Here is a 111,962-nt window from a genome sequence, read left to right on the forward strand (position 1 = left end):
CGGCGGGCGGGACGGCGGATACGGTCCGCACCGCGCTGGCGGCCTATACGCTGGCCACGAATGTCGAGAACCTGGCCGGCACGGGCAGCGCGCAGTCGCTGACGGGCAATGCGGGTGCCAACACCATCACCGGCACGGCGGGCGCGGATACGCTGGATGGCGGGGTGGGGGCGGATCGCCTCCTCGGCGGTGACGGCGACGATGTCTTCATCCTCGACAATGTCGGCGATGTGGTGGTGGAGGCCGCGAATGCGGGCCTCGATACCGTCCGCACCGCGCTGGCGGCGCATGGCCTGGCGGCGGAGGTGGAGGTGCTGCTGGGCACCGCCGCGGCGCAGGCCCTGTCCGGCAACGGGCTGGACAATACGATCACCGGCGGCGGCGGCGCGGATACGCTCTCGGGCGGGGCGGGCAATGACAGCCTGGCTGGCGACGCGGCGGCGGACAGCCTGGTGGGTGGTGCCGGCCAGGACAGCATGGCGGGCGGCGCGGGCAACGATACCTACGGCGTGGACGATGCCGGGGACATCATCACCGAGGATCTGCTGGGTGGCACCGACCTCGTGCAGACCGGCCTTGCCGCCTACACGCTGGCGGCGGCGATCGAGCACCTGACGGGCACGGGCAGCGGCCAGGTGCTGGCGGGCCATGCCGGGGCGAATGTCATCCGCGCCGCGGCCGGTGCGAACAGCCTGGCCGGCTTCGACGGCGCGGATACGCTGGCTGGTGGCGCCGGGGGCGATACGCTGGATGGCGGCACGGGCGCAGACAGCCTGGCCGGCGGCGGCGGCGATGACAGCTATGTCCTGGACGATGCCGGCGACCAGTTGCTGGAGGCCGCGGCCGCGGGCACCGACACGGTCCGCGTCTCCCTGGCTACCTACACGCTGGCGGCGGAGGTCGAGGTGCTGGTCGGCACGGGTAGCGCGCAGGCGCTGACGGGCAATGCGGGCGCCAACATCATCAGCGGCACGGCGGGGGCCGATACGCTGGATGGCGGCGCGGGGGCGGACAGCCTGGCGGGCGGGCTCGGCGACGATGTCTACGTCATCGACAGCGCGACCGATGCCATCGCCGATACGGGCGGCCTCGACACCGTGCGCACGATGATCGCGGCGCATACGCTGGCGGCGGGGATCGAGGTGCTGGTGGGCACCGGCAGCGCACAGGCGCTGACGGGCAATGCGGGTGCCAACACCATCATCGGAACGGCCGGCGCGGATACGCTGGACGGCGCGGCGGGGGGCGACAGCCTGGCCGGTGGCGAGGGCAATGATGCCTATGTCGTCGACGATGCCGGCGATGGGGTGCTGGAGCAGGCGGGCGAGGGCACGGACGCGGTCCGCACCGCGCTGGCCGGCTACTCGCTGGCGGCGGAGGTTGAACTGCTTATCGGCACGGGCAGCGCGCAGGCGCTGACGGGCAATGCGGGCGCCAACACCATCAGCGGCACCGCGGGCGCCGATACGCTGGATGGCGGGGCAGGGGCGGACAGCCTCTCGGGCGGCGCCGGCAACGACCTCTACTTCCTCGACGATGCCGGCGATGCGGTGCTGGAAAGCACGGTCGTGGGCGCGGGCACGGATGAGGTCCGCACGGCGCTGGCGGCCCATACGCTGGCGGCGAATGTCGAGATCCTGACCGGCACGGGCAGCGCGCAGGCGCTGACGGGCAATGCGGGCGCCAATACCATCAGCGGCACGGCGGGGGCGGATACGCTGGATGGTGGCGCGGGGGCGGACAGCCTCTCGGGTGGGCTCGGCGACGATGTCTACGTCATCGACAGCGCGACCGATGCCATCGCCGATACGGGCGGGATCGACACGGTGCGCACCACGCTGGCCGCTTACACCTTGGCTGTGGATGCGGAGATCCTTCTCGGTACCGGTGCGGCGCAGACTCTGACGGGCAATGCGGGCGTCAACACCATCATCGGCACGGCGGGCGGCGATACGCTGGATGGCGGGACGGGCGCGGATGCCATGACCGGTGGCGCGGGCAGTGATGCCTATGTCGTGGACGATGCCGGCGATGGGGTGCTGGAGCAGGCGGGCGAGGGCACGGATACGGTCCGCACCGCCCTGGCCAGCCATACGCTGGCGGCGGAAGTCGAATTGCTCATCGGTACGGGCACGGCGCAGGCGCTGACGGGGAATACGGGCGCGAACACCCTCAGCGGCACGGCGGGGGCCGATACGCTGGATGGCGGGGCGGGGGCGGACAGTCTCTCGGGCGGGCTCGGCAACGACCTCTACTTTGTCGACGATGCGGGCGATGCGGTGCTGGAAAGCACGGTCGTGGGCGCGGGCACGGATGAGGTCCGCACGGCGCTGGCGGCCCATACGCTGGCGGCGAATGTCGAGATCCTGACCGGCACGGGCAGCGCGCAGGCGCTGACGGGCAATGCGGGCGCCAATACCATCAGCGGCACGGCGGGGGCGGATACGCTGGATGGTGGCGCGGGGGCGGACAGCCTCTCGGGTGGGCTCGGCGACGATGTCTACGTCATCGACAGCGCGACCGATGCCATCGCCGATACGGGCGGCCTCGACACCGTGCGCACGACGCTCGCGACGCATACGCTGGCCTCGGTGATCGAGGTGCTGGTCGGCACGGGCACGAACCAGACCCTGCTGGGCAATGCCCTGGCGAACACCATCGCCGGTGGCAGCGGCGCCGATACGCTGGCGGGCGACCTGGGCGATGACAGCCTGTCCGGCGGGCTGGGCGCGGACAGCCTGAATGGCGGCGGCGGCGCGGATACCATGGCCGGCGGCGAGGGCAATGATGCCTATGTCGTCGACGATGCCGGCGATGGGGTGCTGGAGCAGGCGGGCGAGGGCACGGACGCGGTCCGCACCGCGCTGGCCGGCTACTCGCTGGCGGCGGAGGTTGAACTGCTTATCGGCACGGGCAGCGCGCAGGCGCTGACGGGCAATGCGGGCGCCAACACCATCAGCGGCACCGCGGGCGCCGATACGCTGGATGGCGGGGCAGGGGCGGACAGCCTCTCGGGCGGCGCCGGCAACGACCTCTACTTCCTCGACGATGCCGGCGATGCGGTGCTGGAAAGCACGGTCGTGGGCGCGGGCACGGATGAGGTCCGCACGGCGCTTGCCGCCCACACGCTGGCGGCGAATGTCGAGATCCTGACCGGCACCGGCAGCGCGCAGGCGCTGACGGGCAATGGCGGCGCCAACACCATCAGCGGCACAGCGGGCGCCGATACGCTGGATGGCGGGGCGGGGGCGGACAGCCTGGCGGGCGGACTCGGCGATGATGTCTACGTCATCGACAGCGCGACCGATGCCATCGCCGATACGGGCGGCCTGGACACGGTCCGCACTGACCTGGCGGGCTACACGCTGGCGGCGGATGCCGAGGTGCTGGAAGGCAGCGCGGGCGCGCAGTCCCTGGCGGGCAATGCACTCGACAACACCATCGCGGGGGGTGGCGGGGCCGACACGCTCTCGGGCGGCGGGGGCAATGACAGCCTGGTCTCGGATGCCGGCGCGGACAGCCTGAATGGCGGCAGCGGCGCCGATACGATGCAGGGCGGCGCGGGGGACGATACCTACCTCGCCGACGATGCCGGCGACGTGGTCATCGAACTGGGCGGAGAGGGCACGGACCTCATCCGCGCCTCCGCCGCCAGCTACGCGCTGGCGACCGGGGTGGAGAACCTGACCGGCATCGGCACCAGCCAAGTCCTGGCGGGGCAAGGCGAGGACAACCGCATCACCGGCGGCAGCGGCACCGACACGCTGCTGGGCCTGGGCGGCGGGGATACGCTGGATGGCGGGGCGGGGGCGGACAGCCTGGCGGGCGGGATCGGCGACGACCTCTACATCCTCGACAATGCCGGCGATGTGCTGCTGGAGCAGGCGGGCGAAGGCACGGACAGCGTCCGCACCGCGCTGGCCAGCCACACGCTGGCGGCGGAGGCGGAGATCCTCCTCGGCACCGGCACGGCGCAGGCGCTGACGGGCAATGCAGGCGCCAACACCATCATCGGCACGGCGGGCGCGGATACGCTGGATGGCGGGGCGGGGGCGGACAGCCTCTCGGGCGGCACCGGCAACGACCTCTATCTCATCGACGATGCGGGCGATGCGGTGGAGGAGACGGGCAGCGACAGCGCCGACCAGATCCGCACCACCCTGTCCAGCTATTCGATCGCGGGCCTCTCGGCCATCGAGCATCTGCGCGGCCTCGGCATCGGGCAGGTGCTGGCCGGCAATGACGGCGCCAACAGCGTCATCGGCGCGGGCGGCGGCGATACGCTGGAAGGCGGGCTCGGCGCGGATACGCTGGATGGCGGGGCGGGGGCGGACAGCCTGGCGGGCGGGATCGGCGACGATGTCTACGTCATCGACACCGCCGGCGACCTGGTGTGGGAAGCGGCCGGGGAGGGGACGGACACCATCCGCACCGCACTGGCCAGCCTAGCCCTGGCGGCGGAGGTCGAGAACCTGACCGGCACCTCCACCGGCGGGCAGACCCTGTCCGGCCAGGGTGGCGACAACGTCATCACCGGCAATAGCGGGTCCGACAGCCTCTCCGGCTTCGGCGGCGCGGATACGCTGGTGGGCAATACGGGGGGCGATACGCTGGATGGCGGCCTGGGGGCCGACAGCATGGCGGGGGGCGGCTCCTCCGACATCTATGTCGTGGACGATGCGGGCGACGCGGTGCTGGAACTCGCGGGCGGCGGCACGGCCGACCGGGTGCGCACCACCCTGTCCAGCTACGCCCTGGGCGCGGAGGTCGAGAACCTGACCGGCATCGGCACGGGCGGGCAGACGCTGGCCGGCAATGGCCTTGGCAACGACATCGATGGCGGGACGGGCGGGGATCTGCTGTCCGGCGAGGCCGGTGCGGATACGCTGGATGGCGCGGCGGGGGCGGATACGCTGGCCGGCGGCCTGGGCAACGATGTCTACCTGGTGGGGGACCTGCTGGACCTGGTGCTGGAACTGGCCGGGGAAGGGACGGATTCGATCCGCACGGCGCTGACCACCTTCAGCCTGGCCGGGGTCGCGGAGGTCGAGACCCTGATCGGCACCAGCGCCGGGGCGCAGACCCTGTCGGGCAATAGCGGGGACAACCTGATCAGCGGCGGTGGCGCCGGGGACAGCCTGCTGGGCGGGGGCGGCCTGGATACCCTGGCCGGCAACAACGGCGCCGATACGCTGGATGGCGGGACGGGGGCGGACAGCCTGGTGGGCGGTGCGTCCAACGACACCTACATCATCGACGATGCCGGCGACCTGGTGCTGGAAGCCGCGGGCGGCGGCACGGGCGACACGGTCCGCACCAGCCTGGCCAGCTACACGCTGGGGGCGGAGGTGGAGCGGCTGGTCGGCACCGGCAGCGGCCAGGTGCTGGCGGGCAATGCGCTGGCCAATGCCATCACCGGCAGCGCGGGGGCGGACAGCCTGGCTGGCGGGGCGCTGGGCGATACGCTGGCGGGCGGCGTGGGGGCGGATACGCTGTGGGGCGGCGCGGGGGCGGACAGCCTCTCCGGCGGCGCGGATGCCGACCGCTTCTACTGGGGCGATGCGACGGAGGGTGGCGACACCATCGCGGGCTTCTCCGTGGCGGATGACCGGCTGGTCTTCCTGGGCAGCGCTTTCGGCGGCGGGTCCGGGGCGCTGGACCCCGGCGCCTTCGCCGCCGGCGCCGGACTGGCGGCGGCCAGCACGGCCACGCAGCGCTTCCTGTACGACAGCACGGCTGGGGTGCTGCGCTATGACGGGGATGGCGACGGGGCGGGGGCGGCGGTGGTGATCGCGACCCTTTCCGCCAGCCCGGTGCTGACGGCGGCGAACATCCTGCTGGATCCGTAGGGGGCGGCGGGCCCCTCCGCCCGATTCATTTCTTGCCCCGGCGGGGCGGGCGTGCTTTACGCCCCGCTTCCCTGCCGGGACCCGAGGCATCGGTCCCGGCTATGCCCGTTCGCGCGTAACCCTGGCATGGTGCCGGGGCACGCTGGGCTGAGACAGCCGGAGGGACCCGATGCCCTTGTATGAATGCGTGCTCATGGCGCGCAACGACATCACGCAACAGCAGGTCGAGGCAATCGCCGCCCAGGTGGCGACGACGCTCGGCGAGCAGGGCGGCGAGGTCAAGAAGCAGGAATACTGGGGCCTCCGTGGCCTCGCCTACAAGATCAAGAAGAACCGCAAGGCGCATTACATGCTCCTCGGCATCTCCGCGCCGCCCGCGGCGATGCAGGAAGTCGAGCGCCAGCTCGGCCTGCATGAGGACGTGCTGCGCAGCCTGACGCTGCGGATCGAGACGATCGACGAGGCGCCTTCCGCCATCCTGGCCCGCCGTGGCGAGGACCGGGAGCGTGACCGCGGCTTCCGCGGCCCCCGCCCCGCCGGCCGCTTCAGCTCCGGCCGCACCGGCGGCGGGCGCGAACGCGATGACCGCGAGGAATACCGCGCGCGTCCGCGTGAAGAACTCGACATGGGCCCGGGCGAGGAGTGATCTGAAATGTCCGATCGCAACGAAGAGATTTCGCTGAACCCCGCCATGCGCCGCCCCGCCGTGGGCGCCCGCCGGCCGTTCTACCGCCGCCGCAAGTCCTGCCCCTTCTCCGGCCCCCAGGCGCCGAAGATCGACTACAAGGACGTCCGCCTGCTGTCCCGCTTCCTGTCGGAGCGCGGCAAGATCGTGCCGAGCCGCATCACGGCGGTGAGCGCGAAGAAGCAGCGCGAGCTGGCGAACGCCATCAAGCGCGCGCGCTTCCTGGCCCTGCTGCCCTACGTCATCAACGACTGACGGGCGGCCGGGGTAGCGGGCCGGGGGCGACATGACGGCGGACAGCACGCGGCAGGATACGGGGGAGGATCGGCGCATCGCGTCCGATCCCCGCTGGCTTGCCGCGGGCGCCGCCGGGCTTGCCGCCGCGGTCCTCACCCTGTGGGGCTTCCGGGGCATGCCGGGTGGCGCGATGACCCTGTGGCTGGCGCCGCTGCCGCTGTTCATGGCGGGCATCGGCTTCGGCGCCTTCGCCGTGCTCGGCGCGGTGGGCGTGGCGCTGGTCGCGCTCATGGCCGTCGGTTCCAGCCTGGGCGCCGGGCTGTTCCTCGGCATCTTCGGCGCGCCGGCGGCGGCTCTGGTCCTTTCGGCCCGGCGCGGGCCCGCGGGCACGCCCGACCTTGCCGTGCCCTTCACCCTGCTGGGCATCCTGCCGGCGGTGGGGGTCGCGGTGGCGGCCTGGCTGCTGTCCGACATGCCGGGCGGCATGGAGGGTGCGCTGCGCGGCGCCGTGGAGCAGGCGATGTCCCGCATGGGGCTGCCGCCTTCCCAGGGCATCGTCGCGGAACTCGTGCGGGTGAAGGCGGCCGCCATCGGCTTCTGGGTCGCGATGGCCCTGCTGGTGAATGCCGCGGCCGCGGCGGGCCTGCTGGTCCGCCTCGGCATCATCGCCGCGCGCCCTGCCTTCCGCGAAGCCCGGCTGCCGGCCTGGTATGCGGCCCTGCCCGCGCTCGCCCTCGGCCTCTGGCTGGTGGCGGATGAGGGCAGCGACGCGGTGGAGCTTTCGCTGCTGCTGGCGCTGCTGGTGCCGGTCTTCCTGCATGGGTTGGCCGGGTTCCATCGTGCCACGAGCACGCTGCGCGGCCGGCCCATGGTTCTGGGCGGCGCCTATGCGGCGCTTCTCATCATGTCCGTCCCGGTGGCGCTGGCCGTCACGGGTTACGGCCTTTTCGATATCCTCAACGGAACACGGGGCCGGCGCGATGCGCCGCCCCCCCAGCGCTGAAACGGTGCAGCCATGATCGAAGTCATCCTGATGCAAAGGGTCGAGAAGCTCGGCCAGATGGGCGAATTGGTGAAGGTCCGCCCGGGCTATGCGCGCAACTTCCTGTTGCCGCAGGGCAAGGCGATCCGCGCCAATAAGGACAACCTCGCGCGGTTCGAGCGCGAGCGCGCGCAGCTGGAGGCGCTGAACCTCAAGAAGCGCGAGGAAGCGGAGCGGATCGCGGAGCGGGTGCACGGCCTGTCGGTCGTCATCATCCGGTCTGCCGGCGAAAGCGGCAGCCTGTATGGCTCCGTCTCCGGCCGTGACATCGCCGATGCGTGCAAGTCTTCCGGCCTGACGCTGGACCGCAGCCAGGTTCTGCTGGAGCAGCCGATCAAGACGCTGGGCATGTCCCAGGTCCGCGTCGCCCTGCACCCCGAGGTTTCCATCCCAGTCGGCGTGAATGTCGCGCGGTCCGTCGAGGAAGCCGAGAAGCAGGCTCGTGGCGAGGATCTGCGCGCTGCCGACCAGGCCGAGGAAGAGAGCCTGGAGGCCGAGCTGGCCGCCGAGCTGGCCGAACTCGGCGCCGCTTCCGAGCGCGACTGAGCCAGCCTGGCTTATTGAAGACTGTCCAGGGGCGGTTCGCCCCTGGCGGGTGGGGCACGGGGAGGGCAGCGCCCTCCCCGTTTCTTTTTGAGCTGGCGGGGAGGGCGGCGCCCTCCCCGTTTCTTTTTGGCCCCTTCGGCTTTTTGGCCCGGGCCGCCTTCCATCCCCGTTATCCACAGGCTGCCCCCGCCAGACGGGGGCGCGCCCGCCGGCTCCGCCGCGCTATGATGCCGGCATGAACACCTTCGGCGCCCCTCCCAGCCCCGCCTTCGGCGGCGATGGCCTCCTCGGCCTATCGCAGCGCCTGCCGCCGCAGAACCCGGAGGCTGAGCAGGCGCTGCTGGGCGCCCTGCTGGCCAACAACAAGGCCTATGAGCGGGTCAGCGAATTCCTCGCCCCCGACCATTTCGCCGACCCCGTGCATGGCCGCATCTATGGCGCCATCCAGCGGCGGATCGAGGCCGGGCAGCTGGCGGATGCCGTCACGCTGCGCGCGGAGTTCGAGCATAACGGCCTGCTGGATGAGGTGGGCGGCACCGCCTATCTGGGCCAGCTGCTGACCGCCATGGTCGGCATCATCAATGCCGGCGAATACGGCAAGGTCATCCATGACGCCTGGATGCGGCGCCAGCTGGTCGATCTCGGCGAGGTCATCGTCAACCGCGCCTTCGGGGCGGAGCCGGAGCTGGATGGCCGCCAGCAGTTGGAATCGGCGGAACAGGCGCTGTTCGACCTGGCCAAGGACAATGGCTCGGACGGCGGCTTCGTGCATTTCGAGAAGGCGCTGGCCACCGCCGTCCAACATGCCGCCACCGCCTTCTCCAACCCCGGCGGCGTCAGCGGCCTGTCCACGGGGCTGCGCGACTACGATGCCAAGACCGGCGGGCTGCACCGGTCGGATTTGCTGATCCTCGCGGGCCGTCCGGCCATGGGCAAGACCGCGCTCGCCACCAAGATCGCCTTCGGCGCCGCGCGCAGCATCCTGCGCAAGGCACGGGAGAATGATCCGAACGCGATCCCGCGCGGCGGCGTCGCGATCTTCTCCCTGGAAATGAGCGCCGACCAGCTGGCGACCCGATTGCTGTCGGAAGAAGCCCGGATCAGCGGCGACCGCATCCGCCGCGGCGACATCATGCAGCGGGATTTCGACAAGTTCCTCGAGGTCAGCCGCGAATTGCAGTCGCTGCCGCTGTGGATCGACGACACGCCGGCCATCACCATCAGCGCGCTGCGCACGCGCTGCCGCCGCCTGCAGCGCACCAGGGGGCTCGATCTGGTGGTGGTCGACTACCTCCAGCTGATGCGCCCAGCGGCGGGGACCAGGCCCGAAAGCCGCGTGCTGGAAATCAGCATGATCACCCAGGGGCTGAAGGCGATCGCGAAGGAGTTGTCGATCCCGGTCATCGCGCTGTCCCAGCTCTCCCGCCAGGTGGAGAGCCGGGAGGACAAGCGGCCGCAGCTGAGCGACCTGCGCGAATCCGGATCGATCGAGCAGGACGCGGACATGGTGATGTTCGTCTACCGCGACGAATACTACCTGGCGCAGCGCCAGCCGAAGGAGCTGAACTTCGAGAATCCGCAGAAGCTCCATGAGGCCATGGAGAAGTGGCAGAAGGACATGGAGGGCGCGCACAACAAGGCGGAGCTGATCATCGCCAAGCAGCGCCACGGCCCCACGGGCACGATCAAGCTGTTCTTCGAGGGCGAGTTCACGCGCTTCGGCGACCTCGACCAGACGCATGATGGCGGCGGCTATGGCGACTGAGGCGCTGGCCGTGCGCCAGGCCGTGCCCGGCGATTTCGCGGGCTGGCTGCCGCTCTGGCATGGCTACAACGAGTTCTACGGAAGGGCGGGGGATAGCGCGCCGCCCGCATCGCTGACGGAGGCGACCTGGGAGCGCTTCTTCGACGGCATGGAGCCGATGGAGGCGCTGGTGGCGGAGCTGGAGGGCCGGCTGGTCGGCCTGGCCCACATCATCTTCCACCGCAACACGGGCCTGGTCGGGCCGACCTGCTACCTGCAGGACCTGTTCGCCGCGCCGGAAATCCGTGGCAGGGGCATCGGGCGGGCGCTGATCGAGGGCGTCTATGCCCGCGCCCGCGCCGCCGGGGCGCGGCGGGTCTACTGGCACACCCATGAAAGCAATGCGGTGGCGCAGCGCCTGTATGACGGGGTGGCGGAACGGTCGGGCTTCATCGTCTATCGGCAGGACCTCTGATGGTTCCCGGACAGGGTGCCTTGCGCATCGACCTCGGCGCCATCGTCGCCAATTGGCGTGACCTCGTCGCCCGGCATGGCGCGCCCTGCGCGGGGGTGGTGAAGGCGGATGGCTATGGGCTGGGCGCGGCCGCGGTGGGAATCGCACTGCGCGACGCCGGCTGCGGCACCTTCTTCGTGGCGCATCTGACGGAGGGGCTGGCGCTGCGCCAGGCGCTGGGCGCGGGCCCCGCCATCATCGTGCTGAACGGCTTCCCGCCCGGGGCGGATGGCGATGCGGGGCTGTGGCCCGTGCTGAACGGACTTGGCGATGTGGAGGCTCATGCGGCGGCCGGGCGGGCGGATGGCGTGGCGCGCCCGGCGCTGCTGCACCTCGATACCGGGATGGCGCGGCTCGGGCTCGATGCCGGGGAGCAGGCGCGCCTGGCGGCGGAGCGCGGCCGCCTGGACGGGATCGATTTGCGCTACGTGATGACGCACCTCGCCTGCGCGGATGAGGCAGCGCACCCCCTGAACGCCCGGCAGGCCGCGCTGTTCGCGGTGGCCGCGGCGCGGATCGCGCCGGGGGTCGGGCGGAGCTTCGCCAATTCCTCGGGGCTGTTCCTGGGCGCTGACTTCGCCTCCGACCTCGCCCGGCCGGGCTGCGCGCTCTATGGCATCAACCCCACGCCCGGGGCCCCGAACCCGATGCGTCAGGTGGTGGTGCTGGAGGTGCCGGTGCTGCAGATCCGGGACATCGCCGCCGGTGATACCGTTGGTTACGGGGCTTCCTGGGCGGCGAAGGAACCCCGGCGGGTTGCAACCGTTGCGGCAGGCTATGCCGATGGCTACTTTCGGAGCCTCTCCGGGCGGTCTTTCGCGCAGCTGCGCGGGCAGGCCGTGCCGCTCATAGGCCGGGTATCGATGGATCTGACCACCTTCGACGTGACGGACGTGCCGGAAGCCCGGGTCGGCGACAGCGTGATGCTGGTCGGCGGGCCCGGGCCTGAAGGGTTGGGGAACACGCCGGATGATATCGCGGCGCGCTGCGGCACCATCGGGTATGAGGTGCTGACCAGCCTCGGCGCGCGCTATGCGCGGCTGTATAGCGGCGGCGCCTGATCGCCTTGGATCGCACCCTGGACCTGACCGCGGCGCTCGGCCGGGTCGTCATCGGCTTCCTGCGGTCGATCGGCGCCATCGCGATCTTCGCGGGGGAGGCGATCAGCCACCTGGTGCGGCCGCCCTTCCATGGGCGGCTGTTCCTGAAGCATTTCATCGAGATCGCCTGGTTCAGCCTGCCGGTGGTGGCGCTGACGGCGGTCTTCACCGGCATGGTGCTGGCGTTGCAATCCTATACCGGCTTCTCCCGCTTCAACGCGGAAGGGGCGGTGGCGAATGTGGTGGTGCTGTCCATCACGCGCGAATTGGGGCCGGTGCTGGCGGGGCTGATGGTGGCCGGGCGCATCGGCGCGGCCTTCGCGGCGGAAATCGGCACCATGCGGGTGACGGACCAGATCGACGCGTTGAGCACGCTCTCCACCGACCCGATGAAATACCTGGTCACGCCACGCATCCTGGCGGGGACGCTGGCGCTGCCGCTGCTGGTCATCGTCGCGGACATATTGGGCGTGATGGGGGGCTGGCTGATCGGCACGCAGCAGCTGGGCTTTGCCTCCGGCGCCTATCTGAAATCGACCTTCGATTTCCTGCATATGTCGGATGTGGTCTCGGGCCTCATCAAGGCCGCGGTGTTCGGCTTCATCATCACGCTGATGGGGTGCTGGGCGGGGTATCAGTCCGGCGGTGGCGCGCAGGGCGTGGGGCGGGCGACGACCTCCGCCGTGGTGGCGTCCTCCATCCTGATCTTCGTGACCGACTACATCCTGACCGCGATCCTGTTCGCGAGATGAGCGACACCCCGAAGATCCGCCTGCGCGGGCTGACGAAAGCCTTCGGCCCGAAGGTGGTGCTGGATGGCGTGGACCTGGATATCCGGGCGCGCCATTCGATGGTGATCCTGGGGGGATCGGGGTCCGGGAAATCCGTGACGCTGAAATGCGTCCTCGGCCTCATCAAGCCCGATGCCGGCACCATCGAGATCGATGGCCGCGATGTCGCCACGATGAAGCCGGCGGAGCGGGCGGCGCTGAACGACCGCATCGGCATGCTGTTCCAGAACGGCGCGCTGTTCGACAGCCTGCCGGTCTGGGAGAATGTCTGCTTCAAGCTGCTGGCCCAGCGCCGCATCACGCGCGCCAAGGCGCGGGACAAGGCGGCGGAGGTGCTGGCGCAGGTGGGCCTGGCCGCCAGCGTCGGCGATCTCTCACCGTCCGAGCTTTCGGGCGGCATGCAGAAGCGCGTCGGCCTGGCCCGTGCCATCGCGGCCGAGCCCGACATCATCTTCCTCGACGAACCGACCACGGGGCTCGACCCCATCATGGGCGCGGTGATCGACGGGCTGATCGTTGATTGCGTGGAGAAGCTGGGCGCGACTGCCGTGTCCATCACCCATGACATGGCGAGCGCGCGCCGCATCGGCGACGATGCCGCGATGATCCACAAGGGCCGGATCGTCTGGCGCGGGGCCGCGGCGACGCTGGGGGAGACCGGCAACGCCATGGTGGACCAGTTCGCGCGCGGGGAGCGCGAGGGGCCGATCCAGATGGAGCTGCGGAAGTAGCGGCCAGCGCTTGAACGCGGCACCAGCTGACGCCACTTTCTCCGTCAGTTGGAGGCCGCCATGTCCGCCACGCTGCACCACCCTGCCACGCCGCCCGCCCTGCTCCCGAACTTCGCCAGCGAGGCCGAGCGCGCGCAATTCACCCCCGTGGCGCTCAAGGCGCTGAAGCGGCTGCTGGAGGCCTGGGGGGTGACGGGGCAGGACGCCGCCACGCTGCTTGGCGTTTCCGCCACCACCTGGGACCGCATGCGCGCCGGGCGCTGGGCGGGCACCTTGTCGCAGGACCAGCTGACCCGGGCCTCCGCGCTGATCGGCCTCTACAAGGGGCTGCATTTGCTGTTCGCGGATGGGATGGCGGATCGCTGGCCGGGGCTGCCCAACCGCAACCCGCTATTCGGTGGCCGCACGCCGCTGGTCGCCATGGCGGAGGACGGCATTCCCGGCATGATCGAGGCGCGGCGCCTGGTGGATGCGATGCGCGGCGGGCTGTGATCCCGCCCGTCGCGGGCTTTCCCGTCCGGCTGCAGGCGCTGCCGCGGACCATCCGCCTGGTGACGACGGCCCGGCTGCGGGAGGCGGTGCTGAAGGCGCTGGCCGATACGGCAGAGGAACTCGATCTGCTGGCGCGGCTGGAGGGTGCCACCAGCGCCCGGCTCGGCGCCGCTTCCGGCCGGCTTCCCGGCCTGCCGCCGGAGGATCTGGTCGGCCGCGTGCCGCATGCCGCCTTCGTCAACGCCGCCTTCGCCTATGCGAAGCCGCGGTCGCTCAACCGGTTCAACGGCCCGGCGCGCGGTGCCTGGTATGCGGCGATGGCGCTGGGGACGGCGCTGGCGGAGGTGAGCTTCCACCTGACGAACCATTTGCGGGACACCGGCATCTTCGACGCAACGGTCGAGTATGTGGAGATGCATGCTGCCTTCGCCGGCGCCTTCCTCGATCTGCGGGAGGTCGCGCCGCCGCCGGATTGCCTGCATCCCGAGCCCGCGCGGGGCTACCCCGCGGGTAACGCGCTGGCGGAGGCGGTGATGGCGGCGGGGCATAACGGGATCCTCTATCCCTCTCTGCGCGATCCCGGCGGCATTTGCCTGGTGGCGCTGTGGCCCCATGCCGTGCAGTCCCCAGCGCAGGGCGCGATCTGGCGGCTGCGCTGGGCGGGGAAGCCGGAGCCGGTGGTGGAACAGGTGACGGCGTAGGGGCCCCGCTGAAGACGGTCCAGGGCCGGCGCGGCCCTGGCCGGGGGGGCGGGGGGACGGCGTCCCCCTGCATGCTCGGGTGGGTGCGGGGGGACGGCGTCCCCCTGAATGCTCGGGTGGGTGCGGGGGGAGGCCATCCCTATCCCCCCCTTCAATTCCGTTCCTGTTTCGTGCTAGTCGTGGCGCATGGCCAAACCCGTCACCCGCTTCGTCTGCCAGGCCTGCGGCGCCCCGCACCCGAAATGGCAGGGCCGCTGCGATGCCTGCGGCGAATGGAACACGCTGTCCGAGGAGACCTCCGAGGCCCGCGGCCCCGGCCCGGCGGCCAAGGCCGGGGGTGGGCGGCGCGTTGAATTCGTGGGCCTCAAGGGGCGATCGGCGCCGCCGCAGCGCATTCTCACGGGCATCGCGGAGCTGGACCGGGTGCTGGGCGGCGGCATGGTGCCGGCCTCCGCGGTGCTGGTGGGCGGTGATCCCGGGATCGGGAAGTCCACCATCCTGCTGCAGGCGGCGGCACGCATCGCGAGTTCGGGGCGCCGCGCGCTCTACATCTCGGGCGAGGAGGCGGTGGAGCAGGTGCGGCTGCGCGCGGCGCGGCTCGGGCTCACGGACAGCCCGCTGGGCCTGGCCGCCGCGACCAGCCTTCGGGACATCGTGGCGAGCCTGGAGGGGGAGACGGATGTCGCGCTGGTCATCATCGACTCGATCCAGACGGTTTGGCTGGACGCGCTGGACAGCGCGCCCGGCACGGTCAGCCAGGTGCGGTCCTGCGCGGCGGAGCTGATCCGCCTCGCCAAGGCGCGGGGCTTCGCCATCGTGCTGGTGGGGCATGTGACGAAGGAAGGGACGCTCGCCGGCCCTCGGGTGCTGGAGCACATGGTGGATGCGACGCTCTATTTCGAAGGCGATCGCGGCCACCAGTTCCGTATCCTCCGCGCGGTGAAGAACCGCTACGGCGCGACGGATGAGATCGGCGTCTTCGAGATGACGGAGCGCGGGCTGGTTGAGGTGGCGAACCCGTCGGCCCTGTTCCTGGCGGAGCGGCGGGGCAATGTCTCCGGCAGCGCGGTGTTCGCGGGCATCGAGGGCACGCGGCCGGTGCTGGTGGAGGTGCAGTGCCTGCTGTCGCCTTCGTCGGGAGGGTCGCCAAGGCGGCAGGTGGTGGGGTGGGATAGCGGGCGGCTGGCGATGCTGCTGGCGGTGCTGGAGACGCGCTGCGGGCTCGGCGTCGGCATGAACGACGTCTATCTGAACGTCGCCGGCGGGCTGCGGATCGCGGAGCCGGCGGCGGATCTGGCGGTGGCGGCGGCGCTGGTGAGTGCGGCGACCGACCGGCCGACGGACCCGGGGGCGGTCTATTTCGGGGAGGTCGGGCTGTCCGGCGAGGTGCGGCAGGTCTCCCAGACCGAGAGCCGGATGCGGGAGGCGCAGAAGCTGGGCTTCACCGCGGCCACGCTGCCGCGACGCGTGGCGCGCGGGTCCGCGCCACCGGCGGCGGTGCCGGGGCTGAAGTTGACGGAGACGGGGCACCTGGCCGACCTGGTCGCGATCTTCGCGGCCAAGACGGTGAAGAAGAAGGGGGAGGGGGCTACGGCTTCCCCGGCCCCGGCCCCGACCCCTGCTTCTTCTTCTGCTCCATGACATAGGCGCGCAGCACGGCATTCATCCAGGTCTGGTAGCCGGGGCCGCTGGCGCGGAACCACTCGACGATATCCTCGTCGATGCGGAGCGAGATGAGCTTCTTCGGGCCGGGGCGCACGGGCAAAGCGGTGTCGTGCCAATTGGCGGGCACGTCCTTCCAGTCGGGATCCTTGGCGATGGACTGTTCAAGGTCCGCCTCCGTCATCCCGCGCACACGCGCCCAATCGCTGCGGCTTTCGCCGCGGGCACGCATGGCGTGCAGTTCCTCAGCCGAATAGCGCTTGATGTCTGCGTCGTTCCCCATCGCGTGCCCTCCTCAGGGAGATCACGCGGATCGCGTCGCCGCGTTCCGTGTAGATCAAGGTGACATAGTCGGGACCGATGCGCCCGATGGCGAGGAAGCGGGCCTCGTCATTGCCGGGTGCGGTCGGCTCGATCAGGTGGTCGCCGGCGAAGACCAGGTCGGCGTCAAGGAAGTCCAGGCCATGCTTATGAAGGTTGGACGCGCGCTTTCGCTCGTCCCACTCCAGAGAAGTCGGGTCGATCATACTGTGGCACCCCCGAGCGTGAAGACTGCCGAGCGTTCGTCTGCTCCTGGCTGTCGCACAACTCGTTCCCAAACTCCCCCGTATGGGCATCGTAGCTACACTCGTCGCTACACGCAACTCCTTACATCCCCGAAGACACCACCATGACACCCCGCCCCACCCCCGCTATACCCCCGCCCGATGACCTGGGTTGATGGCGTTGTCCTGGCGGTGATCCTGCTTTCTGCGGGCCTCGCCTATTTCCGCGGGCTCGTGCGCGAAGTTCTGGGCATCGGGGCCTGGGCGGGGGCGGTGATCGCTGCCGTGGTGGCGGAGCCGCATGCAACCCCTTATGCCGCGCAATATGTCCAGCCACCCTGGCTTGCCACCGGCGCCGCCATCGGCGTGGTGTTCCTGGTGGTGCTGGTCGTCCTCAAGATCCTGATCGCCTGGCTGGCGGGCAAGGTGCAGCGATCCGCCCTCGGCGGCGTCGATCGCGCGCTGGGATTGCTGTTCGGCGCGGCGCGGGGTGCTTTCATCGCCGTGATTGCCTATATCGTGGCGGGGCTGCTGCTGCCCTCCACCGACAAATGGCCCGACCCGGTCCGCGAGGCGCGCAGCCTGCCGCTGGCGGCCGACGGCGCTGCCTGGGTGGTCGCGAAACTGCCCGAGGAATTCCGCCCGCGCCTGCCTGAGGGCACGGGCCGCCAGGATCCCAGCATGGACCAGCTGCTCCGCCCCCCCGCGCGCAGCCGGTAGCGAAGGACGCGCATGACCGATCTCTCGACTCAGCTTGGGTCCATCCAGCCTTGGGACATCGGTGACGATGACCACCCGCATGAGGAATGCGGCGTCGTCGGCATCTGGGGCAGCAGCGATGCGGCGGCGCTGACCGCGCTCGGCCTGCATGCCCTGCAGCACCGGGGGCAGGAAGCCGCGGGCATCGTCTCCCTCGCCGGTCAGGGGCAGTTCCACGCCCATAAGGGCCGCGGGCTGGTGGGCGACAATTTCGGCGATGCGCATGTCATCGCGGGCCTGCCCGGCCACGCCGCGCTCGGCCACAACCGCTACGCCACGACCGGCGAGACGGCGCTGCGCAACGTGCAGCCCCTCTATGCCGATTTCGAATTCGGCGGCTTCGCGGTGGCCCACAATGGCAACCTGACGAACGCCCACCAGCTGAAGCGCGCGTTGGTGCGTCGCGGCTGCCTGTTCCAGTCCACCACGGACAGCGAGGTGTTCATCCACCTCATCGCCATCAGCCTCTACACCACCGTGATGGACCGGCTGATCGACGCGCTGAAGCAGGTGCAGGGCGCCTACAGCCTGGTGGCGCTGCATAACGGCGCGCTGATCGGCGCGCGGGACCCGCTCGGCGTGCGGCCGCTGGTGCTCGGCAAGCTCGCCACGGGTGGTTATGTGCTGGCCAGCGAGACCTGTGCCCTCGACATCATCGGCGCCGACATGGTGCGGGATGTGGAGCCGGGCGAGATCGTCATCATCGACGACAGCGGCATGAAGTCCGTCCGCCCCTTCGCGCGGGCCGGGTCGCGCTTCTGCATCTTCGAATACATCTACTTCGCGCGGCCCGACTCGGTTGTCGAAGGCACGCCGGTCTATGATACGCGCAAGCGCATCGGCGCCGAACTGGCCCGCGAATCGGGCGTGGCCGCTGATGTCATCGTGCCCGTGCCGGATAGCGGCGTGCCGGCGGCGATGGGCTATGCGGCGGAAGCCGGCATCCCGTTCGAGCTCGGCATCATCCGCAACCACTATGTCGGCCGCACCTTCATCGAGCCGACGGACCAGATCCGGCACCTCGGCGTGAAGCTGAAGCACAGCGCCAACCGCAGCATGATCGAGGGCAAGCGCGTGGTGCTGGTGGACGATTCCATCGTCCGCGGCACCACCAGCCGGAAGATCGTGGAAATGGTGCGCCAGGCCGGCGCGACGGAGGTGCATATGCGCATCTCCTCACCCCCCACGACGCATTCCTGCTTCTACGGCATCGATACGCCGGAACGCGGCAAGCTGCTGGCGGCGAAGCACGACATCGCGGAGATGGCGCAGATCATCGGCGCGGACAGCCTGGCCTTCATCTCGCTGGACGGGCTGTACCGGGCACTCGGCAAGAAGGGGCGGGATGCGGATGCGCCGGCCTATTGCGATGCGTGCTTCACCGGCGACTACGCGATTCCGCTGACGGATTCGCAGGATAATTCGGAGCGGCCGCTGTCGCTCCTCCAGGCAGCCAACCGCTAGGAAGACCATGTCCCTACCGCTTGAGAATCGCGTCGCGCTCGTCACCGGCGCCTCGCGCGGCATCGGCGCGGCGCTGGCGCTGGAACTCGCGAAGCAGGGCGCGCAGCTCGTCCTCATCGCCCGCACCCAGGGCGGGCTGGAGGAGCTGGACGACCGGATCCGCGCCGCCACCGGCCGGGGCGCGACGCTGCTGCCGCTCGACCTGCAGAAGGACGCCGACAAGCAGCTGGACCTGGTCGGGCCTTCGATCATGGAGCGCTTCGGGCGGCTGGACATCCTGGTCCACAATGCCGGCGCGCTGAACAAGCTGACGCCGGTGGCGCATATCGACCCGAAGGACTGGGCGGAGGTGATGGCGGTGAACCTGACCGCCGCCTGGCGCCTGATCCGCACCTGCGACCCGCCGCTGCGGGCCTCCGACGCCGGGCGCGCCGTTTTCGTCACCACGGGGCGCGTGCTGCGGCCCAAGGCCTATTGGGGGCTGTATGGCGCCGCCAAGGCGGGGATGGAGCACCTGGTGCAGACCTGGGCGCAGGAGGTGGTGCACACGCCGCTGCGCGTGAACCTCGCCGATCCGGGCGTGGTGGCGACGCGGATGCGCGCGACCGCGATGCCGGGGGAGGACCCCGCCAGCATCCCGCAGCCCGCGGATGTGGCGCCGGCGCTGGCGGCGCTGTGCTTTCCGGCGGAGACCCGGCACGGGGCGCGGATCGAGATCGGGTAGCGTCGCAGGGGGGCGCTGCCCCCCTGCACCCCCCGCCAAGGGCCAGCGGGCCCTTGGAACCCAGCAATTGACGATGGTCCAGGGGGGTCTCCCCCCTGGCGGGTGGGGTCCGGGGAGGGCAGCGCCCTCCCTGGAATCACCGCGTGCCCGGCCGCAGGCTCCGTTCCAGCCTTTGCGAATACTGGCTCATCGTGAAGCACAGCAGGAAGTAGACGGCGGCCGCGAAGACATAGGCTTCCGTCGCGAAGCCCAGCCAGTTCGGGTCGCCGAGTGCCGCGCGTAGCGTGGTGAAGAAGTCGAAGACGCCGATGACGACGACCAGCGTCGTGTCCTTGAACAGCCCGATGAAGGTGTTGACCTGGGACGGGATGGTGATGGTCAGCGCCTGCGGCAGGATCACCAGCCGCATCTTCTTCCAGTAGGACAGGCCGAGCGCGTCCGCGGCTTCGTACTGCCCGCGCGGCATGGCCTGCAGGCCGCCGCGAATCACCTCCGCCATGTAGGCCGCGGTGAACAGCGTATAGGCCACCAGCACGCGCGCCAGGCGGTCCAGCGTCACGCCTTCCGGCAGGAACAGCGGCAGCATGATGGCCGCCATGAACAGCAGGCTGATCAGCGGCACGCCGCGCACGCATTCGATGACGGCTGTTGAGAACCAGCGCACCAGGGTCAGGTCGCTGCGGCGGCCCAATGCCAGCAGGATGGCCAGCGGATAGCCCAGCGCCAGGCCATAGACGGCGATGATGCCGGTGATGGTCAGCCCGCCCCAGAGCCGCGTCTGCACGGGTTCCAGCCCCAGCACGCCGCCGCCCATCAGCACCAGCATGGCCGGCGCCGCGACCGCCCAGCCCACCAGCAGCCCGCGCCCCCAGAAGCGCCGCTGGGTGGAGGCCACGACCATGACGATGAGGATCGTCATCATCGTCGCCGGCCGCCAGCGCTGTTCGTAGGGGTAGAGGCCGAAGATGGAGAACCAGAACTTCTCCCGGATGAAGGCCCAGCAGGCGCCGCCGGCTTCCCGGCAGGCATTGGCATTGCCGTTCCAGGTGGCGCGCGTGACCGCCCAATCCCAGAAGGGCGGCACCAGCCACCACAGCAGCGCCAGGCAGACCAGCGTGATGGCGCCGTTCACCGGGCCATCGAAGCAGGCGCGAGCGAAATGCACCGCACGCGCAGCGAAGTTCGGAAGGGCCGGAGCCTCGCGCCCCGGTGCGTCAGCGCCTCGTGCCATGGTTCAGCGCTCCATCAGCGCGACGCGCGCATTGTACCAATTCATCAGGGCGGAGGTGACGAGGCTCATCACCAGGTAGACCGTCATGAAGATGGTGATGACCTCGATCGCCTGGCCGGTCTGGTTGATCGAGGTATTGGCCACCGAGACCAGGTCCGGGTAGCCGATGACGACGGCCAGCGAGGAGTTCTTCGTCAGGTTCAGGTATTGCGACGTCATCGGCGGGATGATGACGCGCAGCGCCTGCGGCAGGATCACCAGGCGCATGATGCGCCCGCCCGGCAGGCCGAGTGCCCGCGCTGCCTCCCACTGCCCGCGATGGACGGATTGGATGCCGCTGCGGACGATCTCCGCCACGAAGGCGGCGGTGTAGATGACGAGGCCGACGAGCAGGGCGAAGAATTCGGGGGAGAGGGCGAGGCCCCCTTCGAAATTGAAGCCGGCCATTTCCGGCCACTCCACCCGCGGCACATAGCCCGCGGCGAAGGACAGCAGGGGAAAGCCCAGCAGCATGGCGAGGCCCGGCAGGATGGTCGGGCGGCGCTGGCCGGTTGCCACCTGGCGCGCGCGTTCCCGCCGCAGCAGCACCCACCAGCCGATCGCGCCGGCGGCGACCGCGGCCAGGAAGGCGTAGAGCGCGGGGTCCGCCATCAGGGCCGGGATCTTGAGGCCGCGCTGGCTGAGGAAGACGCCCGGCAGCGGGTTCAGCGCCTGGCGGACGGAGGGCATCTGCAGCATCACAGCGTGCCAGAACACGAGCTGCAGGACGAGTGGCGTGTTGCGGATGACCTCGATGTAGCCGCCCGTCAGGGAGCGGAGCATCGGGTTGGTGGACAGCCGCGCCAGGCCCAGCACCACGCCGAGCACGGTAGCCAGCAGGCAGCCGACGATGGCGACGCGCAGCGTGTTCAGCAGGCCGACCGTCAGCGCCTGGCGGTAGGTGTCGGCGGGGGTGTAGGGGATCAGGCTCTCGCCGATCGGGATGCCGGCGGATCGGTCGAGGAAGCCGAAGCCGAAGCGCAGCCCGCGCGCGGCCATGTTGGCTTCAGCGTTGGACCACAGCCACATGCCCGTGGCGACGAGCGCGACCAGCAGCGCCGCCTGGATCAGGATGCCGCGGGCGGGGCCGCGAAGGACGGACAGGCTCATGCGGCGCTGATCCCGGAGAGGCAGGGGGGGAAGGGGGCGAGCGGCCCCCTTCCTGGGCGTCACATCAGCGCGCCGGCGGGGCGTAGAGCAGGCCGCCGCGGGTCCAGATGTTGTTCATGCCGCGCTCCAGGCCGAGCGGGGTATTCGTGCCGAGGTGGCGCTCGAACATCTCGCCGTAATTGCCGAAGGTGCGGATGATCTGGCGGGCATAGTCGGCCCGGGCGGCGCCCAGGCTCTCACCCATGTTGCCCTCGACGCCCAGCAGGCGGCGCACGACGGGGTTGGTGGAGGTCGTCGCCATCTGCTCGACATTCGCCTGCGTGATGCCGAGTTCCTCGGCGTCGATCAGGGCGAAGGTCGTCCAGGCGACGATGTTGGTCAGTTCCTCATCGCCCTGGCGGATGGTGACGGCCAGCGGTTCCTTGGACAGGCGTTCCGGCAGGATCACGTGGTCGGCCGGGCGCGTCAGCAGGGTGCGCTGGGCGGCGAGCGCCGCGAAGTCGTTGGTGAAGACGTCGCAGCGGCCGCTGTCATAGGCGCGGCGCAGCTCATCCAAATCCGCGATCACGACCGGCGTGAAGCGGATGTTGTTGGCGCGGAAGAAGTCGGCGAGGTTCAGTTCCGTCGTCGTGCCGGGCTGCACGCAGACCGTGGCGCCGTTCAGCTGCCGCGCGCTGGTCACGTTCAGGCGGCGCGGCACCATGATGGCCTGGCCGTCATAGAAGGTGATGGCGGGCTGGTTGAAGCGGTTGACGTTGCTGTCGCGCGTCAGCGTCCAGGTCGTGTTGTTGGACAGCACGTCCACCTCGCCGGCCGACAGCGCCGGGAAGCGGGACTGCGTCGTGACGGGGACGAATTCGACGCGGTTGGGGTCGCCGAAGATGGTGATGGCGATGGCGCGGCAGACTTCCACGTTGAAGCCTGACCAGCGGCCCTGGCTGTCCGGCACGCCGAAGCCGGGGTTGGACGGCCCCTGCACGCCGCAGCGCAGCGTGTTGCGCTGCTTGATCTGGTCCAGGTCGCGGCCTGCCATGGCCTCCGACACGCCAAACGACACGAACGCCGCCGCGGCGGCGGCGAGCATCGACCACTTCATCTTCTGCTTCCCTGTTACCCCGCGGGACCGTTCCGGCCCTCGCTTCCGGCCCGGGACATGGCTGGAAGTCCATCTAATTGCAAGATTGTAATTCATTGGTTGTTTTTTCGGCATGAAGCCGCATCCTGCCCGCCATGTGGTCAGTGCCGGGCCGGATGCCTTCTGCTGCGAACGCCGCCCGGGAAGGCAGGCCGCGAAAGGCGCCGACAGGGCTGCGGCGCGCTGGTCGGGTCGCCGGGATCAGTCTGGAGGTGAGCGGCTGGGCGCTGCCTGGCGCCGGAACGGGCAGGGCGGGGGCCATGGGAACCACCGCGCCGGCGCAGCGCACAGCGGGGATGAGGAGCCTGGATTGTCGGGGGGGGGGCAGGCTGGTGCCGGCACGCGGATTTGAACCGCGGACCTACTGATTACGAATCAGTTGCTCTACCACTGAGCTATGCCGGCACGCTGCGGCGCGGCCTATAGCGCCCGGCGGGCCGGCGGACAACCCGCCTTGCGCGGGGGACCCTGCCGCTATCGCGCAAAACTGCTAGCCTGCCCCGCAGATGCGCCGCCTCCTGCTCCTCCTAGCCCTGCTGCTTGCCGGCGGCGCTGCCTCCTGGGCCTGGTTGGCACTGCCGCCGCGCGTGGCGATCGCCACCGCCGCCACCGGCACGGCGCTGGAGGCTGTCTATGCCACCGGGGCGGTGGAGCCCGTGCACTGGGCCCGCGTCGGCCCCGCGCTTCGCGGCCGGGTCAGCGCCGTGCTGGCGGAGGAAGGCGCGCGTGTCACGGAAGGCCAGATCCTCGCCCGGCTGGATGACCGCCAGTCCCGCTCCATGGCGGATGAGGCCGAGGCCCGCGCCCGCTTCGCGGCGGAGGATCTGGCCCGCACCCGCACCCTGGTCGCCCGCGACATCGCCGCCCGCGCCACGCTGGAACGCGCCGAACGCGATGCCCGCGCCGCGCGATCCGTGGCGGACGCCGCCATCCAGCGGCTGGATGACTACCTGGTCCGCGCCCCCACCGATGGCGTGGTGCTGCGCCGGGACATGGAGGTGGGAGAGGTGGTGGACACCCCCGCCAGCCTGTTCTGGATCGGGGAGCCCCGGCCGCTGCGCGTGACGGCCGAGGTGGATGAGGAGGACATCGCCCGCATCGCCGTCGGCCAGCGCGTGCTGCTGCGCGCCGATGCCTTCGCGGGACGGGTGCTGACGGCGACGGTCACGCAGATCACCCCGAAGGGCGATACCACCCGCAAGGCCTATCGCGTGCGACTCGCCCTGCCGGACGACACGCCCCTGCTGGTCGGCATGACGGTGGAAGCCAACATCGTGCTGCGGGAGACGCCGGACGCCGTGCTGCTGCCGCCCGCCGCCGTGGTCCTGCCGCCCGCGCCCCGCAACCCCACCGCCACCACGCCGCGCGGCCCCGCCTTCGTCTGGGTGGTGGAGAAGGAGCGCGTGCGGCGGCGGGAGGTCGAGATCGGCGTCCAGGCGCCCCGCAGCGTCGAGATCCGGCGGGGACTCGCGGTGGGGGAGGCGGTGGTGCTGGCGCCGCCGGAGGGGCTGGTGGAGGGCCAGGCCGTCAGGCTGGCGCCGCCTTAATGTTCCTCATGCTCGACATCGCGCGCGGGATGCTGGCGCGCAGGCGGCGGCAGACGCTGGTCTCGGTCAGCGGGGTCGCGCTGGGCGTGGCCTTCTTCATCGCGATCGTGGCGCTGATGCGCGGCTTCCAGACCTATTTCGTCGACCAGATCATCGACGTCGCCCCCCACATCACCATCAAGGACGAAACCCGCATCCCCGCCCCCCAGGCGGCGGAAATCGCCTATTCCGGGGGCGCCATCGTGGTGCGGGGCGTGAAGCCGCGGGATCGCATCCGCGGCATCCGCGCCGCCGGCGACAAGGTGGCGATGCTGGAGGCGATGGACGGCGTCGCCGCCGCCCCCGTCCTGCAGGGCCAGGCGCTGATGCGCTACGGGTCGCGCGATGTCTCCGCCGTGGTGACGGGCATCGACCCCGCGCGCCACATCCGCGTTTCCAACATCGAGAAGGACATGACGGCGGGGCGCCTCGATGACCTGCGCCGCACCGCCAACGGCATCATCATCGGGGAGGGGCTGGGCCAGCGGCTCGGCATCGGGATGGGCGATACGCTGACGGTGATCTCCCCCCAGGGGGTGGTGCTGTCCATGCAGGTGGCGGGGATGTTCCGCACCGGCATCCAGACGGTGGACCAGGGCCATGCCTTCGCGCTGCTGAAGGTGAACCAGGTGCTGCAGGACCGGCCCAACGTCGTGAACCAGATCCTGGTGCGGCTGGCCGATGTGACCCAGGCCGAACCCATGGCGCGCCTGATCGAATCCCGCTTCGGCGACAGGGCCGAGAGTTGGGAGGAGCAGAGCGCCAATGTGCTGACGGTCTTCGTCATCCAGAACGCCATCACCTATTCCGTCACCGGCGCCATCCTGCTGGTGGCCGCCTTCGGCATCTACAACATCATCTCCACCGTGGTGTTCGAGAAGACGCGCGACATCGCCATCCTGAAGTCGCTGGGCTTCACCGAAGGCGACATCCAGCTGCTGTTCCTGGTGCAGGGGCTGGTGGCGGGGCTGCTCGGCGCCATCCTCGGCAGCGTGCTGGGCGGGCTGATGATCGAGGCCCTGGCCCAGATCCGCTTCGCGACATCGACGCCATCCGGCGCCAACGGCTTCATCATGGACCGGGACTGGCGGATCTATGCGGCCGCCTGCTTCTTCGCGCTGATGGCGGCGGGCATCGCCTCCGTCATTCCCGCGCGGCGGGCCAGCAAGCTCGACCCCGTGCAGGTGGTGCGTGGCGCCGCCTGATCCGCCCCTGCTGGAACTCCGCGACGTCACGCGGCAATTGCCGGAAGGGGCGGTGCTGGTGCGGGACGTGAACCTGCTGTTCCGGCGCGGCGAATTCGTGGCCGTCACCGGGCCTTCCGGTTCAGGCAAGTCGTCGCTGCTCTACCTGCTCGGCCTGCTGGACCGGCCGAGTGCCGGCCATGTGCTGCTGGAAGGGCGGGACACCGCGAAGCTGACGACGAATGAACTGGCGGCGCTGCGGCTGGAGAGGCTGGGCTTCGTCTTCCAGTTCCACTTCCTGCTGCCGGAATTCAGCGCGCTGGACAATGTGGAGATCCCGATCCGCCGCCTCGGCCGGCTGAGGGGGGCGGCGGTGCGCGACCGGGCGATGGCGCTGCTCGCGGCGCTCGGCCTGGGCGATGCCGCGCGCAAGCTGCCGGAACAACTCTCGGGCGGCATGCGCCAGCGCGGCGCCATCGCCCGTGCGCTCGCGAATGACCCCGCGCTGATCCTGGCGGATGAGCCGACCGGCAACCTCGATACCGCCAACGCCGCCGCCGTCTTCGACATCTTCGAGAGGCTGGCGCGGGAGGAGGGGCGCACCGTCGTCGTGGTGACGCATGACCCGGATCTGGCGAAGCGCGCGACGCGGCGCATCCATCTGGTGGATGGCCGGATCGTCAGCGATACCGGCTGCAGAACGGGATGACCTGCGTCTGAGGGGGCGAAGAAAACCTCAGGCTGAGGCCAGGAACCGCCCGAAGACTGGCACCGCATCCACCAGATCCTGCGCCCGCGCGCATTCCCGCGGCGTGTGCGCGGTGCTGATGTCGCCCGGCCCCAGGATCACGCAGGGGGCGAGGGCCTGCAATTCGCTGGCATCCGTGCCGTAGGGCGCGGTGCGCGCGGGCTGGTTGGTCAGCGCCACGGCCAGCGCGATCAGCGGGTGGTCCGCCGGCAGTTCGGGCGGGAAGCCTTCATGCTGCTCCGCCAACTCGATCCCGGCCTCGCGCGCGGCCTGGCGCACGGCATGCAGGATGGGCTGGGGATCGACCTTCGCGCTGTAGCGGAATTTGATGAAGGCGCTCGCCTTGGCGACGGTCACGTTCATGGCCGTGCCGTGATTGTCCAGCACCAGGTTGAAGTCGCTGAAGGGCGGATCGTAAGCCTGGTCCTGCAGCGCGGGGTTGGTGCGGAGTTCGTCATGCACCGCCCGCATCGCGGCCAGGAAGGGCAGCAGCTTCCAATTGGCGTTGATGCCCTTGCCCGTGGAGGAGTGCGCCTGAAGCCCGCGCGCCATGGCGGTGAAGGCGATGTGGCTGCGATGGCCGCGCACCGGCACCAGCCCCGTCGGCTCCGCCACCGCGATGCCCTTCAGCCCCAGCGATTTCGCCAGCGCGGATTGCTTCGCGATGATGGCGGCGCCCTGCTTGGTCGTCTCCTCATCCGCCGTGATCAGCAGCGTGGCGCCGACATCGGCGGGGGCGCGCTGGGCCGCGATGATGGCGGCGGCCACCTGGCCCTTCATGTCCACGGAACCGAGGCCGTGGAGGAAGCCCTGGTCATCGATCCGCGGCGTCCAGGGGGCGCTTTCCCAACCCGTGGCGGGCACCGTGTCCATGTGCCCGGACAGCGCATAGCCGCCCTTGGGCCCCTTATGCGCGACCAGCGCCCGCTTCGCGACGCCATTGCCATCGGTGTAGTCCAGGCGCTCGACCTCGAACCCCTGGAGTTCCTGCTCCACCCTTTCGGCGATCGGCAGGTTGGAGAGGGAGGAACGGCTGTCGATCGCGATGAGGTCGGCGGCCAGGCGGAGGACGGGGTCGGTCGTGATCATCTGGGCAGCCTCGCTTGCCGCCGCCCGTCCGGCAAGGGCGCTTGCCGCGCCCTGCCGGGCAAGGGCGCTTGCCGCGCCCTGCCGGGCAAGGGAGAGTGCGGCCATGCAGAGCTATCTCGACCCGCGAAGCGGCCGGACCTGGCCCCTCGACACCCCCCGCTGGTGCGGCGACGGCCAGGCGCCGCTGCTGCTGACGCAACGCCCCGGCCTTTCGAGGGCCGAGATCGAAACCGGCACGCGCAGCATCTGGCGCTACGCGGCGGCGCTCCCCTGGGCGCCCAAGGCGCGGATCAGCATGGGGGAGGGCTGCACGCCGCTGGTGGAACGCGCCCTGCCCGGCGGCACGGCGCTGCTGAAATGCGAATGGTTCATGCCGACGGGGTCGTTCAAGGATCGCGGCGCCTCCGTCATGCTCTCCCTCCTCAAGGACCAGGGCGTGGAGGCGGTGCTGGAGGATTCCTCGGGCAATGGCGGCGCAGCGGTTTCCGCCTATGCCGCCGCCGGGGGCATCGCGGCGACCATCTTCGTGCCCGCCAGCACCAGCCCGGCCAAGACCGTGCAGTCCCGCGCCGCGGGGGCCACCATCGAACTCATCCCCGGCAGCCGCCAGGATTGCGCCGATGCGGCGCTGGCGAAGTCCGCTGAGCTTTTCTACGCCAGCCACAACTGGCAGCCCTTCTTCCTGGAGGGCACGAAGACGCTGGCCTATGAGTTGTGGGAAGACCTCGGCTTCAAGGCGCCGGACAATGTCATCGTCCCCTGCGGTGCCGGATCGAATGTCCTGGGCTGCTGGCTCGGCTTTTCGGAGTTGCTGCGCGCGGGGCAGATCACGAAGCTGCCGCGCATCTTCGCGGCGCAGCCCGCGAATTGCGGCCCCATCGGGCGCGCGGCACTCGGCCTGCCCGAACAGGCCGCGCAGCCCACCATTGCGGAGGGCACGGCCATCGCCCAGCCCATCCGCCTGCCGGAATGCCTGGCGGCCATGCGCGAATCCGGCGGCGGCGCCGTGCTGCTGGAGGAGGCGGAGATCGCCGCGGCGTCGCTCAGCCTCGCCCGCACTGGCATCTATGTGGAACCCACCTGCGCCCAGGCCGCGGCGGCCTATTCGCGCCTGATCGCCGCCGGCACGATCGCTGAGCGTGAGACGACTGTCGTGGTGCTGACGGGCACGGGCCTCAAGGCCACGCCGCGCTACGCCGAATTCCTGGGGGTCTCCATCTGATGACGCTCGATGAACTGCCGACCCCCTGCCTGCTGCTCGACCTGGATGTGCTGAAGCGCAACCTGGCGCGGATGGAAGCCGCCATGGCGCGGCATCCCGGCGTCATGCTGCGCCCCCACCTCAAGACCGCGAAATCGGCGGCGGTGGCGGACCTGGCTGCGCCGGGCAAGGGCGCCATCACCGTGTCGACGCTCGCGGAGGCGCGCTACTTCGCGGAACACGGCTTCCTCGACCAGGTCTATGCCGTCGGCATCGTGCGCGCGAAGCTGGACCAGGTGGCGGCGCTGAACGCGCAGGGCGCCGCGGTGAAGATCATCACCGATGACCTCGACACCGCCCGCGCCATCGCCGCCCATCCCGGTGCGCTGCCGACGCTGATCGAGGTGGATGTGGGCGAAGGCCGCGCCGGCGTTTCGGTGGATGGCACGGCGCTGCTGGCGATTGCCGCGGCGCTCGGCCCGAAGCTTGCCGGCGTGCTCTCCCATTCCGGGCATTCCTATGCCGGGCGCAGCGACGACGCGATGGCGGATATCGCGGAGGTGGAGCGCGCGGGCATCGTCGCCGCCGCGACCCGGCTGCGCGATGCGGGGCACAGGGTCGACATCGTCTCCGCCGGTGCGTCGCCGACGGCGATGCATGCCAGGCACCTCGACGGCGTCACGGAAATGCGGGCGGGCGTCTACATGATGGGCGACCTGCTGCAGGGCCAGATCGGCACGCATCCGCTGGAGGATATCGCGGTGACGGTGCTCGGCAGCGTCATCGGCCGCTATCCGCAGCGCCAGGCGGTGTTGCTGGATGCCGGCGCGCTCGCGCTGTCCAAGGACCGCAGCACGGAAGGTGCACCGCGAGACTGGAAGTTCGGCCGCGTGCTGGACCGCGACGGCAACGCGACGCTCGGCGATGCGCTGGTCACGCGCGTGCACCAGGAACATGGGGAGGTCCGCGCGGCGGAGGGCGAGACCCTGCTGTTGGACCGCCTGCCGGTCGGCGCGCGCGTTCGCGTGGTGCCCAACCATGTCTGCCTGACGGCCGCGGCGCATGACCGCTACCACGTGATGGAGGGCGGCCGCGTGGTCGCCATCTGGTCAAGGATTAACGGCTGGTAAGGCACCGATCGCGCGTGGATTTTTCGAAATGTGACATTTCTTGCGCGCGCCCGAAGACCCCGGCATGGATGCGTCACCGCCACGATGGGTGACGCCCGATACACGCCATGCCAGCCCTTGCCCGCCGCACCGTCCTCGCCACCCCCCTGCTGCTGCTGGCCCTGCCGGCACGGGCGCGCCCCCGCGTGCCGCCCTTCCCTGAATGGGTCGGGCGGACCGCGAAGTTGAACGGGGACAACGGCCAGGCCCGTTTGCTGCTGGAGGCGAGTCGCGGCCAGGGCACAAGGACGGGCACCATCGCCGTCCGCCTGTTCTTCTTCTGCAAGCCGCTGCCCGTGCTGGACTGGACCATCGCGGAGGATGGGCTGACGCTCACCTACCGCCGGCAGAGCGCGATCGCCGCCAGCCGCATCATCCAGGGGACCGCCCGCATCACCGCCGAACCCGGCCTGCTGCAATGGATCGAGGCCGCGGACCACCTGGCGGAGTTCGAGGGGTTCGAGGGCCCCGAAGCCGTCCGCGCCTGCGGATAGCGAAAGCCTCTTCACCGCGTATCAACCAGCCCCGGGTTACCTAGGTTCGGGGCAGAAGGCCCGGACACATGGCGCGGCGCCGGCGGGAAGAATCCCGCGTGCCGCGCAAGGCATGGGACCGGCATGCGTATCGCGCTTTGCGTCAAGAAGGACATCCACGGCCTGCTCGCGGCCCGGATCCTGGCCGAACGCCTCCATTTCGCCGACCTCCGCTTCTTCTGCAGTGTGAAGACGCGGGATGCGGAGAATGCCGTTCCTGCCTTGAAGATCATGAAGCTGCTGGAACGCGATGTCGCCATCGACACCTTCGCGGCGTTGGAAACCGGCTTCGGCCAGGTGCCGCATCCCGATGAATGGACGCCGCTGCTGGATTTGAAGGCGGATGGCGGCGCGCGCCAGTTGCTGGATTTCCGGCCGGACCTCGTCATCTCCGCGCGCTTCTCGCTGATCTTCCCGCAGCGCGTGATCGATGCCGTGCCGCGCGGCATCATCAACGTCCATCCCGGCGCGCTGCCGGGCTATCGTGGCCTCTTCGCGCCCTTCTGGCAGATCCTGAAGCGCGAACCCGTGTTGGGCTGCACCGTGCACATGGTGGACCGGGGCATCGATACGGGCCCCATCCTCGGCATCGCGCGCGTGCCGCTCGACCCCTCCCGCTCCCTCATGGCGCATACGTCCGCGCTGTATCGCGGCGGCGTCGCCATCGCGGCGGAAGCGGCGACGACCATCGCGCAGGGCCGCATGCCGGCCGGCACCCCGCAGCCCGAGGGCGGCCATTACTACCGCTTCCCCGCGCCGGAGGATTTCGCGGCGCTGCCCGTGCCCATCGTCAACGCGCAGGATTTCGCGGAGGTCCTGGCCGCCGCCTTCCCGCCGCGCGAGCCCGCCGCCGCGGTGCGATGGAGCGCCGCCGCATGACGGGGGGCGCGTCCTTCGCCGCGCGGCTCGGCGGCGTCATCGCCATGATGCTGCTGCTGGGCTGCGGGCTGACGGCGGGCCTCAACTACCTGAAGTTCGAACGCATGCTGCTGGAACAGCAGGCGAAGGTGCTGGAGATCCTGGCCGTCGAACTCGGCGCCACGGTGGAGAATTCGCTGGCGCTCGGCGTGCGGCTGGCCGGCGTGCCGGGCGCGCAATCGCTGCTGGAACGGTCGCGCGCGGCGGAGCCGCTGATCGGCGGCCTCGCCATCGCGGACCCCGATGGCGTGGTGCTGTTCGACACGGATCGCCAGAACCTGGGCGCCACGCTGCCGCGTGGGCTGTTCGACCCCCGCGCCGCCGCGCACGCCTGGCGCTTCCAGGATGGCGCGCGGCACGGGATCGGCGTGCCCATCATCAACGGCTTCGGGCAAATCGAGGGCGCGGTGCTGCTGCGCTACGGGCGCGACGCGGTGGATGAACGCCTGACCGCCACGCTGCTCGGCATGGTGAAGGCCGGGCTGCTGGCGCTGGCCTTCGCCGTGCCGCTCGGCGTGCTCGGCATCCACCTGGTGACGCGCCAGGCCCGCCGCTGGTTCGCGGCGGTGGAGGGCGCGATGCAGCCAGGCGCGGCGCCGGAACCCCTCGCCGCCGGGCTGCAGCAGGCGATCGCGGAGGCCGATGCCGTGCTGACCGATGCCGAGCGCCAGCTGGAAGCCATCGCCGCCACCCTGCCCGAACCTGCCCCGGCCGAAACCACGCCCAGGATGGAGCCCGCCACGCCATGACCCCGGATCGCCGCCTGGTCGGCAGCGTCGTCGCCGTTGCCGTGCTGCTGCTGACGCTCGCCGTCGGCTTCGTCTCCTCCGCCGCGCTGCGCAGCTTCGAGACGGAGCTGAGGCCGGAGCTGGAGCGGGAGGCGACGGTGGTCGGCAGCATCGGCGCGCAGGCGGTGCAGCGGGCGCTCGACCTCGGCGTGCCCTTCGCCGGGCTGTCGGGACTCGATGAATACCTGGCCGGCCTGCTCTCGACGCGGGAGGGCCTGGCCTATCTGCTGCTGACCGATTCGTCGGGCCGCGTCGTCGCGGCGGCGGGTGGCGCGCCGGCGGAATTCGTGGGGCTGCCCGCGGGCACGGCCGTGCCCAGCCGCGGCGCGCTGATGCGCGTGCAGGGCGGCAGCTACGATGCCGCGCAGCCGCTGCTGGAGGAGGGGCAGGTCGCGGGGTGGCTGCATGTCGGCATCGCGCGCGCGCGCCTCGACACCGCGCTGGATGACATGCGGTGGGACGTGCTGATCGTGCTGCTGGTGGTGCTGCTGGCCACGGCTGAGTTCCTGCGCTTCATCCTCTCCCGCCTCGTCGCCGCGCCGATCGACATGGTGCTGCGGCTGCAGTCGCGCCTGGCGGGCGGGGACTGGACGGCGCGCGCGCCGGGGGAGATCGGCGGCGAAGCCGGGCGCGTCGCGCGCCACTTCAACGTGCTGGTCCGCCGCACCAATGACCGCTGGGACCGGTTGTGCTGGCTGGCGGCGGAAAGCGGCGCCGGCCGCCGCGCCGCGGCGGTGCTGGACGGCGTGCGGGACAGGCTGCGCTTCGGTGCCGCCGCGGTGCGGGAAGGGCTGGGCGGCGGTGCCGCTTCCGCGCGGCTGCCGCTGTTCCTGTTCGTCTTCGCCGAGCAGCTCTCCACCTCCTTCAACCCGATCTTCGCGATGGAACTCGCGGGCGGGCAGGCGGGGATGCTGGGGGCGGCACTGCCGCTCGTCACCTTCGTCGCCGCGGTGGCGCTGCTGACGCCCTGGGGCGGGCAGATGGTGTCGCGCCACGGGCCCCGCCGCGCGCTGCTGATGGGCATGGTGCCCGCCGGCATCGGCCATGTCGGTGCGGCCCTGGCGCCGGACCTCGTCACCCTTTCCGCCGCCCGCGCCATCTGCGGCGTCGGCTATGCCATCGTCACCATCGCCTGCCAGGTGCAGCTGGCGCGGGAGGCTTCGGCCGGCCGCCTGGCGCGCAGCCTGGGCGGCTTCACCGCGGCGGTGATGACGGGCGCGGTCTGCGGCACCGCCATCGGCGCCGTGCTGGCGGACCGGCTGGGCTTCCGGCTCACCTTCATCGCTTCCGCCGTCCTCGTCCTCGGCATCGCGGCGCTGGCCTGGCGCTGCATGCCGGCGGGCGGGCAGGAGGAGGAGAAGCGCGCCGGCCTGTGGCAGGCCGCCCGCGCATCCTTCGCCGAGCCGCATTTCGTGATGCTGGTGCTGCTGGCCGCGATCCCGGCCAAGGTGCTGCTGGGCGGCTTCATCTTCTTCCTGGCGCCGCTTGAACTGCGTGAACTCGGGCTCAGCCAGGCCGCGATCGGGCGCAACGTGATGCTCTATGGCCTCTGCATGCTGCCGGCCATCATGCTCGGCGCCTGGATCGCCGATCGGTCGGGCCGCGGCGGCAGCATCATCGTCGTGGCGGGGCTGCTGAACGGCGCGGGGCTGCTGGCGCCGCTGTGGCTGCCGGCGGAGACGGCGCTGCCGCTGGCGGTGATCGCGACCGGCTTCGCGCAGGGCCTGGCGGCCGCGCCGATGCTGGCGATGATCCCGACGCTCAGCCTGCGCCCGGGCGCGCCGAGTTCGGCCGCGATGATGAGTTTCCTGCGCCTGGCGGAACGCCTCGGCAGCGTGGTCGGCCCGCCGGCCGCGGCGGCGCTGTTGGCGGCCGGGGGCGGGCAGCAGGCGATGCTGGTGCTGGGCGTCGTCTCCGGCGCCATGGCGCTGGCCTATGCGCTGGCCCTGCTGGCGGGACGCACACGACGGGAGGCCTTCGCATGAGAATCGCACGGCGCGGCCTGCTGGCCGCCTCCACCCTCGTGCTCACGGCGCCCGCCATTGCGCAGGTGCGGCCCCATCGCATCACCATGCTGCTGTTCCGCGGGTGGGAGGAAGCCTGCGACGGCTTCCGGGACCATTTCGCCGCGCGCCGCATCCCCGTGGAACTCACGGTGCGGGACGTGGCGCAGGATTTGCGCCGCCTGCCCGCCATGGTGGCGGAGATCCGGGAGACCAAGCCGGACCTCGTCTATGTCTGGGGCACCTCGCTCGCCATCGCGGCGCTCGGGCCCTGGGACGCGGCCGATCCGGCGCGGCACATCACCGGCGTGCCGGTGGTGTTCAACATCGTCACCGATCCCGTCGGCAACCGCCTGGTGCGCAGCGGCGAATCGCCGGGGCGCGCGGTGACGGGCACGGAATACATCGCCTCGGTGGAGGTGCAGATGCGGGCCATGGCGCGCTACCGCCCCTTCAACCGCGTCGCCGCCATCTTCAACCCGAATGAGCGCAATTCGCTGTCCGTCGTCGCGCAGATGCGCGCGCTGCTGGGCGAGGGGCTGGTGGAGCTGCCGGTGGCGCTGAACGAGGCGCGGCGGCCCGACCCGGCCTCCATCCCCGGCCGGGTGGCGGAGGCGCGGGAGGCGGGGGTGGACTGGCTCTACATCCCGCCGGACACCTTCCTCAACGACCACCGCATGGTGCTGACGCAGAGCGCGCTGGACCACGGGCTGCCGACCTTCGCGGCCACCGAACGCTTCGTGCAATTCGCCGAGGGGCTCGCGGGCCTCGTCAGCCGCTACTACAGCGTCGGCGCCTTTACCGGCTTCAAGGCGGAACAGATCCTGCGGGAGGGCCGCGCCGCGGAGACCATCCCGGTGGAGACGCTGACCCGCATGTCCTTCCTTGTCCGCATGGACAGCGCGCGGCGCCTGCGGTCCTTCCCGCCGGTCGGCCTGCTGCGCGTGGCGGAGACGGTCTGACGCCATGCTGCTTCGATCCCGCATCCTGCTGCTGTTCGCCCTTGCCATGGCGCTTGTCGCGGCCTCCGTCGCCGTGCCCGCCTGGCTGGTGCTGCGCGATGGGGAGGAGCGCGCCGCCGCCCTCCGCGCCGGGCTGCAATCCGCCACGCTGCATGAGGCGGTGGAACGCGCCGCGGCACCGCTGCTGGCCGCGCTGCGCCAGGCCGCGGTGGATGAAGCGCTGATGGCGGCGCGCGCCGCGCATGACGAATCCGCGCTGCGCCAGCGCCTGGCGATGCTGCGGGCGGAACTCGGGCTCGATGGCCCCTCGGCGCGGATCGATATCGTGGGTGCGCAAGGACAATTGCTGGCGGCGGCGCCGGCTGTGGCGGAACCGCTGGCGAGCGGTGCTTCCGCGCTGCAGCGGGAGCTGCCGCGGGATGGCATCTCCGCCCGGTTCGAGGCAGCGGCGGATGGGCCGATGTTGCTGGTCGTCAGCCTGCGCACCGGCAGCGGGGACCTGCTGTCGGGCAGCATGCCGGCGGATGGCGCGCTGGGCGGCGTGGCGCGGCAGCTGGGCGCGGATCTGCTGCTGCGGGACCGGCAGGGCGCCGTGATCTTCGCCACCGACCAGGCGCTGCGCGACGGCGACGCGACACTGCGTGAGGGCCAGACCGTCAGCCTCGGCAGCCGCATCTTCCGGGTGGAGGCGACGCCGCTCTACAATTCTGCGGGGGCCCGCGTGGGCCAGGTGCTGGTGCTGGCCGATGCGACGGCGGAAGCGCAGTCCCGCCAGCTTCTGCTGCTGCTGGCCGGCGCGCTGCTGGTGGTGGCGGCCGCCGTCACCTGCGGGCTGCTGTATCGCGTGATCCGCGACGCCATCGACCCCCTCAGCGAATTGGCGCGGGCGCTGCAGGCGGTGGCGGGGGGCGACATCTTCGCCTCCGCCGCCATCGCCGCGCGGCGGGACGAGGTCGGCGCCATCCAGGCGGCGCTGGAGGCCCTGCGCAGCAACACCCTGGCGCTGGACCGGCTGCAGACCCGCAACCGCCTCTCCTCCCTGCGGGAGCGCGCGCTGATCGGGCAGGAGATCGCGCGCCTGACCGCCGTGCTGGACGGGCCGGAGCGCGACGAGATCCTGGGCCTGCTGGAGGGGGAGGGCGCGGCACTCGGCCCGGCCTTCGCGCGGCTGTCCGGCCATGTCGTGCAGCAGCACGCCGCGATGGCGCAGCTGCTGGAGGAGCGGACGCGCGACCTCGCTTTGGTGCGCCAGGCGCTGGAGGAACGCACCCAGCTGAACCGGATGCGGGAGGAGCTGGACGTCGCGCGCCGCCTGCAGCTGTCCTCCGTGCCCACCACCTTCCCGCAGATGCCGGAGTTTCGCCTGCACGCGGCGATGGTGCCGGCGAAGGAGGTCGGTGGCGATTTCTGCGACTTCGTGATGCTGGACGAACACCGGCTCGCGCTGCTGATCGGCGATGCCTCCGGCAAGGGCGTGCATGCCGCCATCTTCATCGCCATGGCCCGCACCCTGCTGCGCGCCGCCATCAGCCGTGGCCTGAGCCCGGCGGAGGCGCTGGCCCAGGCGAATGACGTGCTGTCCACCGACAATCCCACCATGATGTTCGCCACGGTCTTCGCCGCCGTGCTGGATTGTCGCACGGGCCTGCTGACCTACGCCAATGCCGGCCACAACCCGCCCCGCCGCCGCGGCAGGCTGGGGGAGGCGGAGCTGCCAGTGGCGCGCGGCATCGCACTCGGCGTCATGGACGGGATGGAGTTCATGGACCAGCACGTCGTCCTGGATGCCGGCGACATGGTGCTGATGTTCACCGATGGCGTGACGGAAGCGGTGGCGCCCGGCGACATCCTGTTCGGCGACGACCGCCTGGCCGCCATCATGGTCGATCCCGCGCTGGCGGAACCCGCGCAGCTCGTCGATGCCGTCGCGCGGCATGTCGAGGCCTTCGCGGATACCGAGCCGCAGGCGGATGACATCACCATGCTGGCACTGCACTGGCGTGGTGCCGTGCCGCCTGCAATGCCGGCGGATCCCGGCACGGCGGTGCTGGCTTGCGCGTAGCGGTTTCGGCAGGGGGCTGACATGGCGGCGATCCGGCTTTCCTGCCAGCGCGATGATAAGGCGGTCGGCCAGCTTCTCGACAGCATCGAGGAGCATCTGGTCGATGCCGGCGCGGAGATGAAGGAGGCGATGCAGCTTCGCCTGGTGGCGGAGGAGATCGTCACCAACATCGCCCGCTGCGCCTGGCCGGAGGGACAGGCCGGCATCCTGCATGTGGAGCTGGAGGCCGCCGCCGGCACGGCGGGGCTGCGCGTCCGGCTGACCACCATCGATGATGGCACGCCCTTCGATCCGACCGCGCAGCAGGACCCCGAAATCGATGCGGGGATCGATGACCGCGCCATCGGCGGCCTCGGCATGTTCCTGGTGCGGGAGATGACGGACGCGCAGCATTATGCGCGGGAGCAGGGCGAGAACCGATTCTCGGTGGAGCGGCTTTTCCCCCGCGCGGCATAAACCCTGGCGTAACCCTATCGCGGCATCATCCGGATGCCCGCAGGACGCGGCGCGTGCCGGGAACCCGGGTCATGAAGACCGACGGTATCCCCTCCATCGCCCCGCCTGTCAGGGAAACACCCGCCGATGAACGCTGTCACCAAGCCCGGTTTCGTGGAAATCGACGATTCGATGCTGGCCGCCGTCGTGGGCGGCAGCGGCGCCATCCAGTCCAGCACCCAGGCCAGCGATGGCAAGGAGGATGATGTCGAATACGGCGTCGCGATCAGCGGGCCGGTGGTGAAGTCCGACGGCGTCGGCGTGGGCGCGATGGTGTCGACGACGAAGGAGATCGGCGGCGTGACGGTGACCGGCCAGGCCGGCGCCTTCGCCGGCGCGGGCTACGAGGTTTCGGTGACCGGTGTCGGTGCTTCCGCCGGCGCGGGCGCCTTCGCCTCCATCAGCGGCACGAAGACGGAAGGCAACGTCACCACGACAGTCACGGCGGAAGCCGCGGCCGGCATCATGGTCGGCGCGCAGGTCGGCGTGACGAATGTCGGCGTCTCCGGCGTCGCGGGCATCGGCGGCACCGTCAGCGTCACGGTGGAGACCGAGCATAATCTGGGCAAGGGCGTGACCGCCACGACGGGCACGACGACGGAAGTCGGCGTCAAGGCCGGCGTCGAGGGGCAGATGAGCGTCGGCGTCACCGGCGTGAAGGGCGGCGCGGAAGTGATGGCGGGCGCCTACAGCTCCATCACCGCCACGGCCACCATCGGCACCAAGGAAGCCTCCGGCACCGGCTCCGTCGGCTATGTCGATCCGGGCTCGGCGGGTGTCGGCCTCAATGGCCAGGCGGGGCTGGACAAGGGCAAGGTCACGCTGGGTGTGGGCGGAGAGGCCGCGGTGGGCATCGGCGGGCTGAACGCCGGCGTCAGCGTCACCGTCGATACCAAGCCGGTTGCGGATGGCGTGGAGAAGGGCGCCGCGGCGACAGCCGATGCCGCCGTGAAGGCGGCCGCCGAAGCCAAGGCCATCGCGGACAAGGTGGCGGTGGACAAGGCGGCGGCCGATGCGAAGGCCGCGGCGGACAAGGCGGCAGCCGATGCCAAGGCGGCGGCGGACAAGGCTGCGGCCGACGCCAAGGCGGCGGCTGAACAGGCGGCGGCGCAGGCCAAGGCGGCGGCGGAAAAGGCGGCGGCCGATGCCAAGGCGGCGGCTGAACAGGCGGCGGCGCAGGCCAAGGCGGCGGCGGAAAAGGCGGCGGCCGATGCCAAGGCGGCGGCGGAGAAGGCGGCCGCCGATGCGGCGAACAAGGCGAAGAACGCGGTGAAGAGCGCGGGCAAGAAGATCCGTCGCGCCTTCCGCTTCTGATCGCCCGGCGGGGCGCCGGCCCCCCAGGATCAGCGCCCCGTTGCGACGCCTTCCCCCTTCACGCCCGATCGCGGATGCACGCCCATGGAAAATCCCGGCAAGGTTCCGTTGTTCCGTGCCGAAGCCGTCGCCTCCGCCACCTCCGTCACCACGGTGGAGGATGCGCTGGAAGTGGTGCCGCCCCCGCTGAAGATCCTCTGGGGCGTGCTGGGCGCGCTGACGCTCGGCCTCATCGGCTGGTCGGCCGTCACCAACGTGCCGGTCAAGATCAACGGCCAGGGCATCCTGCTCTCCGCCGGCGGGCTGACCGACATCGTCTCCGACACCGAGGGGCGGGTGGTGGAATTCACCGCGCGGCCGGGTGACCTCGTCACCGCCGGCAGCGTGGTCGCGGTGGTGGACCAGGCGGAGCTTCGCCTGCAACTCTCCGCGGCCGAGGGCGAATTGCGGGACGCGCAGACCGCGCGGGCGGAAATGCGCCGCTTCCAGGACCGCGAACAGGCCGCGGATCGTGCCTGGCGCGCGGCGCGGGATGAAGGGCTCGCCCGCAGCCTGCGCGCCGCGCAGGATCGCCTCCGCCTGCTGACGGAGCGGGAGGGCGTGGTGCGGGACCTCGCGGACCGGTCTCTGGCCACGCGGGACCGCGCCATCGGCGCGCAGATCGAGTTGTTCGGCGTGCGCGACCAGATCGAGAGCCTGCAGAACGAACGCCGCGTGCTGGAGATGGACGCGATGATGCGCCAGACCCAGCGGGAGCGGGACCTGCTGACCGCCGACCAGCGCGTGGCGACGGCGGACCGCCAGGTGACGACGCTGAACGACCGCATCTACCGGATGGGCGCCGTGCGGTCGCCCTTCGATGGCCGCGTGGTGGAAGCGAAGGCGAATGTCGGGCAGGTGGTCAGCCGCGGCGGCCCGCTGCTGACGCTGGTGCGCAGCGACACGGAAGCGGGCACGGGATCGCTGGTGGGCCTGGTCTATGTCGGCGCGCAGGACGGCAAGAAACTGCAGCCGGGCATGGTGGTGGATCTGTCGCCGGCCACGGCGCCGTCGCAGGAATACGGCTACCTGCGCGGCCGCGTGCTGCGGGTGGCGGATACCCCGGCCAGCAGCGCGGGCATGCTGCGCACGCTGCAGAACGATGCGCTGGTCTCCGAATTCCAGCGCAACCAGCGCACGCTGTTCGAGGTGAACATCGAATTGCAGCACGATGCGCGCGGCCGCCATGTCTGGTCTGGCGGCAGCGGCCCCGCCTTCTCCATCGAGGGCGGCACGCCGGTCGGCATGCAGGCCACGGTGCGCCAGGTGCGGATGATCGCGCTCGGCCTGCCCGCCTTGCAGCGATGGTTGGGGGAGGATGTGCGCGTCACGACCGATAGCGCCACCGCGCCGGCCGCGACCACCGTGGCGCAGCGGTGATGGCGATGCGCACGCCGACCATCCTGCAGGTGGAGGCGGCGGAATGCGGCGCCGCCGCACTCGGCATCATCGCCGCGCATCATGGGTTGTGGCTGACGCTGGAGGATCTGCGCGCGCGCTGCGGCGTGTCCCGCGATGGCAGCAAGGCGCAGCACATCGTCGCCGCGGCGCGGGAGCTGGGCTTCGAGGTCCGCGCCGTGCGCTGCGAGCCGGAGGCGCTGGACCAGGCCGATTGCCCCGCCATCCTGCATTGGGGCATGGACCATTTCCTGGTGCTGGAAGGAAAGTCCGGCGGGATGTGGTGCGTGAACGATCCCGCCCGCGGCCGCCGCCGGGTGGATGACCGGGAGCTGCGCCGGCAGTTCAGCGGCGTGCTGCTGATGATGAAGCCCGGCCCCGCCTTCCAGCGCGGCGGCAGCGCGCCGAATGCGCTGCGCGGCCTGGCGGATCGCCTGCGCGGCGGCAGCGCCGCCGTCTGGCTCGCCATCGGGATCAGCCTGATGCTGGCGGTGCCGGGCGTGTTGCAGCCGAGTTTCCGGCAGGTCTTCCTCGACCGCGTCATGTCGGCGGGCATCGTCGCCTGGCTGTGGCCGATCGTGCTAGTGGTCTTCGGCGCGGGGTTGTTCGCCGCGCTCTGCACCTGGATGCAGAAGACGCTGCAGCACAATCTGGAAACCCGCGTCGCGGTGCGCGGCGGGATCGAGTTCATGGAACGCGTGCTGCGCCTGCCGCTGTCCTTCTACGGCCAGCGCGGCGCGGCGGGCATCGCGGACCGCGTGATGCTGAATGACCGCGTCGCCGGCACGGTGGCGCGGGAGATCGGCGGCACCATGCTCGCCCTCATCATGGCGGTCACCTACCTGGCGGTGCTGGTGCTGTTCGACTGGCGGCTCGGCCTCGTCTCCGCGCTCGGCGCCGCGACGCTCGGCATCGCGCTGCTGCTGCTCTCGGCGCGGCTGAGGGAGGAACAGCAGCGCCTGCTGAACGAACAGGGGCTGGAGGATGCGGAGGCCAAGCAGGGGCTGCGCATGATCGACAGCTATCGCGCCAGCGGCACGGAGGCCCTGCTGTTCGACCGCCTGACGGCGCGCCGCGCGCGGGCGCTGAATTTGCGGCAATCGCTGATGCTGGGCCGGGCCGCCCTGAAGCACCTGCCGGGGCTGGTCACCACCATCGCCGCGGCGGCGGCCATCGCGGTGGGCGGCGGCCTCATCATCGATGGGCAGATGTCCATCGGCGCCATGGTCGGCTTCCTGTTCCTGCAATCCGCCTTCCTGGCGCCGGTCGGGCGCCTGGTGCAGCTGGGTCCGCGGTTGCAGGAGGCCGGCGCCAATCTCCGCCTGCTCGACGACACGCTGCGTCATCCCTTGTCCGAAGAATTCACGAAGCCGCCGCCCGCGCCGCGCCTCATCCGGCGCCTGCAGGGGAAGGTGGAGCTGCGCGACGTCACCTTCGGGCATTCGCGCCGCGCCGCGCCCCTCATCACCGGCGTGTCGCTGGTGATCGAGCCGGGCGAGCGCGTCGGCATCGTCGGCGCCTCGGGCTCCGGCAAATCGACGCTCGCGCTGCTGGCGGCGGGGCTGCACGAGCCCTGGTCGGGGGAGGTGCTGCTGGACGGCAAGCCGATCCGCGACATCCCCCGCGCCGTGCTGCGGCAGAGCGTGCAGGTGGTGGACCAGAACGGCTTCCTGTTCACCGGCACCATCCGCGACAACATCGCGATGTGGGACCCGACGGTGTCGGAGGAACGGCTGCACGCCGCGGCCCGCGACGCGGTGATCCACGACTTCATCCTGGACCGGCGCGAAGGCTACGCCTTCCCCGTCGCCGGCGGCGGCACGAATCTGTCCGGCGGCCAGCGCGCGCGTATCGAGATCGCCCGCGCCCTGGTGCAGGACCCGCGCATCCTGGTCTTCGACGAGGCGACGGCCGCGCTGGATGACGAGACGGAGGCCGAGCTGCTCTCCAGCATCCGCCGTCGCGGCGCGACCATGCTGGTGATCGCGCATCGCCTGGCGCCGCTGCGCGACTGCGACCGCGTGGTGGTGATGGAGCGCGGCACGATCGTGGAGATGGGCCCGCCCGGGGAACTGGCGGCGCGCCGCGGCGCCTTCGCCCGGCTGATGTTGCAGGAGGCCTGAGATGGATACGCTCACCTCGACACTCCCGATCGAGACCCTCGACCGCCGCTTCCAGCAGCCCCCGCGCAGCCTGGCGGAGCCCGGCGGCTTCTGAGTGCTGGAGGGTGGCGAAGCCGATCTGTTTGCCGCGATGGAGGGGCTGGATGACGGCGTGGCGCCGCCCGGCCCCTACCTGTTCGTGGGAAGGCTGGAAGCGGGCAGCCTGGTGGTCGGGCACGGGTCCGACATCGAATGCCTGGTGATCCGCCCCGCCGCCGGCGCCCTGCTGCGGCGCCTGCCGCATCTCGGCGCGCTGGGCGGCGCGGAGGCGGTGCTGGAGGCGATGCAGGGCTGGGCGGGCGTGCTGGCCCAGGGGCTCGGCGCGCGGCTCTGGCGGCCTTCCAACATCGACCGCGTGGCACGGCCGGGCCGGATGCTGCAACTGGCGGACCGGCAATCCGCCACCGCGCGGGGGGAGGGCGCCTGGCTGCGCCTGCCGCCGCAGGGGGCCATGCTGCTCGGGCTGGAACAGGTCTCGGGCCTGATGCCCCTGCCGCCCCAGGCCTGGCTGGTCGCGGGTTCGGCCTTCGAGGCCCCGGTCTTCGCCGCCCTGCCGGCGGAGGCGCTGGAGGAAGCGGCCACCGGCATCGCCGCCTATACGGATGCCTGCGTCGCCATGCTGCCCGGGTTGCGCAGCCTGGCGGAGATCGACGAAAGCGGGCGCCTGGAACAGCGCACGCGGCAGGACCGGGAAGCCGAAAGCCGCACCGCCGGCATCGCCGCCGCCCTGCTGCACGCGCCCCCACCGGCAGAAGCCGATCCGGGCCAGGACGAGGCGCCGCTGTTCCTGGCCATGGTGGCGGTCGCGAAGGCCGCGGGCCTGCGCCCGCGCATCACGCGGCCGATCCGGCTGCGCGAACAGGATATCGACACGCCGCCGACGATGGAGGAGATCGCCCGCGCCTCCGGCCTGCGGCTGCGGCAGGTGGCGCTGCCCGGCGATTGGTGGAAGCGCGACCTCGGCCCGCTGCTGGGGCGGGAGGAAGGGGGCGATGCGGTGGCGCTGCTGCGGGATGGCGGCCGCTACGCCATCCACAAGCAAGGCGCCGCCGCGGTGGCGGTGACGGAGGCGGTGGCCGGCACGCTGGAAGCGCGCGGCTGGACGCTGATCGAACCGCTGCCGGACCAGCCGCTGGGCTGGCCGCAATTGCAGCACTTCGTGCATCCGCATGGGTCGGACAAGGCGCTGGCCATCGGGGCGGCCATCATCGGCGCCTTCCTCGGCCTTGGCATGCCGGTCGCGATGTCCTTCGCGACGGGGTCGCTGATCCCGGGCGGGAACCGCTTCGGGCTGGTCGAACTCGGCATCGCGCTGGCCTGCGTGGGGCTGGCGAATTTCGTCGTGCAGATGGCGGGTGACATCGCCAAGCACCGCATGACGGCCACGATGGAGGCGCCGCTGCATGCCGCGCTGTGGGACCGGCTGCTGCGCCTGCCGATCCCGGTGCTGCGGCGGCACAGCCCGTCCGAACTGGCGTCGCGCCTCGGCGTCGCGCTGGCCGTGCCGCTGGGGCGCAAGAACTACCGCCTGGCGATGATCGGCGGGATCGCGACCTTCACCACCGCCATGGCGGCGCTGTTCGCCTATATCCCGATGGCCGCCGTGGTGGCGCTGCCGCTGATCCTGCTGCAGCTCGGCCTGTCCATCGGCGCGGGCATCCTGAAGACGCGCGCCCATGCCGCCAGCCTGGCGCAGACCGGCGCCGCCGATGCGCTGGCGATCGAGGCCGTGAGCGGCATCACCAAGCTGCGCCTGGCCGGCGTGGAACAGCGCCTGCTGGCCCGCTGGGCGGAGCGCTTCATGGCGCTGCGCGGCAGCAAGCTGGCGGAGGAGCATGTGGAGACCTGGCACGCCGCCATCTCCGCCGCGCTGACCTTCATCGCGCTCGGCCTGCTGTTCGTGGTCTTCGCGGCCGGCGATCCCGGCGCGAAGCCCGCGGTGGTCGGCTTCCTGATGGCCTTCATGATCGCCAATGGCGCGGCTTCCGGCTTCGGCGCGGCCTTCATGGGCTTCCACCCGCTGAACGCGATGCGCGACCATGCGGCGCCCTTGATGCAATCCCTGCCTGAGGCGACGGCCGGGCGCATCGATCCCGGCCGCCTGTCCGGCCACCTGTCCCTGTCCAACGTCGCCTTCGCCTATGAGGGGGCGGAACAGCCGGTCTTCCGGGGGCTGGAGCTGGAGGTGGAGGCGGGCGAGTTCGTCGCCATCATCGGCCGGTCGGGCTGCGGGAAATCCACGCTGGTGCGGCTGCTGCTGGGGCTCGAAAGGCCGCATTTCGGATCCGTGGCCTATGACGGGCAGGACCTCGCCTCGCTCGACCTCGGCCTGCTGCGGCGTCGCGTCGGCACCGTGCTGCAGGGCGCGACCCTGCCGCCCGGCGCGCTGATCGACACGCTGCGCGGCTTCAGCGACGCGACGGAGGCGCAGATCTGGGCCGCGCTGGAAGGCGCCGCCATCGCCGAGGATGTGCGGGCCATGCCGCTGGGCCTGCGCACGCCCATCGCCGATGCGTCGCAGGTGCTGTCGGGCGGGCAGGTGCAGCGGCTGCTGCTGGCGCGCGCGCTGGTGAACCGGCCGGATGTGCTGATCCTGGACGAGGCGACGAGCGCGCTGGACCCCACCACCCAGGCGGTGACGACGCGGACGGTGGCGGGCATGACCTGCACGCGCATCGTCATCGCCCACCGGATGGAGACGATCCGCGGCGCCGACCGCATCGTGGTGATCGAGGAAGGCCGCGTCGCCCATGCCGGGCGGTTCGAGGAACTGGTCGAGGCCGGGGTGATCGAGGCGGGGTGAGACGCCCTATCGCGCGTCCGGATAATCCCGCGCCGGGCGTGGCCGGAAGGGCGGCAGGGACCAGCCGCGCCAGATGGACAGTCCGCGCAGCGTGAAGCCGATCGCGATGCCGGAGACCAGCGCCACGTCGCGCGGCAGGGGGGCCAGGCGCAGCACCACATAGGCCGTGGCGGCGGCCATGGCGGCGGTGATGTAGATCTCCTTCCGCAGGATCAGCGGCAATTCGTTGCAGACCACGTCTCGGATGATGCCGCCCGCCGTCGCCGTGACCGCGCCGAGCAGCACTGCGGCCCAGGGGTTGGCGCCGGCGATCAGCGCGATCTCCGCCCCCAGCACGGCATAGAGCGCGAGGCCCACCGCATCCGCCCACAACAGCGCCTTGAAGCGGCTTTCCACGCGATGGGCGAAGAAGAACACCAGGATGGCGGCGGCGGCCGCGATGGCGGGCAGTTCCGGCGATTTCAGCCAGAAGATCGGCGTGCGTCCCAGCAGCAGGTCCCGCACCGTGCCACCGCCGAAGCCGGTGATGACGCCGATCAGCACGAAGCCCACGATGTCCATCTGCTTCCGGCTGGCCACCAGCGCGCCGGATGCGGCGAAGACCGCGATGCCCAGCAGGTCGAGGACCCGGAGCCCCGTATCGAAGGCGTCCAACGCCCTATTCCGCCGCCGCCGGCACGGCCCGCGCGCGCAGCGCCGCGCCTTGCGCGCTGCCCATGCAGAACAGCGACGCCACCAGCAGCGCGGCGGCCAGCGGGAACACCATCCAGGCCAGGCCGAGGTCGATGAGCCAGCCGAAGGGCACCGGCGTGATGGCGCCGCCGAGCGGCAGGCCGGAGGAGACGAAGCCGAACACCTTCCCCATCTGCCCCGGCGGGATGGCGTTCTTCAGCATCACGTCGCGTGGCGTCCGCGACGACCCCATCAGCAGCCCCGATGCCGCGGCCACCGCCGGCAGCAGCCATTCCGGCATCGGCACCAGGCCGAGCGAGAGCAGCAGCGCCGCCGATGCGATGGTGGTGGATATCACGAAGACGAGGTGCCGCGTGGACCGGTCCGCATACCAGCCGCCCACCAGCGTGCCGCCCGTGGCGCCGACCATGTAGGCCGTGAGCGCCAGCGACGCGACCGCGACCGGCGTGCCCCACAGCGTGCCCAGCACCGTGATGCTCCAGGTCTGGATCGCGCTGCCCGCCATGGCGGAAAGCAGGAAGAAGGCGAAGAACAGCAGGATGGGGCGGGACAGCAGCAATTCGCGCCCGCCCGGCCCGGTGGCGCGGTCCTTCGGCTTCGCCTGGTCCTTCAGGATGCGGCCCTGCCACTGGATGGCCAGCACCACCGGCACGCCGATCAGCCCCAGCACCAGCAGCGCCATGCGCCAATCCATCACCAGCAGCATCGCCGCCACCACCGGCGGCCCGGCCGCGAAGCCAAGATTGCCGGTGAAGGTGTGCATGGCGAAGGCCCGCCCGATGCGCGACGGATGGATGGAGGCGCCAAGGATCGCGTAGTCCGCGGGATGGATCACCGCATTGCCGACGCCCGACAGGATGGCCAGCAGCAGGATCGCCCAATAGCCCGGCGCGAAGGCCATGGCCGCGATGGACAGCGCCATCAGAGCCACGCCGCCGAGCAGGAAGGGCATGGCCCCGTGCCGGTCCACCAGGAACCCCACCGGCGTCTGCAAGGCCGCTGTGACGCCGGCCATCAGCGCCACCGCCAGGCCGAGCGTCGCGAAGGAGACATCGAACTCCGCCTGCCACACCAGGAACAGCGGCGGCAGGCACAGCATGTAGAAATGGCTGAGGAAATGCCCGGTGCCGATCAGCGCCAGCACGCGGGCGTCCCGGTGCGGGGCGTCTTGATGCGGTGCGTCGGCGGTCTCGGCGGGCATGCGGTGGGCTCCGGGGATGGCCCCACGCTGCGCCCCGGCCCCGCGCCCGGTCAATCGCCGGGATCGCAGGGCAGCTACGCCGCCAGGCTGTCCCGGATCAGCCCCACCAGCGGCGCCACCACCTGGCTGCGGCCCGTCTCATCCCCGAAGACCGCCATCTCCACCACGCCGAGCGGCGGCAGGCCAGGCACCTCCCGCAGCCCCGGCGGGAAGCCGCTGCGCCCCAGCACGGTCAGCGCGAAGCCCGCCTGCGCCGCCGCGGCCAGGCCCAGCAGGCTGTCGCAGGTGAAGACGGCCTCGAACCCCATCCCCGCGCGGGCCAGGGCAGCGAGGGCGCGTTCGCGGAACATGCAGCCCTCCGGCAGCAAGGCCAGCGGCAGCGGGCGGCCTTCCGGCGGCTGCCAGTCGGCGGCGGCGGCCCAGACCACCGTCTCCGTCCATATGGGCACGCCCGCCGTCTCCCCATCCCGCCGCTTCCCCAGCACCAGGTCGAGCCCCCCCTTGGCCTGCTTGGCGCGGAGTTCGTGGCTGCGCCCCACCTCCACCTCCAGCCGCACCTCGGGATAGGTGGTGGCGAAGCGGGCGAGCATCGGGGCCAGGCTGCGGGGGACGAAATGGTCGGCGACGCCGAGGCGCAGCCGACCCGCGACGGGGGGCGCCACCAGGCGGCGCACGGCTTCGTCATTCAGGGCCAGCATCCGGCGCGCATAGGCCAGCAGCGTCTCACCCTCCCGCGTCAGGGCCACGCGGCGGCTGGTGCGCTGGAAGACGGGGCGGCGGACCAGATCCTCCAGCCGCTTCACCTTCAGGGAGATGGCGGATTGCGTCAGGCCGAGCGCGCTGCCGGCGGCGGTGAAGCCGCCCTGCTCCGCCACCGTCACGAAGCAGCGCAGCAGATCGAGGTCGAGGTCGGGAATGCGCATCGCCCGATGATCCACAATGGATCGGCCGGGATCAATGAAGGGAAGACATGAAAAAGGCGCGGCAGGTTTCCCCGCCGCGCCCCGGATCCGTCACCCGCTGGGGTGATCAGATCTCCTCGTCGTAGCCACCGCCATCGTCATAGCCGCCGCCATTGTCATAGGCCTGGGCATCGTCGCCATAGGCGGGCGCTTCCGGTGCCGCCGCGCCGGCATCCGCCGCGCCGGAGGTCGGCGCTTCCGCCGCCTGCGCGCCGCCGCCGCCGAGGGCGGACATCAGCATGCTGCCCATCATCATGCCGCCGGCCACGCCGACCGCCGTCATCATCGCGGTGCCGAGGAAGCCGCGGCCGCCGCCCTGCTGCATCGCGGCCGGGTTGTAGCCCGGCGGATACTGCGGCTGCGGGCGGGGCGGCATCGCCGCGGGGCGCGCGGCGCCGCCGCCGAACATGCCGCCGAACATCCCGCCGCGATTCTGCTGGGCCTGGCCCTGGCGCTGGGCGTTCTCCAGCTCCCATTCCAGCTGCTGGATGCGGTTCTGCATCTCGACCAGCGCGTGCTCCTGCACGAAGGCGGTCTGGGTGATGCGGTAGCGCGCTTCCGGATAGCGGTTGAACAGGTCGGAGATCAGCGCATCGGCTTCCCGGTCCACCGGGGGAAGCGGCTGCGCGGCCTGCTGCTGCTGGCCGCCGAACGCCCCCCAGGGCGAGGCCGGGCGCGCCGGCGCCGCGTTCGCCGCGCCGCTCACCCGCTCCACATAGCCGGTGATGATCCGGCGTTCCTCGTCCGTCATGTCTCTCTCATTCCCTTGGCAGGAAGTCCGGCCGCGATGCGGTCCGGGCGGGCGGGTGGGGCCGGCAGGGTGCCCGCGCTACCTTACCGGCATTTAACGTGGGCCGAAGGTGGCCCGGCGCGACGCGCTTTTCAAGCGGGGTGGGTGTTACGTTTCACGCACCGATCCGCGCGGGCAGGTTCAGCCGCCGCCATTCGATCGCCGGGCAGCGGTCCATCACCACGACCAGCCCCGCCGCCCGCGCGCGCGCGGCCGCGGCTTCGTCCACCACGCCCAATTGCAGCCAGACGGATTTCGCGCCGAGGGCGATCGCCTCATCCACCACCGCGCCGGCCTCCGCGCTGCGACGGAAGATGTCCACCATGTCGAGCGGCCCGGCCGCCGCCAGTGTCGCGGCGACCTCGCGGCCCAGGATGGCCTTGCCCGCCAGCACCGGGTTCACCGGCGTCGCGTCATAGCCGCGGGCGAGGAGAAAGCCGAAGACCCCGTGGCTCGGCCGGTCCGGGCGGTCGGAGGCGCCGACCACGGCGATTCGCCGCGTGGCCAGCAGAAGGTCCCGGATGGTGGTGTCGTCGGCGGCGATCATGGCGCTGTTCTGCACCCTTCCGTCAGGGCCGCAAAGGGCGTGGCGCGAAGCGGATGAAACAGAGGCCCGATTGCCCGGTTTCCCGCCCGCGCGTGATGATGCGGCATGCGCATCCTGATGCTCCTGGCGGTCCTGCTGTTCCCCCTGCAAGCCGGCGCGCAGGCGCGCCCGGCGGCCGATGTCGCCGGCGGGCGGGACCACCCGCTGGTCGGCCGCTACGAAGGCGCCACGATGCGGTTCCAGCATGCGCGGGAATTCGACGAATTCCGCATGATCAACCGCCGGGTCACCAGCCGCGACACGCGTGAAGCCGGTGCCCGAATCAGTGACCGCAACGCCATGCCCGTATCCGGCCGCGCCGTTCGGCTGCGGTATGAGGTGCCGGAAGGACGTTCGGCGCTGGAGGTGATGCGCAACCACCAGGAACGCCTGGCCGCCAATGGGTTCGAGACGCTCTTCGCCTGCCGCGACAATGAATGTGGCGATCCCTCGGAGATGTGGTCCGCGGTCCGCGACACCGTATCGGGGGCGAATGCCGGGCTGCTCGCGGGCTGGTCGAGCCTGCTCTACACCGTCGCGAAACTGTCGCGGCCGGAGGGTGACGTGCATGTCGCCATCCTGGTCAACGCCACCAGCCAGCGGTCCCAGGTGCTGGTTGATGTGGTGGAAAGCCGGCCGATGCAGTCCGGGCGCATCGTCTTCGTCGATGCCTCCGCCATGCAGCAGGCGGTGGAGCGCACGGGCCGTGTCGCGCTGTATGGCATCCAGTTCGGCTTCGACAGCGCGGAGATCCTGCCGGCCTCCCGCCCGACGCTGGAGGAGGTGGCGAAGTTCCTCCGCGCCAATCCCGCGCTGAACGTGATCGTCGCCGGGCACACGGACGGGCAGGGGGCCTTCGACTACAACGTGCAGCTTTCCACGCGCCGGGCGCAATCGGTGGTGGCGGCGCTGACGCGGGAATGGGGCATTGCCGCCGCGCGGCTGACGCCCTTCGGCGCCGGCATGGCCGCCCCCATTGCCAGCAACGACAATGATGCCGGCCGCCAGCAGAACCGCCGGGTGGAGATCGTGAAGCGGTAGCCCTTCCCACCTGACGCAATCGGTTGCACGCTCCCCTCACTGATCCGAGAGGGAGTGCCATGAGCCTGGTCGTCGAGCATCTGGAAGGCACGGAGTTCCAGAAATCCCGCGCCTTCTCCCCCGCTGTCATCACGTCTGGCGGTCGCACCGTCTGGCTTTCCGGCCAGACCGCGACGCAGGACCTTGAAGGCAACGATATCAACTGGGATTTCGAGAAGCAGGTGAGGACCTGCTACGCGCTGATCGACCGCACGCTGAAGCGCGCCGGGGGCGATCTTTCCAGCCTGGTCTGGACCACGGTCTACATCCTGGACCCGCGCCACGGGGACCAGCTGGTGAAGCTGCGGGCGGAGCATTTCCCGGGTGGCCGGTTCCCGTGTTCCGCGCTGCTGACGGTCAGCGCCTTCGCGCGGCCTGGCATCGTGGTGGAGATCCAGGGCATCGGGGTGGTGCCATGAACCGCCGTTCGCTGCTGCTGGCCGCCCCGGCGCTGGTCCTGGCCGGCGGCGCCCGCGCGCAATCCTTCCCGACGCGCCCCATCCGCCTGATCGTCACCATCGGTGCCGGTTCGGCCGCGGATATCCTGTCCCGCGCGCTGGCCGATGAACTCGGTCGGCGGCTCGGCCAGTCCGTGGTGGTGGAGAACCGGCCTGGTGCCGGTGGCAACATCGCGGGCGATGTCGTGAAGCGCGCCGATCCGGATGGCCACACGCTGCTGATGGCGACGGTGTCCACGCATGGCATCAACCCCGCGCTCTACCGGACCATGCCTTTCGACCCGGTGGCGGATTTCGCGCCCATCACGCTGGCGGCCACCAGCCCCAACGTGCTGGTGGTGCATCCCGACAGCCCCTATCGCAGCGTGGCCGACATCGTCGCCGCGGCGCGGGCCAGGCCGGGGGAGCTGACCTATTCCTCCGGGGGCTCCGGCACGTCGCAGCATCTCGGCGGCGCGGTGCTGGAGCAGATGACGGGTGTGCGGCTGACGCATGTGCCGTTCCGCTCGGCGCCGGAGAGCATCAATGCGGTGCTCGGCCAGCAGACGGTCATGACCTTCGCTTCCGTCCCCGCCGCGCTCGGCATGGCGCAGGGCGGGCGGCTGCGGCCGATCGGGTTGTCGGGGCTGCGGCCGATGGCGAGTTGGCCGGAGGTGAAGCCGCTGGCGGAGTTGGGCCTGCCCGGCTTCGACGTGACGGCCTGGTTCGGGCTCGTTGGCCCCGCGCGCACGCCTGCCGCGGTGGTGGAGCAGATCAACGCCGCGACCCGCGCGGCGCTGGAGGTGCCCGCTGTGCGGGAGAGGCTGGCGGGGCAGGGGATGCAGGTGCTGGAGGGTGGGCCGGCGGAATTCGCTGCCTTCATCCGCAGCGAGATCGCGCGCTGGGCGCCGATCGTGCGGGCCAGTGGCGCGACGGCGGATTGATCTGGCTGTCCGAAGGGGGAGCGCCGCTCCCCCTTCAACTGATAACGATCCAGGGTCGTTTCGACCCTGGCTGATGGGGTCCGGGGAAGGCAGCGCCTTCCCCGAATCCTACCGCGCTGCCGGTCGCAACTCCGTCGCCATCGTCCGCTCGTCGTTCCGCGCGTTGTAGGTATAGCCTCGTCGCGCCGCCCAGATATTCACCTGGTGGTGCAGCGGGATGATGGCGAGGTCCTCCATCGCGATGCGCGTGGCCTGCTGGTACAGCGGCTCCCGCGCCGCCGGGTCCAGCGTCTGCAGCGCGCGCCCCAGCACCTCATCCAGCCGAGGGCTGGAATACCCGCTGCGGTTCACCGCCCCCCAGCCGCGGGAGGGTTCGTTGGTGGCGATCAGGGATTGCAGCGGGCTGTCGGGCTCCCCGGTGCCGGTGCCCCAGCCCAGCAGGCCGACGCTGAATTCCGCCCGAGCGGCGCGGCCGAAGAAGGTGGCGGAGGGCTGTGCTTCCACCCGCACGCGCAGCCCTGCGCGCGTCCAGCCCTGCGCGATGGCCTGCAGCACGCGGTCATCGTTGATGTAGCGGTCATTGGGCCCGCCGAGGACGATCTGGAAGCCCTGGGGATAGCCGGCCTCCGCCAGCAGGCGGCGCGCGCGGTCGGGGTCGAAGGGATCGGGCCGCAGGCTCGGATCATGCCCCATCACCCCCGCCGGCAGCAGCTGCCCCGACGCCACCGCCTGCCCGTTCATCACCGATCGCACGATGCCGTCGCGATTGATGGCCAACGACAGCGCGCGCCGCACCCGCGCGTCCCGCAGCGGGTTGTCGATGGCATTGCCGGCGAGGTCCGTGACCCCCGGCGTCCGCGCCCGCGCGTGATCGACATAGAGGTAGATGTTGCGCACGCCCGGGGTCGAGAACACGCCGAGGTTCGCATTCTGCGCCAGCCCCGCGACTTCGTCGGTGGGCACCTGGTCGATCAGCTGCACGTCGCCCGCGCGCAGTGCCGCAACCCGTGAAGCCGTATTGGTGATCAGCAGGAAATTCACCCGCTCCCACGGTTCCTTCGGGCCGTCATACTCGTCGTTGCGCGTCAGCTCGAACCGGCTGCCCGGTGTCCAGGACCGGAAGCGGTAGGGGCCGGTGCCGATGGCGGCGCGGCCATTGTTGAAGTCGGCGGTGGAGCTTTCGCGGTCCGCCCCGCGCACCAGCATCAGCCCCGCCATCTGGTTCGGCAGCAGCGGATGGGGGCCATCCGTGTGCAGGCGGATGGTGTGCGGGTCCACGATCTCCACGCGGTTGATGCGGCGCGTATAGATGGTGAAGCGGCCGGGGCTGTTCGGCACATTGGCGACGCGGTCGATGTTCGGCGCGAAATCCGCCGCGGTGAACGGCGTGCCGTCATGCCAGCGCGCGGTCCGGCGCAGCGTGAATTCCCAGGTGGTCTGGTCGATCGCCCGCCATCCCGTGGCGAGTTCCGGCTTCAGCCCCAGCTTCTCATCCTGCCCGACGAGGGCCTGGTAGATATGCTGGTGGATCGCGACATTGCTCGTCAGCGCGTGGAAATGCGGATCGACGGAGGTGACGGCCGCGCCATAGCCGATCCGCACCTCCTGCGCCGCGACGGGCATGGCGAGCACCGCCGATGCCAGACCCGCAACCCATGCTCGCCGCATCCTCATCGTCCCTGATCCTTTTCTCGACGTCATCCGATGCTAGGCTGCGTCGAGCAGGAAACGGAAGGGCGGACAATGACCGATCGGTTGCTGGTGGTGGATGGCCTGGTCGTGACCATGGACCCGGATCGCCGCGTGATCGAAGGCGGCGCCGTGCTGGTGGAGGCCGGGCGCATTGCCGCGGTGGGCGACACCGCCGCGCTGCGCGCCCGCTACCCCGGCGCGCCCGAACTCAACGCGCGCGGCAAGGCCGTGCTGCCGGGCCTGGTCGATGCCCATGCCCATGCCGGTCACACGCTCGTGAAAACGCTCGGCGGCGGTGACGGCGCGAAATGGACGGAGGCGGTGGAATCCATCTATCCCCGTGGTGCCACGCCGGATTTCTGGGGCGCGGATGGATCGCTGGCGGCCCTCGAACGCCTCAAGGCCGGCGTCACCACCAGCCTCTCCATCTTCGGCGCCTATGGATCGCGCACCGACGAGGCTTCGCACGCCTTGGCCCATGCCGCGGGATACCGCCGCGTCGGCGTGCGCCACGTGATCTGCCCCGGCGCCTCGCCGCCGCCCTATCCCAACACCTTCTACCGCTGGGATGGCGACAGCCACGAAAGCATCGCGGTCACGCTCGACCGGCAACTCGCGGTCTGCGAGGAACTGACGCAAGCGCTGCATGACCGCGACGACGCGATGAGCCGCGTGATGCTCTGCGCGCCCGTCGCCTTCTCGGGCCGCCCTGGCGTCACGCCGGAACTCGCGCAGCAATATGACGACACGGCAAAGCAGGTGCGCGCGCTGTCGCGCAGCCTGGGCGTCGGCTTCACGCAGGATGGCCACAAGGGCGGCACCGTCCGCGCTGCCGCGGCGGCAGGGCTGCTGGGCCCCGATGCGCTGCTGTCGCACTGCATCGACCTGCATGAGGATGAGATCGCGCTGATCGCTGAATCCGGCACCAAGGTCGCGCACAACCCTTCCGCCAACTTCTCCATCATCGGCCGCTGCCCCGCCATCGAATTGATGGAGGCCGGCGCCACCGTCGCCATCTGCTCCGACGGCACCGCCCCCGACCGCAGCTTCGACATGTTCCGCCACATGACCCAGGCCATGCACTACCATCGCCGCCACTTCCGCGACGCCAAGGTGCTGCCACCCGGCAAGGCGCTGGAGATGATCACCTGCGACGCCGCCGCCGCACTCGGCATGGCGGAGGAGATCGGCAGCCTGGAAGTCGGCAAGCGCGCCGACCTCATCCTCATCGACATGCGCAAGCCCCACCTCTGGCCCGGCGACATGCCGCTCTATCGCCTGGTCTGCTTCGCGCTGGGATCGGATGTGGACACGGTGATGGTGGCGGGGCGCATCCTGATGGCGGGACGCGCGGTGTTGTCGGTGGAAGAAGACCAGGTGCTGGATGATGCGACGCGGGAGATCGGGCTTGCGCTGGACCGCAGCGGCATGCGGCACATGACGGTCACGCCGGAGAGCTTCTGGAAGAACACGCGGTACCAGTAAGGGCGAGGCTCCGCCTCGCGCTCCGCCGGGGGGCGTGGCGCCCCCCGGACCCCGCCTTCAATCGTCGTCGCGGGCACGGTCCAGGGCGGCGCGCAGGCGGCGGAGGACGGGGAGAACCGCGTCGACCTCGGCGGCCGACACATCGCCGGCCACCGGGGCGATCGCGGCCTGCGCGATTGCCACCGCCTCCTCCCGCGCAGCACGGCCAGCCGGCGTCAGGAACACCAGCTTGCCGCGGCCATCGCGCGGATCAGCCTCCAGCGTCACCAGGCCCCGCGCCTCCAGCTTCTGGATCGTGTTGGTCATGGCGGGGCGCTCCACCTGCACGGCCCGCGCGATCCGCACCAGGCTGCGCCCATCGCCCATCCGCACCAGGTGGTTCAGCACCACGAAATGCGACACGCGCAGCCCCTCCGGCAACGCCCGCTCCAGCCGATTGCGCGCGAGATGCTCGATGATCGAGATCTCGTTCAACAGGGCAAAGAGCGGCGGATCCTTCACGCGCGGCGTATCCTCGTCTCGAACGCCCAGCGCGGCGTGGCGGGCACCACGGGCCCATGGCCCAGCCGCCCCAGCATCTGCACCACGCCCCCACCCCCCAGCATCGCCTGCGCCTCGGCATAAGGGCCGGCCATGGCGGAAAACTCCTGCAAGGCCTGGCTGACGGGATGCAGCGACAGGCCGATCGCCGTGGCGGCCAGGTTGATGCGCAACCAGTCCCGGCCGGAGGCCAGCGCCTCCGCCCGGCTGTTGCCCGGCGTCACCGTCCAGACATAGGCGGGGGTCGCGGCCAGCATCGAGGTGTAGCGCTGGATCATGATGTCGTAGCCGGGACGCCCGGGCAACATCGCCTCCCGCGTGATCTGCCCCGCCGCCACGCCTTCCTCCAGCCCCGGGCCGAAGATGCTGATGCCGTCGGGCTGCGCGGCCACGGCGGCACGGCCGAAGCGCATCAACTCCACACTCTCCCGATGCGCGGCCTCGTCCCGCGCCTCGATCAGCCAGGCCCGCCAGGCCAGGTCGCGGATCGCCGCCACCCGGGCCGCATCCGTCGCCGCCCCGAAGCGGCGCGGCGCATCGACGGTCGCGGCCAGCACTGCCAGCGCCGCCTCCGGCACCGGGCGCGCCATGTCGAAGGGGCGCTTCACCGAACGCCGCGCCGCCGCATGGGCGAACAACGGGTCCGCGATGCCCCCCGGCGCCAGGCGGATCACCGCCACCGGCCGGCCATCCAGCCGCGGCCGGGGCTCTCCCTCCGGAAACGGTGTCACCACGGCGGAAAACCCCTGCTGCGCGGCCGCCATGCGGAACAACTCCACGAAGGCACCCAGGCCGATGGTGATCTGCCGGTCGAAGGGGTCCGTCACCGGCAGGCGCCGATCGAGGTCGCAGCGCAGCACCACCGTATCCGGCGCCCCGTCCGGCAACTCCGCGATCCAGGGCTGCCGGTTGTGCGGGTTGGGCGCCAGTACCGCCCAGGCCAGCGCCCGCACCCGCGGGTCAGGATGGGCGGCCGCGGCGGGGGCAGCGGCCCAGGGTGTGGATGGATCGGGCGCGGCCGGATCGGGCGAGGTGACGACCTGCCCGCGCGCGGTGCGGGACAGGGCCAGGCCGGCCAGGCCGGCGGAGAGCAGAAGGCGGCGGGAGGCAGGCATCGCGACGGCTCCATATGTTCGATATCGAACAATACGGTTCGTCGTCGAACAATATCAAGCGCAATCCGTCGCTCGGCTTGCGGGCCAGGTCAGGGCGAGGGGATGCGCAGCAGGAAGGTGCGCACCGCGGGGTCCGTCGCCAGCCCCGCGGCACGGCTGCGGGCGGCATCGGCTTCCGCGCCTTCCGCCAGGGCGGCCAGTGCGGCCCAGAAGTGCTGGTAGCCTGCCAGGCGCCCATCTGCGCCGGCCTCCCGCAGCGCCGCCAGCCCGGCGGCCCGGCCTTCCACCTCCGCCAGCGCCACGGCGCGGTTCACCGCGACCACAGGGCTGCCCGTGGCGGCCATCAAGGCGTCGTACAGCAGCAGGATCTCCTGCCATTCGGTGCGCCCGGTCACGCGCCGCGCGGCATGGACGGATTGCACCGCGGCCTCCCACTGGAAGCGCCCGGGCGCGCCCAGCGCGAAGGCGCGACGCAGCCACGCCTCGGCCTCCGCCTGCATCGCGGCGTCCCAGGCGCCCATGTCCTGCTCGGAGAGAGGGACGTAGCGACCCGCGCCATCCCGCGTCGCCGGGCGCCGGGCTTCGAGGTGCAGCAGCAGCGCGGCCAGCCCCGCCGCTTCCGCCTCCTCCGGCGCCAGCGCCGCCGCGATCCGCGCCAGCCACAGCGCCTCCCCGCCCAGGGCGCCGCCATCGGCGGGGTCCTGCGCGCCGGCGGCATAGGCGGCGTAGATGGCGTCCAGCACCGCGGGCAGCCGCGCCGCCACCACATCCCGCCCCGGCAGGGTGAAGCGCGCGCCGCTGGCCGCGATGCGGCGCTTGGCCCGCACCAGCCTCTGCCCCATCGCGGAGGGGGAGAGCAGGAAGGCGGAGGCGATGCGCGCGGCATCGAGCCCCAGCACCACCTGCAGCATCAGCGGTGCCTGCGCCGCGCGCTCCACCTCCGGCGCCGCGCAGGCCAGCAGCAGGGCCAGGCGGTGGTCGGGTATGGCGTCGGGTTCGGCGTCCTCTGCCAGCAGCGCGGCGTGGCGCAGCGTGGGTTCGGCGGCGCTGGCGGTGGCGCGGCGGCGATGGCCGTCCAGCAGGCGTCGCCGTGCCGCGGTCAGCAGCCAGGCCTCCGGCCGGTCGGGCACGCCGTCCCTCGGCCAGGTCGCCAGCGCGGCGGCGAAGGCATCGGCCAGCGCATCCTCCGCCGCCGCGATGTCCCGGCCCTGCGCCGCCAGCCAGGCGAGCAGCCGGCCGTAGCTGTCCCGCGCCGCGCCTTCGGCGGCCCGCGATGCCGGGCTCATCCCATGACGGGCCGCGCCTCCACCACCCCATGGCCGGCGCCCGGGCATCGCGCTGCCCAGGCGAGGGCCGTGCCCATGTCCGGCACCTCGATCAGGTAGTAGCCGCCCAGCTGTTCCCGTGTCTCGGCATAGGGGCCGTCCAGCACCTGGGGCGCGCCGTCCACCATCCGCACGGTGTGGGATGCGGCGGTCGGCGCCAGCCGGTTGGCGCTGACCAGCGCGCCGGCTTCCCGCAGCGCCGCGGTATAGGCGCCATAGGCCGCCATGGTGGCGTCCCGTTCCGCCTCCGGCATCCGGGGCCAGGCGTTCTCATCCGCATGGATCAGCAGCATCACCTGCATGGCGCGTTCCTTCATCATCATGGCGGCGCCCCAGCGGCGCCGGCATGATGACGCGCGGGCCCGCCCCATTTCGACAGGCGCTACCCCGGCTTGTCGTCCCGCTTCGCGCCTTCCAGCAGCGCGCGGCGGCGCGCTTCCTCCCGCCGGTCGTTCAGCTTCTCCGCCCCCGTGCGGCCATGCTTCACGCGATTGGCCGCGGCCTCCGCCGCTTCCCCGCGCTTCTTCGCCGCCTTCCGGGCCTTGTTGAGGTTGACGATATCGGCCATGGGGGCAGGATACCGCGCCCCAGGATCGGATGAAACGCCATGATGATCGAGCTGACCGCCGCCGACGGCCACCGCTTCGCCGCCTACAAGGCGGGCCCCGCCGATGCGAAGAAGGCGCTGGTGGTGGTGCAGGAGATCTTCGGCGTGAACCGTCACATGCGCCGCATCTGCGACGATTTCGCGAAGGAAGGCTACGCCGTCATCGCCCCCGCGCTGTTCGACCGCGTGGAGCGTGGCGTGGAGCTTGGCTACACCGGCGATGACGTCGCCCGCGGCCGCGACCTGCGCGCCAAGGTTCCCGCGGATGGCCCGATGCTGGATGTGGAGGCCTGCGCCGCCGCCCTGCCGCCTGGCGCCGCCCGCGGCATCGTCGGCTATTGCTGGGGCGGCACCGTCGCCTGGTGGGGCGCCACCCGCAGCACCAGCTTCAAGGCCGCCTGCGGCTGGTATGGCGGCGGCATTGCCGGCACGAAGGATGAGAAGCCGTCCTGCCCCGTCGAACTCCATTTCGGCAGCCTCGACGCCTCCATCCCGATGAGCGACGTGGACGCCATCCGCGCCGCCCAGCCCGGCATCGCGATCTTCGTCTATGAGGGGGCCGGCCACGGCTTCGGCTGCGAGGACCGGGCCTCCTTCAAGGCCGATGACGCGGCGGTGGCGGAGAAGCGGACGCTCGACTTCTTCGCCCGCCACCTGGGCTGACGGCGATGGTCGGCTACTACGTCACCGCCGCCTGCTGCCTGTTCCTGCTGACCATGATGCCGATCTGGTCCGGGCGGACGGACCAGTCGACCTATCCCTTTTGGGTCATCCTGCTGCTCGGCGTGGTGGTGCTGCTGGTGCCGGTCTTCGTCCGCCGCCGTCGGCGCGAAGGCGCCGCCGCGCCCGGCGACCCGGCCGTGACGCTGGAGAACCGCGACTGAGCCTCGGGCTGGTCCAGGCCGCCAGCCGCCTGCATGGACGCTGGCGCCGCCGCCGCAGCGTCGGCCCGGGCGATGCCCTGTTCCGGCTGGAGCCGGAGGATTTCGCCAGCCCCTGGCGCCGCGTCGCCATGCAGGCGCTGATCCGCGCCCATGCCCGCGCCGTGCCGCTGCCGGATGGCACCATCCTGTGCCGCGCGCTCGGCCGCTATCCCATGGTGGTGGAAGGCCGGGATCTCGGCCTGTCCGCGCGGCTGATGATCGAGGGATTCTGGGACTACGCCGTCGTCTCCTTCATCGCCCGCGTGCTGCGGCCTGGCCAGGTGGCGATCGATGCCGGCGCCAATCTCGGCTTCCTCACCCTGCTGATGGCCGACATGGTCGGCCCGGCCGGGCGGGTGGAGGCGGTGGAGCCCAACGCGGCGCTGGCCCGGCTGGCGGAGCGCAACCTGGTGATGAACGGCCTGGCCGCGCAGGTGCGCATCCACCAGGCCGCCGCCGCTGAAAGGGGCGGGGAGACGAGGCTGCTGCGCCAGGACAGCGCGGACCCGAAGAACGGCCATCTGCTGCCCACCGGTTCGCTGCCCACCGGCGGCACGGGCAGCGTGACGGAGACGGCAGTGCCCACCCTGCGCCTGGATGATGTGGCGCCGGGCCCCGTGGATTTCGTGAAGATCGACGTGGAGGGCGCGGAGGAGATGGTCTGGGCCGGCATGCAGGGCCTGATGGACCGCAGCCCGGATCTGCTGGTGCTGATGGAGTTCAACCGCGACCGGGGCCAGGACCCTGCCGCCCTGCTGCGGGCCATCGCCGCCCGCTTCCCGCTGCGCCACCTGCGCGCCGATACCCGCGTGGCGCCGATCAGCCTGGCGGAGGCGTTGGCCCGGGATGGCGACATCCAGCTGGTATTGGCGCGCCGCGCCCGGCTGTAGCCGCCTATCCCCCGGCACCCGCCGGCGTTCCCCTCGGTACCCCGTCCGGCGCCTTATCCGGCGCGCCTTCCGGCGCCCGATCCAGCGCGCCTTCCGGCATCTTCTCCAGCGCGCCTTCCGGCGCGACGGGAAGCGATAGGGTGAAGCGCGCGCCCGCCCCCGCATTCTCCGCGACGATCCCCCCGCCCATGGACCGCATCAGCCCGTGGCAGATGGACAGGCCCAGCCCGGCGCCGCGGTCCGGCCCCTTGGTGGTGACGAAGGGCTCGAACACCCGGCCCAGCACGGCCGGCAGGATGCCGCCGCCGGTATCGGCGACCGCCAGCCGCGCGACCCCGTCCTCCGTCTCCGCCGTGATGGCGATCTGACGCGGTGCGCCCGGCGGCAGCGCGGCCACGGCATCGCGGGCGTTGAACAGCAGGTTGACCAGCACCTGTTCGATCGGCACCGCATGGCCCAGCACCACCGGCGCCGGCGGGCCGAGCGTGACCAGCACCTCCGCCCCGGCTTCCGCCAGCGCGCCGCCGCACAGCGCCAGCGCCCCGTTCACGGCCACCGCCAAATCGACCGGCACGACGCCCTCCTCATCCTCTTGCCCGCGGGCGAAGCGGCGGAGGTAGTCGATGATGGCCGAACCGCGCTTCACCTGGTCCAGGATGCGGTCGAGGCGCTGCAGCACCCGGTCATTGTCGCCGCGCTTCGCCGCCATCACGGCGACGCCGGCGGCCAGGGAGATCGCGGTCAGCGGCTGGCGCAACTCATGCGCCAGCCCGGCCCCCATCTCCCCCAGCGAGGCGAGGCGGGAGGCGGCGAGCGCGCGGGCCTCCGCCGCCCGTTCGGCGGTGATGTTGACGATGTAGCCCACCACCAGGCCGCGCCCCTCGGGCAGCCGTTCCAGCAGGCGCAGCGTGCTGCGCATCGAGGCCCAGCTGCCATCGGGCTGGCGCATGCGCCAATCCATCACGGCCTGGCCCTCCGTCAGGGCGCGCTGGTAGATGGATTCGAAATCGGCCTCGGGATCCGCGAGGTCGGCCCAGGGTTGCCGTGACGGCAGCGCCTCCGGCGGCCAGCCCGATACCGCCGCGCTGTCGCCGTTGCGGTAGAGGTGACGCGCCGTGCCATCCGGCCCGACTTCCCGCAGGAAGACGATGGCGGGCAGCCCGGCCAGCAGGCGCTCGATCTCCGCGCGTCCGGCCTGCTGGGCTGCCAGTTCGCGCCGCACATTGCGCCCGCGCAGCACGGCGAAGCCGGCCAGTAGTAGCAGCAACAGCACCGCCCAGGCTGCCAGCGCCGCGACTCGCGCCCCGGCATGGATCCGCGCCGCATGGGCCAGGGCCGGCCCCAGCGTCACCGACCCCACGGCCAGCACGGCACCGCCCGGCACGGCGCGGAAGCTGATCATCACTTCCTCCCCGGTCAGGGGGCTGCGGCTGCGGAAGGGGGTGGTTTCGCCGTTCAGCAGCGCCATCCGCGTTCGTTCGGTGACAAGCGGCCGGCCGATCAGCTGGGCCGTGTCTGCGCTGCGTACCAGCAGGTCGCCTTCCCGTCGCAGGATGGCCGCAACCTCCCCCGGCCGGTGCGCCAGCGCGGCGAGGGATTCCTCGAGCCCGCTGACGTCGAGCGCCACGACGGCCGCGCCGCCGAAGCCGCCTTCCGCCGCCACGACCCGGGTGGAGACGGGGATGGTCCAGGCGGGCAGGGCGGCATCGGCCGGGGCGGCGCCGATCGTCGGGCTCACCCGCGGCGGCCCGGGTGTCGAGGCATGGGCCTGGAACCAGGGCTGGCCAGCGACCGACCCTTCCTGCGCGTCGGAGGACCAGATCACGCGGCCCGCCGCGTCGGCGATGGCGATGCGGGCGATTGCGCCGCCGGATTGGGCGATGTGTTCGGCCAGCAGTTTGGCGACCTCCGCCCGGATGGCGGTTTCCTCGGGCGCGCGATGGGCGGCCCAGTGCCCGGCCAGGGCCTGTCCGTCACGCGCCGCGGCCAAGGCGCGCTGGGCGAACTGGCTGGCGACCTCCGCGATCGCGCCGGCGCGTTGTTCCGCGCTTTCCAGCGCATCGGTCTCGACATGCTCGCCGATCGCCTCGGCGCCCGACCACAGCAGCAGCAGGGCGAACAGCCCGGTGCAGCCGGCAAGGAATGCCGACCATCGCCGTTTCCGGGGTAAGGTGCCTGTATGGACCATCTAGGGTTGCAGAATTAAGTCGGGTTCTGTGACTCGTCCGTTAGCCGGGGCGAAACGGCTGCGATCGCCGTGCCACCCTTGCCATCCGGGCGCCGGCGGCGTTTTTTGCGTGACCGAAGAATGCCAGGAAAGGCGGCCGAGAGCCCATGCCCCAAGAAACCGCCCCCGCGGGTGACGCCGTCCCGGAGGACCTCTGGCGACTGCGCCGCAGCATCGACAATATCGACGCCGCTTTGGTGCATATGCTGGCAGAGCGTTTCCGCGTGACGCGGGAGGTTGGCGTGCTGAAGGCCGTCCACCGCCTGCCGCCCGTGGATGTGTCGCGGGAGGAGGCGCAGGTCGCCAAGCTGCGTGGCATGGCGGATCGCGCCGGCCTCGACGCCGATTTCGCCGAGGATTTCATCAGGCGCGTGATGGCGGAGGTGGTTCGCCAGCACGGTGAGATCGCTGCCGAACGTCGCGGAGCCTGACTGAAGATGGTCCAGGGGGGTCTCCCCCCTGGCGGTAGGGGTCCGGGGAAGGCAGCGCCTTCCCCGGAATCACTCAGACCTTCGTGTTGGTCCCCATGTACCGATCCTCCAGCCCCCGCCAGGTGGCGTTGTCGAACAGCGTCCACAGTTCCCCATGGCTGAGCATCCGCCCCGCGCTGGCGTTGGAGGACCCGGTTTCCTTCAGCGAGGCCAGCACCTCCAGCCCCGCCTTGGCGAAGAGCCGCGTCAGCGCGTTCGGGTAGATCGCGAGCCGGAACCCCAGTTCCTGGAGTCGCGCCGCCGGCAGGATCGGTGTCTTGCCGCCTTCGACCATGTTGGCCAGCAGCGGCACGTCCGGGAAGGCGCGGCCCACTTCCGCCAGTTCCGCCTCGCTCTGCGGGCTTTCCACGAAGATCACGTCGGCGCCGGCGTTGCGATAGGCGCGGGCACGTTCGATCGCCGCTTCCAGCCCTTCGCCTGCGCGCGCATCGGTGCGGGCGATGACGACGAAATCGGGGTCCCGCCGCGCTTCCACCGCCGCCTTGATGCGCATCGACATCTCATGCGTGGAAACGAGCTTCCGGCCGGGTTCGTGGCCGCACTTCTTCGGCCATTCCTGATCCTCGATCTGGATGCCGCTGACGCCCGCGCGTTCGTATTCCCGCACCGTGCGGATGACATTCAGCGGCCCGCCATAGCCCGTGTCGCCATCGGCGATGACGGGGATGGAGACGACGTCGCAGATGCGCCGGATCCGGTCCAGGATCTCCCCGAAGGACAGCGCGGAGACGTCCGGCGCGCCGAGGGCGCTCATCGAGATGCCGGCGCCGGTGATGTAGAGGCAGGAATGGCCGGAGGCCTCGACCAGCCTTGCGCCGACGCAATCGAAGGCGCCGGGGGCGAGGAACAGGTCCGGCCCGGCCAGCAATTCGCGCAGGCGCCGGTTGCGGCCCGTGGCCTCCGCCAGGCCGATGGGGAAGGTCGGGCCGGCGGGCAGGGGGGCGTCGTCGGGCATGGCGTTCTCTCCGAAGGGGCTTGGTGACCGTTTGAGAACACTGGCGGGTCGGTTTCGCTAGGCTTTTCCGCCCCTGGCCTCGTGCCGAAGGCACGCCTGCGGCATGTCGCCCGGCTTGCCGATGCAACCAGCATCGGCCGAGCCCGGCTCCTGCCAGGGCCGAAAAATCCCTCGCGAACCCTCAGCCGCCAGCATTCTAAAACGATCACTTGGATACAAGCTAGTCGCGCCCGGGGCGGCGCGGAAGACAGGCGTTTTCCCGGTTTCGCGCCGGCGCGGCCTGGGTCCATGCTGCGGCACCGATGCCCGCCCGAGGATGCCCCGCCATGATCCATCGCCGCCTGCTGCTGGCCGCCACCCTTGCCGCGCCTGTGAGGGTGCAGGCCCAAGGCCGGGGCGCGCTGCGCATCATCATGCCCTTCCCGCCGGGCCAGGGCAGCGACATCCTGATGCGGCTGCTGGCGGAGCGCCTGCAGGGCCCGCTCGGCCAGCCCGTCGTGGTGGAGAACCGGGCCGGCGCGGGCGGCACGCTCGGCATGGAATACGCGGCCAATGCGGCGCCGGATGGCAACACCATCGTGATGGGCGGCAGCGGGCCGACCACCATCGCGGGCAGCCTGTTCCCGCGGCTGGGCTACGACACGCTGCGTGATTTGACGCCGATCGCGCTGATCGCCAGCGTCCCCCAGCTCTTCATCGTCAACAACGACTTCCCCGTGCGCAGCATCCAGGACCTGGTGGCGCGGGCCAGGGCCAATCCGGGCCGCATCTTCTACGCCTCCTCCGGCAATGGCACGACGCAGCATCTGAACGTGGAATTGTTCAAGACGCTGACGGGCACGGATTTGACGCATGTGCCCTATCGCGGATCGGGCCCGGCGCTGGCCGACCTCGTCGCGGGCCAGGTGCCCTTCATGTCCGACACGCTGGCGGCGGTGACGGATCTGGTCCGGACGGGGCGCGTGCGCGCCATCGGCGTGACGTCGAAGGAGCGTTCGCCCTTCTTCCCGGATGTGCCGACCATCGCGGAGCAGGGCGTGGCCGGTTACGAATCCGTGGGCTGGATCAGCCTGCTTGGCCCCCGCGGCCTGCCCGATGCCCAGGCCGCGCGGATCGAGCGGGAGGTGGAGGCGGTTCTCCGCCAGCCCGATTTCCAGGCTCGCCTGGCCGACCAGGCCTTCACCGCCACCTTCCTCAACCGCCACGACTTCACGGCCTTCATCCGTAGCGAGATCACGAAATGGGCGGGCGTGGTGCGGGCGGCGAATGTGAAGGTGGATTGAGGATCAGGGCCGCGCGCGGGCGGAGACGGGTTCGCTGACTTCCTCCAGGGACCTTCCCTCCGCCGCGAAGCCCAGGCGCCATTCGGTGAAGGCGGCCAGGATCATCAGCGCGGCGCCGAAGAGGTAGCCCCACATGATGTCGATGCGCTGCCCGCCCTCGATCAGCCAGCCGAACAGCGCGGGGCCCACCACGCCGCCAATGCCGGTGCCGAAGGCGTAGAAGACCGCGATGCCCATGGCGCGCATCTCCAGCGGGAAGCTCTCGCCGACCGTCAGATAGGCAGCCGATGCGGCGGCGGAGGCGAAGAAGAAGATCACGGTCCAGCACGCGGTCTGGCTGGCCGCCGATAGCCAGCCCTGCGCGAAGGCGAAGCCGGTGATGGCCATGAGTACGCCGGCCAGCCCATAGGTCAGCGTGATCATTGGCCGCCGCCCGATCGTGTCGAACAGCCTTCCCAGCAGCAGCGGGCCCATCAGATTGCCTATGGCGAAGGGCAGGATGTACCAGCCCACATGTTCGTTCGCGACGCCGTAGAAGCGCGTCAGCACCAGCGCATAGGTGAAGAAGATCGCGTTGTAGCAGAAGGCCTGGCAGGCCATCAGCACCAGCGCCAGCACGCTGCGGTCCCGGTGCTGGCGGAACATGATGCCGACGACCTCGAAGATGCCGATATGGTCGCGGGGATAGAGGCGGATGGGGCCGTGTTGCAGCGACGGCAGGGGGCCGTGGCGCGATTCGGCGCCGCGCTCGATCTCGCTGACGATCCGCTCCGCTTCCTCCGGCCGCCCATGCGTCATCAGCCAGCGCGGGCTTTCCGGGATGAAGCGGCGCAGCAGGAGAATCACGAAGGACAGCGCGCCGCCGACGATGAAGGCCGCGCGCCAGCCGATCTCGGGGTCCACCACCGCGGGGTTCAGCACCACCAGGCCGATCACGGCGCCGATCGCGCCGCCCGCCCAGAAGGTGCCGTTGATGACGATATCCGTCTGCCCGCGCCGCCGCGCCGGGATCAGTTCCTGGATGGCGCTGTTCACCGCGGCGTATTCGCCGCCGATCCCCGCCCCCGTCAGGAAGCGGAAGAAGGCCAGCGACCAGAAGTCCCAGGCGAATCCCGTCGCGATGGTCGCCAGCAGGTAGACTGCGACCGTGGCGGTGAACAGCTTCTTCCGCCCCAGCCGGTCCGTCGCCCAGCCGAAGCCCAGCGCCCCCAGCACGGCGCCGAGCAGATAGGCCGAGGCCATCAGCCCCACCTCCGTCTCCGTCAGGCGCAGGCTCGGGCTGGCGGCGATGGCGGGGGCCAGGCTGCCGACCAGCGTGACCTCCAGCCCATCCAGGATCCAGGTGACGCCGAGTGCCACGCAGACCAGCGTGTGGAAGCGGTCCCAGGGCAGGCGGTCCAGCCTGGCGGGGACCGAGGTCTCGAAGCTGCCATCGGCCGAACGGGCGGAATTCTCGCGCATGCGCCGGGCCTCCCTGACCCGGCGTGTTCAACCGCCTTCGGTGTCCGGCGGTTCCATCCTGCTACCGGCAGGGCACCAGGCGGATGTTCTCGACCTGCGCATCCACCGCGGCGCCGCTATCCTCGACATCGGTGGAGATCACCACCTCCTGCAACCCCGGCACCTCGCCCCCCCCGAAGGCGATCCGCCAATCGGCGCCGAGGTCCACCTTCTCCTCCACCCATTGCCCGCGCGGTGCCTCGGCGGGGCGCAGCACGCGGATGCGGGTGATGGCGCCGGTCCAGGGGCTGGCGAAGAAGGTGCCGGCGGCGGCTTCCCGCCCCGTGCCGCCCCAGACATAGCTCAGCACGCTCCGCGGCAGGCGGTGGTCCCCCGCGCTGGCCTGCGCCACGGCGTGCTGCGTGCGCGTCACGAAGCCGGCGGCGGGGGCGAATTCCACGAAGCCCACGGAGATCGCGAGCGCCCGGTCATCCCCGCCGCGCTTCGTCAGGTCCGTCACCGGCGGGCCGGCATCCACGCGCCAGCGCCAGGCCAGGCAGGTGGCGGCGCCAGACAGGGGGCGGAAGATGAACCCGCCCTCGCCGCGCCCCCGCACCCGCACGCCGCCCCCGGGCGTGGCGCTGAAATCGACCGGCCGGATGCCGTGCCATTCCATCTTCCGCCAGCCCAGCGCCGCCACATCGGCATTGGTACGGCCCGGGGAGACCGCGCCCCCCAGCAGGGGCGCGGCCAGCAACACGGCGAGGGCGGCAATCCGACGATCCATCGCCGCCCACTCTGCGCAGTCCCACTCCCTGAAACAAGAGTGAACAAACGGTAATCCATTCTACCGCGCCGGCAGGCGAGCCAGCGTATTGGCTTCCGCCGCCGCCACGATGGCCTGCGCATCCTCCGCCAGCAGCAGGCGCTCCGCCTGCAGCCGTTCCGCGCTGGCGCGCACGGCGGCCACATAGGCGGCCTGGTTCGGCCAGCGTTCCTCGATCGAAAGGCGGGGGTCGTTCGCCGCCTGGCGTTCCGCCCGCGTGGCGGCGAAGGCGATCACCCCGCCCTGGTTGGTGCAGAGCGCGCCTTCCCCGAAGCCCGCGGCGCGCGGGTTCCAGCCGGTATAGGTGGCGCGCGGCGCCTCGATCACCGGCATGCGGAGCCCGCCGATGGCGTTGCCATCGGCATCCAGGCGCGGGAACAGGATGGGATAGCTGCCCACCACCGCCGGCGGGTTCTTCGACGTGTCCAGAAGCGGCGCGGGGGTCCAGGACGTCAGGCGCGCCATGCCGGGGATGGCGGGGTTGTCCGCGGCGGCGACCAGCGTGCCATGCGCCACCATCGGCACGCGGCTGGCCGGCGGCTCCGCGCCTTCGCGCACCCAGGCTTCCAGCGCCGCGACCAGCGCCCGGGTCGGCGCGCCGGCCTGCAGCGGGTTCATCGGCATCTGGCACATCGGGTTGCGGTTCGCGACCGCCTGCGCCACGGCGTAGTGCGGATGGCCCGTCATCATGTAGCCCCGCACCTCCGGCGGCAGGTCGACATGGCGTCCGGCGGCGTCGGTGTAGGTCAGCGACCCGCGCGCGCCCCAGAACTCGAACTCCGTATCGGTCTGGAACACCCGCGGGCAGGTGTTGGAGATGCGGCACCGCCGCAGCAGCCCATCCCGCGCCCCCGTCAGCGGGTCCGTCGTCGTCGCATAGGTGAAGGGGAACTGGTCGGCGGCGTAGAGGCGATCCGTGTGGTCGGACGGGTTCCGCCCCGGCTGCGCCCAGCGCGTGTTCATGAAGGTGCGGCGGCTGCCTGGGATATGCGCCACCAGCCCGTCGAAGACCGGGCGGCCGCGCGTATCCTCGTTGAAGCCGAGATGCAGGTAGTCCCGCAGGAAGCGCCCGGATTGGGAGATGCCCATGCCCATCGTCGCGGTCACGGTGCTGCGCCCGTTCACCGCCAGCGGATTGGCATCCGATCCCTCTCGCCGCAGGAAGGCCGTGACGTCGCGGAACCCGGCGAAGCCCATGCCGAGCACCAGCGGGTCGCGGGCGGTGTAGGTCATCTCATAGATCGCGCCGGCATCGAAGCCGGCGGGGCGGGTGATCTCGATCCGGTCGCCATCCAGCAGGCGATACGCCAGCCCCGCCGGCGTCTGGCGCGCATCCTCCTGCCGCGCCCGCACCGTCAGCACGATGCTGGCGGGATCGGCCACGGGGTAGGTGAGGGTGCCGATGGCGGGGTTCGTCGTGTTGTCGAAGACGAACTCCTCCCGCGACGGGCCGGTGATGCCCGCGATGCGCGGGACCTGGACCTTCATGCCCTGCGGCCCCGGCGTCGAATCCCCCTGCCAGCCGACCCAGGCGAGCGTCATGCCCTGGCGGAAGGTCCAGGCATTGCCGGCATCGGCGGCCTGTTCCAGCCGCGTCGTCCCCGCCGCCGATGAATCGTTCAGCACCTGCGTGACGATGCGCCGGCCGCGGTTCGGCGGCTCCACCATCAGCGTGCCATTGCCGCGGGACAGGTCGGCGGGGCGCAGGATGATGACATCCGCCGTCGCCTCGACGCGGCCCTGCGCATTGCGCGGCGCGCGGTCGATATCGGCGATGACGGCATTGCGCGGGTCGGCCGGGTCCAGCGCGATGGTCGCCCGCGCGCGAATCTCCACATAGGGGCCGACAGCGCCGAAGCTGCGACCCTCCAGCGCGGGACGCGGCGGGCCGGTCAGCTCGAACCGCACCACCTCCGCCATCGCGGCGTGAGAGATGGCGCCGAGCGCGACGGCGCCCAGCAGGACGTGCTTCATGAACCGGTTTCCTTCCCCTGAGTTGCGGGAAGGCTCGCGCGGGGCGGCACGCGATGCAATGGGAAAGACTGGGGAAGGCGCTGCCTTCCCCAGACCCCTACCGCCAGGCCCGAGACGGGCCTGGACCGTCGTCAGCCGGCCGGGCGGCGGGGGATGGGCGCATGCCCCGGAGAAGGCGCTACCGGCTCCCCCGCCGGGGCCACGGGCGTGCCGGGCGGCGGCGGGCGGTTCATCATCGCCCCCGTCATGGGGATGAAATACACGCCCACATCCTTGCGGCTGCGCACGCGCCCATCCTCCTCCTTCGTATAGACATAGAGGAACTGACCCCGCCGGAAAGGCTGCCCGATCGGGATCACCAGGCGGCCGCCGGGCTTCAATTGCTGGATGATCGCGGGCGGCACATATTGCGCGGCGCAGGTCACGATGATGGTGTCGAAGCCGCCTTCCACTTCCGGCCAGCCGAAGAAGCCGTCGCCGACGCGGGTCTGGACATTCGTGTAGCCCAGCGGCTCGAAGATCCTCGACACGCCACGGCCCAGCGGCTCGATGATCTCGATGGAGTACTGCTTGGCCACGATCCGCGACAGCAGCGCGGACTGGAAGCCGGACCCCGTGCCGATCTCCAGCACCACATGGTCGGGCTTCGGCGCGCAGACCTGCGTCATGTAGGCCTGGCCGAGATAGTCGGAGAGCGCGGAACCGAAGCCGACGGACCAGGGCTTGGCCTCAGCCTCATAGGCATCGCCGGGCGATGCGCGGCCACCATCGTAATTGTAGTGGAAATACTCGCGCGGCACCTCCGCGAAGGCGCGCAGCACCGCCGGGTCGGCCTCTCCCTGGAAGCGCGCCTTCAGGTAGCTCTCGATGCTGGCCAGCGCGCGCGCCTTCCGCTGCTGGATCGCCTGGAAGGTGGCGGCAGAGACATCGCCATTGCGCCCGGATGCGCGCATGGCGGCGTTGAAGGCCTCCCGCGACCACGGGGTCGTCTGCGCCCGCGCCACGGTGGGCAGCGCAAGCCCCGAGAAAACCCCCGTGACCAGCAGCGCGCGTCGGTTCAGGCGGAAGGCGGTCATCAGGCGGAACTCCGGGGCCAGGCGATGGCGACGGCAAGGTAACAAGCCGCACCTGCCAGCAACAATGGCGCGATGCCGATTCCGTGAGCAATGAGATTCGCCAGCGGCGTGGCGACCACGGAAAACGCCCCGTTCAGCGCCCAGGCCCAGGGCAGCAGCGCCGGACCCTCCTGCCGGAAGCGGTCGAGGCCCAGCGGGAAGGGCATCCCCATCGCCAGCGACAGCGGTGCCAGCGCCAGCACCAGCAACACCGCGCGAACGGCGAAGGGCAGATCCAGCGCCGCCGCCACCGCCCCCGGCAGCGCGAAGGCCGCGCCGACGCCGAGAACCAGCGCCAGCAGCGCCGCCAGATGCAGCGCCCGGCCAGGCCGCGCGACGCGCCCCGCCCACATCGCGCCCAGGCCGGAGAAGACCAGCATCGCCGTCAGCACCAGCGCGAAGCCCGCGGTGCGATCCCCCAGCAGCAGCGCCGCCTGTTCGATCAGCGCGATCTCCACCATCAGGAAACCGAGGCCCAGCGCCGGGAAGAACACCAGCGCGCGTCCCATCATCGCCGGGCGGACGCGCAGCGCGCCGCGCGCGAGCAGCGGAAGGCCCGCCACCAGCAGCGCCAGCAGCGCCGCCTGCGCCAGCACGGCCACATTCACCAGCAGCCCGATCTCGGGCTGGGGCAGCACTTCCATTCGTTCGATCGCCGCGCCCACGGCCGGCAGCCGCACCAGCGGGCTGAGCCAGGGACGGTCGGCGGTGAGCGGCGAGCGGTCGAAGGCATCCTCCCGCGGCGTACCGGCCAGCAGCGCCGCCGCTTCCTCCGCCACCGCATCGGCGGAGGCGCCGGTCCCGCTATCCACGCCGCCGCTATCCAGCGAGACCGCCGACAATTCGTTCCACACCTCCCGCCCCGGTGGCAGGCCCGGTGCCCAGGAGAGGTCGAAGCTCCGCGCCTCCGCGAACGCCAGCAGCGTCGCGACACGCGCCTCGTCGAAAGGCTCCCGCGCCACCAGCACGCGGAGGTTCCAGGCGGATCGGATGACGGCGAGATGCGCGCCCGGATCGGCAACCCCCGCCAGGCGCAGTGCCGCCTGCGCCGTCGCGATCACGCGCACCGCATAGGCCGGCAATTCGCGGATGCTGACGGGGATGGAGAGCATCCCGCCCGGATCAAGCTGCGCCAGCCGCGCCGCCATCGCTTCGCGCGTATAGGCATGGCGGTTCTGGTCATCGGCGCCGAGGAAATCGCCGCTGACATCGACAAGATCGAAGCGCCCCTCGGCCCGCAGCGGATGCGCGGCAGAGAGCGTGACGCGCGGATCGGCAGCCATCGGCGGCACGGGGCCGAGGCCGTGCCGCAGCGCGTCCCGCAGCACCGGCTCGGGCTCGATCACCGTGACATGGGCCGCGCCCAGCGCCAGCGCCTCCGCCGGCCGGAACCCGCCCGCGGCGCCCAGCAGCAGCACGCGGGGCGCATTGAGCAGCGCGTAGGGCGCCGCATCCAGCGCGCCCGGCGCGTGGCCGGCCTCCGGCGGCACGCGCATCGGCAGCGCCGCGATCCGGTTGCCGTCGCGATACAGGCCGTAGGCGCGCGGCGGCGCCGGCAGCCCCATGGAGCCGGCGTTGTTGGTGACGTCGGTGTCGAGCCGTTCGGTGAAATTGTCGAGCAGCTGGTAGAAGCCGCGCGGGCTGGTCCATTCGCCCAGCACCTGCCCGCCCTGCACGTTCAGCGGCGCATAGACCGGCTTGTACTGGCTGACCGCCGGCACGGCGAAGGCCAGGACCGCCGCCTCCGCCGCCACCAGCACCACAACGGCCGCGATGCGCCAGCGCACACCGCCCGCCAGCGCGGTGGCGATCGCCAGCAAGGGCAGCAGCGCCGGCACCAGGTGGAAGGGGTGCAGCACCAGCATCAGCAGCAGCGCCGCCACCGCCCCCGCGCCGGCGCCCAGCAAATCATAGCCATAGACCAAGCCGATGCGTTCCGGCCGCGCCACGAAGTTCAGCGACACCGCCAGCCCGGCCAGGAAGAAGAAGGGGAACAAGGCCGCGTAGTAGCCGAGGATGTTCTCCAGCTGCGGCCAGGCGGTCGCGGGGTTCTGCAGCTCCAGCGGGTTGAAGGGATTGGCCGCCGCCGCGATCCACCCCGCCGCCCCGGCCACCAGCATCGCGAGCGGCAGCGCCGGCAGCAGCGTCGCCGCGCGCCGGAGAAACGCCTCCCGCCCCAGCACCATCACGACGCCGGAGACGGCGAAGCCCGTCATGGCGATGGAGATCACCCAGTAGCCATATTCGGAAAAGCTCGCGACGGCGAAGAAGCGCGTCAGCGCGATCTCCACGCCGACGGCCGCGGCGGAGAGCAGGAACAGCGGCAGCAGGGCGCGCATCACGTGAAGGCAGCCTCGCGCGCCATGAAGGTTTCCATGCGCGTGTTGAAGCGCGCGGCGGCATCCACGAACAGCGCGTGGCCGGCATCCTCGTAGATGTCGATGCGGGCATTGGCGTGTTTCTGCGCCACCAGCTCCGCCTGGCCCCGGAAGCGCGGCGTGACGGCGTAGAGCACGGGTCTTCGCGTGGCGTAGAGCGTGTCGCGCCAGAACTCCCGTGGCCGCGCATAGGACAGCAGCCGGATGCTGTCCTCCACCCGCATCCGCTGCGCATCGCGCGCCAGGCGGTCCAGATAGGCGGGCGTCTGCGGCGTGCGGAACATCGACGCCACGAAGCCCCGCACCGTCGCATCCCGGTTGGCGCGGAGGTTCTGCAGGAAGCGCCCGTTGCCGGCGGCCGGCGGATCGCCTTCCCCCACCGAATTGTCGATCAGCACGAGGCCCGCGAGCCGCGCATCACCCGCCTGGCTGAGCCAGGACAGCACATCCAGCACACCCAGCGACCAGCCCGCCAGCACCACCCGCCCCGGGCCCATATGCGGCAGCAGCTCCGCGATGTCCCGCCCGCGCCGCGTGGGCTCGTAGCCCGACCGCGCGATGTCGGACTGCCCCTGCCCGCGGGGGTCCAGCACCACCACGCGGTAGCGCTGCGCCAGCTGTTCGATCTGTGGCGTGAAGATCCAGGCCGGCATGGACCAGCCCGGCACGAAGACCACGGTCGGCCCCGCGCCGGCTTCCAGGAAATGCAGGCGCGTCTGGTCGGAGGCGACGAAATACCGGCTGGTTGCCTGCGGTTGTGCCCGGGCGGGGGCCGCCAGCAGGAAGGGCGCCGCCATCAGGCTCCGCCGTGTGACCACCCCGGCGAAGCCCATGCCCGATTCCCCCAACCCCGTAGCGGGAAGCCTTAGCCGCCGATCCGGCTGTCGATCCAGTCCCGCCGCGTCACGGCATAGAGCAGGTGGTGGCGCAGCGGATGCCCCTCCGGCAACCGAGGATGGTCGAAGCTCGCCTCCCGCTGCATGCCGAGCTTCTCCATCAGCGACCAGGACGGGACATTGGCCGGGGGCGTGAAGGCCACCACGCGGTCCAGCCCCGCCGGGCCGAAGCCGTAGGCGAGAGCGATCCGCGCCGCCTCCTCCGCCAGGCCCTGGCGCTGGAATCGCGTCGCGATCCGCCAGCCGATCTCGATGGCAGGGTCCTCGGGGCGGCTGAAGGGCGCGTCGAACAGCACGGGTTGCAGGCCGACCACGCCGGCCATGCCCTGCCCCTTCAGCTCCACCACCCAGAAGCCGTAGCCCCGGTCCCCGAACAGGCTCGCGATCCGCCGGCCCCAGGCGTCGCTTTCCGCGCGGTCATGGGTATTGGCGAAGAAGCGCATGGCCTCCGGGTCGCCATTGATGGCGAAGAGCGGGGCGAGATCCTCCGGCAGCCGCCAGGGCCGCAGCGTCACGCGCGGGCCATGCAGTGTCACCGGCGTCTTTCCCTGGGCCATGCGGAAAACCCCCCTCTTCCCGGGGAAAGCCTAGCATGGCCGCGGCGCGCCGCATGCAGGTTGGCGCGGAAGGCCGGGGAACAGGTTGGCGCGCCGCGCCGGGGGGACTAGGTTCCGCACCGGGAAGGAGCCGCCTCATGACCTCGCCAACCGTCGATACCCTGGCCGCCAGCGTGCCGGATGGGGCGCTGGTCGCCCTGCCGCCCGACAATTCCCTGCCCTCCGTGGCGCTCGCCCGCGCCCTGATCCGCCGCGGCGCCCGCGGCTTGCGCCTGCTCGGCGTCCCCGTCTCCGGCTTCGCGACCGACCTTCTGATCGGCGCCGGCTGCGTGGCGGAGATCGAGACCAGCGCGGTTTCCCTGGGCGAGGCCGGCTTCGCGCCACGCTTCACCCAGGCGCTGAAGGCCGGCACGATCTTGGTGCGGGATGCGACCTGCCCCGCCATCCACACCATGCTCCAGGCCGCCGAGAAGGGCGTGCCCTTCATGCCGCTGCGCGGCATCATCGGCAGCGACATCCTGGCCCATCGCCCGGACTGGAAGGTCATCGACAACCCCTTCGCCGATGGCGGCGACCTGATCGTCATCCTCCCCGCCCGCCAGCCCGATGTTGCCCTGATCCACGGCGTCATGGCCGATGAGGCCGGCAATGTCTGGACCGGCCGCCGCCGCGAACTTTCCACGGTGGCCCACGCTTCGAAGCGGGTGCTCGCGACTGTCGAGCGGATGGTCCCCGGCGACATGCTGGAGGATGAGCGCCTGGCGCCGGGTTGCATCAGCGGCACCTATATCGAGGCCGTGGCGGTGGCCGAACGCGGCGCCTGGCCCGTGGCGCTGCTGGACGAATACGGCTTCGATGCAGCCCATGTCGCGGAATATGCCCGCCTGGCCAAGACCGAGGCGGGGTTCCGCGAGTACCTCGACCGCTACGTCTTCAATGGGCCCCCGGCGCGGAGCGCCGACAAGCCCATCGCGAGGGCCGCCGAATGACCATCCAGCCCGAGGAACGGCTCGCCGCTGCGCTGGCCCGGCTGATCCTGGACCCCGCCGCCCCGCCCGCCCGCCACATCGCGGTGGGCGCCGCATCCCCCATCCCCGCCGCCGCCTGCTGGCTGGTGCGGAAATCGGGCCACCCCGTCCGCCTGTCGCTGCTGCACAAGCGTTCGGGAAACCCCTTCACGGAGGGGTCCCGCGAACTCTTCGACCTGACGGGGCAGGGGCGGATCGACCTGTTCTTCCTCGGCGGCGGGCAGATCGACGGCCAGGCCAACCTGAACCTGGTCGGCACCGGCGAATGGCCGGGAGGTTCGCCCCACGGCGGTGTCCGCTTCCCCGGCAGCTTCGGCTCCGCCTTCATGTATTTCATGACGCCGCGCACGATCCTGTTCCGGGAGGAGCATTCGCCCCGCGTCCTGGTGCCGCGCGTCGACAACATCTCCGCCCCCGGCGTCTCCGAACCCGGCGTCTTCCGCCGCGGCACGGCCCAGGCGCTGGTGACGGGGAAATGCGTCTTCACCTTCGACGCCACCACCGCCCGCTTCACCCTGGCGAGCCTGCACCCCGGTGAGAGCGTCGAGACCATCCGCGCCGCGACCGGCTTCGATTTCGACATGCCGGCCGAGATCCCGCAGACGCCCGACCCGACGCCGGAAGAACTGGCGCTGCTGCGTGGTCCCGTCTGCGACGAGATGCTGGAAACCTATCCCGATTTCTGTGCCCGTGTTTTCTCAAGGAAGCTTGCTGCATGACGGACGCCGTTCCCACCCCGGAGGGCCCCACCCCTGAGGGCAAAGGCCTGGCCAAATCCGCCGGCGCCCTCGCGGGCCTGAAGGTCATCGACCTCACCCGCGTCCTCGGTGGCCCCTACTGCACCATGATCCTCTCCGACCACGGGGCGGAGGTGGTGAAGATCGAACCGCCGCAGGGCGATGAGGTCCGCGACTGGGGCCCCCCCTTCGTGGAGGGCTCCGCCAGCTACTTCATCGGCGTGAACCGCAACAAGCGGTCCCTCGCCCTCGACCTCGGCAAGCCGGAAGGCCGCGCCGTATTGCTGCGCCTGCTCGAAGGCGCCGATGTGCTGATCGAGAACTACAAGCCCGGCGCCATGGAGAAATGGGGCATGGGCTACCAGGAAGTGCTCTCGAAGCGCTTCCCGACGCTGGTCCATTGCCGCGTCTCCGGCTTCGGCCCGGACGGGCCGCTGGGGTCGCTGCCCGGCTATGACGCGGTCATCCAGGCGATGGTCGGCCTCATGTCCATCAACGGCAACGCCGATACGGGCCCGCTGCGCATGGGCACGCCGATCGTCGATCTCGCGACGGGCCTCTATTCCGCCATCGCCATCCTGATGGCGCTGCAGGAACGCAACCGCAGCGGGCAGGGCCAGTTCCTCGACATGTCTCTACATGATTGCGGGATGGCCCTGCTGCACCCGCAGGCCGCCAACTATTTCCTCAATGACCGCCGCCCCAAGGCCACCGGCAACCCGCACCCGAACATCAGCCCTTATTCGAAATACCGCACCGCGACCTGCGAGGTCTTCCTCGCCGTCGGCAATGATCCTGCCTTCCGCAAGTTCTGCGACTTCCTCTCCCTCAAGTCGCTGCCCGACGATGCGCGGTTCCGGACCAACGGCGATCGCCTGACCAACCGCGACCAGCTGACGGAAATCATCGAGGCGCGGCTGGCGGCGGAGGACGGCCACGACCTCTGCGACCGTCTCCTCAAGGCCGGCGTGCCGGCGGGGCCCGTCCTGCATGTGGACGAAGCGATGAATGCGGCCCATACCGCCCATCGCGAGATGGTGACGGAGCTTGGCGCCTATAAAGGCCTCGGCACGCCCATCAAGATGAGCCGCACGCCCGGCGGCACCCGTGCCGCCCCGCCGCGGTTCAACGAACACGGTGATGACATTCTGGCCCGCCACGGCTTCACGGCGGATGAGGTGGATGAGTTGAAAGCAAAGGGAATCGTGGTGGGTACGCGCCGCACATGAGCAGGGAACCACCGCGCAGCCTCCGCGCCATCGAACAGCCGGCGGAAATCGACCGCCTGCTCGCCCTCTGGGGCAAGGCCTTCGACGAGAAGTCCATCCCCGCGCGCCAGCGCCCCCGGCTGAAGCCCATGGGCCCCGGCCGCCGGGAAGGCTTCACCCAGTGGGGGGCCAAGGTCGGCGGCATGGAGATGAACATCTCGCTCGAGGAAGTGACCGCCAATCGCTGGCGCATCGACCACGGCAACCAGGGCGCGCTCGCGACTCTCGACGGCCAGCCGGTGCTGCTGCGGCAATGGTATGTGAAGCGGGCGCCGACCGATGCGTCCCTGACCGCGGCCGAGATCGCGCAGGTGTCGGAGGAGCCGCCCTTCTACGTCACCCCCGGCGTGCATCGCGGCACGCCGACGGAACGGCGGCTGTACCAGATCGTCGCGATGCCGGAGGCTGATGTCGCCGCTATTCGCGAACAGACGGCGGCCGCCATCGCGCGGCATGCGGCGGCGATGGAGAAGTTCGGCTTCGCCTGAACGCGCCGCGGGGGGAGCGCCGCTCCCCCCGCACCCCCCATGCCAGGGGGGAGACCCCCCTGGACCATCGTCAATTGGCGACGGTCCAGGGTCCGGTTGGACCCTGGTGGGAGGGGTGTGGGGAGGGCAGCGCCCTCTCCGCCCCGCATGCCTGCCCGGCGCAACCGCCGGATGGCGTCTCCACGCGCCCCCCGCCTAAGACGCGCCATGCCCGCACCCATGTCGCCGCGCCTCTGGGGCCTGCTCATCGCCCTCTCCCTCGCCTGGGGCGGGTCCTTCCTCACCATGGCGGTGGCGCTGCGGGGCTTTCCGCCCTTCACCATCGTCTGCGCCCGCACCGCCATGGCGGCGCTGGTGCTGGGCCTGGCCTGCCTCGCCTTGCGTCAGGAAATGCCGCGCGGCCGCCAGGCCTGGCTGGCCTGCGCGGGGATGGGGCTGCTGAACAACGCCATCCCCTTCACCCTGATCGTACTCGGCCTGCAATTCATCCCCTCCGGCCTCGCCGCCGTGGTGAATGCCGCGACGCCGGTCTTCGCCGTGCTCTGCGCCCATTGGCTGGCGGATGACGAAAGGCTGACGCCGAACCGCCTGGCGGGCGCGCTGACGGGCGTGGCCGGCGTCGCCATCCTGATCGGCCCCGTCGCCTTCGACCTTGCCCCTGGAAATCAGGATGGGGGAGGGGAGGCACTCGGCATCGCGCTCTGCCTCGGCGCCTGCCTGTCCTATGGGCTGTCGGGCGTCTGGTCCCGCCGCGTGAAGCGCGCCGGCCTGGCGCCGCTGCCGGCCGCCACCGGGCAATGCGCGACGGCCTGCCTGATGATGCTGCCCCTGTCGCTGGGCTTCGAGCATCCCTGGGCGCTGCCGGTGCCGCCGGCCGAGGCGGTGGTGGCGCTGGCGGTCCTGGGACTGGTCGCGACCGCCCTGGCCTATGCGCTGTACTACGCCATCCTGGCTGGCGCGGGCGCCACCAACACCATGCTGGTCACGCTGCTGGTCCCCGTCTCCGCCCTGCTGCTGGGCTGGCTGCTGCTGGATGAGGCGCTGGCCCCCCGCCACTTCGCCGGCATGGCCGTGATCGGCACGGGCCTGCTGCTGATCGATGGCCGCCTGTTCAGGCGGGCTTCAGCGGCAGGATGACCAGGGCATTGACGACGCAATTCGTCGCCAAGCCGTCCGGCGCCGCTTCACGGCCAGCGGAACCCGCGCGCCATGGCCTGCTGCTCCGCCGTTTCCGCCGCATGGGCCAGGTAATGGGCGCGCACATAGTCCAGCGCATCGCCCTCCACCCCCGCCGCGCGGGACAGGCAGGCCATGAACAGGCCCGTCCGGCCGATTCCCGCGCGGCAGCCCACATGCACGGGGCGCCCCGGCTCCGCCTGTAGCTGCGCCAGCACCCGGCCCACGGCGTCACGCAGCACCGCGGGGTCCGGCAGGCCGAAATCGGGCGTTGGTACCGCGACATCGGCCAGCCAGGCCTTCTCGGCCTGCATCTCCAGGCACACCCCGAAGGCGCCATCCGGGATGGCATCGAAGGGGCCGCCCGTGATGGTGACGGGCTGCCCCGCAACCACCAGCGGCAGTGTTCCACGAACCTTCATGGCAGCGGGGGCAGGCTGCGGAGGTAGCTGACCAGGTCGGACAGCTCCCCCGGCGTCATGTTGCGATAGGCCCAGAAGGCCATGGGCGGGGCCAGCGGCCGGCCGGTCTGCGACACGCCGGTGGTGATGGCGCGGATGATCTCCGCATCCGTCCAGCCGCCGATGCCGTTCGCATGGGGCGTCAGGTTGCGGGCCACGGAAACGCCCCAGGGGCCGCGGAATTCCATGCCCCCCGCGCCGATCCGGCTGAAATCGTTCCGGCCCTCCACCATCGGCGTGTGGCATTCCATGCAATGCGCCACCGCATTGGCCAGGTAGGCGCCGCGCGCGATCGGGTTGTCCGCGGGTTCCGGTACGCTGGTGACGGGCGGGCCATAGGCCGGGGGCAGGGGGATGCGATAGACGCTCGCCTCCACCGCGTTGCGCACCGGGGGTACGGTGCGGAGATAGGCGACCATCGCCGCCACATCCCGGTCCGACAGGCCGCGATAGAGGCCCATCGGCATGGGCGGCCCGATGATGCGCCCATCCGGCCGGATGCCTTCCCGGATCGCGCGGCCGATCTGCGCATCCGTCCAGCGGCCGATCCCCGTCTCCGGGTCCGGCGTGATGTTGGGGGCGACGGCCCGGAAGGGCGGTTCGTCGAAGACGTTCCCACCGGCCAGCGCCCGGGTCATGTCGGGCCCCTGCGGGCCCATCGGCGTGTGGCAATTGCCGCAGGCGCCCGTCACTTCCACGAGGTGCCTGCCCCGTTCCAGCAACGCGGCATCCTGCGCGGCGGCGGGCAGGGCCCCGCTTGTCATGCTGAGGAACAGCGCGGCCAAGGCCGCGCCCATGAAGCGCTTCATCCTGGAAAACTCCCCATTCCTTGCCCGGCGGCGACAGCCTGCCGCAGGGAAGGGGTGGGGGCAATGCAACCGGTTCGGCCTCGATCAGGCTTCGACCGTGACGCCCCGCCAGAAAGCGATGTGGTCACGGATGTTTGCGGCCGCCGGGCTGGGGTCCGGGTAGTACCAGGCCGCCGCTGCGTTGGTGCGGCCCTGCACGACGATGTCGTGGTAGCGCGCCGTGCCCTTCCAGCCGCAGACCGTGGTGTGGCTGCTGTCGCGCAGGAAATCGGCCTTCACCGCGGCGCGGGGAAAATAGAGGTTGCCCTCCACCGTCTCCACCGCGTCGCTTTCCGCGATCACCGCGCCGTTCCAGATCGCCCGTGCCATCCGCCCGCCTGCCCTGCCCCGGGGGGCAGGTGGCGCGGCGGCGGCCTCCTTCAAGGCGCGCCGGGGGTGGCCTCCGGCTCCTGCTCGATCAACGCCTCGGCCTCCTGCTTCAGCATCAGGTAGGACCGGAGCGAGAAGGGCAGCATGCCGAGATAGATGAACCCGCCCGCCGCCAGCGCCGCCCAGGGCTCCGCGAGCAGCAGCGCCACATAGAAGCCCACCCCCAGCAGCAGCGGCAGGATTGCCGCCCGCGGGATGCGGAAATTCTTGAAGGACCAGGTCGGCAGGGTGGAGACCATCAGCCCGCCCACCGCCACCAGCACGATGCCCACCAGCATGGGGTGCCGGATGAAGGCCGCCGTGCCATCCCACCCCCACTCCGCCAGCGCCAAGCCGGCGAACAGGGGAAACAGCGCGCAGCCCGCCCCCGCCGGCGCCGGCACGCCGGTGAAGAAGTTGTAGGCATAGGCTGGCTGCGGCGCCGGCCCGATATCGAGCGAGGCATTGAACCGCGCCAGGCGGAGGGAGGAGCAGACCGCGAAGAGCAGGCAGGGCACGAAGCCCAGCGGCCCCACCGCCTGCATGGACCAGAGGTAGAGGATCAGCGCCGGCGCCACGCCGAAGCTGAGGAAATCCGCCAGGCTGTCGAATTCCGCGCCGAAGCGCGATGTCGCCTTCAGCAGCCGCGCCAGGCGCCCGTCCAGCCCGTCGATCACCGCGGCGACGACGATCATCCCCGCCGCCGGCGCCCAGCGCCCGTCGATCGCGAAGCGGATCGCCACCAGCCCGGCACAGAGGCCGAGCATGGTCAGGATGTTCGGGATCAGCCGGTTGAAGGACTGGCCGTCGAAGCGCGGCCGGGTGCGCGGGCGGAAGCGCCGGCGCAGCCTGTGCAGCGGCTTGCGGCCTTCCTCGCTCATGCGCGCGGGCCTGTCGCGTTGAGGTCGGCCACCACCGTCTCGCCGCCGATCATCAGCTGGCCGACCGCGACCAGCGGCCGCACGCCTTCCGGCAGGTAGACATCGGTGCGGCTGCCGAAGCGGATGATCCCGAAGCGGTCGCCCGCCATCACCTGATCCTGTTCCCGCACATGGCAGAGGATGCGCCGCGCGATCAGCCCGGCGATCTGCACCACCGCCACATCGCGGCCATCCGGCATGCGGATGGCCAGCGCGTTGCGTTCATTCTCGTCGCTCGCCTTGTCCAGGCTGGCATTGAGGAAGGCGCCCTTGCGGTAGGCGATGCGCGTCACCACGCCATCCACCGGCACGCGGTTCACATGCACATCGAGGACCGAGAGGAAGATGCAGACGCGCCAGCGCGGCACGTCGCCCAGGCCGAGCTCCGCCGGCGGCACCGCCGGCCCCACCATCACCACGCGCCCATCCGCGGGCGCGATCACCACCCCGGGCCGTGGTGGCATGACCCGTTCGGGGTCCCGGAAGAAGTAGAAGCAGAACAGCGTGAAGGCCACGCCCGGCCAGAACAGCCACTTGCCCAGCAGCAGCCCTCCGACCGCGGCGACGGCGACGCCGGCATAGATGAAGGGACGCCCGGCCGGATGCGGCTTGGCGAGGACGAGGCGGAAGCTGTCGATCAGGCTCATGCGGCGCTTATGGTCCGTTCACTCTATCCGGACAACATGGGAGGTATGACACAGATCGCCCATGGCCCATTCCTTGTCGCCGAGGACGGGTCCCTGACCCCCCAGCGCCAGCCCGCGATGCGCTTCGAATGGCGCGGCCGGGACTGCGAGGCCACCTTCGATGAGGGCCAGGTCAGCCTGACGATCCAGGCCGGCGCGGTCCCCTACACGGCGGAACGGGCCGAAGTCCGGCCCGGCGCCTTCGCGGCATTGGGGGAAATGGCGCCGGACATGCCGGAAGGCTGGCGCCTGCGGCTGCTGCCGGACCACCGCGTCAGGCTGGAAGCGGCGATGCCGCGGCAGGGGGAGGTGACGGCAACCGCGCTGGTCCGGGCCATGGTGGCCTTCGCCCTCGCGCTCGACCCCTACCTGGATCGGCTGGAATCGGCCGGCCTGGATGCCGTGCGGGGCGCCGGCGCCGGGGGCGCGGGGGGCAGGGTGAAGACCTGACCCGGGAAGATCAGGTCCGGGTTGCGGATCTGGTCGCGATTGGCTTCGTAGATCACGGTGTAGAGCACACCGCGCCCGTAGGCCGCGCGCGCTAGGCGCCACAGGCTGTTGCCGGGCTGCACGATCACCCGGCCTTCCGGAATGTCGCCCTGCGGCACGCTTTCCCGCTGGAAGGGCAGTTCCACCCGCGCGGAGACCGCGCCATTGGCCGCCAGTTGGTCCACCCGCACGCGATGGCGGCCGATGGCCGGCACGGTCGGCGGCGTCAGCACCCAGCGCCCGGCCGCATCCGCCCGCGAATCGCCGGCATGGACGCCGTTCACATAGATGCGCACCGGCGCGCCCGGCGCCGCGCTGCCGGAGAAGCGCATGCCGCCGGCATCGTCGTAATCCACCACATCAAGGCCAAGGCCCCGGCGCGGCGTCGTGCTGGCCGGCGTCTGCAGGATGCGCGGCGTGGCGTCGGGCGCGCCTGGCACCAGCACCACCATCGGCTGCTGCGGGGCCGCGGGCGGCGCCGGCCGGGCCGCCTGTTGGCGCGCGGCTTCCGCCTGGCGGGCCACGGCGAGGCGGGCTTCCTCGGCCTGGCGCGCGGCTTCCGCCTGGCGGGCCTGTTCGGTGCGGCGGGTGGCCTCGGCGCGGGCGGAGGCCTCGGCCTCGGCGCGCGCCAGGGTCTCCTGGCGCATGGCAATCTCCGCGGCGCGGGATGCCGCTTCGGCGGCGCGCGCGGAAATCTCCGCCGCGCGGGCGCTGGCCTCCGCGGCGCGGGCAGCGCTTTCGGCCACGCGGAGGGCGGCATCGACCCGGGCATTGGCCTCGGCGCGGGCGGCTTCCTCGGCGCGGGCGGCGGCCTCGGCCCGGGCGGTGGCTTCGGCAAGGCGGATCTGGGCGGCGGCGCGGGCCTCCGCCTCCATCCGGGCCTGCGCCTGGGCGCGGGCGGCTTCCTCGGCGGCGCGGGCCTCGGCGGCCAGGCGGGCGGCCTGTTCGGCGGCGCGGGCCTCGGCGGCGGCGCGTTCCTCGGCCTGGCGGCGGGCCAGGGCCTCGGCGCGGGACCGTTCCTCGGCCATGCGGGCCTCGGCGGCGGCGCGCTCCTCGGCTTCCCGGCGCGCCTGCGCCTCGGCCCTTGCGGCGGCTTCGGCACGGGCGGTCGCCTCGGCGCGCTCCGCGGCCTCGCGCGCCTCGCGCTCCGCCTGGGCGGCGGCCTGGCGGGCCATTTCCTCAAGCCGTGCGAGCGTCGCGGCACGGGCCTCAGCCTCGGCGCGGGCGGCGGCTTCGGCGCGGGCCAGCGCCTCGGCGCGTTCGGCCGCTTCGCGCGCGGCGGCTTCGGCCAGCACGGCGGGGTCGGGCACGACGACGACGACCACATCCGGGCCCGCGATTTCCGCGCCGCCCAGGCGGCCGCGCAGGCTGAACTGGCGGGTACCGGGGCGCAGCGGGTCAGCGGGCAGGATCACCCATTCGCCGCGGGCATCGGCGCGGGTGCGGCCGATCTCCCGCTCATCCTCCAGCAGCAGCACCTCGGACCCCGGGGCGGCGCGGCCGGCGACGACGACATTGCCGCGGGCCCCGACGCGGGCAACATCGAAGCGCGGGGGTTCCAGCGCTACGGCGGGGGTAGCGGGGGCGATGATGGCGGGGGCCGGGGCGGCCGGGCTTGCCGCCGGGGCGGCGGGCGGCGGCACCAGAACCGGGCGGGTTTCCGTGCCGGCAGGTGGGCGCGAGGTCGCGACCCGCACCGGATCCGGCGATGCGAACTGGCTGGCGACATAAGCGGCCAGGCCACCAGCGGCCATGGCCACGATCAACAGGACGCGCCCGCTGGGCTTCATACCTCTGTAACTAGAGCGTGAAGTCGCGTCGGCACAAGGGCCTGGAAGCCACGGCCGTGATTTCGCTGCAACGTGTCAACGCAAAAGCCACACCCCCCCGAGGCAGGCCAACGCGGCCAGGACCGACAGCGCGGCGGGCGGCATCTGGACAGGGAATACCCGCCGCAGCACCGGCCCCGCCCAGGCCAGCGCGACCGGCGCCGCCACCACCGCCCAATCCGCCGCCGCGCCCCGGGCGAGCAGCGGCAGCGCCGCCAGCGCCGCCAATCCCCCCGCCAGGGGCATCGCCGCCGCCACCGAGGTCCGCCCGGCCGATCGTCCCGCCAGCATCCCCCCCAGCGCCGCCGCCACCGCCACCAGCCCCAGCACCACCCCGGGCCCGGGCAGCCGTGCCAGCACCAGCCCCGCCAGCAGCGCCAGCGCGGCCGCGGGCGCGACCCATGCGGCATCGCGCCGCAGCAGCAGCAGCGCCAGCGCCGTCACCCCCGCCAGCACCGGCAGCGCTGCCGCCAGATCCGCCTCGGTGCGCGGCGCGCCCGCCATCCACCACCCCGTGGCCAGCGCGCCTGCGCCCGCGATGGCGGGGGCGATCCAGCGCCCGCGCCCGGAAGCGGCGGCGCCGATTCCCGCCAGCAGCAGCAGGCCGGCGGCCAGCAGCGGCAGCCGTTCCGGCAATTGCCGGGGCGATGCCGTCACCAGCCCCATCGTCCACCACCACCCCGCGAGCAGACCCGCGGCGGCAGCCAGCGCCGCCAACCCGGGCCGCCGGCCGAGCCGCCCCGCGGCCCCGACCGCCGTCGCCGCCAGTAGCGCCACTAGGCCGGGCCAGAGCATCGATGCATCCATGCCCCCTTCCTGCCGCCACCCCGCCGCCTCGCGCAATGATGCATCGCGGCGCCCGGGTGCCGGCCCGGGGGATGAAAGGGTCCGTCACCGAACGAAACTTGCGGCCGCCGGCCCGGCGCGGCCTAATCCCCCGCGCAACGACAGCGGAATGGATGGCATGGCGGAACCGACACCAGGGGGCAGCGCCGATACGGAACGGGGGGCGGACCCCGGCACGCGGCGGCTGAGGGTCTGGGACCCCTGGGTGCGCCTGGTGCACTGGACCATCGTGCTGCTGATCCCCTTCTCCTTCTGGACCGCCGAGACAGACCGCTGGGACCTGCACCTGCTGGCCGGCTACACGATGCTGACGCTGATCCTGTTCCGCATCGCCTGGGGGCTGGTCGGTTCCCACACCGCGCGCTTCGTCAGCTTCCTGAAGTCACCGATCGAGGCGCTGCGCCACCTCGGCCATCTGCGCCAGCCGCCCACCGGCGTGGAGATCGGCCACAACGCGGCCGGCGGCTGGATGGTGCTGGCGCTGCTGCTGCTGCTGCTGACACAGACAGGCACCGGGCTCTTCGCCAACCACGACCCGGGCTTCACCTATTCCCAGCACGGCCCGCTTTCCATGCTGGTCAGCGAGGGCGACAGCGCATTCGCGACCACCATCCATGTGCGGCTGTTCTGGGTGATCGTGGCCGCTTCCGTCCTGCACATATTGGCCGTCATCACCTACCGCATCCTGCGCGGGCAGAACCTGGTCGGCCCGATGCTGACGGGGGATCTCAAGGTGCCGGCGCGCTACAGCGGCCCGCAGCCCCGCATGGGGCACCCGCTGCTCGCGCTGCTGCTGCTGGCGGCGGCGGCGGGGGTCGTCTGGTATGTGGTGGGGCTGGGGGCCGGCGCCGGGGGCGGCTTCGGCTGAGCCCTACCCCCGGCCATGCGCGTGCATGGCCGGGGGCCGCGCCTCAGCGGGCGCGGAAGGGCGTGTGGCAGGCGCCGCAGGTGGCGCCCACGGTCCGCAGCGTATCGGCGGTGACGGTGCCGGCTTCCGCGGCCACCTTCAGCGTGGCGAAGGCGGCGGCGGCGTTGCTGGCGCGGGTCGCGAAGCCGGCGCGGTCGCCATCGATGGCGGCCAGCGCGCGGGTCTGGCCGTCATTCGTGCCCTGCGGCTGCGGCGGCGTCAGGGACGCGGTCGGCACGCGGTTGGGCAGGCTGTTGATGAAGGCGGTCATCTGGTCCACCCGCGGTGCCAGGGCCCGGGTATCGCCGCGCTGGTTCACGGCCTGGGTGAAGGCCTCCATCGTCTGGCCCAGCATGCGGAATCCCGCGCGCCGCTCGGCAATCACGTCACCCTGCGCGAAGGCCGGCATCGCTGCCGCCATCGCCATCGCCACGCCAGCCGCAAGAATCCCGAAGCGCATCCATCCATCCCTTCCGGTATCGGAGCCTGCCAAGGCTGGCAGCATCGGAGTGCCGGCGCAACGGTTTGGCGCGTCTGTCGCATTTCGTCGCAATGGCGGGCGCTACGCCTGCCCCCCATGGCGGACCCCCCCCTTGCCGCCCCATTGCCCCTTCGCTATAGCCCCGGCCTCGCCGCGCCCCACCGGAGTGTAGCTCAGCCTGGTAGAGCACTGTGTTCGGGACGCAGGGGCCGGAGGTTCGAATCCTCTCACTCCGACCAATCGGCCGCGGCGACGGAACCCCGTCAGGCATCAGCCTGGCGGGGTTTTTCTTTGGCTCCCCTTTTCCTTGGCACCCCGGGCGGCACCCCGGCGTGGCGCCTCCTCGATCCGATGCGCCTGGACCTGCCCCTGGCGCCGGATCTTCTCATTAATGATACTGTGCGATGCAAGCGTGCAACATTGGTGTATGAATTCAACACCACGTTGAGGAATCAACCTCGCGGATTCGTGTGGGGCTGCTATGGGAACTTCATAAATCTCATCCCTGCCAAGGAGCCCCCCATGGCCCGCAATCTTCTCCTTGCCGCCACGGCGCTCTGCGGCGGTGTCATGCTGGCGTCCCAGGCCGGCACGGCCCAGACGGCGATCGACAGCCTCGGCCTCACCGTCACGACGACGCCGGCGCTGACCAGCAACTACATTTTCCGCGGCCTGAGCCAGACCCGGGACCGGCCGGCCGCGCAGGTCACGGTCGATGCCGAGCACAGCAGCGGCTTCTATGTCGGCGCCTTCGTCAGCAACGTCGCCTTCGCCGGCACGAATGCGCGGCAGGAAGTGGACTACAGCGCCGGCTACCGCTTCGCCCTCGGCGACCTGAAGCTCGATGTCGGCGGCACCTACTACAGCTACCCCGGCTACAGCGCGCCCCGTGGCGGGTTCGAGCTGAACTTCTACGAACTGGCCCTGCGCACGAGCTATGAGATCGCGCCGGTGAAGTTCGTGGGCCTGGCCGCCTGGTCGCCGAACTTCTCGGGCGAATCCGGCAGCGCCGTCTACCTCGAGGGCGGCTTCGACATGGCGCTGGACTACGGCTTCACCATCTCGCCCCGCATCGGCTACCAGATGGTGGAGCGCAACATCGCCCCGCCGGCCGGCAGCCGCGACGGCCATTTCGGCGCGCCCGACTACTACACCCTTTCCCTCGCGGTTTCGCGGGAGGTCTTCGGCGGCTTCATCGGCACCGGCACGGTGGTCTGGAACAGCCTGAACCAGGGTAGCGGCCGGTCGGAATGCTTCGGCGGCACCAAGGTCTGCGACAGCCGCGCCGTGCTGACCCTCAGCCGCCCGTTCTGAACGCGGCCCATTCTGAACGCAGCCCGCCTGAGAGCGGCCTGAAGGCGGCGTCCCCCCGGGGGGGGCGTCGCCTTTTTTCATGGCGCCGCCCGGCAGCGCGACGCCATGCGTCTCGTACACGAAATCTTGAGCATCGCCCCGGCCGCATGGATGTGGCGCCACGTTTGCACGGGACCGCCCCAGTGCAACCGCAGAAGGCGATACGTCCGATGCTCCGATCCACCCTCCTCGCCGCGACTGCCCTGGCCGGCGGCATCGCGCTCGCGCCGCAGGCATCCCAGGCCCAGCAGACCATCGACAGCCTCGGCGTGACGGTCACCACCACCCCGGCCATCACCAGCGACTACATGTTCCGTGGCCTCAGCCAGACCCGGAACCGCCCCGCCGCGCAGCTGACGCTGGATGTGGAGCATGAGAGCGGCGTCTATGTCGGCGCCTTCCTCAGCAACGTCGCCTTCGCCGGCACCAATGCGCGGCAGGAGGTGGACCTGATGGCGGGCTACCGCTTCGCCATCGGCGACCTGAAGCTCGACCTCGGCGCCACCTACTACGCCTATCCCGGCTATACCGCGCCGCGCGGCGGGTTCGAACTTGCCTTCTACGAATTCGCGCTCCGCGCCAGCTATGAGATCGCGCCGGTGAAGTTCGTCGGCACCGCGGCCTATTCGCCGCAATTCACGGGCGAATCCGGCGCGGCCTACTATCTCGAGGGCGGGTTCGACCTGGCGCTCGACTACGGCTTCACCGTCTCCCCGCGCGTCGGCTACCAGTGGGTCGAGCGCAACATCGTTCCCGCCGCCGGCAGCCGGGACGGCTTCTTCGGCGCCCAGGACTACGGCTACTTCTCCCTCTCCGTGTCGCGGGAGATCGTGGGCGGCATCATCGGCACCGTGACCGGCATCTACAACACCCTGTCGACGGAACGCGGCGGCGTCGCGAATGACTGCTTCGGCGGGTCGAAGATCTGCGACAACCGCTTCACCCTGACCCTCAGCCGGCCCTTCTGAGAACGCTTCCGGCCGGCGTGCCTCAGCGCGCGCCGGTCAGGGGTTGAAACAGGCCGGCGTGCCTCAGCGCGCGCCGGTCAGGGGTTGAAACAGGCCGGCGTGCCTCAGCGCGCGCCGGTCAGGGGTTGAAACAGGCCGGCGCGCCTCAGCGCGCGCCGGCGGCCCAGAACATCAGCCGCTTGGCGGGCCAGGCCCAGGCCACGCCGGCGACCGTGAAATAGATGAATTGCAGCGCCCAGTGCAGCGGCAGCACGTGGTCGGCCAGCGCCACCACCACCATGACATAGAGCGCGAAGCCGATCAGGCCAACGGTGAGGGCGATGGGGGTGCGGGACATGGCGCGGATGTGGACCGCCCCCCGCCATCCGCCAAGCCCCCGCCGATACGGACCCGATCCGCCCGACCGCATGACGCTGTTGCGGCGCCCGCCCGCCCGGGCGTAGCGTGAGCCCCGAGGAAGGCACAGGCTGGCCCGCCGTCCGCGCGACATGCGCGGCGGCAAGCCGTCATGCGCCCGGACTCGGACCCGCCTCCCGGAGCGCATGACCACCCGCATGGCCGACCAGCACCTGCCCCCTTCCAGCCTTCCCGCCGATGGCACCCGCCTGGTGCCCGATCCCGCGATCGAGTTGAAGGACCACATCCGGGGCATCCCGGATTTCCCGAAGCCGGGGATCCTGTTCTACGACATCTCCACCCTGCTGCGGCACGGGCCCGCCTGGCGCACCGCCATGGCGCGGATGGCTGACATCATCCGCCCGCACCAGCCGCAGGTCCTGGCCGGCATCGAAAGCCGGGGCTTCCTGGTGGCGGCGCCGCTCGCCCTCGAACTCGGCCTGGGCTTCGTCATGCTGCGCAAGCCGCGCAAGCTGCCGGGGCTGACCATCGGGCTCAGCTACGCCCTCGAATACGGCACGGACCGGATCGAGATGCAGGCCGATGCCGTCCAGCCCGGCCAGCGCGTCATCCTGCTGGATGATTTGCTGGCGACGGGCGGCACCATGGCGGCCGGCATCTCCCTGCTCCGCCAGGCCGGGGCCGTGGTGCCCTGCGCCGCGGCGCTGATCGAATTGACCTTCCTCGGTGGCAGAGGCCGGCTCGATGTCCCCTTCGAAGCGCTCATCCAGTATGACGATTAGCCGGCCTCCGCCGGCGGGATCGGAATCGGACCCGCCGCCGGAAACGCCGGCCAGACTTTCGCCCGCCGCCGGGTCACTCCCCGGACCGGCGGCGGGCTTCCCGGACCTTGCTGGCGATCCCGCTGCCTTCGCGGCGGGTGCCTTTCCCGCGCTCCTTGCCGCGGCCGCCGCGGCCGCGCCCACCGGCATCGTCATCGCCGACCCGACGCTGCCGGACTGCCCCATCATCTTCGCCAACCCCGCCTTCCACCGCATCACCGGCTATCCGCCGGAGGCGGTGATCGGCCGCAACTGCCGCTTCCTCCAGGGCCCCGGCACGGACCCCGCGGCGCTGGCCGCCATCCGCGACGCGGTGCGCGAGGCCCGGCCCCTCGACATCCGCCTGGTGAACTACCGGCGCGATGGCCGCCGCTTCGTCAATGAACTCCACCTCTCCCCGGTCCTCGGGCCGGATGGCGCGCTTCGCCACATCCTCGGCATCCAGCATGACGTGACGGATCGCGTGGCCGCCGAACAGGCCGCCCGCACCGCGACCCGCGCCGCGGAGCGTGCCCGCCGCGCGGCGGAACGCGCGAGCGAGGAGAAATCCGAATTCCTCGCTTTCATGAGCCATGAGGTCCGCACGCCGCTCAACGGCGTGCTCGGCACGCTCTCCCTCCTCACCGACACGGCGCTGGATGCGGAGCAGCGCGCCTATGTCGATACCGCGCGCCGCTGCGGCGATACGCTGCTCTGGACGGTGAACGAGATCCTGGATCTGTCGCGGATCGAGGCCGGGCAGCTCACGCTCGAATCCATCGCCTTCGACCTCGACCAGCCGGTGCGGGACGTGCTGGCCCTTCAGGCGGCGGCAGCGGCGGAAAAGGGCATCGGGCTGCGCGCCCGGATCGACCCCGGCCTGCCCAGGCGTGTGGTGGGGGACCCGCAGCGCCTGCGCCAGGTGCTGATGAACCTGGCCGACAACGCCGTGAAGTTCACCGCCGCCGGCGCGGTGGAAATCCGCCTGGCCCGCTTCGCCGATCGCCTGGTGGTGGAGGTGCAGGATAGCGGTTGCGGCATCTCCCCCGCGCTCCGCCGCCGCCTGTTCCAGCGCTTCCAGCAGGCGGATTCCGGCACGGCGCGGCGGCATGGCGGGTCGGGGCTGGGGCTGATGATCTGCCGCCGCCTGGTCGGGCTGATGGGCGGCACCATCGCGGTGGAAAGCGAGGCCGGCGCCGGCAGCGTCTTCCGCTTCGACCTGCCCCTGGTCGCCGCCGTCGAGCAACCTTCGGACTCCGCGCCCGCCACCCTCCTGCCCCCCGAACCCGTGCCCGCCACCGCCCGCCGCGCGCCCGATGGCGCGCCGCGCGGCCGCCTGCTGCTGGCGGAGGATGGGGAGGCGAGCCAGCTGGTCGCCGCCGCCATGCTGCGCCGCGCCGGCTTCGGGGTGGATTTGGTGACGGATGGCATGGAGGCCGTCGCCGCCGCCGCCCGCGCTTCCTACGACGCCATCCTGATGGATGTGCGGATGCCGGGCCTCGATGGCTACGCCGCCACCGCCCGCATCCGGGCGCTGGAGGGGGAGGCCGCGCTGGTGCCAATCCTGGCCTTCACCGCCGCCGCCATGCCGGGCGATGTGGAACGCTGCCTCGCCGCCGGCATGGACGGGCACCTGGCCAAGCCGGTGGTGCGGGAAGTGCTGGTGGGCACTGTCGCCGCCCTGATGGAACGCCGCCCGCGCCGCCCCGCGCCCGGCCCCGAACCCGGCCCCGCCCATTCCCTGCTGGACCGCGCGACGCTGGAGGAACTGCGCGGGGCGCTCGGCCCCGGGCGCCTGCCGGACCTCATCGCCATCTTCGTCGCGGAGACCGAGGCCCGGCTGCGCCGCCTGCTGGATGCCCCCGCCTTGCCGGCGCTGGAGGAGGAAGCCCATTCCCTGCAGGCCGCCGCCGGAACCTTCGGCGCGGCGGCGCTGCGGGAAGCGGCGCTGGCGATCGAAGTGGCATCCCGCGCCGGGGACCAGGCGCGGGCGGAATCCCTGCTGGCCGCCCTGCCGTCCCTGGTCGAGCGCAGCCTGGCCGCCCTGTCCCGCGCCGCCGGCCAGGCGGCGGAGGCGCGTTCCTGAACCCCGGCCGGACCGGGCCGGAGGAGAGCCTGCCACGATTGCGCCTTAATCCGGCGGCTAGGTGGCGCCAGACGGAGAGGCCGAGGGGGATGGGAAGCATGGACCCGACCCGAAGGGGACTCACCGGCGCGGCCCTGGCGGCGGCGCTGGGCGCGACCGTGCGCCCGGCCTTCGCCGCCGCCCCCGTGCCCGAAGCCGCCACGCTGCTGGCCCCGGGGCCGGAGGATGGGGCGGAGGCACAGCTCGCCGGCCGCGCCGCCGCGGCGCTGGCCCGGGGCCTGGTGCAGGCCGCCGCCGTGCGGGTTTCCGTCCTCGGCGGGCCGGATGGCATCACCGCCGCCAACCGCTTCGCCTCCTCCTCCGCCCCCGATGGCCGCGTGCTGCTGATGCTGCCGGGACTCGCGGTGCAGGCGCAACTCGTGGGCGACAGCCGCGCCCGCTACGAACCAAGGCAATGGCCCGCGCTCTGCGCCAGCCTGCAAACGGCGGTGGTGGCCGGCCGCGGTGCGCCGGCGGATGGCACGCCGCTGCGCATCGCGCTCCCCAGCCCCGGCTCGGCGGAGGTCGCTTCCCTGCTGGCGCTGGACCTGATGGGCCGCCGCGCCACGCCGATCTTCGGCCTGTCGGCCGCCGCGGCGGAAGCGGCGGTGCGGCAGGGCCAGGCGGATGCGCTGGTGCTGTGCGGCGGCACGCCCGGCCCGCGCGCCGCTTCGCTCGGCCTGTCCCCATGGTTCGCCTTCGATGCCGCGGGCGGGGCCAGGGACCCGATGGCGCCGGAGATCCCCTCCCTCGGCGACCTCATCCCCGATCCCCACCGGCCGGATCTGCTGGATGCCGCGCGCGCCGCCGGTGCCGCGCTGCGGACACGCGGCCTGCTGGTGCTGCCGCCACTCACCGCTGCCGATGTCGTGGCGCTGTGGCGCGGCGCCGCGCAGAAATGGGTGGAGGAGACGCCCGGCGCGCTGGATGACGGCGCGCGCCGCGCCGGCCCGGCGGAGGCGACGGTCCTGTCCACCACGCTCTGCGCGCCGGCCGACATCGCGCTGGCCTATCGCGAATGGCTGCTTCGCCGCCTCAACTGGCGGGCGGCCTGACCATCACTTCGCCAGCCCGATCCTGACCGCGATCCGCCAGATCGGATCGACCAGCAGGTTGCAGGCGACGGTGCGGACGAGGTGGAAGCCCAGCACCAGCGGCACCGCCATGTCGAGTGCCTTGGCCGTGATCGTCATCTCCGGCATCCCGCCCGGCGCCATGCCGAGCAGCGCCGCCGTCACCGGCAGGCCGGACAGCCAGGCAAGCCCCACCGCCGCCAGCGCCAGGATGGCGGACAGCAGCAGCGTGGAACCCACGGAGGCGAGCGCCAGGCGCCGCGAACTCAGGATGAAGCGGCGGTTCAGCCGCTGGCCGAGGCTCGCCCCCATGCCGATCTGGCCAAGATTGACCATCCAGGTCGGCACGCCGGAGGGCAGCACATCGAAGGCCGCCATCAGCACCACCATGGCGCAGGGGCCGAGCATCCAGGGATTGGCCAGCGGCATCAGCCGGAACAGGAAGGCGGCCGCGAAACCCGCCGGCACCAGCAGCAGCAGGCCCATCGGATCCACCGCCGGCCGTTCCGCCAGGAAGGCCCCCGCGCCCCCTTGCGGGGCCAGCCAGGTGATCAGCGGCGGGAAGATCACCACCACCAGCATCACGCGGATCGTCTGCGCCAGCGTCACCGCCGGGACCGAGACATTGGCCCGCTGCGCCAGCACCGCCATGACGATCACGCCGCCCGGCACCGCGGCGAAATAGCCCGTCCGCGTATCCGTCCCCGCCATGCGCGCGAAGGCCTGCGCCACCAGCGCGCCGATGACGATGCTGGCCACGGCCGCCGCCACCAGCCAGGGCAGGGCGGTGGCGAGTGCCGCCAGCACGGGGGTGGAGAAGGTCTGCCCGAATCCGAGTCCCAGGAACACCAGCCCCACGGGCCGCATCGGCGGCGCCACCGCCGCCCGGTCATGCCAGGCCAGCACCCCCGTCGCCGCCATGGCGCCCAGCATCCAGGCCAGCGGAATATGCAGCAGGGAGAACAGCGCCCCGCCCCCTGCCGCGGCCAGCGCCGTCAGCAGATAGGCCAGCGGCCCAAGGGGGAGTGGCCCAGGGGGAGTGGCGGGTGCCGCGTTGGAAGGATTAGGGGAGGGTGCCACGGCCGATTTTTTTTCCGTGGTGCAGCATCCTCCCGCCCCGCCGCGCGGTCAAACCGTGGTGCCATGCGTCAAGACGGATTCTCGCGCCATGAGGCATTCCTGCGCCGCACTTAACACTTCTGTAGCGGCTTTCCCGCATGGTGGGTTTTGAGGCCGCAAATCCCATGACCGGCTCTCTGCTCCGCCCTGACCGGGTCGGACAATCCCGCCAGGAGGGCGCTTCCGGAAGATTCCGACCATGAGCACCACCATGCTCCAGCCAGCCATCCCCTCCTCTGCTGTCGCGCCGATCCCGCCGCCGCGTACGCAGACCCCCACGACGGCCGAGAAGCCGGCGGTGGATGTCGCGCCCGCCATGCCCAACCCGCGCCTGCGCATCGACCCGGCGCTGAGCCTGGTGGTGATCGAGTTCCGCGACTCGGTGGGGGAGCTGTCGCTGTCGATCCCGACGCCGAAGGAACTGGAAGCCTATCGCGACCAGCCGCGCCCGGAACCCGCCAGCAGCGTCGACGTCTCCAGCTGAGGCCGCCCCCGCCGCTTGCGGCGGGGATCACGCTGTGAAGGATATCCGCCGCGTCGACAGCGTGGCGATGGCGCTTGCACTGCTGCCACCGAACAGCGCCGCCACCGCCGCGTTGCCGCCGGTGGCGGGGGTTGCGGACAGCGCCAGGTAGCGCTGCGCCAGCTTCGCCACTTCCCGCGTATCCTGCAGCTTCGTCACATCCAGCCGCTGCGTCAGCAGCGTCTTCTGCTGGTCGAAATCCAGCACGCCGAAGCTGTCCGGCAGGCCGAGCGCGCCGCGCACCACCGCGGTCATCGCCTTGTCCTCCATCAGCCCCACGATGGTCGTCACCTTGGCGGCGTTGCGCATGAAGTACAGCGCCTCCCGCAGCCCCGGATTGCCGTCGCCCATCGCCTTCTCGTAGCGGTTGGTGATGGCGCCGGCGGTGATGCGATCCAGCAGCCCGGGATCGGCGGCGAAGGGCGATGCCGCGCGCGCTTCCGCCGCCGCCGCTGCCTCCACCGCCTCATCCCCCAGCCGCGTCGCACGGCTGAGCGAGGCGATCTGCGTCGTGCCGAGTGCCGCCATCTGCCGGGTGGTGAGGGAGCGCGACTGCTCGATGCTCATCGCTGCCAGCTGGTCGGTGCCGAGTGCGGCGACCTGCGTGGTGCCGAGGCCCGCGACCTGTGTGGTGGTCAGCGCGCGGATCTGCGCCGCACCCCATTGCCGCATCTCACCGGGATCGATCACCGCGGCCTGCAGCGGCGTCAGCGCCGCCACCTGTGAAGGCCGCAGCGCCGCCACCTGCGCCGATCCCAGCGCGCGCACATCCGGCAGGTCGAGCACGGAAATCGCGGCGCTGCCCAGCGCGCGAAGCTGGGTTGTGGAAAGTGCTGCGACCTGCGTGCTGGACAGGGCGCGCACCTGTTCGGTGCTCAGCCCCGCCACCTGCCTCGCGGACAGCGCCGCCACCTGCGTCGTCGTCAGCGCGGCCATTTGCGTCGTCGTCAGTGCGCTGGCCTGGCGGGTGGAGAAGGCGGCGGCCAGTTCGCGCCAGCGCCGGTCCGTCAGCCTGTTGGCCAGTGCGCCTTCCGCGGTCGGATCCTCCGTCAGGATCTTCCGCAGGATGCCGCGCTTGTCGATCTCGCCTTCCAGCTGGAAGGCTTCCAGCACCACCTGCAGGGTGCGGCGGTCCTTCAGCAGGGATTCGACATCCTGGTGTTTCGTCGCGGCATCCCGGAAGCGGTCCATCGCCGCCTTGTTGTCGCGGCGCTCGGCGAAGCGCGCTTCCAGCCTCTGGCCCTCGCGCTGCGCGACGGCGAAGGCCGTCAGCGCGCCAAGGCCGGGCAGCATGTCAGGCGACGCCCGCGACGAAATGCAGCGTGGCCGCGGCGGGGGTCGCCGCCGGCGTCGCGGGCAGGCCGCGCTGGGATTCCAGCGCCTCTATCATGTCGCGATGCAGGGCCATCAGCGGCTCCAGGCTGCCGCCATCCTCCAGCCGGAGGTCGGTCTCGCGCTGCGCCCAGAGGCCGAGGGAGATGAGCTGCCCGCGCAGCGCCGGCGGCAGCCTGTTGCCGGGCGACCCCAGGTCGCTGATGAAGATCGACCACATGCGGTGCACCTTCTCCAGCGCCACGGCGCGGGATTTGGTGTCGCTGGCCGCGGCCATCAGGCCGTTGACGTATCGGAAGGCGCGCAATTCGATGTCGCGCGGATGCGCGTGGGCGTTCTGGGTGGCGGCGTAGCGCGCTGCGCTCATGATCCCTCCGGTTGACGCAATTCGGCGGGGGCGCCGGAACCGCCGGCACCCCCGCCGTCTTCGACGGCGCTTCAGCCGATCATCGGAACAGGCTGAGCAGCGACTGGCTCTGTTCGTTGGCGATGGAGAGCGACTGCGTCGCCAGCTGCTGCTTGGTCTGCAGGCTGGTCAGTCGCGCGCTTTCCTCCGCCAGATCCGCATCGACCAGGGCGCCGAGGCCTTCCTTGATCGAGTCGTTCAGCTGGGTGGTGAAGGTCGTCAGACCATCGACCTGGCGGATATTGGCGCCGAGGTTCGCCAGGCGCGTGCCCATCAGGTCGATGGCGCCTTCCACCAGCGCGATCGCCTCATCCTGGCCCGTGCCCGCCGCCGGCGCGGCTTCCACCGTGGCACCCGTGATGTCGGTGGTGACGTCTTCCGAATTGCCGCGGATGAACAGCTCACCCTCATTGTTCAGGCCGGCATCGAGGCCCGCTTCCTTCATGCGCGTGATCAGCGCGGTCACGCGGGTCAGCGGGCTGTCCGTCGCCTCGAACTGCACGTCGAAGACACGCACATTCGGGTCCGGCGTGGTGCCCAGCGCGGCGGTGCCATCGCTGAACTCGAACACCAGGTCCACATCCTCCAGCGCCGTCGTCGGGTCACCGTCGAGGTCGCGCTGCACCGTCACGGTCAGCACCTCGCCATTCGCCGGCGCCAGCGTGTCGTCGAAGGTCACGGTGCGCGCGGCGGAGGTGACGGACAGGCCCGTCAGGTCAAGCCCCGCCGAGGTGCTGTCCGTGCCCTGCACGGAAGTGACCGAACCCTGGATGTCGCGGACGATATCGACGGAGGTGTTGGTCACGCCATCCACCGTCAGGCCGTTCACCAGCAGGTTCACGCCGTTGAAGGTGGCGGAATTCGCGAAGGCGTCGATGTTCTGCAGCGCGTTGGTGATCTGGTTGTTGATCTGCTCCGCATCCAGGCCCTGCTGCTGGCCCTGCGTCATCGTCTGCTTCAGCCGGCCGAGTTCGTCGGAGATCTGCGTCGCCGCGTCACGCGCGACGGTCAGCGCGGATTTGCCGAACTTCAGGCTGTCCTTCACCGCCGTCATGCCGTTCAGGTCGGCGCGCATGTTCTGCGAGATCGCGAACACGGCGGGATCGTCATCGGCCTTGCTGATGCGCAGGTTCGTCTCGATCCGCTGCTGGGTCTTGCCCATGTCCTTGCCGATATTGTTCAGCGAGCGGATCGCCGCCATGGCGGCGGCATTCGTGTTGACGGAGGACATTGTCCCCATCTCCTTGATCAGGCGTTCCGTGGTCAGGCCGGCTTTTTGCCTCCCTCCTCACGGGACCGGGCGCACCGCGTCGCTACGACGCCGCCGCCACCGGCCAGGGGCCCGCCATCCGCGGGCCTTCTTCCGTATCCTGCCACGCCGGGGATGAAGGCTGCGTAAAGCCCCACCCGGCGCGGCGGAAAAACACGCGCAAAAACTACTCGGCGTGCGGCCGCATCGCCGCCGCCACGCTGGCCGCAGCCGTCGCCGCCGCTGCGACACCCACCATCGGCATCGGCAGCCCGGTCTGCACATCAAGGCCCAGCACCGTCGCCTCATGCCGCATCACATGCCGCACCAGCCGCAGCGCCTGGTACCACTCATCCTGCTCCGCCATCGCCAGCGCGCGCTCCAGCAGCTGCCGCGCCATGGACGACGTCGTCGCCTCCTGGAACTCGGACACCAGGCGATGCGCATCCGCCATCGCGGCCTCGCGATCCTCCTCGGGCCCGACATAGGCACATTGCAGGGCGAAATAGATGCGGCGCGCCGGTGTGTTCGCCGCCTCCGGTGCCATCACCTGCTTGCCGAACAGGAAACGCGCCTTGGCAACAAGCTCCACCCGGGTCCGGCTGCGGAACCGCAGCGACGCGCCGTTCACCACCATCAACTCACCGGCACGCATCTCGAGCACCAACGTGGACATGCCACTCTCCCAAGCCTGGCGGCATGGCGGCGGGGGGGAAGCGGCCCGCCATGCCGGGGGGCCGGCGAACGCCGGCCAACGCGAATCTTTCGCCACCACACAGCCTGCGCCGCGTGCTCGATCCTTCGAGGGCGCGCCGCGCGCCCCGGCGCTTCTGCCGGGGACGCACGTCGCAGACGCATCATCACCGATCCGGCTTAACCAGGGTTGAAGGCGGCGCCCCCGATCCATCCCATCGTCCCTCATGCCATCATCCCCTTCCATAACCCTGCCATGCCACCGCTACCCCAGCATCGATACGAGCGAGAGGCGGGAGACCATCGTCGTCACGGTGTAGGAGGCCTCGAGCCTCTCCTTCACCTGCGCCAGCTCGGCGGAGACCTGCGCCAGATCCACCTCCGCCACGTCACCGAGCTGCGTGCGCAGCGCCACCAGCATGTCCGCATGCCGTTCACGCGTCGCATCGATGCGTGCGGATGCGGCGCCGAGCTTGCCCTGTTCTGCCGCCAGCGCCCCGGTGGCGCCGTTCAGCGTCGCGGTCGCGCCCTGCAGCAGTTCCTGCCAGCCCTCCCCGGTGTCGAACTGCGCCTGGCCGACGGCGGCCAGCGTCGCCAGGCTGCGCAGCAATTCCCGGCCCCATGACGCCGTCACCTCATCCGCGCTGTCGCGGTTGGCGAAGACGCCGATCGCCACGCGTTCGCCATCCGCCACCTGCAGCGCGCGCCGCGCTTCCGTCGCGCCATCGGTTTCCAGGAAGGCGGAGAAGGGGGTGGTCGCGGGATCGGTGGCGATGGTCTGCGTGTCCGCCAGCACCGTCGCGGCATTGGTCGGGTCCAGCGTCGCCACGGCCGCGGCGATCGCGGTGGCCATCGGCCCGGTCGTGACATTGGCGGCGTCGGGCACCGGCGGCGATGTCACGTCCGAACCCCCGAACAGGTATTCGCCGCCATGGCGCGTGTTCAGCAGCGCCGCCACCTCCTCCATCGCCGCGCGGGCGATGTCGGCCAGGGAGTCGACGGAAACGGCGCCCAGCGTCCGCGCCCGCAGCGCCTCCGCCGCCACGTTGCTCGCGATGTCGTGCAGCCGGCCGAGCACGGTCTGCGCCGCACCCGCCCGCGCCAGCGCGCGGTCCGCGGCCTCGGTGAAGGCCTCCCGCTTGCCGATCTCGACCTTCAGGTCGATCGCCCGCCGCGCATCGAGGCCGAGGTCCCCATGTACCGCGCCGCGCTGCCCGGTGCTGACCTGGCGGGAGATCACGTCCACCCGCTGCCGCATCGACGCCTGTTCCAGCGCCATGCTGCCGATCATGGAGATCGTGGACATGGTCAGCGCACCGCGCCGAACAGCGCGTCCCACATCGCCTGGATGGTCGAGATCACCCGCGCATTCACGCTGTAGGCGGTCTGCAACTGCACCATCGACGCCACCTCCTTGTCCACATCGACCCCCGAACGCTGCTGGAGGCGGGCGCCGAGGACATCACGCAGCCCCTCCGCCCGTTCCTTGGTGGCGGTCGCGGCCGCGCGGGTGCCCGCCTGTTCCGCCACCAGCGCGCTGCCGTAATCCTCCAGCGTCCGCAGCCCGCTGAGGGGGGAGGAGAGCGTGCCATCCGGCCCCAGCGCGCCGCTGGCGAAGCCGGGCTGCGGCGTGCCCGCGGCCAGTTCCGCGCCGAAGGTGAAGTCCAGCACCCGGTCCAGCAGCGTCGCGAAGCCCGCCGGCCCCGTCGCGGCATTGGGCGTGAAGGCCGTGGGCCCGCCCGGCGCCGCCACCACCGCATGGGTGCCATCCCGCACCAGGGCCGGGTCCGCCACGACATCCGGGTTCACCCGGATGGCGCCGGCGAAGCCCACCATGGCGCTGCCGGCATAGGGCTGGGTCACGTCGGGCACCGTGCCGGCATCGTCGGTGAACAGCCGCAGGCCCTGCGCTTCCATCCGGTAGGCCAGTTGGGACGCCGCGACATCCGCTTCCGCCTGCATCCGCGGCAGCGTCGCGTCCCGCAATTCCGCCGCCGCCCCCAGCCGCCCGCCGGCCAGCCGCCGCGTCACGTCGATGCCCTCCAGCATCACGCCGGGCAGCGTGCCGCCATTGCCGTGCCAGGCGCCCGATCCCACCGTCGCATCGGCGAGCGTGAAGGGGCGGCCCCCTTCCTCCAGCGGCAGCGTGATGCCGCCGCGCGCCACCAGCGTCACCTCCCCGTTGCTGCGGCGGATGACGGTGAGGTCGAGGCTTTCCGACACCTGCCCGATCAACTGGTCCCGCTGATCCTCCAGCTCCGCCGTGCTGCGGCCGGACGCGGCCTCCCGCCGGATCGCGTCGTTCAGCCCGGCGATGGAGGAGAGGTTGGCGTTCAACGCCTCCACCTCCGTCCGCATCGCGTCCTGCGCCTGCTGCCGCGCCTCCCCGATCGCGGCGGAGACGCTGTTGAGCCGATCGGCCAGCGTTTCCGCCGCGGTGACGACGGTGCTGCGCCGGATCGCATCCGCCGGCGCTTCGCGCAGCGCCACGATGGCGTCGCGCAGCCCGCCCATCAGCCCGCCGACGCTGTCGCCATTCTCGGGCGATCCATGCGCCGCCTCCACGCCGCGCAGCAGATCCTCCCGCAGCGCGCCGGCGGCAACATCGCCCTTGGCGCGGTCCTGCGCCGCGATCAGCGCCAGATCCACGTCGCGCGCCACCGGCTGGCTGCGCACGCCGATGCCCGTGCCCGCCGCCGTCAGCGTGCGGCCTTCCAGCACCTTGCGCGTATGCCCCTCGACCCCCGCATTGGCGATGTCGTTGGACGTGCGCGCCATCTGGCGCTCCAGCAGCCTGAGGCCGCTGCGCGCGACGGTGAAGGCGAGGTCGAGGCCCATGGGTCAGTTCCCGCGCGTGTCGCCTCAGCGCTTCATGTTGATCGTGTCCTGCAGCATCTCGTCGCTGGCCGTCACGATGCGGGTGTTGGAGGTATAGGCCCGCTGCGCGAGGATGAGCTTCGAGAATTCCGCCGCGATATCCACGTTCGACCGTTCGACGGAATTGGTGACGAGCTTGCCGACCCCGTTGGTGGAGGCATCGGTCACGCGCGCCTCCCCGCTTTCCACCGTGCGCAGGAAGGCCTGGCCGTCCAGCTTCTGCAGCTTGTCCGGGTCGTTGAAGGCCACGATCGGCACGCGCGCCACGATGCGCGTCTGGCCGTTGTCGTAGTTCACCGCGACGTCGCCATTCTCCCGAATCGTCACGCCGTTATAGGCGCCCAGCGGCACGCCATCCTGCGACAGGTCGCGCACCGAATACTCGGTGCCGGCATACATGGTCAGGCCCGTCGGCACGCCGAAGCCGCCGAGGTTGATCTGCACGTCCTGGTTCCCGTAGCCGTAATCCACCGCGAAGCCGAGGAAGGCATTGTCCCCCGCCTCGGATGGCGCTGGCGTCGTGCCCGTGGCGTTGGCGCGCGTGGTGATGGAGGAGATGGTGCCCGGCGCCGCATTCACCACCGGCGGGCCGGCGGCGATCTGGCCACCGAACTGCACATCGACGAAGCGCCCATCGGCGGGTGCGGCGGTGTCGTTCTCCGGCGTGATGCGCAGCCGCCAGGTGTCGGTATCGAGCCGCCACCAATCCAGCGTCACCTGCTGCTGGTTGCCGAGCGCGTCATAGATCTGGATGACGCTGCTGACCGGGTCCTCCGGCGGCGCCCAGGGGGCCGCGGCGGGAATGGCCGCCACCGCGTCCACATTGCTTGGCAAATTCGCCGCCAGGTCGATGGAGCTGGTCGGCACCGGGTTGTAAACGAGTTCGGAGATGCGGATCGGCGCCAGGGAGGTGCGGTCCGGCTGGCCGGATGCCAGCATGGTCCAGCCTTCCAGGTAGTAGCCGCTGCCATTCACCATGTAGCCGTCGCGGTCCATGGCGAAGTCGCCCGCGCGGGTGAACATCTGCCGGTCGTCGAAGATCACATCGGCCCCCGACCCGCCGCGGGACTGGGAGACGGAGAAGAAGCCCTGGCCGGCGATCGCCATGGCCAGCGGGTTCTCCACCTGTTCGATCGTGCCCTGCACGGTGTTGGTGTAGTCCGGCCGCGCCTCCACCGAACCCGGCAGGTTCACCCGCAGGTTTGACCGCGTCAGCCAGTTGGTGAAGTTGGTGTCGGTGCGCTTGAAGCCGACGGTCTGGCTGTTGGCCACGTTGTCGGAGACATGGCCCAGTGCGCGGGCCTGCGCCGCAAGGCCGCTGATCGCGGTGGTCATCGAGCCGAGCAGCGACATGGTCCGGATGCTCCAGAAGGGGTAGGGGCCGGTGGCGTCGCCGCCCCCTGGCCTGGTTGTCGCGGTGCCTTCGCACCCCGCCTGGCGGTGCCAGCGCAACCCGCGTGCCAGCGTCCGCCCCCCGCCGGCAGGGCCAGTCCTGCCGGCCGGCGGCAGATCCTGCCGGGCGGGGACCGGCTTCTGCCGCCGGCGGGCCCCCCGGCCCTGGCATGGCCGTTGCGCTGGAGGCCCCGAACCGCATCCGGCCCCCGCATGGACCTTCCCCTTCCCTCGGCCAGCCCACCCGGCCCCGCCGCCGCGCCCCCTGGTTTTTCCGGGGGCGCGCCTGCCGGCAGCCAATCCGCGCGGGGCCGCTTCGGCCAGGCGCTGGAGGAAGCCGTGGCGGCCGGCGGAGAGGCGCCGCGCGCCCCCGGCGCCGTGCCGGGCGAAACCCCTGGGCCGAAGCCGGACGCGGCGGCGGAGGCGACCACCGACGCCGTCCCGGTTTCTGTCGAGGCCGATGCGGCGACCACGCCGCCGTCGCCGGACCCGCCCGCCGGGCTTGCCGAGGCCCCATCCGGCCCCATCCTCGCCGACAGCCCGGCGGCGGAACCCTCGGCCGATGGCCAGTCCCTGCCGGTGACGGCGCTGGCGATCGAACAGGCGATGGCCGGCCTGCCCGCCACCCCGTCCCCGGCGCCCCCATCCCCTGCTGCCCTGCCCGCCGCTGGCGCCCCGCCTGCCGCTGGCGCGCCGGTGCCTGCGGCCATGCCGCCCGGTGCCGCATCCATCGGTCCCGCACCCTCCGGTCCTGTTTCGACCGGCCCCGCACCCCCGGCTCCGGCGCCCGCGGACGCTGCGGCTGCCGCCCCGCCCGGCCAGATCGCCCCGGGCGTCGCCGCCGATGGCGCCGCGCCGCCGCCCACAGGGCCGGCCCCGGCCGTCCTTGCGCAGACCGTGGCGGCGGCGCCCGCGGAAGCAGCCCTGCCGGCTCCCACCCCCGCCGCATCGCCTTCCCCGATGGGGGTGGCGCCAGTGGTCGCCCCGGCGGTTACCCCGGCGGCGGCAGCGATGGAGGCTTCGGCGGGAGGGGCAGCGGCCACCGCCCCGGCTTTGGGCGGACCGGCAGGGCTTCTCCTGCCGGGCGCGGCCACCGCCCCTTCGCCGGGGCCAATCGGGGAGGCGGACGCGTCGCCCGCCGCGCAGCCCCTGGCGGCCGCCCCGGCCCCGGCATCCGCCGCCGCATCGCCGCCCGGTGCGCCGCCGAACCTCGCCCAGGCACCGGCCACCGCCGCGTCGCCCCAGGCCCAGCTTCAGGCCCAGCCGACCGAAACCGCCGCCGCCACCCAGCCCCTGGCCGGCGTCGTCGTCGCCAGCGTCCAGGCGGGTGCCATCGCCGGCACCCCGGCACCGCGCCCGGCTTCCAGCGCGCCGGCGGGGCGGGGCGGGGATGCGCTGGCGGCGACCGCGCCCGGCCCCGCGCCCGGCTCCGCAATGGGCGCCAGCCCGACGCCGACCCCCGGCCCGACCCCGAACCCCCTGGCCGCCGCCCCCGTCACCGATCCCGCTCCGCTGCCGGAAGGCGCCGCCCTCGATCCCCCGCCCGCCGCGATCGCCGAGGCCAGCCCAACGCTGCCGGCGGTATCCCCCGAATCATCTGCCGGCGCGCATCACGCCGCGCCGCAGGCCGCCGAGCCGCGCATGGAAGCCGCGGCCACGCCGCCTCAGCCTGCCGTCGCCGCCACCACGGATCCCGCCCCCCGCACGCCACCCCTGCTGGCCCGCGCCGCCGCAACGCCCGTCGCCTGGCCCGCCCGCCAGGTCGCACCCTTCGCCGTCGCCCTGGCGCTCGGCGGCGATTCCAGCCTGACCCTGACGCTGGACCCGGTGGAACTGGGCCGGGTGGAGGTCTCGATCGACCGCAGCCGGGGCGAGGCCCTGGTGCGCGTGACGGCGGAGCGTGCCGACACGCTGGCGCTGCTCCAGCGCGATGCCGGCGAGTTGGAACGCGCGCTGTCCGATGCCGGGATCGGGGAACGGGGCGCGAGCCTGTCCTTCAGCCTGGGCGATGGCGGCGCGGCGCGGGACCAGGCGCAGCGCGAGGGCCAGGCCCAGAACCAGGCCGCGCCGTCCGCCCGCGCGGCCAATTCGCGCGACGCGACCGGCCCGCTGCCCGCGCCTGGTGCCATCCACCGCCAGGGGGCCGCGCATCGCGGTCTCCTCGACCTTGCCGTCTGAAGGAGAATCGCCATGAGCGGCAGCATCAGCGCCACCAATTCCACCACCTCCGGCGCCCAGGCGACCGCCAACAGCAACCGCCTGTCGGCCGATTTGAACACCTTCCTGCGCCTGCTGACGACGCAGTTGCAGAACCAGGACCCGACCCAGCCGATGGATGCCAACCAGTTGACCCAGCAGCTGGTGCAGTTCTCCACCGTCGAACAGCAGATGAACACCAACACCACGCTGCAATCCCTGCTGTCCCTGCAGCAGGCGGGGCAGCTGGGCCAGGCGGCGGCGCTGGTCGGCCGCCGCGTGACGGTGGAATCGGACCGCCTGCCGCTGCAGAACGGCCGCGCCGATGTGAACCTGCCCGCCGCCGGGACCGCCCGCGCCGCCCGGATCGAGATCCGCGACACCACCGGCAATCTGGTGCGCGCGCAGACCGTGCCGCTCGGCACCGCCGCCAGCACCTGGCAGTGGGACGGGAAGGATTCCCGGGGCCAGCTGCGCGACGATGGCAGCTACCGCCTGACCGTCACTGGCCAGGCCAGCGATGGCGGCACCACCGCCATCAACCACACCGTGACGGCGGAGGTGACGGGCGCGACGCGTGTCGATGGCGCGGTCACGCTCAAGATGGGCGCGGTGAACGTGGCCTATGACCGGATCAGGGACATCGCCGCCGCGCGCTGAGCGCGCGTGATGGCGCGGCTAGCCCTGCAGCCGCCGGATCGCCGCGATCATCGCTGCCGTCGCGGCGTCGCTCGCCTCCGCATCCCCCGCCAGCGCCGGCAGGATGCCACCCGCCAGCTGCTTGCCGAGTTCCACCCCCCATTGGTCGAAGGGATTGATCCCCCAGAAGGCGCCGAGGCAGGCTACCTTGTGCTCATACAGCGCCACCAGCGCGCCCAGCGTCTCCGGCGTCAGCGCCGGCAGCAGGATGGACACGCTGGGCCGGTTGCCGGGGAAGGTGCGGTGCGGCGCCAGGCGGTCGATCTCGGCGGCGGCCATGCCCCCCCGCGCCATCTCCGCCCGCGCCTCCGCCCCCGTCCGCCCGCGGGCCAGCGCCTCCGCCTGCGCCAGTGCATTCGCCAGCAGGATGCGGTGGCTTTCCGCATGGCCGTGGTCCGGCCGCGCGACCAGCACGAAATCCACCGGCACCGGCGTGGTGCCCTGGTGGATCAGCTGCAGGAAGGAATGCTGGGCATTGGTCCCCGGCTCCCCGAAGACCACCGGGCCGGTGGCATGGGCGACCGGCGCGCCCTCCACCGTCACCTGCTTGCCGAGGCTCTCCATCTCCAGCTGCTGTAGATGGGCGGCGAAGCGCGACAGGCGTTCGTCATAGGGCAGCACCGCGCGGGCGGGGTAGCCCAGCGCGTTCACGTGCCAGACTTCCACCGCCGCCAGCAGCAGCGGCAAATTGGTGGCTTCCGGCGCCGACAGGAAATGCTCGTCCATGGCGCGCGCGCCGGCCAGCAGGCCCTGGAAGGCCGGCATCCCGCAGGCCAGTGCGATGGAAAGCCCCACGGCCGACCACAGGCTGAACCGCCCGCCGACCCAGTCGCGGAAGCCGAAGACGCGGTCGGGCGCGATGCCGAAGGCGGCCGTCGCGGGCAGGTTGGTGGACAGCGCCGCCAGATGCGACCCCGCCGCCGCCTCCCCGAGCGCATCCGCCAGCCAGGCCTTCGCCAGGCGGGCATTGGCCATCGTCTCCTGCGTCGTGAAGGTCTTGGACGCCACCAGCACCAGGGTGCGCGCGGGGTCCAGATTGGGCCGCAGCGCCTCCCACGCATGGGCGTCCACATTCGCCAGGTAATGCGCCCGCATCGGGCAGCCCTGCCGCCACAGCGCCCGCGTCACCATGGCGGGGCCGAGGTCCGACCCCCCGATGCCGATATTCACCACATCGGTGAAGCCGCCCCCCCGCGCGCCGCGGATCGTGCCCTCATGCACACCCTTCACGAAGCCCGCCATGGCCGACAGCGTGCTATGCACGGCGGCGGAGGCATCCTCCCCCCCCGCATGGAACGCACCCGCCGGCCCGCGCAGCGCCATGTGCAGCGCGGCGCGCGCTTCCGTCCCGTTCACCGGCTGCCCCGCCGCCATCGCGTCCCGGAAGGCCAGCACCCCCCGCGCGCGGGCCAGGGCCAGCAGCGCATCCTGCACGGCAGGCGTCAGCGCGGTGCGGGACAGGTCCAGCATCAGCCCCGCCGCATGGTGGGCATGGGTGGCGGCGCGGGCGGGATCGGCATCCAGCAACGGGCGGATGGCGGCGGCACCGGGCTGGCGGCCAAGCGCCATCAGCGCCCCCCAAGCCTCTCCATCCCTCATGTCCGCCCTCCGCGATGACGCCGGACAATATCCCGGCCGCGCCCTAACGAGCGTGTGCCGGGTCCGGTTCTGGGTCTAGATACCGTTCCGGTGGCACACTGCGAAGGGAAGCGGAATGGCGGGACGGCCGATGGGGCACGTTCAGGGGGGGCAGTTTCAGGTGGGGCAGGTTCAGGGGGATCACATCCACGCCGGCCAGGGGCGCGCGGCCGCCAGGGGCGGCGGGTGGATGACGCTCAGCCTGGCCGCCTTCGCGCTGATCGCCGCCTGGCTCTTCGGCGCGACCGTGCTGCTCGACCGCCAGGCGACGCTGGAGCAGGGCTGGACGGATGCCGAGAACACCGCCGCCCTGCTGGCGCAGCATACCGACCGCGTGATGCGCATCGCGGCCATCACCGCCGACCGGGTCGAAGCCCTGATGGACCGCCATGGGCTGGAGGAACTGGGGGAACGGCGCCAGCCCCTGCTCGCCGCCCTTGCCACCGGCACGCCGGAGGTCGCCAAGCTCTGGATCATGGACGGGGAGGGTCATGTCGCGGCCAGCAGCGAAGGCACGCTGCTGCTGGGACAGGATTATGCCAACCGCGCCTATTTCGCGCCCCTGCTGCAAGGCGGGCGGGAACATGTCTCCGGCATGCTGTTCACCCGGCCGGAAAGCGGCTGGTTCTTCACCTGGAGTCGCGCGCGCCGCGACGAGGCGGGCGGGCTTTCCGCCGTCATCGTCATCGCCATCGGCAGCGCGGACATCAACCGGGTTGCGGCCGGGCTGGCACTCGGCCCCGGCGCCATGCTGCGCCTGTCCCGCCAGGACGGCACGGTGGCGATGCAATGGCCCCTGCCGCCGGTGGGCAACGCCCTGCCGGCCGCGGACCCGCTGCCCGGCCCGGTCGGGCGGCGGGAGGATACGGCCCCCGATGGCGACCGCCGCCTGGTGGCCTGGTCCAGCACGCCAGGCCTGGCGCTGGCCGCCACCGCCGCCATGTCCCGCGACCATGTGCTGGCGCCCTTCCACGCCAGGCTGCTGCGCAACGGGCTGCTGTTCGGCGCCTCCATCGCCATCGCCGGGCTGCTCGCCATGGCCGCGCTGCGTGCCGTGCGGCGGGAAGGGCAGGCCCTGGCCTCCGCCGAGGAACGCGGCAGCGCGCTGGCCTTCGCGCTGGCGGAGCGGGAGGACCTGCTGGCCTCCGTCCAGGAAGGGGAGGCGCGGCTGCGCCTGGCCGAACAGGCCGGCGGCATCGGCCTGTGGGACTGGGATCTGCGCGACGGGCGGCTGACGCTGATCGGCGACGTGTTCCTGGCCTGGGGCCTGCGCATCCGCCGCCGCGTTTCCACCCGTGCCGCGCTGCGCGCCGTCCACCCGCAGGACCGCCCCGCGCTGCAGGCGGCGCTGGATGCCGCGGTGCGGGGGGATGCGCCGCTCGACATCGAATTCCGCCTGGCGCCCCGTTCCGCCGGAGAGGGGGATGCCGCCCCCGATCGCTGGATCGGCGTGCGCGCGGAAGTGCGCCGCGCCATCGGCGGAGAGGCGCGGCGCCTGCTCGGCATCGCGCTCGACGTCACGGCGCGGCGGCGGGAAGCCCAGGCGCTGACGGAAGCCAACGCCATCCTCGAACAGCGCGTCGCCGAACGCACCCGTGCCTTGGCTGATGCCAATGCCCGGCTGCGGGAAGGGGAGGCCCGCTTCCGCGGCATCTTCGACGCCACCTTCCAGTTCATCGGCCTGCTGTCGCCGGACGGCACGGTGCTGGAGACGAATGAGGCGCTGCTGCGCCTGGTCGGCACCAAGGGCACCAGCGTCGCCGGCCGGAAATCCTGGGAAGCCCCCTGGTGGCCGGAGGAGGAGGTGGAGGCCGTGCGCGCATCCATCCGCCAGGCGGCGGAAGGCGGCTTCGTGCGGCGGGAAGCGCGGATGCGCGCCGCCGATGGCGGCATCATCACGGTCGACTTCTCCATCAAGCCGGTGCGGGGCGATGACGGGACCGTCTCCCTCCTCGTGCCGGAGGCGCGCGACGTCACCGACCTGAAGATCGCGCAGGCGCAGCTGCTGGAAGCCCAGAAGATGGAGACGCTGGGGCGCCTGACCGGTGGCGTGGCGCATGATTTCAACAACCTGCTGATGGCGGTGATGGGCAACCTCGCGCTGGCCCGCAAGCGGCTGGGGGAGGCGCCGCCCCCCGCCGTGATCCGCCACCTCGATGCCGCGACGCTCGGCGCCGAACGCGGCGCGCAGTTGACGCAGCGGCTGCTGGCCTTCGCGCGGCGGCAGGATTTGCGGCCCTCCGCCGTCGATCTCGCCTGCCTGCTGGCCAATCTCCGCGACCTCATCGCGCGTTCCGCCGGGCCGCGCGTCACGGTGTCGGTGCGGGCGCCCGAAGGCCTGCCGCCCGCGCTGGTCGATCCCCATGCGCTGGAACTGGCGCTGATCAACCTGGTCGTGAATGCGCGGGACGCCATGCCCGATGGCGGGCGGATCGAGGTAGTGGTGGAGGAAGCGGCACCACCCGAAGGCCGCGCCGCGCCGCCCATGCTGCGCATCGCGGTCAGCGACACCGGCCATGGCATGGATGCCACCACCCTTGCCCGCGCGGTGGAGCCCTTCTTCTCCACCAAGGGGCCGGGGCAGGGGACGGGGCTTGGCCTGTCCATGGTGCATGGGCTGGCGCATCAATCCGGCGGTGCCTTCACCATCGACAGCGCGCCGGGGCAGGGCACCACCTGCACGCTCTGGCTGCCGCGTTCCACCGCCCCGGCGCCGCCGGTGGCCGCGGCGGCGGAGCCCGTGGCGCCGCCCGGCACCGGGCGCGTGCTGCTGGTGGATGACGAACCCCTCGTGCTCGACAGCACCGCCGCCCTGATCGAGGAGCTGGGCTACGAGGTCAGGACCGCCACATCCGGGGAGGCCGCGCTGGCCCTGCTGGATGCGGCGACGGAGCCCTTCAGCGCCGTGGTCACGGATTTCGCGATGCCGGGCATGACGGGCAGCGCGCTGGCCGGGCGCATCGCGGCGCTGCATCCGGGCCTGCCCGTCATCCTCGCCACCGGCCATGCCGGCCCCTGGCCGGAGGGCCCCGGCCCGCAGCGCCTGGCCAAGCCCTACAGCCTGGCGGAACTCGCCATGGCGCTGGAATCCGCCCTGCACCGCGCCGCCTGAATCCTGCGTTGACCGGAGGGAAGGCCTGGGCGTATTCATCCTATCCATAGAAGGATTGGGGGAAGCGCATGAGCGGAAACCTGCGTGCGGGCGGCCAGGGCGAATACCGGCTGGAAGGCCGCGTCGCGGTCGTCACCGGTGGCAGCAGCGGCATCGGCGCCGCCACCGTCCGCCGCTTGGCCGTCGCCGGCGCTTCCGTCGTCATCGGCTACAACAGCGGCGCGGACCGTGCCGCCGCGCTGGTCGCTGAACTCCCGGGCCCGGGCTGCCACCTGGCGCTGCACATCCCGATGGAGAACAGCGCCGCCATCCGCGACGCCGCCGCGAAGGTCGAGGCCGCCTATGGGCGCTGCGACGTGCTGGTGAATTCCGCCGGCGTCACGCGTGCGGTGCCCCATGCCGACCTCGAAGGCCTGGACGATGCCAGCTTCGACCGCATCCTGATCACCAATGTCCGTGGCCCCTTCTCCACCATCCGCGCCTTCGCGCCGCTGATGAAGCGGGGCGGGGACGCGGTGGTGGTGAATGTGTCGTCGCTCTCGGCCTCCAC

Annotated in this window: 102 protein-coding genes and 2 tRNA genes (1 of these 104 running past the window's edge); 59 read left to right on the forward strand and 45 right to left on the reverse strand. The window is 71.6% G+C overall.

The window, feature by feature from the left end; all coding sequences use genetic code 11:
• The 13 genes from ACTIE5_RS24635 to radA form a co-directional block, all read left to right on the forward strand.
• A partial coding sequence (locus ACTIE5_RS24635) for a hypothetical protein (RefSeq protein ID WP_439552380.1) occupies window positions 1–5,849 on the forward strand: 5,849 nt, incomplete at its 5' end.
• 169 nt (window positions 5,850–6,018) lie between these two features.
• A complete protein-coding gene (rpsF, locus tag ACTIE5_RS24640; protein ID WP_092962570.1) occupies window positions 6,019–6,495 on the forward strand; it encodes a 30S ribosomal protein S6 in 477 nt (158 codons plus the stop codon).
• Between the two features lie 6 nt (window positions 6,496–6,501).
• A complete protein-coding gene (gene rpsR / locus ACTIE5_RS24645) occupies window positions 6,502–6,789 on the forward strand; it encodes a 30S ribosomal protein S18 (protein ID WP_439552381.1) in 288 nt (95 codons plus the stop codon).
• Window positions 6,790–6,820: 31 nt separating this feature from the next.
• Window positions 6,821–7,774, forward strand: coding sequence for a hypothetical protein (locus ACTIE5_RS24650; RefSeq protein ID WP_439552382.1), 954 nt, complete (start codon window positions 6,821–6,823; stop codon window positions 7,772–7,774).
• Window positions 7,775–7,786: 12 nt separating this feature from the next.
• On the forward strand, window positions 7,787–8,359 hold the full coding sequence (gene rplI / locus ACTIE5_RS24655) for a 50S ribosomal protein L9 (RefSeq protein WP_439552383.1): 573 nt from the start codon (window positions 7,787–7,789) through the stop codon (window positions 8,357–8,359).
• 235 nt (window positions 8,360–8,594) lie between these two features.
• Window positions 8,595–10,124 carry a replicative DNA helicase gene (locus ACTIE5_RS24660; protein ID WP_439552384.1) on the forward strand — a complete coding sequence of 510 codons (1,530 nt, stop codon included), beginning with the start codon at window positions 8,595–8,597 and terminating at the stop codon, window positions 10,122–10,124.
• Window positions 10,114–10,578 carry a GNAT family N-acetyltransferase gene (locus ACTIE5_RS24665; RefSeq protein WP_439552385.1) on the forward strand — a complete coding sequence of 155 codons (465 nt, stop codon included), beginning with the start codon at window positions 10,114–10,116 and terminating at the stop codon, window positions 10,576–10,578. Before ACTIE5_RS24660 ends, ACTIE5_RS24665 begins: the two co-directional genes overlap by 11 nt.
• Window positions 10,578–11,678 carry an alanine racemase gene (gene alr / locus ACTIE5_RS24670; protein WP_439552386.1) on the forward strand — a complete coding sequence of 367 codons (1,101 nt, stop codon included), beginning with the start codon at window positions 10,578–10,580 and terminating at the stop codon, window positions 11,676–11,678. Before ACTIE5_RS24665 ends, alr begins: the two co-directional genes overlap by 1 nt.
• Before the next feature lie 5 nt (window positions 11,679–11,683).
• Entirely contained in the window at window positions 11,684–12,469 is a 786-nt protein-coding gene (locus ACTIE5_RS24675; protein ID WP_439552387.1) for an MlaE family ABC transporter permease, read from the forward strand.
• Entirely contained in the window at window positions 12,466–13,239 is a 774-nt protein-coding gene (locus ACTIE5_RS24680; protein ID WP_439552388.1) for an ABC transporter ATP-binding protein, read from the forward strand. Before ACTIE5_RS24675 ends, ACTIE5_RS24680 begins: the two co-directional genes overlap by 4 nt.
• Before the next feature lie 60 nt (window positions 13,240–13,299).
• A complete protein-coding gene (locus tag ACTIE5_RS24685) occupies window positions 13,300–13,731 on the forward strand; it encodes an antitoxin Xre-like helix-turn-helix domain-containing protein (RefSeq protein WP_439552389.1) in 432 nt (143 codons plus the stop codon).
• On the forward strand, window positions 13,728–14,432 hold the full coding sequence (locus ACTIE5_RS24690) for an RES family NAD+ phosphorylase (protein WP_439552390.1): 705 nt from the start codon (window positions 13,728–13,730) through the stop codon (window positions 14,430–14,432). Before ACTIE5_RS24685 ends, ACTIE5_RS24690 begins: the two co-directional genes overlap by 4 nt.
• Window positions 14,433–14,618: 186 nt before the next feature.
• The gene (gene radA / locus ACTIE5_RS24695) at window positions 14,619–16,073 is read left to right on the forward strand and encodes a DNA repair protein RadA (RefSeq protein ID WP_439552391.1); all 1,455 of its coding nucleotides are present in this window, start codon (window positions 14,619–14,621) and stop codon (window positions 16,071–16,073) included.
• Here the strand turns inward: radA and ACTIE5_RS24700 are convergent.
• Window positions 16,021–16,377 (reverse strand): BrnA antitoxin family protein, encoded by a 357-nt coding sequence (locus ACTIE5_RS24700; protein ID WP_439552392.1) that lies wholly within the window; start codon window positions 16,375–16,377, stop codon window positions 16,021–16,023. The two genes, radA and ACTIE5_RS24700, sit on opposite strands and share 53 nt — an antisense overlap.
• Window positions 16,340–16,621: a BrnT family toxin gene (locus ACTIE5_RS24705; protein ID WP_439552393.1), complete on the reverse strand. Its 282-nt coding sequence runs from the start codon at window positions 16,619–16,621 to the stop codon at window positions 16,340–16,342. Before ACTIE5_RS24705 ends, ACTIE5_RS24700 begins: the two co-directional genes overlap by 38 nt.
• 180 nt (window positions 16,622–16,801) lie before the next feature.
• Here ACTIE5_RS24705 and ACTIE5_RS24710 point away from each other — a divergent pair, with 180 nt between their 5' ends.
• The 3 genes from ACTIE5_RS24710 to ACTIE5_RS24720 are packed head-to-tail and all read left to right on the forward strand — an operon-like array spanning window position 16,802 to window position 19,586.
• The gene (locus ACTIE5_RS24710; protein WP_439552394.1) at window positions 16,802–17,359 is read left to right on the forward strand and encodes a CvpA family protein; all 558 of its coding nucleotides are present in this window, start codon (window positions 16,802–16,804) and stop codon (window positions 17,357–17,359) included.
• A 12-nt stretch (window positions 17,360–17,371) separates the two neighbouring features.
• Window positions 17,372–18,862: an amidophosphoribosyltransferase gene (gene purF, locus ACTIE5_RS24715; protein ID WP_439552395.1), complete on the forward strand. Its 1,491-nt coding sequence runs from the start codon at window positions 17,372–17,374 to the stop codon at window positions 18,860–18,862.
• Between the two features lie 7 nt (window positions 18,863–18,869).
• The gene (locus ACTIE5_RS24720) at window positions 18,870–19,586 is read left to right on the forward strand and encodes an SDR family NAD(P)-dependent oxidoreductase (protein WP_439552396.1); all 717 of its coding nucleotides are present in this window, start codon (window positions 18,870–18,872) and stop codon (window positions 19,584–19,586) included.
• Window positions 19,587–19,722: 136 nt separating this feature from the next.
• Here ACTIE5_RS24720 and ACTIE5_RS24725 read toward each other — a convergent pair whose 3' ends face one another.
• The 4 genes from ACTIE5_RS24725 to ACTIE5_RS24740 all read right to left on the reverse strand — a co-directional run bounded on the left by ACTIE5_RS24725 (window position 19,723) and on the right by ACTIE5_RS24740 (window position 23,506).
• A complete protein-coding gene (locus ACTIE5_RS24725; RefSeq protein ID WP_439552397.1) occupies window positions 19,723–20,751 on the reverse strand; it encodes an amino acid ABC transporter permease in 1,029 nt (342 codons plus the stop codon).
• 69 nt (window positions 20,752–20,820) lie between these two features.
• Entirely contained in the window at window positions 20,821–21,966 is a 1,146-nt protein-coding gene (locus tag ACTIE5_RS24730; RefSeq protein WP_439552398.1) for an amino acid ABC transporter permease, read from the reverse strand.
• A gap of 64 nt (window positions 21,967–22,030) precedes the next feature.
• On the reverse strand, window positions 22,031–23,062 hold the full coding sequence (locus ACTIE5_RS24735) for an amino acid ABC transporter substrate-binding protein (RefSeq protein ID WP_439552399.1): 1,032 nt from the start codon (window positions 23,060–23,062) through the stop codon (window positions 22,031–22,033).
• Between the two features lie 369 nt (window positions 23,063–23,431).
• Window positions 23,432–23,506 (reverse strand) — tRNA-Thr (locus ACTIE5_RS24740).
• Window positions 23,507–23,607: 101 nt separating this feature from the next.
• Here ACTIE5_RS24740 and ACTIE5_RS24745 point away from each other — a divergent pair.
• From ACTIE5_RS24745 to ACTIE5_RS24755, 3 genes are read left to right on the forward strand one after another with little or no spacing between them, the layout of a single operon-like run.
• Entirely contained in the window at window positions 23,608–24,648 is a 1,041-nt protein-coding gene (locus tag ACTIE5_RS24745) for an efflux RND transporter periplasmic adaptor subunit (protein WP_439552400.1), read from the forward strand.
• Window positions 24,648–25,892 (forward strand): ABC transporter permease, encoded by a 1,245-nt coding sequence (locus ACTIE5_RS24750; RefSeq protein ID WP_439552401.1) that lies wholly within the window; start codon window positions 24,648–24,650, stop codon window positions 25,890–25,892. The genes ACTIE5_RS24745 and ACTIE5_RS24750 overlap by 1 nt, the downstream gene beginning before the upstream one ends.
• Complete coding sequence (locus tag ACTIE5_RS24755; protein ID WP_439552402.1) at window positions 25,879–26,580, forward strand: ABC transporter ATP-binding protein; 702 nt, start codon at window positions 25,879–25,881, stop codon at window positions 26,578–26,580. The genes ACTIE5_RS24750 and ACTIE5_RS24755 overlap by 14 nt, the downstream gene beginning before the upstream one ends.
• Window positions 26,581–26,607: 27 nt before the next feature.
• Here the strand turns inward: ACTIE5_RS24755 and ACTIE5_RS24760 are convergent, their stop codons facing one another.
• Window positions 26,608–27,708 carry a M20/M25/M40 family metallo-hydrolase gene (locus tag ACTIE5_RS24760; protein ID WP_439552403.1) on the reverse strand — a complete coding sequence of 367 codons (1,101 nt, stop codon included), beginning with the start codon at window positions 27,706–27,708 and terminating at the stop codon, window positions 26,608–26,610.
• A 103-nt stretch (window positions 27,709–27,811) separates the two neighbouring features.
• Here ACTIE5_RS24760 and ACTIE5_RS24765 point away from each other — a divergent pair, with 103 nt between their 5' ends.
• From ACTIE5_RS24765 to ACTIE5_RS24825, 13 genes are all read left to right on the forward strand, one after another.
• Entirely contained in the window at window positions 27,812–28,930 is a 1,119-nt protein-coding gene (locus tag ACTIE5_RS24765) for a pyridoxal-phosphate dependent enzyme (RefSeq protein ID WP_439552404.1), read from the forward strand.
• A complete protein-coding gene (locus tag ACTIE5_RS24770) occupies window positions 28,930–30,039 on the forward strand; it encodes an alanine racemase (protein WP_439552405.1) in 1,110 nt (369 codons plus the stop codon). Before ACTIE5_RS24765 ends, ACTIE5_RS24770 begins: the two co-directional genes overlap by 1 nt.
• 107 nt (window positions 30,040–30,146) lie before the next feature.
• A complete protein-coding gene (locus ACTIE5_RS24775) occupies window positions 30,147–30,572 on the forward strand; it encodes a hypothetical protein (RefSeq protein ID WP_439552406.1) in 426 nt (141 codons plus the stop codon).
• 123 nt (window positions 30,573–30,695) lie between these two features.
• Complete coding sequence (locus ACTIE5_RS24780) at window positions 30,696–31,490, forward strand: formyltransferase family protein (protein ID WP_439552407.1); 795 nt, start codon at window positions 30,696–30,698, stop codon at window positions 31,488–31,490.
• A complete protein-coding gene (locus tag ACTIE5_RS24785) occupies window positions 31,487–32,278 on the forward strand; it encodes a hypothetical protein (protein WP_439552408.1) in 792 nt (263 codons plus the stop codon). The genes ACTIE5_RS24780 and ACTIE5_RS24785 overlap by 4 nt, the downstream gene beginning before the upstream one ends.
• Complete coding sequence (locus ACTIE5_RS24790; RefSeq protein WP_439552409.1) at window positions 32,275–34,302, forward strand: MFS transporter; 2,028 nt, start codon at window positions 32,275–32,277, stop codon at window positions 34,300–34,302. Before ACTIE5_RS24785 ends, ACTIE5_RS24790 begins: the two co-directional genes overlap by 4 nt.
• Entirely contained in the window at window positions 34,299–35,282 is a 984-nt protein-coding gene (locus ACTIE5_RS24795) for an ABC transporter substrate-binding protein (protein WP_439552410.1), read from the forward strand. The genes ACTIE5_RS24790 and ACTIE5_RS24795 overlap by 4 nt, the downstream gene beginning before the upstream one ends.
• 4 nt (window positions 35,283–35,286) lie before the next feature.
• Window positions 35,287–37,344 (forward strand): SpoIIE family protein phosphatase, encoded by a 2,058-nt coding sequence (locus ACTIE5_RS24800; protein ID WP_439552411.1) that lies wholly within the window; start codon window positions 35,287–35,289, stop codon window positions 37,342–37,344.
• A gap of 21 nt (window positions 37,345–37,365) precedes the next feature.
• A complete protein-coding gene (locus ACTIE5_RS24805; protein ID WP_439552412.1) occupies window positions 37,366–37,800 on the forward strand; it encodes an ATP-binding protein in 435 nt (144 codons plus the stop codon).
• A 126-nt stretch (window positions 37,801–37,926) separates the two neighbouring features.
• Window positions 37,927–39,153: a hypothetical protein gene (locus ACTIE5_RS24810; protein ID WP_439552413.1), complete on the forward strand. Its 1,227-nt coding sequence runs from the start codon at window positions 37,927–37,929 to the stop codon at window positions 39,151–39,153.
• A gap of 84 nt (window positions 39,154–39,237) precedes the next feature.
• A complete protein-coding gene (locus tag ACTIE5_RS24815) occupies window positions 39,238–40,572 on the forward strand; it encodes an NHLP bacteriocin system secretion protein (RefSeq protein ID WP_439552414.1) in 1,335 nt (444 codons plus the stop codon).
• 5 nt (window positions 40,573–40,577) lie between these two features.
• Complete coding sequence (locus ACTIE5_RS24820; RefSeq protein WP_439552415.1) at window positions 40,578–42,713, forward strand: cysteine peptidase family C39 domain-containing protein; 2,136 nt, start codon at window positions 40,578–40,580, stop codon at window positions 42,711–42,713.
• Between the two features lie 94 nt (window positions 42,714–42,807).
• Window positions 42,808–45,555: an ATP-binding cassette domain-containing protein gene (locus tag ACTIE5_RS24825; RefSeq protein WP_439552416.1), complete on the forward strand. Its 2,748-nt coding sequence runs from the start codon at window positions 42,808–42,810 to the stop codon at window positions 45,553–45,555.
• A gap of 6 nt (window positions 45,556–45,561) precedes the next feature.
• On the opposite strand, the gene ACTIE5_RS24830 is transcribed toward ACTIE5_RS24825, so the two are convergent.
• The 5 genes from ACTIE5_RS24830 to ACTIE5_RS24850 form a co-directional block, all read right to left on the reverse strand.
• Complete coding sequence (locus ACTIE5_RS24830) at window positions 45,562–46,209, reverse strand: trimeric intracellular cation channel family protein (protein WP_439552417.1); 648 nt, start codon at window positions 46,207–46,209, stop codon at window positions 45,562–45,564.
• Between the two features lie 4 nt (window positions 46,210–46,213).
• Entirely contained in the window at window positions 46,214–47,449 is a 1,236-nt protein-coding gene (locus tag ACTIE5_RS24835; protein WP_439552418.1) for an MFS transporter, read from the reverse strand.
• 74 nt (window positions 47,450–47,523) lie between these two features.
• Complete coding sequence (locus ACTIE5_RS24840; protein ID WP_439552419.1) at window positions 47,524–48,372, reverse strand: LysR family transcriptional regulator; 849 nt, start codon at window positions 48,370–48,372, stop codon at window positions 47,524–47,526.
• A 106-nt stretch (window positions 48,373–48,478) separates the two neighbouring features.
• On the reverse strand, window positions 48,479–49,162 hold the full coding sequence (locus ACTIE5_RS24845) for a DUF2076 domain-containing protein (protein WP_439552420.1): 684 nt from the start codon (window positions 49,160–49,162) through the stop codon (window positions 48,479–48,481).
• 154 nt (window positions 49,163–49,316) lie between these two features.
• The gene (locus ACTIE5_RS24850) at window positions 49,317–49,748 is read right to left on the reverse strand and encodes a CoA-binding protein (protein WP_439552421.1); all 432 of its coding nucleotides are present in this window, start codon (window positions 49,746–49,748) and stop codon (window positions 49,317–49,319) included.
• 105 nt (window positions 49,749–49,853) lie between these two features.
• On the opposite strand from ACTIE5_RS24850, the gene ACTIE5_RS24855 reads away from it, so the two are divergent.
• The 3 genes from ACTIE5_RS24855 to ACTIE5_RS24865 are packed head-to-tail and all read left to right on the forward strand — an operon-like array spanning window position 49,854 to window position 52,248.
• Window positions 49,854–50,828, forward strand: a complete 975-nt coding sequence (locus tag ACTIE5_RS24855; RefSeq protein WP_439552422.1) for a DUF4892 domain-containing protein — start codon at window positions 49,854–49,856, stop codon at window positions 50,826–50,828.
• A 59-nt stretch (window positions 50,829–50,887) separates the two neighbouring features.
• Window positions 50,888–51,286, forward strand: a complete 399-nt coding sequence (locus ACTIE5_RS24860) for a RidA family protein (RefSeq protein WP_439552423.1) — start codon at window positions 50,888–50,890, stop codon at window positions 51,284–51,286.
• Window positions 51,283–52,248, forward strand: a complete 966-nt coding sequence (locus ACTIE5_RS24865) for a Bug family tripartite tricarboxylate transporter substrate binding protein (protein ID WP_439552424.1) — start codon at window positions 51,283–51,285, stop codon at window positions 52,246–52,248. Before ACTIE5_RS24860 ends, ACTIE5_RS24865 begins: the two co-directional genes overlap by 4 nt.
• A 108-nt stretch (window positions 52,249–52,356) precedes the next feature.
• Here ACTIE5_RS24865 and ACTIE5_RS24870 read toward each other — a convergent pair whose 3' ends face one another.
• Entirely contained in the window at window positions 52,357–53,922 is a 1,566-nt protein-coding gene (locus ACTIE5_RS24870) for an ABC transporter substrate-binding protein (protein ID WP_439552425.1), read from the reverse strand.
• Between the two features lie 69 nt (window positions 53,923–53,991).
• On the opposite strand from ACTIE5_RS24870, the gene ACTIE5_RS24875 reads away from it, so the two are divergent.
• Window positions 53,992–55,425: an amidohydrolase family protein gene (locus ACTIE5_RS24875; RefSeq protein ID WP_439552426.1), complete on the forward strand. Its 1,434-nt coding sequence runs from the start codon at window positions 53,992–53,994 to the stop codon at window positions 55,423–55,425.
• A gap of 57 nt (window positions 55,426–55,482) precedes the next feature.
• Here ACTIE5_RS24875 and ACTIE5_RS24880 read toward each other — a convergent pair whose 3' ends face one another.
• The 5 genes from ACTIE5_RS24880 to ACTIE5_RS24900 all read right to left on the reverse strand — a co-directional run bounded on the left by ACTIE5_RS24880 (window position 55,483) and on the right by ACTIE5_RS24900 (window position 58,973).
• The gene (locus ACTIE5_RS24880; protein WP_439552427.1) at window positions 55,483–55,926 is read right to left on the reverse strand and encodes a MarR family winged helix-turn-helix transcriptional regulator; all 444 of its coding nucleotides are present in this window, start codon (window positions 55,924–55,926) and stop codon (window positions 55,483–55,485) included.
• Window positions 55,923–57,080 (reverse strand): Acg family FMN-binding oxidoreductase, encoded by a 1,158-nt coding sequence (locus tag ACTIE5_RS24885; protein WP_439552428.1) that lies wholly within the window; start codon window positions 57,078–57,080, stop codon window positions 55,923–55,925. Before ACTIE5_RS24885 ends, ACTIE5_RS24880 begins: the two co-directional genes overlap by 4 nt.
• Window positions 57,081–57,169: 89 nt before the next feature.
• Window positions 57,170–58,366 carry an RNA polymerase sigma factor gene (locus tag ACTIE5_RS24890; RefSeq protein WP_439552429.1) on the reverse strand — a complete coding sequence of 399 codons (1,197 nt, stop codon included), beginning with the start codon at window positions 58,364–58,366 and terminating at the stop codon, window positions 57,170–57,172.
• Window positions 58,363–58,728, reverse strand: coding sequence for a YciI family protein (locus tag ACTIE5_RS24895; RefSeq protein WP_439552430.1), 366 nt, complete (start codon window positions 58,726–58,728; stop codon window positions 58,363–58,365). Before ACTIE5_RS24895 ends, ACTIE5_RS24890 begins: the two co-directional genes overlap by 4 nt.
• A gap of 59 nt (window positions 58,729–58,787) precedes the next feature.
• Window positions 58,788–58,973 (reverse strand): DUF4169 family protein, encoded by a 186-nt coding sequence (locus tag ACTIE5_RS24900; RefSeq protein WP_439552431.1) that lies wholly within the window; start codon window positions 58,971–58,973, stop codon window positions 58,788–58,790.
• Between the two features lie 39 nt (window positions 58,974–59,012).
• Here ACTIE5_RS24900 and ACTIE5_RS24905 point away from each other — a divergent pair, with 39 nt between their 5' ends.
• The 3 genes from ACTIE5_RS24905 (at window position 59,013) to ACTIE5_RS24915 (ending at window position 60,825) form a co-directional block, all read left to right on the forward strand.
• Window positions 59,013–59,675, forward strand: coding sequence for a dienelactone hydrolase family protein (locus ACTIE5_RS24905; protein WP_439552432.1), 663 nt, complete (start codon window positions 59,013–59,015; stop codon window positions 59,673–59,675).
• Between the two features lie 5 nt (window positions 59,676–59,680).
• Entirely contained in the window at window positions 59,681–59,896 is a 216-nt protein-coding gene (locus ACTIE5_RS24910; RefSeq protein WP_439552433.1) for a hypothetical protein, read from the forward strand.
• A 128-nt stretch (window positions 59,897–60,024) separates the two neighbouring features.
• Window positions 60,025–60,825, forward strand: coding sequence for an FkbM family methyltransferase (locus ACTIE5_RS24915; protein WP_439552434.1), 801 nt, complete (start codon window positions 60,025–60,027; stop codon window positions 60,823–60,825).
• A 4-nt stretch (window positions 60,826–60,829) separates the two neighbouring features.
• On the opposite strand, the gene ACTIE5_RS24920 is transcribed toward ACTIE5_RS24915, so the two are convergent.
• On the reverse strand, window positions 60,830–63,013 hold the full coding sequence (locus tag ACTIE5_RS24920) for an ATP-binding protein (RefSeq protein ID WP_439552435.1): 2,184 nt from the start codon (window positions 63,011–63,013) through the stop codon (window positions 60,830–60,832).
• 146 nt (window positions 63,014–63,159) lie between these two features.
• On the opposite strand from ACTIE5_RS24920, the gene ACTIE5_RS24925 reads away from it, so the two are divergent.
• A complete protein-coding gene (locus ACTIE5_RS24925) occupies window positions 63,160–63,483 on the forward strand; it encodes a chorismate mutase (RefSeq protein WP_439552436.1) in 324 nt (107 codons plus the stop codon).
• Between the two features lie 73 nt (window positions 63,484–63,556).
• On the opposite strand, the gene ACTIE5_RS24930 is transcribed toward ACTIE5_RS24925, so the two are convergent.
• Window positions 63,557–64,498 (reverse strand): isocitrate lyase/PEP mutase family protein, encoded by a 942-nt coding sequence (locus ACTIE5_RS24930; protein WP_439552437.1) that lies wholly within the window; start codon window positions 64,496–64,498, stop codon window positions 63,557–63,559.
• A 326-nt stretch (window positions 64,499–64,824) separates the two neighbouring features.
• On the opposite strand from ACTIE5_RS24930, the gene ACTIE5_RS24935 reads away from it, so the two are divergent.
• Window positions 64,825–65,781: a Bug family tripartite tricarboxylate transporter substrate binding protein gene (locus tag ACTIE5_RS24935; RefSeq protein WP_439552438.1), complete on the forward strand. Its 957-nt coding sequence runs from the start codon at window positions 64,825–64,827 to the stop codon at window positions 65,779–65,781.
• A gap of 3 nt (window positions 65,782–65,784) precedes the next feature.
• Here the strand turns inward: ACTIE5_RS24935 and ACTIE5_RS24940 are convergent, their stop codons facing one another.
• The 7 genes from ACTIE5_RS24940 to ACTIE5_RS24970 form a co-directional block, all read right to left on the reverse strand.
• A complete protein-coding gene (locus ACTIE5_RS24940; RefSeq protein WP_439552439.1) occupies window positions 65,785–67,242 on the reverse strand; it encodes an MFS transporter in 1,458 nt (485 codons plus the stop codon).
• A 61-nt stretch (window positions 67,243–67,303) separates the two neighbouring features.
• Complete coding sequence (locus ACTIE5_RS24945; RefSeq protein ID WP_439552440.1) at window positions 67,304–68,008, reverse strand: DUF3047 domain-containing protein; 705 nt, start codon at window positions 68,006–68,008, stop codon at window positions 67,304–67,306.
• Window positions 68,009–68,068: 60 nt separating this feature from the next.
• Window positions 68,069–70,021 carry an alpha/beta hydrolase domain-containing protein gene (locus ACTIE5_RS24950; RefSeq protein WP_439552441.1) on the reverse strand — a complete coding sequence of 651 codons (1,953 nt, stop codon included), beginning with the start codon at window positions 70,019–70,021 and terminating at the stop codon, window positions 68,069–68,071.
• A gap of 131 nt (window positions 70,022–70,152) precedes the next feature.
• On the reverse strand, window positions 70,153–71,097 hold the full coding sequence (locus ACTIE5_RS24955; RefSeq protein WP_439552442.1) for a protein-L-isoaspartate O-methyltransferase family protein: 945 nt from the start codon (window positions 71,095–71,097) through the stop codon (window positions 70,153–70,155).
• Complete coding sequence (locus tag ACTIE5_RS24960) at window positions 71,097–73,478, reverse strand: hypothetical protein (RefSeq protein ID WP_439552443.1); 2,382 nt, start codon at window positions 73,476–73,478, stop codon at window positions 71,097–71,099. Before ACTIE5_RS24960 ends, ACTIE5_RS24955 begins: the two co-directional genes overlap by 1 nt.
• Window positions 73,475–74,347: an alpha/beta fold hydrolase gene (locus tag ACTIE5_RS24965; protein ID WP_439552444.1), complete on the reverse strand. Its 873-nt coding sequence runs from the start codon at window positions 74,345–74,347 to the stop codon at window positions 73,475–73,477. The genes ACTIE5_RS24960 and ACTIE5_RS24965 overlap by 4 nt, the downstream gene beginning before the upstream one ends.
• Window positions 74,348–74,379: 32 nt before the next feature.
• Entirely contained in the window at window positions 74,380–74,967 is a 588-nt protein-coding gene (locus tag ACTIE5_RS24970) for a GNAT family N-acetyltransferase (protein WP_439552445.1), read from the reverse strand.
• Between the two features lie 137 nt (window positions 74,968–75,104).
• Here ACTIE5_RS24970 and ACTIE5_RS24975 point away from each other — a divergent pair, with 137 nt between their 5' ends.
• The 5 genes from ACTIE5_RS24975 (at window position 75,105) to ACTIE5_RS24995 (ending at window position 79,625) form a co-directional block, all read left to right on the forward strand.
• On the forward strand, window positions 75,105–75,956 hold the full coding sequence (locus tag ACTIE5_RS24975; RefSeq protein ID WP_439552446.1) for a CoA transferase subunit A: 852 nt from the start codon (window positions 75,105–75,107) through the stop codon (window positions 75,954–75,956).
• Window positions 75,953–76,714, forward strand: coding sequence for a CoA-transferase (locus tag ACTIE5_RS24980; protein ID WP_439552447.1), 762 nt, complete (start codon window positions 75,953–75,955; stop codon window positions 76,712–76,714). The genes ACTIE5_RS24975 and ACTIE5_RS24980 overlap by 4 nt, the downstream gene beginning before the upstream one ends.
• A complete protein-coding gene (locus ACTIE5_RS24985; RefSeq protein WP_439552448.1) occupies window positions 76,711–77,961 on the forward strand; it encodes a CaiB/BaiF CoA transferase family protein in 1,251 nt (416 codons plus the stop codon). Before ACTIE5_RS24980 ends, ACTIE5_RS24985 begins: the two co-directional genes overlap by 4 nt.
• Window positions 77,958–78,488 carry a hypothetical protein gene (locus tag ACTIE5_RS24990; protein ID WP_439552449.1) on the forward strand — a complete coding sequence of 177 codons (531 nt, stop codon included), beginning with the start codon at window positions 77,958–77,960 and terminating at the stop codon, window positions 78,486–78,488. Before ACTIE5_RS24985 ends, ACTIE5_RS24990 begins: the two co-directional genes overlap by 4 nt.
• Before the next feature lie 207 nt (window positions 78,489–78,695).
• Entirely contained in the window at window positions 78,696–79,625 is a 930-nt protein-coding gene (locus ACTIE5_RS24995; RefSeq protein ID WP_439552450.1) for a DMT family transporter, read from the forward strand.
• A 47-nt stretch (window positions 79,626–79,672) separates the two neighbouring features.
• Here ACTIE5_RS24995 and ACTIE5_RS25000 read toward each other — a convergent pair whose 3' ends face one another.
• The 5 genes from ACTIE5_RS25000 to ACTIE5_RS25020 form a co-directional block, all read right to left on the reverse strand.
• The gene (locus tag ACTIE5_RS25000) at window positions 79,673–80,086 is read right to left on the reverse strand and encodes a protein-tyrosine phosphatase family protein (RefSeq protein WP_439552451.1); all 414 of its coding nucleotides are present in this window, start codon (window positions 80,084–80,086) and stop codon (window positions 79,673–79,675) included.
• Entirely contained in the window at window positions 80,083–80,934 is an 852-nt protein-coding gene (locus ACTIE5_RS25005; RefSeq protein ID WP_439552452.1) for a c-type cytochrome, read from the reverse strand. The genes ACTIE5_RS25000 and ACTIE5_RS25005 overlap by 4 nt, the downstream gene beginning before the upstream one ends.
• An 84-nt stretch (window positions 80,935–81,018) precedes the next feature.
• Window positions 81,019–81,303, reverse strand: coding sequence for a DUF427 domain-containing protein (locus ACTIE5_RS25010; protein WP_439552453.1), 285 nt, complete (start codon window positions 81,301–81,303; stop codon window positions 81,019–81,021).
• A gap of 50 nt (window positions 81,304–81,353) precedes the next feature.
• Complete coding sequence (locus ACTIE5_RS25015) at window positions 81,354–82,223, reverse strand: CDP-alcohol phosphatidyltransferase family protein (protein ID WP_439552454.1); 870 nt, start codon at window positions 82,221–82,223, stop codon at window positions 81,354–81,356.
• Window positions 82,220–82,909, reverse strand: a complete 690-nt coding sequence (locus tag ACTIE5_RS25020; RefSeq protein WP_439552455.1) for a phosphatidylserine decarboxylase — start codon at window positions 82,907–82,909, stop codon at window positions 82,220–82,222. Before ACTIE5_RS25020 ends, ACTIE5_RS25015 begins: the two co-directional genes overlap by 4 nt.
• A gap of 45 nt (window positions 82,910–82,954) precedes the next feature.
• Between ACTIE5_RS25020 and ACTIE5_RS25025 the strand changes: the two genes are divergently transcribed.
• Window positions 82,955–83,398, forward strand: coding sequence for a hypothetical protein (locus ACTIE5_RS25025; RefSeq protein ID WP_439552456.1), 444 nt, complete (start codon window positions 82,955–82,957; stop codon window positions 83,396–83,398).
• Here the strand turns inward: ACTIE5_RS25025 and ACTIE5_RS25030 are convergent.
• Both ACTIE5_RS25030 and ACTIE5_RS25035 read right to left on the reverse strand, forming a co-directional pair.
• Window positions 83,314–85,191, reverse strand: coding sequence for a LysM peptidoglycan-binding domain-containing protein (locus ACTIE5_RS25030; RefSeq protein ID WP_439552457.1), 1,878 nt, complete (start codon window positions 85,189–85,191; stop codon window positions 83,314–83,316). The genes ACTIE5_RS25025 and ACTIE5_RS25030 overlap by 85 nt on opposite strands.
• Before the next feature lie 111 nt (window positions 85,192–85,302).
• Window positions 85,303–86,073 (reverse strand): hypothetical protein, encoded by a 771-nt coding sequence (locus ACTIE5_RS25035; protein ID WP_439552458.1) that lies wholly within the window; start codon window positions 86,071–86,073, stop codon window positions 85,303–85,305.
• Window positions 86,074–86,230: 157 nt separating this feature from the next.
• Here ACTIE5_RS25035 and ACTIE5_RS25040 point away from each other — a divergent pair, with 157 nt between their 5' ends.
• Window positions 86,231–86,980: a cytochrome b/b6 domain-containing protein gene (locus tag ACTIE5_RS25040; RefSeq protein WP_439552459.1), complete on the forward strand. Its 750-nt coding sequence runs from the start codon at window positions 86,231–86,233 to the stop codon at window positions 86,978–86,980.
• A gap of 43 nt (window positions 86,981–87,023) precedes the next feature.
• Here the strand turns inward: ACTIE5_RS25040 and ACTIE5_RS25045 are convergent, their stop codons facing one another.
• The gene (locus tag ACTIE5_RS25045) at window positions 87,024–87,479 is read right to left on the reverse strand and encodes a cytochrome c (protein ID WP_439552460.1); all 456 of its coding nucleotides are present in this window, start codon (window positions 87,477–87,479) and stop codon (window positions 87,024–87,026) included.
• Between the two features lie 183 nt (window positions 87,480–87,662).
• On the opposite strand from ACTIE5_RS25045, the gene ACTIE5_RS25050 reads away from it, so the two are divergent.
• From ACTIE5_RS25050 to ACTIE5_RS25060, 3 genes are all read left to right on the forward strand, one after another.
• Window positions 87,663–87,739, forward strand: a tRNA-Pro gene (locus tag ACTIE5_RS25050).
• Window positions 87,740–88,022: 283 nt separating this feature from the next.
• The gene (locus ACTIE5_RS25055; RefSeq protein ID WP_439552461.1) at window positions 88,023–88,814 is read left to right on the forward strand and encodes a TorF family putative porin; all 792 of its coding nucleotides are present in this window, start codon (window positions 88,023–88,025) and stop codon (window positions 88,812–88,814) included.
• Window positions 88,815–89,023: 209 nt separating this feature from the next.
• The gene (locus tag ACTIE5_RS25060) at window positions 89,024–89,821 is read left to right on the forward strand and encodes a TorF family putative porin (RefSeq protein ID WP_439552462.1); all 798 of its coding nucleotides are present in this window, start codon (window positions 89,024–89,026) and stop codon (window positions 89,819–89,821) included.
• A 145-nt stretch (window positions 89,822–89,966) separates the two neighbouring features.
• Here ACTIE5_RS25060 and ACTIE5_RS25065 read toward each other — a convergent pair whose 3' ends face one another.
• On the reverse strand, window positions 89,967–90,158 hold the full coding sequence (locus ACTIE5_RS25065) for a DUF2842 domain-containing protein (protein WP_439552463.1): 192 nt from the start codon (window positions 90,156–90,158) through the stop codon (window positions 89,967–89,969).
• 286 nt (window positions 90,159–90,444) lie between these two features.
• Between ACTIE5_RS25065 and ACTIE5_RS25070 the strand changes: the two genes are divergently transcribed.
• The 3 genes from ACTIE5_RS25070 to ACTIE5_RS25080 all read left to right on the forward strand — a co-directional run bounded on the left by ACTIE5_RS25070 (window position 90,445) and on the right by ACTIE5_RS25080 (window position 94,158).
• Complete coding sequence (locus ACTIE5_RS25070; RefSeq protein WP_439552638.1) at window positions 90,445–90,960, forward strand: adenine phosphoribosyltransferase; 516 nt, start codon at window positions 90,445–90,447, stop codon at window positions 90,958–90,960.
• Window positions 90,950–93,064 carry an ATP-binding protein gene (locus tag ACTIE5_RS25075; protein WP_439552464.1) on the forward strand — a complete coding sequence of 705 codons (2,115 nt, stop codon included), beginning with the start codon at window positions 90,950–90,952 and terminating at the stop codon, window positions 93,062–93,064. The genes ACTIE5_RS25070 and ACTIE5_RS25075 overlap by 11 nt, the downstream gene beginning before the upstream one ends.
• A gap of 98 nt (window positions 93,065–93,162) precedes the next feature.
• Entirely contained in the window at window positions 93,163–94,158 is a 996-nt protein-coding gene (locus ACTIE5_RS25080) for a hypothetical protein (protein ID WP_439552465.1), read from the forward strand.
• Window positions 94,159–94,161: 3 nt separating this feature from the next.
• On the opposite strand, the gene ACTIE5_RS25085 is transcribed toward ACTIE5_RS25080, so the two are convergent.
• Complete coding sequence (locus ACTIE5_RS25085; protein WP_439552466.1) at window positions 94,162–95,256, reverse strand: AbrB family transcriptional regulator; 1,095 nt, start codon at window positions 95,254–95,256, stop codon at window positions 94,162–94,164.
• 238 nt (window positions 95,257–95,494) lie between these two features.
• Between ACTIE5_RS25085 and ACTIE5_RS25090 the strand changes: the two genes are divergently transcribed.
• Complete coding sequence (locus ACTIE5_RS25090) at window positions 95,495–95,779, forward strand: hypothetical protein (RefSeq protein WP_439552467.1); 285 nt, start codon at window positions 95,495–95,497, stop codon at window positions 95,777–95,779.
• 27 nt (window positions 95,780–95,806) lie between these two features.
• On the opposite strand, the gene ACTIE5_RS25095 is transcribed toward ACTIE5_RS25090, so the two are convergent.
• From ACTIE5_RS25095 to ACTIE5_RS25125, 7 genes are all read right to left on the reverse strand, one after another.
• Window positions 95,807–97,111 carry a DUF1217 domain-containing protein gene (locus ACTIE5_RS25095; protein WP_439552468.1) on the reverse strand — a complete coding sequence of 435 codons (1,305 nt, stop codon included), beginning with the start codon at window positions 97,109–97,111 and terminating at the stop codon, window positions 95,807–95,809.
• A gap of 1 nt (window position 97,112) precedes the next feature.
• The gene (locus ACTIE5_RS25100; protein ID WP_439552469.1) at window positions 97,113–97,517 is read right to left on the reverse strand and encodes a flagellar biosynthesis regulator FlaF; all 405 of its coding nucleotides are present in this window, start codon (window positions 97,515–97,517) and stop codon (window positions 97,113–97,115) included.
• A gap of 79 nt (window positions 97,518–97,596) precedes the next feature.
• Complete coding sequence (locus tag ACTIE5_RS25105) at window positions 97,597–98,787, reverse strand: flagellin N-terminal helical domain-containing protein (protein ID WP_439552470.1); 1,191 nt, start codon at window positions 98,785–98,787, stop codon at window positions 97,597–97,599.
• Between the two features lie 205 nt (window positions 98,788–98,992).
• Window positions 98,993–99,481 (reverse strand): flagellar biosynthesis repressor FlbT, encoded by a 489-nt coding sequence (locus tag ACTIE5_RS25110; protein ID WP_439552471.1) that lies wholly within the window; start codon window positions 99,479–99,481, stop codon window positions 98,993–98,995.
• Window positions 99,482–99,763: 282 nt separating this feature from the next.
• Entirely contained in the window at window positions 99,764–100,804 is a 1,041-nt protein-coding gene (locus tag ACTIE5_RS25115) for a flagellin (protein ID WP_439552472.1), read from the reverse strand.
• A 2-nt stretch (window positions 100,805–100,806) separates the two neighbouring features.
• Window positions 100,807–102,336 carry a flagellar hook-associated protein FlgK gene (locus ACTIE5_RS25120; RefSeq protein WP_439552473.1) on the reverse strand — a complete coding sequence of 510 codons (1,530 nt, stop codon included), beginning with the start codon at window positions 102,334–102,336 and terminating at the stop codon, window positions 100,807–100,809.
• Between the two features lie 24 nt (window positions 102,337–102,360).
• The gene (locus ACTIE5_RS25125) at window positions 102,361–103,728 is read right to left on the reverse strand and encodes a flagellar hook protein FlgE (protein WP_439552474.1); all 1,368 of its coding nucleotides are present in this window, start codon (window positions 103,726–103,728) and stop codon (window positions 102,361–102,363) included.
• Window positions 103,729–103,980: 252 nt separating this feature from the next.
• Between ACTIE5_RS25125 and ACTIE5_RS25130 the strand changes: the two genes are divergently transcribed.
• Window positions 103,981–105,945: a flagellar hook-length control protein FliK gene (locus ACTIE5_RS25130; RefSeq protein ID WP_439552475.1), complete on the forward strand. Its 1,965-nt coding sequence runs from the start codon at window positions 103,981–103,983 to the stop codon at window positions 105,943–105,945.
• A gap of 12 nt (window positions 105,946–105,957) precedes the next feature.
• Window positions 105,958–106,623: a flagellar hook assembly protein FlgD gene (locus tag ACTIE5_RS25135; RefSeq protein WP_439552476.1), complete on the forward strand. Its 666-nt coding sequence runs from the start codon at window positions 105,958–105,960 to the stop codon at window positions 106,621–106,623.
• A gap of 18 nt (window positions 106,624–106,641) precedes the next feature.
• On the opposite strand, the gene pgi is transcribed toward ACTIE5_RS25135, so the two are convergent.
• Window positions 106,642–108,261, reverse strand: a complete 1,620-nt coding sequence (gene pgi / locus ACTIE5_RS25140; RefSeq protein ID WP_439552477.1) for a glucose-6-phosphate isomerase — start codon at window positions 108,259–108,261, stop codon at window positions 106,642–106,644.
• Window positions 108,262–108,490: 229 nt separating this feature from the next.
• Between pgi and ACTIE5_RS25145 the strand changes: the two genes are divergently transcribed.
• Both ACTIE5_RS25145 and ACTIE5_RS25150 read left to right on the forward strand, forming a co-directional pair.
• Entirely contained in the window at window positions 108,491–111,412 is a 2,922-nt protein-coding gene (locus tag ACTIE5_RS25145; protein WP_439552478.1) for an ATP-binding protein, read from the forward strand.
• A 68-nt stretch (window positions 111,413–111,480) separates the two neighbouring features.
• Window positions 111,481–111,962 carry the 5' portion of an SDR family NAD(P)-dependent oxidoreductase gene (locus tag ACTIE5_RS25150; protein WP_439552479.1) on the forward strand. The gene runs 298 nt beyond the window's last position, so 482 of the gene's 780 nt are visible here — the first part of the coding sequence; its start codon is at window positions 111,481–111,483; the stop codon falls past the right edge of the window.

The organism is Falsiroseomonas sp. (assembly GCF_051859025.1).
Lineage (GTDB): Bacteria > Pseudomonadota > Alphaproteobacteria > Acetobacterales > Acetobacteraceae > Falsiroseomonas.

Bases quoted from the DNA above. Each gene is read 5' to 3' on its own strand.
- rpsF (WP_092962570.1), top strand. From the start codon at position 6,019: ATGCCCTTGTATGAATGCGTGCTCATGGCGCGCAACGACATCACGCAA.
- rpsR (WP_439552381.1), top strand. From the start codon at position 6,502: ATGTCCGATCGCAACGAAGAGATTTCGCTGAACCCCGCCATGCGCCGC.
- ACTIE5_RS24650 (WP_439552382.1), top strand. From the start codon at position 6,821: ATGACGGCGGACAGCACGCGGCAGGATACGGGGGAGGATCGGCGCATC.
- rplI (WP_439552383.1), top strand. From the start codon at position 7,787: ATGATCGAAGTCATCCTGATGCAAAGGGTCGAGAAGCTCGGCCAGATG.
- ACTIE5_RS24660 (WP_439552384.1), top strand. From the start codon at position 8,595: ATGAACACCTTCGGCGCCCCTCCCAGCCCCGCCTTCGGCGGCGATGGC.
- ACTIE5_RS24665 (WP_439552385.1), top strand. From the start codon at position 10,114: ATGGCGACTGAGGCGCTGGCCGTGCGCCAGGCCGTGCCCGGCGATTTC.
- alr (WP_439552386.1), top strand. From the start codon at position 10,578: ATGGTTCCCGGACAGGGTGCCTTGCGCATCGACCTCGGCGCCATCGTC.
- ACTIE5_RS24680 (WP_439552388.1), top strand. From the start codon at position 12,466: ATGAGCGACACCCCGAAGATCCGCCTGCGCGGGCTGACGAAAGCCTTC.
- ACTIE5_RS24685 (WP_439552389.1), top strand. From the start codon at position 13,300: ATGTCCGCCACGCTGCACCACCCTGCCACGCCGCCCGCCCTGCTCCCG.
- radA (WP_439552391.1), top strand. From the start codon at position 14,619: ATGGCCAAACCCGTCACCCGCTTCGTCTGCCAGGCCTGCGGCGCCCCG.
- ACTIE5_RS24700 (WP_439552392.1), bottom strand. From the start codon at position 16,377: ATGGGGAACGACGCAGACATCAAGCGCTATTCGGCTGAGGAACTGCAC.
- ACTIE5_RS24705 (WP_439552393.1), bottom strand. From the start codon at position 16,621: ATGATCGACCCGACTTCTCTGGAGTGGGACGAGCGAAAGCGCGCGTCC.
- ACTIE5_RS24710 (WP_439552394.1), top strand. From the start codon at position 16,802: ATGACCTGGGTTGATGGCGTTGTCCTGGCGGTGATCCTGCTTTCTGCG.
- purF (WP_439552395.1), top strand. From the start codon at position 17,372: ATGACCGATCTCTCGACTCAGCTTGGGTCCATCCAGCCTTGGGACATC.
- ACTIE5_RS24720 (WP_439552396.1), top strand. From the start codon at position 18,870: ATGTCCCTACCGCTTGAGAATCGCGTCGCGCTCGTCACCGGCGCCTCG.
- ACTIE5_RS24730 (WP_439552398.1), bottom strand. From the start codon at position 21,966: ATGAGCCTGTCCGTCCTTCGCGGCCCCGCCCGCGGCATCCTGATCCAG.
- ACTIE5_RS24735 (WP_439552399.1), bottom strand. From the start codon at position 23,062: ATGAAGTGGTCGATGCTCGCCGCCGCCGCGGCGGCGTTCGTGTCGTTT.
- ACTIE5_RS24745 (WP_439552400.1), top strand. From the start codon at position 23,608: ATGCGCCGCCTCCTGCTCCTCCTAGCCCTGCTGCTTGCCGGCGGCGCT.
- ACTIE5_RS24750 (WP_439552401.1), top strand. From the start codon at position 24,648: ATGTTCCTCATGCTCGACATCGCGCGCGGGATGCTGGCGCGCAGGCGG.
- ACTIE5_RS24760 (WP_439552403.1), bottom strand. From the start codon at position 27,708: ATGATCACGACCGACCCCGTCCTCCGCCTGGCCGCCGACCTCATCGCG.
- ACTIE5_RS24765 (WP_439552404.1), top strand. From the start codon at position 27,812: ATGCAGAGCTATCTCGACCCGCGAAGCGGCCGGACCTGGCCCCTCGAC.
- ACTIE5_RS24770 (WP_439552405.1), top strand. From the start codon at position 28,930: ATGACGCTCGATGAACTGCCGACCCCCTGCCTGCTGCTCGACCTGGAT.
- ACTIE5_RS24775 (WP_439552406.1), top strand. From the start codon at position 30,147: ATGCCAGCCCTTGCCCGCCGCACCGTCCTCGCCACCCCCCTGCTGCTG.
- ACTIE5_RS24780 (WP_439552407.1), top strand. From the start codon at position 30,696: ATGCGTATCGCGCTTTGCGTCAAGAAGGACATCCACGGCCTGCTCGCG.
- ACTIE5_RS24785 (WP_439552408.1), top strand. From the start codon at position 31,487: ATGACGGGGGGCGCGTCCTTCGCCGCGCGGCTCGGCGGCGTCATCGCC.
- ACTIE5_RS24790 (WP_439552409.1), top strand. From the start codon at position 32,275: ATGACCCCGGATCGCCGCCTGGTCGGCAGCGTCGTCGCCGTTGCCGTG.
- ACTIE5_RS24795 (WP_439552410.1), top strand. From the start codon at position 34,299: ATGAGAATCGCACGGCGCGGCCTGCTGGCCGCCTCCACCCTCGTGCTC.
- ACTIE5_RS24800 (WP_439552411.1), top strand. From the start codon at position 35,287: ATGCTGCTTCGATCCCGCATCCTGCTGCTGTTCGCCCTTGCCATGGCG.
- ACTIE5_RS24805 (WP_439552412.1), top strand. From the start codon at position 37,366: ATGGCGGCGATCCGGCTTTCCTGCCAGCGCGATGATAAGGCGGTCGGC.
- ACTIE5_RS24810 (WP_439552413.1), top strand. From the start codon at position 37,927: ATGAACGCTGTCACCAAGCCCGGTTTCGTGGAAATCGACGATTCGATG.
- ACTIE5_RS24815 (WP_439552414.1), top strand. From the start codon at position 39,238: ATGGAAAATCCCGGCAAGGTTCCGTTGTTCCGTGCCGAAGCCGTCGCC.
- ACTIE5_RS24820 (WP_439552415.1), top strand. From the start codon at position 40,578: ATGCGCACGCCGACCATCCTGCAGGTGGAGGCGGCGGAATGCGGCGCC.
- ACTIE5_RS24835 (WP_439552418.1), bottom strand. From the start codon at position 47,449: ATGCCCGCCGAGACCGCCGACGCACCGCATCAAGACGCCCCGCACCGG.
- ACTIE5_RS24840 (WP_439552419.1), bottom strand. From the start codon at position 48,372: ATGCGCATTCCCGACCTCGACCTCGATCTGCTGCGCTGCTTCGTGACG.
- ACTIE5_RS24845 (WP_439552420.1), bottom strand. From the start codon at position 49,162: ATGACGGACGAGGAACGCCGGATCATCACCGGCTATGTGGAGCGGGTG.
- ACTIE5_RS24850 (WP_439552421.1), bottom strand. From the start codon at position 49,748: ATGATCGCCGCCGACGACACCACCATCCGGGACCTTCTGCTGGCCACG.
- ACTIE5_RS24855 (WP_439552422.1), top strand. From the start codon at position 49,854: ATGCGCATCCTGATGCTCCTGGCGGTCCTGCTGTTCCCCCTGCAAGCC.
- ACTIE5_RS24860 (WP_439552423.1), top strand. From the start codon at position 50,888: ATGAGCCTGGTCGTCGAGCATCTGGAAGGCACGGAGTTCCAGAAATCC.
- ACTIE5_RS24865 (WP_439552424.1), top strand. From the start codon at position 51,283: ATGAACCGCCGTTCGCTGCTGCTGGCCGCCCCGGCGCTGGTCCTGGCC.
- ACTIE5_RS24870 (WP_439552425.1), bottom strand. From the start codon at position 53,922: ATGAGGATGCGGCGAGCATGGGTTGCGGGTCTGGCATCGGCGGTGCTC.
- ACTIE5_RS24875 (WP_439552426.1), top strand. From the start codon at position 53,992: ATGACCGATCGGTTGCTGGTGGTGGATGGCCTGGTCGTGACCATGGAC.
- ACTIE5_RS24885 (WP_439552428.1), bottom strand. From the start codon at position 57,080: ATGCCTGCCTCCCGCCGCCTTCTGCTCTCCGCCGGCCTGGCCGGCCTG.
- ACTIE5_RS24890 (WP_439552429.1), bottom strand. From the start codon at position 58,366: ATGAGCCCGGCATCGCGGGCCGCCGAAGGCGCGGCGCGGGACAGCTAC.
- ACTIE5_RS24895 (WP_439552430.1), bottom strand. From the start codon at position 58,728: ATGATGATGAAGGAACGCGCCATGCAGGTGATGCTGCTGATCCATGCG.
- ACTIE5_RS24900 (WP_439552431.1), bottom strand. From the start codon at position 58,973: ATGGCCGATATCGTCAACCTCAACAAGGCCCGGAAGGCGGCGAAGAAG.
- ACTIE5_RS24905 (WP_439552432.1), top strand. From the start codon at position 59,013: ATGATGATCGAGCTGACCGCCGCCGACGGCCACCGCTTCGCCGCCTAC.
- ACTIE5_RS24910 (WP_439552433.1), top strand. From the start codon at position 59,681: ATGGTCGGCTACTACGTCACCGCCGCCTGCTGCCTGTTCCTGCTGACC.
- ACTIE5_RS24915 (WP_439552434.1), top strand. From the start codon at position 60,025: ATGCAGGCGCTGATCCGCGCCCATGCCCGCGCCGTGCCGCTGCCGGAT.
- ACTIE5_RS24920 (WP_439552435.1), bottom strand. From the start codon at position 63,013: ATGGTCCATACAGGCACCTTACCCCGGAAACGGCGATGGTCGGCATTC.
- ACTIE5_RS24925 (WP_439552436.1), top strand. From the start codon at position 63,160: ATGCCCCAAGAAACCGCCCCCGCGGGTGACGCCGTCCCGGAGGACCTC.
- ACTIE5_RS24930 (WP_439552437.1), bottom strand. From the start codon at position 64,498: ATGCCCGACGACGCCCCCCTGCCCGCCGGCCCGACCTTCCCCATCGGC.
- ACTIE5_RS24935 (WP_439552438.1), top strand. From the start codon at position 64,825: ATGATCCATCGCCGCCTGCTGCTGGCCGCCACCCTTGCCGCGCCTGTG.
- ACTIE5_RS24940 (WP_439552439.1), bottom strand. From the start codon at position 67,242: ATGCGCGAGAATTCCGCCCGTTCGGCCGATGGCAGCTTCGAGACCTCG.
- ACTIE5_RS24945 (WP_439552440.1), bottom strand. From the start codon at position 68,008: ATGGATCGTCGGATTGCCGCCCTCGCCGTGTTGCTGGCCGCGCCCCTG.
- ACTIE5_RS24950 (WP_439552441.1), bottom strand. From the start codon at position 70,021: ATGAAGCACGTCCTGCTGGGCGCCGTCGCGCTCGGCGCCATCTCTCAC.
- ACTIE5_RS24955 (WP_439552442.1), bottom strand. From the start codon at position 71,097: ATGACCGCCTTCCGCCTGAACCGACGCGCGCTGCTGGTCACGGGGGTT.
- ACTIE5_RS24965 (WP_439552444.1), bottom strand. From the start codon at position 74,347: ATGGGCTTCGCCGGGGTGGTCACACGGCGGAGCCTGATGGCGGCGCCC.
- ACTIE5_RS24970 (WP_439552445.1), bottom strand. From the start codon at position 74,967: ATGGCCCAGGGAAAGACGCCGGTGACACTGCATGGCCCGCGCGTGACG.
- ACTIE5_RS24975 (WP_439552446.1), top strand. From the start codon at position 75,105: ATGACCTCGCCAACCGTCGATACCCTGGCCGCCAGCGTGCCGGATGGG.
- ACTIE5_RS24980 (WP_439552447.1), top strand. From the start codon at position 75,953: ATGACCATCCAGCCCGAGGAACGGCTCGCCGCTGCGCTGGCCCGGCTG.
- ACTIE5_RS24985 (WP_439552448.1), top strand. From the start codon at position 76,711: ATGACGGACGCCGTTCCCACCCCGGAGGGCCCCACCCCTGAGGGCAAA.
- ACTIE5_RS24990 (WP_439552449.1), top strand. From the start codon at position 77,958: ATGAGCAGGGAACCACCGCGCAGCCTCCGCGCCATCGAACAGCCGGCG.
- ACTIE5_RS24995 (WP_439552450.1), top strand. From the start codon at position 78,696: ATGCCCGCACCCATGTCGCCGCGCCTCTGGGGCCTGCTCATCGCCCTC.
- ACTIE5_RS25000 (WP_439552451.1), bottom strand. From the start codon at position 80,086: ATGAAGGTTCGTGGAACACTGCCGCTGGTGGTTGCGGGGCAGCCCGTC.
- ACTIE5_RS25005 (WP_439552452.1), bottom strand. From the start codon at position 80,934: ATGAAGCGCTTCATGGGCGCGGCCTTGGCCGCGCTGTTCCTCAGCATG.
- ACTIE5_RS25010 (WP_439552453.1), bottom strand. From the start codon at position 81,303: ATGGCACGGGCGATCTGGAACGGCGCGGTGATCGCGGAAAGCGACGCG.
- ACTIE5_RS25015 (WP_439552454.1), bottom strand. From the start codon at position 82,223: ATGAGCGAGGAAGGCCGCAAGCCGCTGCACAGGCTGCGCCGGCGCTTC.
- ACTIE5_RS25020 (WP_439552455.1), bottom strand. From the start codon at position 82,909: ATGAGCCTGATCGACAGCTTCCGCCTCGTCCTCGCCAAGCCGCATCCG.
- ACTIE5_RS25025 (WP_439552456.1), top strand. From the start codon at position 82,955: ATGACACAGATCGCCCATGGCCCATTCCTTGTCGCCGAGGACGGGTCC.
- ACTIE5_RS25030 (WP_439552457.1), bottom strand. From the start codon at position 85,191: ATGGCCGCTGGTGGCCTGGCCGCTTATGTCGCCAGCCAGTTCGCATCG.
- ACTIE5_RS25035 (WP_439552458.1), bottom strand. From the start codon at position 86,073: ATGGATGCATCGATGCTCTGGCCCGGCCTAGTGGCGCTACTGGCGGCG.
- ACTIE5_RS25040 (WP_439552459.1), top strand. From the start codon at position 86,231: ATGGCGGAACCGACACCAGGGGGCAGCGCCGATACGGAACGGGGGGCG.
- ACTIE5_RS25045 (WP_439552460.1), bottom strand. From the start codon at position 87,479: ATGCGCTTCGGGATTCTTGCGGCTGGCGTGGCGATGGCGATGGCGGCA.
- ACTIE5_RS25055 (WP_439552461.1), top strand. From the start codon at position 88,023: ATGGCCCGCAATCTTCTCCTTGCCGCCACGGCGCTCTGCGGCGGTGTC.
- ACTIE5_RS25060 (WP_439552462.1), top strand. From the start codon at position 89,024: ATGCTCCGATCCACCCTCCTCGCCGCGACTGCCCTGGCCGGCGGCATC.
- ACTIE5_RS25065 (WP_439552463.1), bottom strand. From the start codon at position 90,158: ATGTCCCGCACCCCCATCGCCCTCACCGTTGGCCTGATCGGCTTCGCG.
- ACTIE5_RS25075 (WP_439552464.1), top strand. From the start codon at position 90,950: ATGACGATTAGCCGGCCTCCGCCGGCGGGATCGGAATCGGACCCGCCG.
- ACTIE5_RS25080 (WP_439552465.1), top strand. From the start codon at position 93,163: ATGGACCCGACCCGAAGGGGACTCACCGGCGCGGCCCTGGCGGCGGCG.
- ACTIE5_RS25090 (WP_439552467.1), top strand. From the start codon at position 95,495: ATGAGCACCACCATGCTCCAGCCAGCCATCCCCTCCTCTGCTGTCGCG.
- ACTIE5_RS25095 (WP_439552468.1), bottom strand. From the start codon at position 97,111: ATGCTGCCCGGCCTTGGCGCGCTGACGGCCTTCGCCGTCGCGCAGCGC.
- ACTIE5_RS25100 (WP_439552469.1), bottom strand. From the start codon at position 97,517: ATGAGCGCAGCGCGCTACGCCGCCACCCAGAACGCCCACGCGCATCCG.
- ACTIE5_RS25105 (WP_439552470.1), bottom strand. From the start codon at position 98,787: ATGTCCTCCGTCAACACGAATGCCGCCGCCATGGCGGCGATCCGCTCG.
- ACTIE5_RS25110 (WP_439552471.1), bottom strand. From the start codon at position 99,481: ATGTCCACGTTGGTGCTCGAGATGCGTGCCGGTGAGTTGATGGTGGTG.
- ACTIE5_RS25115 (WP_439552472.1), bottom strand. From the start codon at position 100,804: ATGTCCACGATCTCCATGATCGGCAGCATGGCGCTGGAACAGGCGTCG.
- ACTIE5_RS25120 (WP_439552473.1), bottom strand. From the start codon at position 102,336: ATGGGCCTCGACCTCGCCTTCACCGTCGCGCGCAGCGGCCTCAGGCTG.
- ACTIE5_RS25125 (WP_439552474.1), bottom strand. From the start codon at position 103,728: ATGTCGCTGCTCGGCTCGATGACCACCGCGATCAGCGGCCTTGCGGCG.
- ACTIE5_RS25130 (WP_439552475.1), top strand. From the start codon at position 103,981: ATGGACCTTCCCCTTCCCTCGGCCAGCCCACCCGGCCCCGCCGCCGCG.
- ACTIE5_RS25135 (WP_439552476.1), top strand. From the start codon at position 105,958: ATGAGCGGCAGCATCAGCGCCACCAATTCCACCACCTCCGGCGCCCAG.
- pgi (WP_439552477.1), bottom strand. From the start codon at position 108,261: ATGAGGGATGGAGAGGCTTGGGGGGCGCTGATGGCGCTTGGCCGCCAG.
- ACTIE5_RS25145 (WP_439552478.1), top strand. From the start codon at position 108,491: ATGACGCTCAGCCTGGCCGCCTTCGCGCTGATCGCCGCCTGGCTCTTC.